The organism is Chryseobacterium jejuense (genome assembly GCF_017877355.1).
Taxonomy (GTDB): domain Bacteria; phylum Bacteroidota; class Bacteroidia; order Flavobacteriales; family Weeksellaceae; genus Chryseobacterium; species Chryseobacterium jejuense_A.
Map to the genome: position 1 here is coordinate 288,358 of NZ_JAGIPR010000006.1, position 115,343 is coordinate 403,700.

The following is a 115,343-nucleotide window of genomic DNA, read 5'->3' on the forward strand; positions in this document are numbered from 1 at the left end:
GTAATATTATGAAGAAGCTTAATTATTTGATTTTAGAGTTTCTTCGCTACTCACAGAATGACAAAAGTCTATTTTTTACTTTTGAGACAATCTCTTCTTTTTTTACTTTATTTCACCAATTTTTCCAGCTTTTTCCATTTAGTAATGGTATTTCTACTCATTTTAAAATGGCTGGCCAGTTGTGAATTGTTCAGTCTATTTTTTTTCTGATAATCCAATACCCTCAAAATATCAGTTTCATTATAAGCGCGATGCTTTTGAGAGTATTTTTCTTTATTTCCATAGATTTTGGGAAAGATTCGCTGGTTAAGTTCCAGAATATCTGCTGTAGCCAGGTTTTCTTTTTTTAATAACTCTTTGCACTCTTTTATTTTATCTGGGTGCTGTTTTTGAAGCATATCCTCATAAATAACTCTGTAATTGGGACGATTCATTTTCATAGCATAGTTTATATTTCATTTATATAAAAAAGAAGTTCAAAAAAAGTATTAACCCTCAGACTCCTTGTATTCACTATTATATTTATTTAACCATTTATGAAAGGTTGATTTCGGGATATTGTATCTTTTATAAATTTCCTGCCTGGACATATTTCCGGAATTATATTCGTTCAGCATGAAATCAATAATTTCCCTGGTATAAAGACTCTTTCTAAAATTGGGTAATACGGTCTCCTCTTTGGGCTGCTCTTTTTTCTGATCCGAATTATTGGGGGCAAACAAAATGATGTGCTGGGAATAAATACGAAAGAAATCATATTCCAATAGTTTGCTCCATTTCAAAAGCATTTCAGAATCAATACTGCTGGAAGTGTACATCTTTTCAACTTCCTCTGCCGTACATTTAAGAAAGCCACATACCCGTAACAGTCCGATTTTTTTCTCTTTGACCCGAAGTTTTATCAGGTTCCCCATGTGAATCTCTTTATAATCTATCAGTACATTGCGTTTTATCATCTTCAAATACAATTTTAATTCATCAATTTATGTTCAATCAGTATTCCGGGGACAATGCCTGTCCCCATCCTACTGAAACCTTATTTTGGAAATAACACTGCCTTCTTACTGCTTTTTCAGAACGTCTATTTCTGCCTGTAACTTCTCTGTAATTTTCATTAATGAAGTGATATGGGTTTTCTGTTCATCAATTTGTTTTTGTTGTTCTATGGTGTGCAGATACAATTCTTCAATCTTCTCCAAAGACTGTACAGACAAATCCGAAATATTAAAGGAATATCCCACTTCATTTTTCTCAAGTTCTCTGATAGAAGTTACCCCTGGAAGATGTCTGTTTTCTTTGATGAATTTTTCAGTATCGTATAATGAAGTAAATTTATATGTCGGCTTTATTACTGAAGTTTTATTATAGTAGTCTTCAAAAACATAGTCAGGATAAGTGCTTCCTGCAGTAACGATACTTCCGTTTACTTTCAGTTTCTGAGTACTGGTGAAAGTTTGCTGGCTGCCATAGCCTATACTTAAAGTATTATTAATATTGAATCTGCCATCTCCATCTATTTGTGCGCGGGCAATGCCATTAACATTACTACCAGGGCTTGTCGCAAAATTTATAGGTGCTGAAACTGTAGTCTGATTGGTAGAAAGATTCAAACCTGTTGCATCATTATCAGCTATAATCTGTGCAGGTTGCTCGGGATAAATCTGAAAATGCATCCTTGCAGCTATACCATTTCCATTACTATCAGCTGCATTAAGAACCATGCTTGCGTATGAAGTAGTTCCATATTGGTAAAGTGTTCCTGTAGATCCCCAAACTGTCTGCTGCCCTGTTCCTTTAAAAGTTAATGATCTTCCTCCAAATGCTACAGTACGATCGTTTGTAAGTGTTCCATCGGCATTATAAATATTCAACGGATTTGCTGGATTCCATGTAGTCCCATTCCAAGTCATCACTTGTCCATTAGCAGTTCCGGAAGTAAGACCTAATGTATAAGGACTTGCTGCTGTACCGGATCCTACTCTGGTTAATCCACCATTTGTTGTGGCATTTAGTACTTCATTACCAATCACTCCGTCTGTCTCTGTAAAATTGACAGCGACTGGGCTCCATGTTGTTCCATTCCAGGTCATCACCTGTCCGTTAGCAGTTCCGGAAGTAAGACCTAATGTATAAGGACTTGCTGCAGTTCCTGATCCAGTCCTGATTAAACCACCGTTAGTGGTTGCATTAAGCACCTCGTTGCCAATGACACCATCGGCTTCTGCAAAAGATCCATATGCTATTTTTTGCCAAACAGCTCCATCAAAATAGAAATACCCTACTGTGGTTACATTAGTCGTTTTTGTAGTTGTTCCGGTAGAAGCCAAAGCCTCGGTAACATATACAATGGCCCCTGTTTGTGCCGCAGTATATAATGCGTCTTTAGCTTTTAGTTCAGAGCCTTTCAATCTTGGCGCAATGAGGCCGTCTGTCTTGGCCGTGTCTGTTGAAGCTCCTACAATATCAAACGTTGCCTGTGGTTTTGCTGTATTCACTCCTACTTGCGATAATGCAAAGCCTGAAATCAATAGTGTTCCTAAAAGAATGATGTTTTTTTTCATGTGTTGTATATTTATCCTTGTGTGTTTTGAGAAATACAGATTTTTATAAATCTGTTGAATCATTTGTGTAGTTAGAATCTTTGGCTTTAAGCTCCGTGCCCTTTATTCTTGGAGCAATAAGTCTGTCGGTTTTGGTAATATCTGTAGGGGAAGCTACAATATCCAGAGTTGCCTTGGGATCAGGCGTACTGATACCAATCTGTGCGAAAGCTGATATTCCAGTTAAAAGAGTTACTGCAAAAATTAAATTTTTCTTCATTGTTGTTGGGTTATATAATTGTTTTTTTAATAATAATATACAGTTCAATAGCTGCACTGCGCTTTTGATGTAGTGAATTGTGGATATTCAGAAATTGTATTATAGTTTAAAAGGAAGTATTATCTAAGCAGATTTTACTTACATCTGTCTATAAAAAAGTTGGTGACCGTGATAAAAATACAGGGGTATTTACAGTAATTATTTCAAAAATTTTATTCCTATTTAAAATAAGAGCGTCCAAATCAGTGAGTCTTAGAGTACAAAAAGAGCAAAATATTGTAAAAGCTGTAGATTTTGCCTTGGAATTTTGTGGAGTCACAGAATGAATAATATAAAGCAGAGTTTTAATTTCTATGGAAGAAAATTCAACAACTGCTTTTTTAATGAACAATATATTACGAATGCATACTTGTGCAATCGAGAAACTGGAGATATCAGTATTACATAGCCAAAGCAAACTCCATATAAAATGGGAAAATTCTTCTTTGAAAGTTATTATTTGTGTTTTCATTGGGTTGGAAATAGTCTTAGTGTTTAATCGGAAAATGGATAATAAACAATCCTGTTTTTAGAGTTCAAATATTCATATCATTTTGTGAGTTATTTCTATTTTAAAGGACTTTTTGTTCTCATTAATTTGATTAGGCAAATATTCATTATTTTAATATTCAATAACAAATTAATGCCCCCTACAAAAGCTATACATAAATACAATACAGTGATTTTCAATTATTTATTTTAATAAATCTAAAATTCCATAACAACAAATTCATTTAAAAACCGGAATAACTCAATAGTCTTTTCAAAATAAAAATTAAGCAAAGCTTCTCAAGAATTTTGGTACATGAATACAAACTATTTTGAAGGAAAAATTCATCCACATTTCAATCAGATATTTTGCTTTTATATTTTACTGTTTATCATTATTCTGAATATAATCCAGAATTCTGAAAATGCAATTCAAAAGCGGGAAAACAGGATCATCACTAAGATTCATAAATCTTTAGTCATGAATATTCTTTTCTGTTTGTTTTCTCTTCCTTACATGGATATTATTTCAAAAGAGCTAAAGGCAAATCAGTTGTTCAATTCAAAAAAGCATTAAACAACTGATTCAAAAACAACCAAATACAATGATACAAATCACAATAATTCCCAACCCATTTATGAATATATAACTTTGTATTCATCCTTATTCCAAAAACAAACAACCACTGACAGGTTTGTCAATGGTTGCTGTTATTTCGATAAGTATAAGAAGTTTAACATTTTATTCTTCTCTTCTCATCCAATTGTTAAAGTCTATCTCTGAAGGGATATTGTATTTCTTACGGAGCCTGCTTCGCCTCATTTCAACAGCTCCCGGGGTCACATATGTATAAGTAGCAATGTCTTTGGCAGAAAAATTCAGGTATGCCATTGCACAGAAAGATAGTTCACTGCTCCGGATTTTGGGATCATAATTTTTTAATCTTTGTATAAAGTCCGGGTATAATTCTGAGAAAAGGGTTAAAAATTCAGGATTATTATTTTTCGCCAAAACAATAAGATTATTGAATTTATTTTCCTCTATTTTCTTTTCGAGTCCTACAGTAACCTGGCTCATTTCAGAAAGGGTCTTTTTATTTTTATAAATCAATTTTTTATTTTTGAGATGCCATCTGTACCAAAATAAAGCAACAATGATTAATAAAAGAACTATAGATACAATAAGATACAGATATTGTCTGCTTTTCACCTTATTTTCATAGTCTTTCTGATCGAGAATCTGGCTTAAGGCCTCTTCTACCACCTCTTTATTAGCTACATTCAGGGAATCACTTAATTTTTGATGTTGGTAAAGATATTCATTAGATTCTTTGATATTGAGATTATTCTTCATAAAATAATCTCCAAGAATCCCATACAAATGGGTAACTGCATCTTTGTCTTTCAGGTCTACAGCATTCTGAAGTGCCTTACGGTAATAATTGACGGCCAATTCTTTATTTCCCTTGGCTGCTTCCAGATCCCCATAATTTTCCAATGTATAGAATAAATAGGTAACTTTATATTTTTCGAGCAGAGCCAATGATTTGTCCAGATACTCCTGAGCCTTTGCATAATCTTTCCGGATAGTGTACATCTGTCCTTTTTTTGCATAAGTTCTGCTAAGATCGAAAAAGACATTTTCCTCTTTCATCTTTTTTAAAACATCCTCTTGCCGCTGTACATATACCCAGGCAGAGTCATATTGGTTCATCTGAGTATGAATTTCCGCTATGTTTTCATATCCCCAGTATGTGGACATTTGCCTTCTATAAGGATCTTTGATCTTTTGAGAAAATTTCAATTGCTGATAAAATTCCTTAAGGGCCAGTTTCCTCATCTTAAGGAGTCCATATGTTCTTCCTCTCAGCCTGCAAACCTCAACTTGTATATCTATAGAAGACGAAAAATAGGGCTCGTGTTCTGCATTTTTTAGATAGCCTAATGCTTCATTATATCCTCCTGTTTCAGCCAATACCTTGGCGATATAGATATTTGCCAAAGTTTTTCCCTTCGAATAATCAATTTTATCTGATTTTTTTAAAGCTTCATTAGCACTCTTAAGAGCAGGAACTAATTGTACTTCAGAAAATTCTGTAAAAGATTTATCTAAAAGGCTATCCACCTGCTTTTCCACACCAGTTTGAGCCTGAATGAAGAGGCTACTCAATAAAAGAAAAAGAATATGGAAATTTTTCATCAAATCAATAAAATCAAGAAACAAAATACACCTACGAACAAGATAAACGCAAAAATATCATTTATACAACAATGAAAAAAGTAAACTTTATAGATTTTTATCGAGAACATAATAATTTATCCAGAAAATAGATATATCAGGTTCAATAACGGATGAGTTTCTGAATTTCATCCTGATATTGTCTGTTCTTCTTTCTGATCTGCTTTATTCCAAATATTACCGGGAATATTACCATAACTTCTACAAATCCGTTGCTGCAGGGATTGCAGGGGGAACTGGAAATGTAGGATATAGAGGCTATTTTGCCGGATTTAACTCTATTCCTGTCATCAGTAAAATTTCCGGAGACTGTATGCCAGGAATTGTACTGAAGGAGGAAGATGGTTTTGACCATTACCAATGAGTACAAATCTGTCTGAACAAGGTTTAAAAAGTACTGTTTTAATGGCTCTTGGTTATAAAAATGAATAAACTGACTGGTGGGGAAAGCTGAACAGAGTGAGAAGATCAAAGGAAGAACTATTTGTGGTGATCAACTAAATTAAGCATAAAATTAATAATAAAAAACAGGAGACCTTCAAAAAGATCTCCCCTTTTTTGTCTTAAATTGATACACGATAAATCATTACAATGGAACTGAAATTAAGCATCCTAGATCAGACTCCCATTATCAAAGGCGGCAATGCTGCTCTGGCACTAGAAAACAGTCTGACATTGGCAAAAATAGCTGATGAATTGGGATATCATAGTATTTTATATTCAGAGCATCATGGTGTGGAAGCCTATGGAAGTTCAAGTCCGGAAATTCTGGCGGCAACAGTTCTTGCTAACACAAAAAACATTAAGATAGGCACTGGAGGAATTATGCTTCGCAATTATTCTGCATTTAAAATTGCAGAATGGGCTAAAATGCTCACTACACTCTACCCCAACCGCTTTATACTGGGCCTGGGTAAAGCTCCCGGAGGACTGAAAGATGCTGTATTGGCATTGAATAGTCATAAACTTCCTGTCCTCAACAACATCAATGAAAAACTGGAAGAAATTATAGCCTATGTAAGAGAACAAAACTATAAGAATACAGACCTGTTTGCTCAGCCTACCCATGTTTCAGTATTGCCGGAGATCACCTGGCTAGGTTCTGGAGAAAATTCAGCAAAAGAAGCAGCTAAATATGGTATATCCTACTCTATGGCTGATTTCATTGCAGACGGATCCAATACTGAAATCCATAAACTGTATCAGGAAGAATTTAATCGATCGGGGTATAGAAACCAACCTTCTTTTCAGGTAGCCATCTCAGTTTCTGTTGCGGAAACTCAGGAACAGGCAAGTTATAATGCATTCGGAATGGTGTATCAGTTCCTTGAATCCAGAAAAATTTTAGCTCCAAGTATGCTAAAACCCTCTGAAGAAGTGGAAACCCTTCTTGATAACAATGAAGACAAAAAATTATTTAATGCTTTGCTAGATAAAGTTGTAACAGGAACTCCTGACACTATACATTCAAAGCTCGAAGAAAAAGCATTACAATATGGAACTCAAGATCTTGTCCTATTATCCAATATGTTCAGAGAAGAAGACCGGATTTTTACGTATAAAAGTCTGATTGAATAATAAACCTGCCCTTGCGCTTAACAATGACAGGTTTATTTTCTTATTTTAATCCTTATTTCAAATTTCTGGATTCCAATTCTTTTTCTAATGCCTGATTACGTCTGTTCCATTGAACTCCCAAAAACCCTGCAAAGATTAAGGGAAAAAATGTGAAAAATCCGATTCCGTGGGTTACACTGCTATATACAGCAACACCAATAAACAATCCTATAAGAACAGCATTGATTATTTTATCGGATTTGGATTTATCCTTTTTTGCTAATAATTCCTGATCGGTTAATTCATTTAATTCTTTTTCTGCCATGATTATTTTTTTTAGTTTTTTGAAGCCCCACTAACTTACAAAAGTATCACCTTTCGTAAATGTAAAATCTTTGCAGAATTCCGTTAGTTGGCTGCAGGATCAACAAGTTCGGTAGTGATTCCTATGGATTTTAAAAGATTTTTACTATCAAAAAGTAACGTTGTAAAGTATTTCCCTCTCTTGAAAATAAGCTTTGCTCCTTCCGGAAACTCACTGCCAGCACCAAGCTTTTGAGCTTTTGCATCATATTTTTTGAATTGAAGTTTAGCGCTTTCTAATGTTGTCTTATTCATGACAAGACTATAAGGTAGGCCACCAACGATCAATGGTTTATGATCGGGTATATCAAAAAACATTTCATTAATAACATTATTTCCTCCAAGGCTGGTATAAAGCTCCAATCCTGATTTCGTGAGCCATTTAGCATATTTTTCACCGTTAGCATCTTCATAGAATACAGTCTTTGCATCCAATGCCTTCGAAATTTTATCCGGTGTCTGTGGAAAAGCAAATTCAGAGTTTTTATCCAGTAAAGAATTCAGTGCAGCAGATTTTTGTGAAAACGCATTACAACTTAAGAATTGAAAAAGTACTGCAAGAACTAAGGTGAATGGTTGTATTTTCATATTAACTATTTTGATGGTTTTTCGGGGTTAAAGATATTAAAATTAGAATAAATAAGCAGAAAGTTGAATGATGAGAGCCGGAAGTTAATATGTAATCAATAACAGCTCATGTTCCTTATAAGATATCATTTTTCATATTTTAAATAATTTCCTGTTTTCAGTTCCAAGCTCATCTTTAGATCAATAGTGGACGGGTATTGATAAGTGAAACCGGAAAAAAATAATGTAAATTTGCCTTATCATACCGCAAAGGTTAGGTTTTTACTTTTTAATATAATGAAAAAAACAGCATTTTCTTTACTGGCGCTTTTGTTACATATGGCTTGCCAGGCACAAAATTTTGATGTTATTCCTTTAGGAATCTATGGAGGAGAACAGGAAGATAATTTATCTGCTTATTTAGTGGGAGCAACTCAGGACAATACATTCCTTTGCCTTGATGCAGGAACGGTAAACACCGGAATCCGAAAAGCAATTGAACAGAAAAGCCTTAATGGCCCGGAAGAAACGGTTCTGAAGGATCAGATCAAAGGATATTTTATTTCCCACGGTCATTTGGATCATTTATCCGGCCTTATTATCAACTCTCCGGCTGATTCTAAAAAAGATATTTTCGCCATCCCATCAGTAGTTCAAATTCTGCAGAATCATTATTTTATAACAGATACCTGGATTAATTTTGCTGATCAGGGTCAGAAACCTATCCTTGGGAAGTATCATTATAATGAACTTCAAGATGGTGTAGAAATACCAACACAGAAAACTTCTTTTTTCTTAACAGGATATGAGCTGAGCCATGTGAACCCCTATAAAAGCAGCGCTGCACTTGTCAGAAATGAAAACCATTACCTGCTTTACCTAGGCGATACCGGAGCAGACCGAATCGAGAAGTCTGACCGCATGGACAACCTTTGGAAAAATGTAGCTCCATTGATACAGAAAAAACAGCTGAACACCATATTGATTGAAGTTTCTTTCCCAAACAGCCAGCCTGAACATTTGCTTTTTGGTCATCTTACGCCTAACCTATTGACAGAAGAGCTGGAAAAACTGAAGGAAAAAACAGGACATAAAGATCTGGAAGGTCTTAATATCGTGGTTACCCACAGAAAACCTACAGGAAATAATCCTGAGATCATTAAACAGGAGTTATTAAAAAACAATCCTTTAAAGGTAAAATATGTTTTCCCGGAACAGGGTAAAAGAATTAACTTACCTTAATAATATAAAAAGCGATGAAATTTAGGTCTCATCGCTTTTTATATTGATATACCCGAAACTTTTCCGGTTAATTGATTATTTCTCCTTTATTATTTTCCAGTTTTCCCCGGAATTTCTGAAGCTCTTCATGACCTGGCTTACTCCAGTCCGTTGCTTCCCCAATAATTTTCAATGGAGCTTCTGATCGATAAGAGCGGGTGAGATTACCGGGAAATTTTTTATCTGTCAGATTCGGATCATTTTCAAAAATACCTGTGGGTTCTACAATATATACCCGTTCGGTTCCATCTCCTTTTGCCAACGCAGCTGCAAGTCCTGCCCCATTTACCAATGCTGTAAAGTAAATATGGTTCATTTTGAGTTCAGATTTATAATTGGAATCCCCTCCTGCTGTTAACAGGTCACCTATCTGCAGGTTTGCTTTTGTCCCATGATAAAAGGGACCTTTATCCAAAATTTTATCTTTTACTGACATCGCCATCTCATTATACTCTTTTGCTTTTTGCAGATCTGAAAGTTCTTCATAACATTCCGCAATCTTTAAATAAAGAAAATAAAAAGCACTTTTAGCAGTGTTATCATTTGACTTTAGAGCATACTGCAGAGCTATTTCAAACCATTCTAACCGTTTTAAAGATGTTTTTTGAGACCGGGCAAGATAATAGGCTGCAAGAAATTTTTCAGTATTATCCGTTGCTTCATTCCAGCCTTGTTTAAATAATTTTCCGGCTTCTTCAGATTTGTTTTGCTCTTCCATAACCATTGCCTGGATGCAAAGCTTAACAACATTATTAAATGGTGAAAATTCCATGGTATAATTATTTTGTTCTATTATTGATGTAAGAATTTCAGTCTCAGCAACAAATGTATACAAATATTCTCTCTGCTTTCAACACTATCGGATGAAATCATGTATTCTGCGTTTTCATAGATGATCGAAAATATATTTATAAAATCAACAAAAAAAAATGAAAATAATATTATATTTAAAGAAGTAATATTCCCAATAGTAAAACAGTGCTGTTGCTAAAAAAGACAGCACAACCCGGAAATTATCTATGTATGAAAATAATGAAAAAACTGTGTCTTATTTTATTATTTCTGTTAACAGGAATATTCCATGCACAAATCCATAATATTCCCCAAAGTACTAAAGATACCTTTAAGGGATATTGGGTGTATAAGGCCCAATATTTCACTAATTCTGTAGCTATTGATTTTGAACCGGGAAAAGATTTTGCCATTTTCACGGATATTGGCACCGGTGAGGCTCCTCCCCGAACCCTGCAAGCCCTGGTGAAAGGAAATTTATTAATCATCCCTGCCAAACAAGATCAAAATGATTATATAGAAATGGAAGTCATAAAAGGGAAATTACATGTAAGGGCAAAGCAGGTAACTTGGGATAACCAAGGAAATATGATTAATAACAACAGCAGACTCGAAGAAAAAACAGTATTTAAACGCGAAACACAAAGAGATTAAAAACAAAGAATATGGACAAGGCACTAATCAAAAAAATACAGGATAAAAAGCATTATTATGAAAATGTTGAGGCTTTGGAAAAGCACCTGGATCAACATTTCAAAAGTGAGGAAATAACCGTTTTTCATGAGATGCTGTCTCTTGATTTTCATCTGGATGTTTATTTTATCCAACCTGAAGATAAAGATTTTAATCTGCTGATAACTTCCGGTATGAGTCTGCTGGAAATGCAGGTCCCCGATACTATTCCCAACAAAGAAGACTATATCTTTGCTGAACTTTTGATTTTGCTTCCTAAAGATCTGGAATTTGAAAAAACTTTTCCAAGCGAGGGAGAAAACGACTGGATCATGGGCATGATAAAAGATATGGCCAGGTTTCCACACCATCAGGATACATTCTTAACTGAAGGACATTCTCTGCAGGCATGGAGTGATATTTCTGAGCCCTACGACGAAAATACACAGTTTACAAGTTGTATTTTATTACCTTCTGCTACTTTTGATGATGATTTTATGCAAATCACCAGCGATGACAGGATCATTACTCTGCATACACTCTTCCCACTCTATCAAAACGAACTGGAATATAAAATAGAAAATGGTTATGGTAAGTTTTTCGATTTATTGATTGAAGGCAACATCCCGGATATTTTCAATAACAACCGTAAAAGTTTATTAGAATAGTCCGATTGGATGAAGAGTTTGATGGTTATTTCTTTCTGATGATGATATCACCTTCTGACAGTTTGATCTTCTCATCATTTATCTTAAGTTCAACCCATTGCGTGGGATCATCCGATTCACAATCGTTCATGATTCTGTAATCCGAATATCCGGTATGGGAATCCGGAAGCTCAAAAATTGTATCAATAGTCTTTTTACTGATCTGATAACAGTCAAATATATCTAATACATGAATGGTATCTGATAGCTCTTTCTTTAGCAAAACATTAGATTCTTTATCTACCCCCTTGCTTATTAAGTGGTTCAGTCTATCAATTTCTTCAGTAATAAAATTTCTTGCTGTTATCATTATATTTATGAATGTTTTTTTAGCAAAAATAGTTATTTTCAAAGCTTCACATGATAGAAACGGGCAAAGAATTAAAGCATGGCTATAACCATGACACATTTTGTAAATTTGAGTACTGTAATCCAAAAAAAAATGAATATTACAGATACTATCACACTTTTTCAGCATTATTTACATCAGGAAATTCAAACCAGAAAACAGCGTTTACCTCATGCTTGTTGCCTATCCACAATAGGTCTGTATGGCTTTCCAAGTTCCCGTTATGTCTCTCTGAAAGAGGTTCATGATAATACATTTGTGATCTCAGGTACTTTATCTTCCGGAAAAACAAGTTATAGCCCTAATTATCCGTAGTTTTCTTGGTATAATAACTTATAATACTAATCGATGGTCTAAAGAAAGTTCATGGCAGCATAAATTTTAGAATATCTATATCCAAAACAGTTATTTTTTATATTACTTTTTATTCATTTTAACCTGTTTTTAAAATTAAATTGTATTTTTGTTCTTCTAATTATGCAAAAATTTCTCAGAATCTTTTTTGTTTTTAGTTTATTACTGATATTTATTTCGAATGTCAGTGGGGTAAGTACATGCCTTGACCATGCTAAACATACAAAGATGAAACTGATGTATAAAAAGGGTTCCAAAGAGGAAAAAATTCCTACTTTCTCTCAGGATGATGAATGCCAATGTGCACTTCATATGCATATGAACAATATTCTTCTTCCTGAATCTTTACAGATGAATTTTGTAGTCAACACTTCCAATGACAGCGAAATGCCTCATCCAAAAGCCATTTCTTACCGCTGTCTCCTCGACTTCTTCAGTTCGAGAGCACCCCCAGCTTCATTTTTCGCGGTAGCCTAAATTACGCTGCCATTATTTTACATATACAGATTCTTTAGTCTGTACTGATTATTCTGTGGATACATGGGTTTCCATCAACTCAATCTATCCTAATTATTAATAAGGCATATTCAGTGCCTATTCAACTCTATTCATGATTACCAATAATTTTTATTATCAGGGAATAATTCATTTTATTTCCCCAAATCCTGTGAAGCTTTTTAGCTTAGGTATCATTACTGCATCCACATTTCTCCATGCACAGTCTCTTCATCAGGATACTTTATCTACCAGTGTACAAACCGTTGAAATTATCGGAAGAAAGGCTAAAGATTATACTTCTGATTATTCTTTTGCTGCCACTAAAACTGCCATGAAAAATAAGGACCTTCCTTTAACGCTTAATACTGTTACCAAAGAACTGATTACAGATCGCCAGGCCTTTCAGCTTGGAGAGGTTATGAAAAACGTTAATGGAGTCTCCCCTTCCAGTTACTATAATCAATACAGCATCAGGGGAATCAGCCAAAATGAAGAAGGACAGATTATCAATGGGATGCGGACAAGACAGTATTACTTTTTACAGCCTATGACCTCTAATATTGAACGTGTAGAGGTTTTTAAAGGTCCTGCAAGCATTACCATGTCCAGTGTTGATCCTGGAGGTACTATTAATATGGTGACTAAAAAGCCACTATCAATCTCTCATCATGAAATCAGTTTATCCGGAGGCAGCTTTGATACCTATAGGGTCACTACAGATCTTACAGGTCCTTTAAATAAAAGTAAAACCCTTCTCTATCGTTTTAATGGAGCTTTTCAAAATGCTCATTCTTTTAGAGATCATGTAAAAAACAGCGGATTTTTACTATCTCCTTCCCTCACATTTATTCCCAATGAAAAAACATCCGTCAATGTCGAAATGATTTTTAATGATCTCTATGGAAATCTAGACAGAGGACAACCCATTTTTGGTGCAGTTGCAGGAAAAACTGACCTTAACAGTACTCCCAGAACCCTGAACCTTGGTGCCCCAGATGATTTTTTCAAAACCAGAGATCTTATTATCATGGGAAGTGTGGCTCATCATTTTAACCCATTTATCAGCTTCAATGCCTCTTATATGAAGCAGTATTGGAGAGAGAACTTACAGGAACACCGGGCAACCAATTCTTTTGTTCCGGATATGGACAATAAACCTGTTTCCAGTCTGGCAATGATGCAGTTTATACAAAGAAAACAAAGATGGGCTGTTGATAATATCAATGCTTACTTTAATTTCAATTTTAAAACAGGCTCAGTTCAGCACCAGACATTAATAGGATATGATAACCAGATATGGGAAAAACGTAAAGAGGGCCAGCAAAATGCGGCAAGGGGATTTCTGCTGAAGAATGGTTCGGTAGTTTCTTCTTACAATCCTGCTAATGCTGCAGATTATCAGACTATCAATTATAATGGAACTATAATTCCCAAGCCTAATGTCAATCCGTTTGACCTTAATCCCGGAGCTGTTAATCATCAAGGGGTTGACTTTAACACTCTTAATGTCATCACTACATTGCCTACTGCATTAACAACTACACATGCAGCCTATATTCAGCATTTTTTTACCTGGAAAAAATTTAAAATATTATCCGGAATACGTCAGGAATGGTTTCAGGATACCACTCATTTCAAAGAAGCTAATGAGTCTTCTTTCCAGAATCATAAGCTATTGTATAGGTTCGGGGTCACCTATAGCTTAACTGATCAGATCAATCTGTATGGAACTTACCTAACCGGATATCAGCCGCAATCCAACACAGTAACATTAATGCCTAATACGTCTAATCTTGCAGGTTCTGAGTCTGCGGCAAGATTTAAACCTTTAACATCAGACCTTAAAGAACTTGGAATCAAAGCTCAGCTTTTCGGCAAAATCTCCTTTAATGTTGCTATTTATGAGATCCATCAACGAAATATCTTACTCAATGCTAATAATCCGGCAGAGCCTGATGAACTTGTACAAAGAGGTGCCGACCGCAGCCGTGGGTTTGAAGCAGAGTTTAGCGGACATATTCTCCCTCAATGGCATATCTATGGTGGATACAGCTATATTGACGCTAAAATATTAGATGATACTAATCCTGATCTTGTAGGAAAAAGGAAAGAAAACTCTTCTAAAAACTCTCTTAACCTATGGACACGTTATAACTTTTCGGCAATGAATGCTATAAAAGACTTTGGAATAGGTATAGGAATGCTTTATCAAAGTTCAAAAGTCCCGTGGTTTACCCGAAGTTTTGAACTTCCGCCATATACCACGATTGATGCCGCTGTATATTACTCACCTCCAAAATCTAATATCCGGCTCACATTTAACCTGAATAATATAACCAACAAGGTATACTGGATTGGAGCACAAAACTACCTCAGGTTATTTCCGGGTACTCCAAGAAATTATTTACTAACTGCTACTTATAAATTTTAAATTATGGCTATTTCAAATTTAAATCTGATCGTGAAAAAGACCTGGCAGGATTTGCTAAAAGGGAAACAAAGCCTGCTTATTACCATCACCGTCCTCTTATTCTGTATGCTAAGTATTGGCATAGGGTATACAAAATATACTGACACTTTCTCAAAAATAAAAGAATACCGGAAAGAAATCCGGGAAGGCTGGGAACACAGACCTGATAAGCATCCACACCGCATGGCCCATTATGGCTATTTGGTTTTCCGGATTGGTCATCCTCTAAGTATTTTCGATAATGGATTGGATGATTATCTTGGAAACGTTATATTTCTGGAAGCCCATAAACAGAATACTGCCAATCTCTCTGAAGCCGGAAGTTCAGGCACTTTGGTCAGATTTGGGGCCTTCAGCGGAGCTTTTATCCTGCAGACTATAGTCCCTCTTATTATCCTTTTCTTAGGATTCGGTTTAATTGTACAGGAACGTGAGAATGCAACGTTAAAAATTATCAGTGTACAGGGAGCTTCAGGAAGAGATATTATCTGGGGAAAAATTCTGGGACTTTGGTTTTTTTCTCTGTGTTTTCTGATTCCGGTTATTCCAGCTGTTTTTCTGGCAGCATACCTATCAGGAACAACAGAATGGATTGATATTCTGATAAGACTGTCTTTTTTGCTGCCAGCTTATATGATTTATTATTTTTTCATCAGTGCTTTGACGATTGTGGTATCCGCAAACAGTAAAAGCACTTCTTCTGCTCTTATCAGTCTTATTGGTTTTTGGCTTCTTTTCATTATTATTTTACCTAAAGGAGTTCAGTTTGCAGCACAGAATTTATATTCCACTCCATCCCGCATTGCCTTTGAAACCAATCTGGAAAAGGATATTTTAAAATCCGGAGACAGTCACAATCCGGATGATCCTCATTTTAAAAAGATTAAAGATTCTTTACTGACTCTCTATAAAGTACGTTCCACTGACGAGCTTCCTTTTAACTATGGAGGCTTTGTGATGAAAGAAGGTGAAAAAATAAGTTCATCTATATACACCAGACATCAGCAGAAACTGCAGGATATTTATAATAAACAACAAAAATTCACAGATATCTCTGGATTTATTAACCCTGCGATTGCTGTTAAAAATTTTTCAATGATCGCCACAGGAACAGATTTTTTCTCTTACACCCAGTTTCAAAAGCAAGCTGAAGATTACCGTTATCAAATGGCTCAACATTTAAATGATCTGCAGATTGAGCATATCAGTAACATAAAACCGGAGAAAGGAGGTCCACCTGCTATCATAAATAAAGATAACTGGAAGAAATTTCCTGACTTTAACTATCAGTACACCTCTGTGTCTGATACCATGAAAGAACAGGTAATGCCCGGTATTGCTTTGCTTGCATGGCTGGCTATATGTATCATCATAATCGAAATAAGTGGAAGAAAATTAAAATTAATCTAAATGAATCATTATTTATATATCCAATTTTATCGCAATAAAGCCTATCTCATTGCTTTACTATTTTTATTGCTAGCCGGCCTCATGGCCATTTTTACTGGGAAAAAATTTCTGGACAGAAACGAAGATATTATTTCAAAAAGCAGAGCATTTCAGAAAGAGAGTATTGAAAGAAACACCAGGTTTCACAAGGATGATCTGGGGCTCGTTCTTTACTATATAAAGTTTAACCTGGTGAATGAAACTCCCAAACTGGCTGCTCTAAATATTGGCATGCGTGATTTAGCTCCTTCTGTTCAGGGAGTAACCGTCAGAAACCTGGAAGAGCAGCGTTATAATTCTGATTTTTATAACCCTGCCAATGTGGCTGTAGGAAACTTTGATTTCAGTTTTGTAGTTGTTTTCCTTTTTCCATTGGTTATTATTGCATTTTGTTATAATCTGATCTCCGAGGAAGAAGAAAAAGGAACATGGAAGCTTCTCTCTGTGCAAAGCAGTCATTTAAGAAAGCTTTTGGATCATAAAATGCTGATACGGCTTTTAGCCATAACCTTAGTTTACATAATTCTACTTATTATTGCCTCAGTCTGGATAAAAATTCCTTTGGATCAATATTATATTGCTTTTATGGTGAGCGGATGGTTATATATTCTATTTTGGTTTGCCTTATGCCGATGGATAATATCTTTCCGGAAATCTTCTGCCCAAAATACACTCATACTTCTTATAGCATGGGTGAGTATTAATTTTATAATTCCTATGAGCAGCAATATCCTGATACAAAGGATCTACCCTGTTCATGAATCTCTTAAAGCTGTAATGGAACAGAGAGATGGCTATCACAATAAATGGGACGAAGCAAAACGCCCTACTATGGAGATGTTTTACAAAGCCTATCCACAATACAAAAATTTCACCGTAGAGGAGAATGATGCATTTACCTGGACCTGGTATTATGCTATGCAGCACATGGGAGATATGGAGTCATCAAAATCATCAGAGCAGTATACCCAAAAAATGCAGAAAAGAAATCAGGCTGCAACTTATTTAGGCTATATTTTCCCCAACCTGCATACACAGATAGTAGAAAGTCATCTTGCCAAAACAGATATGAACAATCAGCTGCAGTATGCTTCTGCACTAAGGAAGTTTCATGAAGAAAAACGCTTATCCTTCTATCCGCTGATTTTTTCAGGAAAAAATACTGATTCTATAAACTGGGAGCAACAAGCTATACAAACTTTCAGTGCTTCTGAAAGCATAAAACCTATACAGCTTTTTCTGCCTTACCTGATCTTCATTGCTTTATTTATTATCCTTTCACAAAACAAATACAGAAAACTATGTTAAAAACAGTCAACCTACATAAAAAATATAATGATTTTACAGCACTTCACTCTCTTAATCTGGAGGTAAAAAGAGGAGAAATATTTGCCCTTTTGGGACAAAACGGAGCGGGTAAAAGTACAACGATCAACCTTCTTCTGGGACTCATTAAAGCAACTTCCGGTGATGCTTTCATCAATGAGATTTCGGTACGGGATCATCCTCAAAAAATAAAGCAACATTTAGCTTATATTCCCGAAACGGTACTCTTGTACCCTCAGCTTACCGGAATTGAAAATCTCGATTTTTTCTCCAGAATTGCAGGATTTACATACAGTAAAGAAGAGTTATCTGCATTGTTGCAGCATACCGGTCTTCAGGAAACAGCTCATCAAAAAGCCTTGGGAGGATATTCCAAAGGAATGCGTCAAAAAGTAGGAATAGCAATTGCTCTTGCCAAAGATGCAAAAGTTCTTCTCCTTGACGAACCCACCAGTGGGCTTGATCCGATAGCTACAGCAGAGTTTACAGAAATTGTACGCCAGTTGGGCAAGGATGGAAAAACAATTTTGATGGCAACCCATGATATTTTTAATGCCGCAAGCGTAGCAACTCATATAGGGATTATGAGACAGGGTGAACTGGTTCAGCATCTACCTTCCAAAGCTTTTACAGCTCAAGAATTGCAAGAGTTATATCTGAAAACAATCTGATACGATGAAAAAAAGCATAAAGGAATCCTCATTTATGCATAATAATTGATTTTAAAATGTAATTCTGATGTAATAACCGGCTTATATACATACCAAGTCAGCTTAATAATAAGCTGACTTGGTTTTATCATCTCTTTCTGGAGACTATTTAAGTTTATCTTTTATAACTGCAGCAGCCTGTAAGATTGAGGTTTGTACAGATGGTATATCTGCTAAAGGATTTAACAGACCATAATCATGAGTTAAGCCGCTCCGCTGTGTTGTGTAAGGACAACCTACACCTGCTTCATTTAATTTTCTTACATGCATTTCCCCTTCATCCCGAAGAACATCATTTTCTGCTGTCTGAACCAAAGCCGGAGGGAAACCTTTTAATTGGTCTACGGAAGCCTGCAGGGAAAGCATATATTTCTTTACATTTTTCAGTATCGGGCAGAAGCTGTCCCAGAACCATTTCATCATGTTTTTTGTAAGAAATCAGCCTTCGGAAAATTCATTATATGAAACGGTCTCAAAATCTGAGTCTGTAACAGTCTGAATGACTCAAGCAGGCATTGTTACAAATCAATTATATTTCCAATTTGAATATTGAATAGTTATTAAATATCAATTAATAATGTTCTAATAACTTGCTCCAGAACTACTGTTTCTTTTTTTGCTTTCTATTACGCTTAATGAGATAATATATTGTAGTTGGAATTACGATGAACAGGGAAATCCCTAATGAAATGAACTCCATAATCTGTTCATACCACAAATAGGAAAAATTAATCTCTACATACATAAAACGCAGGATAAAAAGAAAATGAAGACCTGCAATACAATACCAAAAACATCCGAATGAATCAATCTCACTCTCCATGATAATTTTGAAAAAAAACACTAAGCTTACTACCTGAATAAATAAAACCAATACAATCATATTCCTATTATTTTTACTTCCACATCATAAATCCTTGAGTTGCTAAATCTCGACCTTCGGGAAGATATAGAGTAATTTCAGGTGCAAAAGAGCTATTACTACCATAAGTTAACAATAAAGCGCTCCCGCCACGCAATTTAGGACGCTGACTACGATTGATAAGGCGAACAAGTTTTCCTTCTCCCATAAATTCTATATCAAAATCCTTGATATCCTGCATCTTGTATTCATATTTTTCAACATCATTTTTATACTCTTCTAAAAACTCTAATACATATTGTTTATCAACATATGCGGTGGCCATTGTACGTACATTGGAAACATAATCCAACTTGATGAGTGAATTTAAATCTTTATTAAGATATAATTTCCCAACCATTTGATAAAATTCAACAGCTTTTTTACGCAATAATTCCTGATTTAATTTTCTCAAATCCTGTCCTTTTTCCCATCCTTCAAATTCATAAGGAACTTCTGCATTGAAAGTAAAGCTAAATTCATAAAACTCTTTTCCTGCAGCTCCTTTTGGATTTACCTCTGTTGTGATTATTTTTTCATCATCAAAACCTTTTTTAGATTTATTATCCATCATTACTACTGAGATATCAACTTTAGCCTTATCTGATAGTATAGTTGCCGGGGGCTCATTCTCCAGACCCAAATCTTTATTAATTAAATCCCCGACAGGATACATTTTAACCGTAACTTTTTGAGGTCCCGATTTTAAAATATTACTAATTTCAATTGGAGTAATGACATTGGATAATTCGTAATCATCATAAATATTAACATCATTAATATAAGCTCTGACTAAGCAGTTTTGTTTGTTTATTCTGAAATAATATAAAGGCTCCTTGTCATAATGTTTAATTTGTGAACTTACTTTTTCTACAAAATTAGCTTCACTAATATCTTTGGTTTCCTCAGGGATATATTGAGTAATGTCATATACAGACTTTACTGTTTGTCCTTTAGAAACAACAGCATGTTTTGAGTTTTGACTACAGCCCACAAACCCAATACTGGAAAACAATATGTATAAACATCTCTTCACTATTTCCACATCATAAATCCTTGAGTTGCTAAATCTCGACCTTCGGGAAGATATAGAGTTATACCAGGAAAGTAATATCCTTCATCATACTCTAACATTAAAGCTCCTTTACCTCTATAATTTTTATCTATAGAGTTTTGTCTTAACCTTAACAACCTACCATCTCCCATAAATTCGATCTTATAGTTTTTGATTGGGGACATACTATAGTTTTGCTTGATATCGTCATTAAATTCATTTAAAAGGTCTACTAAGTAAGCTTTATCACTATAGAATGAACCTTGAATTCTTTTTTCTAAAGGAAAATTAATCTTTAGCCAAGAATCTAAATCTTTCTTTAAGTGGATTTGTCCAACCATTTCATAAAACTCGACAGCTTTTTTACGCAATAATTCCTGATTTAACTGTCTCAAATCCTGACCTTTTGTCCATCCTTCAAATTCATAGGGAACCTCCGCATTAAAAGTAAAACTGAATTCATAAAACTCTTTTCCGGCAGCCTCTTTCGGATTTACCTGCGCTGTGATGACTTTTTCATCATCAAAACCTTTTTTAGATTTATTATCCATCATTACTACTGAGATATCAACTTTAGCCTTATCCGATAATCTAGTTGCCGGGGGCTCATTCTCCAAGCCCAAATCTTTATTAATTAAATCTCCGACAGGATACATTCTTACCGTTATCTTTTGTTGGCCTGATTTCAATATTTGACCAATCTTAATTGGAGTAATAATATTAGACAATTCATAGTCTTTAAGATCTACTACGTCATTTATTTTAACTTCTATTAAACAATTTTGCTTGTTTATACGAAGGTAATAAACAGGTTCTTTGTCATAATGTTTAATGCTTTCTAATACTTTACTTGTATAATTATTCTCATTAACATTTTTACTTTCTTCAGGGATATATTGATTAACATTCATGCTTATACTACTTTGAATTTCATTATTATTTTTTTGTTTATTTTCTTGGCCACAGGCATATAAACTAAAACCTAATATTATTAATAATGTTTTTTTCATATCTCTATTTATTATTGCTCGGATTTTCTGTCATTTCGCTTGAATTAAATACTAATTGACAGGGTTCTAATAACATAAATTGTGTAGGTTTTTGTTGCTTGTTTACACCTTCTTTTTTTATTTTATCCTTATCTCTATTACTAACAGTAACCTTATACTCATACTCTCCTGCCAATCCTGTAAAAGCAATTTTATCTTCATGGTAAGGTTTGCTATCCGCTTTAAAATAATAGCGTTTTTCAATGAACACATTTCCTTCCACTTCAAATTTTCCATCTGCAGTTATTTCCTGTATTTTTTCTTCTTTATTGTTCCAGGTGAGGACATGCATTGCCCGCACCACTACTGAATTACTTACACTTCCCGAGAGTTTTAGCCTTACAGTAAAAGCTCCTGAAGGAGCAACACTAATTGAAGAATGATCTTTTTTACTTTCACCCTTAGCAAGAGTTATCATGTTCAGGCTTTTTTCAGCATTATGAATTTTCAACCAGAAATCAAGGTCTATATGGGCTGTAATATCTTTTTCAAATTCTGCTTCGGCTCCAAAAACCTCCTTTAAAGCGGTATCTGTAGCAAATGCTAAAAGGTTATAAATTCCATCCAGCGCTGTATTGGCAACATGCAGAGGATAAGTGATGGCTCCATACCAGCCAACAACTTCTTTACCACCCTTTATTTTAGTCAGAAACATTCTGCTCACTCCCAAACCAAATCCACCTGTTGCAGCTTTGCCCATATTAAGAGTCATTCCTACGGAAGTTTTATCCAACAACAGTTCTCCCAGGCTCTTCTTTTGTTTTACACCCATATTGAGTAACGGACTGATCTTCATCCGTTCTTCCATAACCGGCTGGACTCCGATTGTTGGATCATCAGCAAACCGATATCCTCTAAAGTATGACCCTTTCATCATCTCAAGAGTATTTTTTGCCATATTTACATTTCTTGCTGTTTCAAAGGTCTTTGAATACTTGGTCAGTATATTTCCTGCCTTTTTTCCTGCATTTACAACTTTTGCTCCTTTATTGATCGCTCCTGCTACTTTTCCTGCTTTCGAGATAAAATTGGCAAGAGCTGCTCCTTCAGTAAGAATAATCAGTAGTACATCAATAAGAATCTCCAATGTAACAACTCCCGCAATCAAGGCTTTAAGGGCACCAGGATGCGTTTCAGCATAATCAATCTGTTTTGAATTCTTTTTCCCTTCTTTATCAAAATCATAATAAGCGGTGAAACCAAACTCATACCTATCTGCCATATCTTTTATGATATCAAGAATAAAATTGCGTATAAATGCAGTTCCAATTACCGGGCTAATAATTGTTGCTGAAATACGGTCCGCAATCGGACTGTTTTTAATCCAATCTAATTCTTCACTTAGCCCCTTTACAGTTTTTATTGTTTTTTGCTGGCCAAAAAGATAATATTCGGGTATATATGGATCATCAAACAATGCATGAAATCCCCACGCAACATCTGCAAATGTTTTTAAATACAGACTTTTATGGTAGCGGCAGGTTTGTATAGGGATCCTGTAATATTGTATCAAATCTTTGCTGCTGATCTCCCAGTCCATTAAAACCCTTTTCAATGTAGAATAAGCTGGATCTGTATTAGACATCATACTGGAAAACAGAAAATAGTTCTTTAAAAAGTCCCAGCTGGTTTTTTCATCATACTGGTAATTAAAGGAAGGGTAAATATTAACCCTTTCATCTTCTTTTACCACCTGAACTTTGATCTGGGTGTCTTCTAATGCCTGGGTATCAATTACCCGACCTTTGTGTGGAGTGTTCCTATCCCGGACATCATCTTCCGAAAAGTAAGTTTTTTTAATATTTTCGTCAGTATACTGGCATTCTTTGGTATTTACATTTTCAAGCCGTATACTAAGTTCTTTGATATTTTTGCTGTCTTTAGGCGGGGCAATGGTAGAAACCAGAAATTTCATGTTCCCAAATTGTCCGTGCTGATCTTTTCGGGTGGGTTCTTTTTCATCAAAAAGTTTTATTTCCTGAGCACTTCCATACTTGTAAAATACCCTTTCATATTTACAGGGTTCATATTTCTGGGTGAAGTATTTCTCATCATATACCGTTACAGGACTTATATTAGTGACAAGCTTTTCCTGCTGGTAGAAATCAAAAAATACATCAAGATATTTCTTTTTCTTATCTCCATCAAACAGAAGCAGATCATCATAGGAAATTACAAAATACAGCTTCCCTAGAGACTTATGACTTATCTTTCCTGTAAAAGCTAATGTATCAGGCATCATATCTGCAATAAGAATAGGCAAAAGAGTAGCATAAAAACTCTTATTTTTCAGAAACTCTTCGTGAGAAAGGTAAAACCCCTGTAAACTGTAAAGTTCCGTGATAGTAAAAATACTGGTAAACAATATTTTAGACTCCCCATCTCTTCTTTTAAAATAAACATCTATTTTCAGTGGATGTCCGTACAGGCCAATTCCCTTTATATAAACAGTACTATTGTTATTTATACCTACTTCATAGGCTTCTCTATCTTCTTTGCTGTTCCACCATTTGGCTTCCATAATTTTTGGCTTGGCTACTACAATAAGCTGTATGGAAGCCAAAGGATTTCCATTCTCATCTTTAGCAGAAATAGTAAAAAGATGGGGTCTTTCATGGGATCCGGCATAGGATTTTAAAACGATAAGTTCTGTTTTATTTCCCTTGGTGAGATCTCCGGTATCAAGCTGTTCACCATTATCGAATATTCCCCAGATCGCTTTGGAAGCAGCTGGACTTTCTACAAGCTCCATCTCGAGATTGAAGGAATCTTCTTTAATCGTATCAAAATTAACAACAATCCTACTATTGTCTGTATTATGATTAGTAACTATTATCCTGGCCATGATCCTGTCTTGTATTAAAAGTTAAAGAATGCTTTGGCTGCTTAGGCTCTGAAAGAATAGGACAAAGCTCTTTCATCACATCCTGGTCTGCTTTTTCCATATTTTGAGGTCCTAGTTCGGCAATCTGCCCATGATTAATAATAGTAATGCAGTCAGCACCACCAATCGGACATGTTGCTTTACTATCTTCCAGCAGAACCATTCCTCCATTGTCTTCAATAATTATTTTATCATAATATCCGCTCCATTGTGTGATTACTGCTGTACAAGGAGTATTATTCTTTTTAGAACAGTTTCCGAACGTATTTTTCTCGAAAGTAGAACCTATATCTACATGGGTTGCAGTTAATTTTTGCTTACCATCCTTATCGTTGATGTAACGTCTGCTCTGGGTATTTACTTTAAGTGTATCGGGTGTTGTACCGAAATTGCACTTGCAGATTGCACCCTGACAAACCAAGTGTTTTTCACTCATATTATTTGTATTTGTGTTGATTGGGTGTATAAAACTCTATAATTGGTGAATCCAAATATAGAAAAAATCCAAACAGTGAACAGGGTTTTTACCCTGTATCCCTTATACATAGTTCATTTACAATTCATAAATTCCTATTTCCATTCTCTTATGATGATTTTTTCCTCGCAATTCAATGAGCCCTGCCACGGAAAAGATTCTCTTATTTGTTTCATCTATTTTAAATACCATGCTGATATCTCCTTTTACTTTATGTTCAGGGTTCCTGTTAACCAAAACATCGGAAGGAACATTCCATAGCTCATTTTCTAATCTGTTATCAATACAAGATCCAGTAAGACGGATTATAAACTTATTATTTTCGTTGATCTTCAAATCAGGATTCAAACTCACTTTAAACTTCACACCTGTATGTTGTGGAAAAATAGGATAATGGTCTTCATATTCCACAGTCTTCCCATGGGCATAACTTCTATAAACAGGAGTATGCCATAATTTGAAAAAAATACTGTTCAGCAGTTTATTCCCATGTAATTCTGTATTGCATAGAGCTTCCTCTGCTTTGGATAGAATCTCAGCAACGGTTTCTCCCTGATAATATTCCTCTAATTCCGAACGCAGCTGTATCCATCGTTCTTTAATTTCTTTACTGTTAATCACACTTTTAAAACTTCCATCATTATTACTGCTAAGCTTAAGCGGATAAAGACAATTATCAATTTTATGATAAAGATGCTCTGCCAATCGGAAGCTGTCACTATTATTTACCCATACAGAATGTTTATTGAAGGTGGCTACATACAGATCATCATGAACCTCTTCTGTAATATCGATTTCAAAATCCAATTCGCTTGTCATTTCTTCATGTTGAAAATAACGCTCGGTAATTCCATATTTTTTCATTGTTTTTCCAATAGCCTTCGTCACGTTAGCATTGGAATACTCAAGTTTTTGGGGAACAGGAATTTCCTGTTCATAGCTCATTGGAAGCAGTATATATTTTAGTTTTTGAGGAAGAATATCCCCATAAATATATTCATCTACTACTCCACTATGAAGATTATGATAGTACACAAGCTCGGCAATGGATAACCCTAGTTTACCCGCAATAGCTGAAACAGTATCTCCTGCCACAATCTGATATTTCTTCTGTACTTTCTTCATGGCTTTATTTTATATGATATATTATGAAGCTATGGATATAATTTGAATCATTCAGTTAATGTTTAAAATGATTTTCTTCCATCTTCTGATAAAAAAGTATTTGTTTAAATTACATGAATTGAATTATCCTTGTCAGCAATATCCAACCTTATCTCTAGACTCAAGTCAGTACATTGATGGATCTCAGCAACTTTATTTGTTCTTTAGGACTAAACTCCGGAAAGGAAACACAGATAGAGCTCTTACCTTTACATTAATAGTATTTTTTCTTTAATTTTTTTCATGGTACTTAGTTGTTTAACATGCAATATAGTTGCTATAAAATTCACAAACAAAGGAATTGGAAACAAATTGAAAATTTGTAGTAATTCTACGACTTTTATTACCTTTTTAACAACGATAATCAACAAAAACCATGAAAACCATGACCAACACTTTGTTTTCAGTGTGATTTCACCTAGTGATCAAAGAAATTTCGCATTAAGACATAAGACAATAATATTCAAAACTTTAGAAATATTCCGTAATTCTAAATAAAGCACCATGAAAACCTTCTCTCTGCTGGTTAATTCAAAAAATATTAAATTTTATTGAAAAATATTTTGTCAGAAATTAAAAACTCTCTATATTTGCACCACTAAAAACAACGATACAATCGGAGTTTAAAGGAGAGTTGGCAGAGTGGTCGATTGCGGCAGTCTTGAAAACTGTTGACTGTAACAGGTCCGGGGGTTCGAATCCCTCACTCTCCGCAAAAAAAGGTACAAATCATTTGATTTGTACCTTTTTTCATTATAAAAACTGAATGACAGCCCATGAAATATAAACCAATGAAACGTATACTTCCTGTATTAGCCGTTTTGACATTTTTCAATTATTCAAACGCTCAAAAAATCATTAGCACTGATATTAATAATTTTTGGATGGCTTATGACAGTATCCAAAAAAATAAAAGTAATGAAAGCGAAATTCTTGAAACCCTTTTTCTTAATAAAAAAACTGATGGATTAAAAGCATTCATGGAAATTAAAAAATTTGGAAAAGAAGATTATTTAAATGCAATCGAGAAATATCCTAATTTTTGGAACTCCATCAGACCCAACACATCCATTGATGCTAAAAAAATTAAAACCATCAATACTGCTTTCAGAAAGCTTGAAAAACTTTACCCCAATAATTCCAAAGGAACTATTTACTATACCATTGGAGCGCTGAAATCAGGCGGAACAACCAATAAAGAAGATTTACTGCTAGGGGTAGAAAAAATAACAGGGAATCAGAATACTTTTGTTTCGGAATTTGAAAATGAAAATCTCCGAAAAATGTTTTTGTTTACGAACCCTTCACAATTAGAGCAGGTAACGGTACACGAATTTATACATACTTTTCAAAAAAATGGAGAAATTAATGTTTTATCAAAGGCTATTAAAGAAGGTTCCTGTGATTTCATTGCAGAACTAGCTTTAAACAAGAAATTTACAGCACATTATCTTGATTACGGGTTCAAAAATTACGAAAAAGTAAAGTTCGATTTTAAAAGCGAGATGTTTAGTAAAAAATTGGAGAACTGGTTTTATAATGGTAACGCTAAAAACCCCGATCTTGGGTATTTCGTAGGGTATGTGATTTCCAAAAAATATTATGAAAACTCTACAAATAAGAAAGCTGCTATTAAGAACATCATTGAATTAGATTTCAATAACGAACTTGATGTGTGCCAATTTTTAGCAGCATCAGATTATTTTGAAGATAAAAAAAGTGCTGAACAAATACTTTCTGAATATCAGGAGCATCAACCCAAATTGATAAAGATCATTGAATTTGAAAATGGCAGCCGGAATGTAAGTACGAGTATCAAAAAAATTCAGATGGTCTTCTCAAAACCAATGAATGAAAAAGTGTCTATCAACTTTTCAAAAAACGGAAAGGAACATTTTCCGTTAAAAAACATTGTAGGTTTAGACGATTCTAAAACGATTCTAACCCTAGAAACAACTGACTTAAATTCTGATACAGAATATGACTTTTATATAACAGATAGAGCTACAAAATCTGAAGATGGCTACCCTTTTGATACGGGAGAATATAAAATATCATTTAAAACCGAAAAGAAATAATCTTTCAAACATTTTTCAGGCAGTAAAGATGTTTCAGGTAGAAAGTATCTTATCAATATAAAATTTTATGACCAACAAAATGGTGTAAAACAGTACTGAAATTAAGGTTGAATCTTTCAATTCAGGGCAACAATAAAAATAATATTACTGATAATCCGACAAATAGATTTTAGTTTATTTTTTTATTTGTGGACTTATTATAATTTTTTCTATATTTGCACCACTGAAAACGACGGCATAGCCGGAGTTGAAGGAGAGTTGGCAGAGTGGTCGATTGCGGCAGTCTTGAAAACTGTTGACTGTAACAGGTCCGGGGGTTCGAATCCCTCACTCTCCGCAACTTGCGAAAACGAAAGTTTTCAAAAAGCACCAAAAAATAGATAAATCCTGCAAAATCAATGATTTGCAGGATTTTTTTTGTTTATGGCTACTGCCATAATTTTCAAAAATACTCTAAATGTTTGTGGCAGATTCGTGGCAATATTTGAAATCTGAAAAAATTGCCACAAATATCTACACAACTATTTGACATTTAACCTGTAACAAACATTGACATCTTGATTTAAAGCGCTTTTAGTTTGACATTTATAACCCTTAAAATGTTGAATTATGTTAGAGCAAAGTTATGGGCTAACCTTCTTCTTGAAGAGCTCAAATGTAAAGAACAAGACAATACGTCACGTTTATCTACGAATAACCGTAGATGGAGTCCCTAAAGAAACTTCCACTAAAAGAAAGTGGAATGTAAACAGATGGGATCAGAAGGAAGGAAAAGCAACAGGAACGAAAGAGGATGCAAAAGCACTGAATTTTTTCCTGGAATCATTGACCACTAAAGTCAATAATCACAAAACTGATCTTTTAAATAGTGGTATTCCTATTACCTCAATAGACCTTATTAATTTTGTAAATGGAAAATATAAGCCTCGCAATAAGATTCTGGAAGAATTTCAGGAGCATAACGATGAGATAGCTGCCTTGGTTATCACAGAGGAGTATGCTAAAGGTACACATGATCGCTATATTACTGCACGTTCACATGTTCAGGAATTCATTAAATACAAATATGATAAGGAAGATCTGGAATTCAGTGCCCTAAACTATGCTTTTGTAAAGGATTATGATCTGTATCTTAAAACTGTCCGAAAATGCTCCAATAATACTTCTCTAAAGTATATCAGTAATTTCAAAAAAATCGTTCTAAGGGCTGTAGCTAAAGAAATAATCTCTAAAGATCCCTTTAAGCTTTTTGTAAGCAAGAAAACCAAAATAAAAAAGAAACCACTGACAAAGCCCGAACTTAAAAGGATTGAAGAAAAAGTATTCAGTTCCGAAAGACTGACAGTGGTACGTGATATTTTTGTGTTTCAATGTTATACCGGATTATCATATATTGATGCATATCAACTCAGATGGGAAGACATCAAAGAAGCCGATGACGGTAGTATGTGGATCATGTCGAGCAGGCAAAAGTCTAAATCGGACACTGATATACCACTCTTGCCCAAAGCACTTGAAATCATTGTTAAATACAAAGATGACCCACTGTGCAAAAAAAGAGGAACTGTACTTCCGGGTAGGTCGAATCAGAAAATGAATGAGTACCTTAAAGAAATCGCTGTTCTCTGTGAAGTATTTACTGTTCTTAATACCCATAAATCGAGACGAACCTTTGCGAGTACTGTAACCCTTAATAACGGGGTTTCGATCCATGTTGTAAAGGAAATGCTGGGCCACTACTCTGTCAAACAGACCGAGGATTATGCAATTACCGAACAAGCCACAATTGCAAGGGAAATGAAGGAGCTAGAAATGAAATTGAAAGGAACCGATCAATTCAATACCAATCTTATGAAATTCCTCCAACAACTCGAAAGAGAATTTCAGGAACTTAAAAATACACAGGCCAAAACTACTAGTGCTTCGTTTCCCAATAGATGCGATGCTTTTCAAAATATGCTCGAAACAATCAAGGTGATGATATAACAGAAACAAATAAGCTTCAATACAAACAGGTATATTGAAGCTTATTTAATATTCAGTCTTTGGGTCTTTTCAGTATTTCTACCGTACTGCGGTATCCGGGATGGTAAGAAGGCGTATATTTGATATAGCCAAATTCCTGAAGCTGCTTAAAATACTTATGGTAGCTAGGCAGGGTATTGATATGCGAGAGAGTCATTAATTTACTTCGGCTGACCCTGATGACCCATTTTTCATTTTGCCTACATGCAAGTCTTGCTATTGCGACCAATAAGGAAATATGCCATACATTCAGCGATGGATCACCTGAGATATAATCCAGGAAATCGAACCATCTTTTAGGATCATTCGATTTCATCACTGAATATTTTTTGAAGGTCTTCGCTATTGTAATAATATGACCCCAACAATTTCTTAAATCTAATTTTCCCAGTGACTCTCAGATTTTGCAGTGTAGCAGCGGAAATATTAAGCTTTTTTCGGATTGCTTTGCTCCGCATCCATCCAAGCTCATCAGACTCATTATTATCGGCCAACTTATTGTCAAGAAGATTGCCAATGTCAGAAATGATCTGATTTCTCAGCATGTCAAGATCGCTTTTTGTGATTGTATCCATATCTAAAAATTTTGATTTGCACAAAATTTGTATTTTATGAAACATGTCCACTTAAAGTGGAAGTAATTGGTATTGTTTTTCCTTTATTTACTGATTTGACTATGTCTTCTTATATAAACACAGTCTTCGAAAAATACGAGACAGTGTTTCGTATTTTTCGAAGACCCGACCTTGAAAAGTCAAATAAAATTTCCTCATCCACTGCAGATTATCTACAGAATACCCCCTTCCAAATTCTTTTGATAACTGTCTGCTTAAGTTCCTGAGTGTTTCTTTGGCATATTCAGCTCTGTCCTTTCCATTTTGCTCATCCGTCACTATTGTTTTACCTATTTCAAAATAGGTCAATAGCATAGTTGTATTAATATTACGAACAACACTCTCCTTTGATTTTTCAATTAAATCTCTGATGGTTTTAAAAAGATGGAAGGATAACTGGCTCATATTTAAAATTTAAAATTATTTCTCTATTAAAATCTATAATAATATGCTTTCCAAGAACTCTTAATCCTTTTGGTAACCAAGTGGCATAGTTTGGCATTCGATGTCTTCACGAATATCCATTAGAATACAATTATAGGTTGATCACACAGTAACTTCTAACAATTAGGTATATACATTACTAATATTTTCATAATAAACCGGTAAAAAGGCAGCTAAGGTATTGTTGCCAGCCATCGTTTGTGCCTCCAAAAGACTACGGCATAAACGGTTTCCTCCCTAAAGGTACCCTCCAATTATTCCGTTTCCTTTTGTTTTTTTCATTGTCAACACTTCATATCTGCTTTCTTTTTTCCGGTTTTTCTTTTGAAAATATTCAGCGAAGCCTGAAAGGCTTTTAAGAAATAGGACGGAGAAGAGATTGAAAAGGCTTTTGATCTAAAAAAGACGCATAACAGTTCAAAAATGTTTTAAATAAATGCTGTTTTAACTTAAGTACGGGAAACAAAAGGCTCTGCCGTACTCAGAGCAATAACAATGAAATATAATATCGTAAATGAGATCAAATTGATCTACACAAGAAAAGGAAATGCTGAAAAAAAAGTACTGAACTCCCAGGATGCTACAGATATTTTCAGGGAACATTTTGATGCAGATCAGATCGACTACAGAGAGTCATTTTACTCAATGTATATGAATCAGGCTAACAAGGTCTTAGGAATACAAAAAATATCAGAATCTGGAATTACCTCTTCTCTTGTTGACATCAGAATCATCATGCAGGGAGCTCTATTATGCAATGCCGTATCATTTATTATAGCTCATAACCATCCTTCCGGAAACCTTACACCTTCTCGTGAAGACATAGGGATCACAAAAAAAATAAAGGAGGCTGCCCAACTATTAAATATTAACCTGCTTGATCATTGTATAATAACTTCAACCGACTCCTTCTCTTTCTCCGATGAAGGTATTTTATAAGGAACTTAAATTTCTAAAAATAAGAATCCAGAGCCGGTTCCCGGTCTGGATTCTTGTGGCGTCGCGGAAAGATGCTTGTCCTTTAGGAGGCCAACCATCTTTCCGCAAATACTAAACAATGCTTCTCAAATTAGATGGTTTTATTTGAAGTGGAAATATATATTTGTAAGCTAAAGAAATAGTATTTATCCGTTTAGCTTTTTGTTGTTGAATTGAAATTCAATTTTCTCCTCATTTCCAAAACTGTCTGAGAGCCATACCGTAAATGATTGTGAAACTTCAGATGTTGAAGTATAATACAATCTGAACTCTTTCTCATAAAGAGGATAAATATCATTAGGAAAGTAAGGTTGAGTGTTATAATACTGCAGCTTTCCTGCTCCCTCAAACTGAAAATATCGAAGATAATATTTGGTGTCAACAAAATTACCTTCAGGAATAATTTTGATACGAATCTCCACATACTCATCTTTAGCGATATCCTTAGGAACAGGCATAACCGACACCTTAAAAGGATAATTTTGCTGAATTTCCAAATCATCTTTCTCACATGATTGTAAAAATAGTCCAATCACAAATAGTAGCAAGAAACACTTTAATTGTATTTTAGCTGTATTAATTATATTTTTCATTTTTCATTATTTTTAGAAATTATATCTTATTCCAACCCCCAGCAGAGAGTGAAAATTAACCATTTGACTATTTTTCAAAAAGCGAAGTTGCCCGTTGACCAGGAAAACTAAATGCTCAGTCAGATAGCTTTCAATAGACAGCTTACCGTTCGTCCCATAAATAAAATTACCTGTAGAGTTAAGCTTTGATCCATCATACAACAATTCATCACCTCTATTAATCTGCTCATAACCAACAAGACCTCCAATTCCCAGATTAAAATTGACATTTCGCATGAAGTCTCCCCAAACATAAAAACTGTACCCACTGCTCAGCAGGAAACTATCTATCGGGATATCGCCGCTTGTGTATTTATAATATTTTCTACCATATTCTGCCAGTCCAAAAAAGTAATTACCATTCTTCGAGTAAGAAACAAGCCCAGTACTTAACATATAATTTTGTTTTTCTGGAGATTTTGGAAATACCGAATAGGTAAATTCAATACCAATTTGCTTAGGAATCATCTGTTGAGCAAATATTTTGCTACTCATTATCATCATGAAGATGACTGTTAAAAATATTTTGTGCATCTTACTCCGTTTTAATGGTTAAACTATGTATCACTCTTGCACGAACCAGATCTTCATTTTCAAGCTGTACTTTCAGATGCCTTCCCCCATTCTTTTCCAGAATTTCAATCTCCAAAACCTGATCTTTTAAGAGCGTAAACTGATCAAGCATATAAATCCCTTTACTGTCTGAATGATCAGCTATTATCCTTTCCGGGAAATACGTACGAACCTTCTCTAAAATCTTATCCTGAACGACCGTTCGCTTTAAGTTCTTTTTATCGACAATTTTAAAATTGACTAGCTCAATAGCATACCACACATTACTTTGATTCTTAACCTGCAATGTGAAATAAAACTTGCTGTCATTAACGTGCAGTGCCCTGACTGAAAACTCAATTCCATAGCTTTTTGAAACAATATGTTTAATAGTTCTGTTGCTTTTCCTGTAAAGATTTTCCATAATGAGCCAAGTGAAAGATGTTGAGCTTCCTTTAAGATCTTCAAATAATACATCAGCATCCTGTCTCTCCATACCTCTCTGAAGTTTTACTAAATCATAGCTGAGTATTTCCGGATAAGAACTGTAGGATGCATCAAAACTGTAAAATTTTCCATCTTCAGTAATGACCGAAAAATTAGTTTCCTCTTCAAAATCCCTGACAGCTGACTTAACCCGAAGAACGTTTCCTATAGGCTCTGCCTTATTGGCAACCAAGAAGTTACTTCCCAGGTCAACATATCGTATTGATGTAGGAAATATCAAATGGCTGGTTTTATTGTAGGTAACTTGTATCCTGAAAGGCTCTAATTTTGCCTGTTCCAAGGAAATATAAGTTGTCACAGAATCCTGCCCAAATGCCTTGCTTACTAATAGAAGTAATAGCATAATGAGAATATAATGACTCTTTTGTGTATTCATTTTTATTTTTTTTGATTAGTTATTTTTGGGTAAGAGGAATACCTGATGGCCAGCTTTTACAGTTACTTTCAATTGTCTGACTCTCTTCTGAAAATAACCCGACAGTCCCTGTACTACTCCCCTGCTCAGATCAGCTGCAATCTGCTGCCCTGCAGATTGGGTCATCATAATATTGGTGCCTGAAGTCTGGCTCATATTAGCTACAATATCGCTTACCGCATTCTGCTCCGCTGAATAAGGAACATACAATCCCACCTGACCGTCGGTGTCATAAACATTGATTTCTACAGGATAGATATTACCTTGAGATTGAATGGAAGATATTTTTAACTGAAGCCTCCCACCCTGAAATTTGCTTACTGCAATCAGTAAACTCCCAATTGGAATTTCAGCTCGTCCGACTTTCATCGCTTCTGAAAGCCTTATAGATAATGTACTTTCATTGACCAAAGTCTTAGTTTCATAGACCACACCTCTTATTGCGTTTTTTGTTTGAACCGAGTTTTCTGAATCATTTTGACTGTCATAAAATCTATTCTGATTCAAACCTGCGACAAAAGCACTATCCGACTGGTCTCTGTATAATGAGGAAACAACATTGGAACGGACCGGTATTGCTGAAGTCAGTTTAACCTTCTTTTCCGTTGACTTTTCGATCTCTTCTTTTCCTGCTGGTTTTTCCTGCTTTGGCGTCGTTGGAAGATACTTAGCAGCCATTTGATACGATTTTTCCATGAGCTCTAACTGGTCGTTGATTCTCAGACCCGCAGGAACAGCATGATTTTGCATTGACTCATTCTTTAGCCTTGAAATTTCTTTCCTCAGATTATTGACCTCCTGATCATCCCGATTATAGAAAGAGCTTAAGGTCTGCTGTGCATTTCGATAACTGTTCAGAGCATTCTGATCAGATTGCTGAAATACACTTTTAGTGGATGTTGAAGAAGGTGGGTTGCTATTATCGTTTACACCGTTCTGGTCATTCCAGTAATCTGATAAAGTTGTTATTGAATTTCTCTTTTCTTCATTCTTTTGCTCTAATAACTGCTGCTCATAAGCCTTTTGCTTATCAGACTGCAATTGACCGTCTTTTGCCTGTGGAATAGCTGCATTAAAGCCAGCCTCTTCAATAATGGTATGATCGGTTTTGGGCTTAAAGATGAGATAAAAGCAAGATGCACATACAGCAGCCATCAAAAAGTAGATGAAAGGTTTCTTTAGTCTTTCCCATTGAGCCTTGGGATGATCATTCACTCCGTTAGAATTTTGTGAGAGATCATTTTCTGTCACTCTAATTTTCTCTGAATCTTTCATATTCTATTTTTTAGTGGATGAGTTTACTATTTCATTATGCTTCGATCCTTTTTCGATAGGTTTCTTAGAAATGCCGTCAATATGATTGATAGAAATGGTATTACTTCTTTGACCTGTCGAAATACAGATATTCACAATGACGATGACGGTTATCAAAACATAACCACCAAAGAAAACCTTGGTCAGGAATTTTTGTCGCTCTACAGGAAGAGATTTCCAGTGTGTATCAATCTTTACAACATAATTTTCGAGTGTATCTCTTAGTTTTTTCATATCGGTCTTATTAGCGTTCAACAGTTTCGACATCTCTATTTTCAAGCACGTTGAATTTTTCAATGATAAATCCCTGAGGATTGCTGTCAGACCGTACAGAATTAACCAATGAACAGTTGGTAATTAAATTTCTGATGGTAAGATTACTGGACCTGATAATGAATTGTCTTGCATAAGTTTTTACGTCATAAGGGTAACTATCAAAGTTGGCAACGACACTGTCTACCTCAACTCTCTGCTGGATATTACCTGAAATGATTCTGTTATAGTAACCTTTTTCCTGAAGGTCTTTATAGTAATTGAATGCGGATTGATCAGCCAAATTGAAAGCCCTTTTGACATTACTTTCAATAGCATTCTTGTCTGGGGCAATGGTGAAGAATAATTCGTGAAATCGTCTCACATGCTCTCTTGCTTCTACAGGTCTGTTGATCGACATATCCTGTGAAAGGGCTACCATCAATGATTTGCCGTTATCCAGCACATAGATCTTTTGACTCTGCTCTTCGGCAAACTGATAGGATTTGAATACCACAATCCCTACGACTCCAAAACACAACACCGCAAAAACGAATGTAAACAAACGGATCTGTTTGAAGCTGCTCTCAATATTTCTTAATGTTTTAAATTCCATAGAACTGTATTTTTATTTTAATAATCTTCCCGAAATATTACCCGTCGCAGAACCTACTGCTGCTCCCGCAACATTACCTGATTTCGTAGCAGTTTGGTTTACATTACGCATAAAGTTGCCTGCACCTCCTGCCTGAATCACCCAGCCAGTCACCGTTGGTACCGTAAAATAACCGATGATCCCAATTACCATATAGATGATGTATACCGTATTGGAGGTATCAGGAATGAAAGTGGGATCTGCGAGCATCTCGATATCCCGTTCTAAAATCAGAGTTTGCATCTTGGCAAGAATGGCACTGAATATATCAGCAACAGGAAGCCATAGGTAAACACTAACGTACCTGGTCAGCCACTGGGTTAAAGTTGTTTGGAAACCATCCCAGACGGAAATCGCAAATGCTATTGGTCCCAAGATTGAAAGCACTATCAGAAAGAATGTTCTGATGGTATCAATAACTAAGGCTGCCGATTGAAACAGAATTTCAAGAAACTCCCGGAAACCATCTCTGATATCTTTTTTGATGGCAAACATTTCTCGTTCAATATACATTCCGGACATCGTGACCAGATCCGATGGTGACCATCCGAGCTCTTCCAGCTTTTTATCAAATCCTTCATTTGAAATCAGGTAAGCCATCTCCGGATTCCTGAGCATCGCTTCCCGTTCTAAAAGATCTTTTTTCTGTTGCAGCTCGTTCATATCCAAGACCTGATTCTCCAACATGGAGTGGCTGCCCTGAACAATCGGGCTCATCACTCCATTAAGGCTTCCTAAAACCAATGTGGTAAAAAACATAATGCAGATGCCTATGGCAAAAGGTCTCAGCATGGGAAACAAATCAATCGATTCTGCACGACTCAATGACTGCCAGACTTTTAGTGCTACATACAATAAAGCGCCTAATCCGGCGACCCCTTTTGCCACAACAGCCATATCAGCGCACATCGGCATCATTTCCTCATAAACGGAACGAAGTACTTCGTGTAAGTTATTCGGTTCCATCTTACCAGTATTTTTGATTGGAGGTTCCGTAAAGATCCAGCACCCTTTGGGTATTGTTCTGTTTTTTTGCTCTGAGATAACTGACCGAAATATTCTTGTTGGTATAGTATCGTACCAGATTATGATACGCTTTGACCTCTTTATAAACCCGGTCAACAACATCCATCCTTTCTTTATCATTCAGAGAAAGACCGTTAGAAGTGATGATCTCTTTGAGTTCTTTCAATAGCTCCGTGCTCTCCGTAAGAAGCGCAGAATAACCATTGGCAATGGAAGCTAATTCCTGAGCATTAAAATTGGGGTCATTCAGCATTTTACCGAAATTGTTGACATACATCTCAGAAACATCACCCACTAAAAGGACAGTCTGCTGAACCTTTCTGGCATCTTTGACCAGATTATTGATGGCTTTCAGCTGGTCATAATACTCTTTACCCTGTTCATATACTTTCTTAACTTCATTGAAGTTCTTAACAACGTTAGATACCGTTGAAGAAGTCTGTACAATTTCATTGGCTGAGTTCAAAATTCCCGAAGCCAGGTTTGCAGGGTCTGTTACGACAAATTGTGCTTTTGTATAAGTTACGGTAGCAAAGAATGCTACCATTAAGGTTTTAATGATTAAATTTTTCATTGTTGTACATTTTTAAATGATTTAATGGTCTTTTCTATTCGATTTGATTCTCTTAAGAGAAATCCTCTTGATGGCATGTTCGACATTGCCGTCAAGTTCCGATGCAAGATTCATCACTTCCATCTTTTCCGTTTCTTCTGTAGTATATGCCAGATATTCTTGTGTTGAAACTTCAGTGGCATAGACTGCAGAGTGCGTTCCACCCAGTCCAATCCAGACTTCCTTGTACAGCCTTCTCGGATCGTTGTTCATATTGATCGACAGCACCTGGGACTTTTCTTTATCAGTCAATCCAAGCATCGCCTGAATATCATCAAACTTGTTCATATACTTCCTTTGGTCAAGAAGAATCTTACAATCCGAATTATTAATGATACTTTCTTTCACAATCGGTGACTGAATGATATCATCAACTTCCTGAGTTACTACAATGGCTTCTCCGAAGAATTTCCTGACGGTCTTGAACAGGTACTTGATATACTCAGCCATACCTTCTTTGGCAATGGCTTTCCAGGCTTCTTCGATAAGGATGAGTTTTCTGATTCCTTTGAGTCTTCGCATCTTATTGATAAAGACCTCCATTATGATAATGGTTACAATAGGAAATAGAATTTTATGATCTTTAATAGCATCGATTTCAAAAACAATAAAACGCTTGGATAATAAGTCCAGCTGCTTCTCTGAATTGAGCAGATAGTCATACTCTCCTCCTCTATAGTAAGGTTCCAGCACATTGAGAAAGTTGGCAATATCAAAGTCTTTTTCCCTGACTTTCTTTTGCTCCAATACTTTCTGATAATCATCTTTGACGTACTCATAGAATCCGTTGAAAGAAGGATGCTGGTCATCGGTTTTAATTCTTTCGATATATCCGCTGACTGCATTGGAGAGTGCCACTTCCTCTGAACGGGTTGGTGGTTCATCGTCTCTTTTCCAAAGAGTCAGAATCAAGGTTTTTATACTCTCCCTTTTTTCAATGTCAAAAACGCCGTCATCAGTATAGAATGGATTGAAAGCGATAGGATTGTCCTCGGTATAAGTAAAATAAACCCCGTCCTCTCCTTTGGTCTTTCCTTTAATGAGTTCACATAATCCCTGATAGGAATTTCCGGTATCTACAAGAAGGACATGCGCTCCCTGCTCATAATACTGTCGCACCATATGGTTGGTGAAGAATGATTTACCACTGCCCGATGGACCAAGGATAAACTTATTTCTATTCGTAATAATCCCCTGTTTCATCGGCAGATCTGAAATATCCAGATGAATCGGTTTTCCGGTCAAACGGTCAGCCATTTTGATCCCAAAAGGTGAAGGTGAATCCTGATAGTTGGTTTCCTCTGTAAAAAAACACACAGCAGGTTCGATGAATGTGTAAAAGCTCTCTTCACTAGGAAAATCGCCTGCATTACCGGGAATTCCTGCCCAATATAAGGTAGCTGTATCCGTGGTATTATGACGGGGCTTACATTCCATCAAGGCTAGCGCACTACCAGTATCATTTTTTAACTGCTTGAATTCAGCAGAATTGTCAGACCATGACATCACATTAAAATGAGCACGGATAGATTGAAGACCATAAGAGTGTGCTTCATTCAAATACTTTTCTATCCATTCCTTATTGATCTGATTGGCTCTGCTGTATCTTGCTAAAGAGTGCATATTCCTTGCTGATTTTTCAAATTGGCAAAGGTTCTCATCACTATTGTCGATGAACAGATATTGGTTATAAATGTGATTGCAACTGAGCAGAAGTCCCACCGGAGAAGCAAATGATAAAAGACAGTCGCTGCGATCGGTGCTTAATTTCTCATAACGACTGTGTGATGAGACAGTACTTGGTAAATCCTCCGTATCCGATAAGGTGTGCATACTAATCCGGTTGTTACCAATCCGCATTTCTTCTGAGCCTAATTTGATGTCCTGCAATGATGGATGGGTTTCACGGGACAGAGTCAGATACTGTTCCAGTAGTCCTGATCTCTCGGAAGTTCCTGATATCTCATCTTCTGTCATCCTTTCCAAATGGATATAACCGCTGTCATTCATAATCCGCTCCAGCTGATCGACCGCTTCAAGAAAACGACCAATGACTTCTTTGTCTTTAATCTTTTTTGGAATCAGTTTTCCTTTACAGAGTGATGAAAAGTTGCTCTGCATCCGCATTCTCTCCTTACTTGTTTTTGTGATAAACAGGTAGCAGTAATGATTTAAAAAGGGCCTCTCATTGAAATGCCTTTCAAATGATTTGGAAAGAAAACTCTGGTCTTCTTGTGACAAATCAGGATTGTAGTTTTCTTTCATAAACCAGTCCTGTTTGTGAACGATGGTGAAATCCGGGAGTGTTTTAATCGCTTTAAACCAAGCGGAATGCATGGCTTCATACTCAGCGGAAGCGACAGTAAACAGTTCGGGGAGTCTGACCTTAAAGCAAACCGTAACATCAGCGTCTTTTGAAATGATACAATCATTTTCAATCGCCAACAGTGGAAATTTACTTTCCAAAGTGGCTGCCTTGGAAGAATTTCTCATACGTCTGTTCTTTTACGGTTAGATTTCAAATACCGATAAATACTCTTTCGACTGATGATGTATTTTGGATGCTTTTTTTGAGCACCCATTTTCATCAGACCGTGCTCACCATATTTTCTATTCAGTGCGAAAGTCTGCCAGGTAAGAAGTCCACTGCTGAATCCTCCGAGAATTAAACACAGATAGGTATTGACGCCTGCCATATACATAACCATGATACAGATCAATATTCCTAAGAGTCCTCCACTGAATATAAAGAGGTATTGCGCTTTAAGTCCCTTGAACTCTACCGTCCTTCCTATTCCTTTATTGATATGATAGTTATTCATAATTGTCATTTAAAGGAAGAATGAACGAAGAATGGTTGCGGCAACAATTAAGAAGATACATGCTCCGAACCAGCTGGCAGCAGTTTTACTGGTATCAGGGTCACCGCTGCTGAACTTGTTATAGACTTTTACGCCTCCGATGAGTCCGACGACTGCACCGATGGCATAAATTAATTGGGTAGCGGGTTCAAAATAAGAAGTGACCATCTGTGTAGCCTCATTGATTCCGGCTGAACCATTGCCTTGACCAAATACCGAATTAATTGTTACGAATGTTAAAATTGCGTACAGCAATTTTTTTCTTTGTTTTTTCATAATGAATAGATTTTTGATTATGAAACCCGCACTTTACGGGCTTGAAGACAAAGATGTCCGAGTCTAGGTACTCAGTAACAGGAATGGCATTGGATGGAATCTTTTGGCTGTTAAAGAACCGTGCGCCAGTCAGAATTCCTGTATAATTAATTGTAAATTTGTAAGGAATTTCAAAAAAGAGAAATCATGGATAAAAGGTTCACAGATATTATTGAGCTCATCAAACAGTCTCGTAACAATGCGATAAGAAAAGTCAATGAGGAACTCATCGATCTATACTGGAATATTGGTAAGTATATCAGCAAAAAGGTAGAGCTGAGTGAATGGGGACAATCTGTGGTTAAAGAACTTTCTCAGTTTATCCAGACTCATGAACCTGAACTAAAAGGTTTTTCGGATAAGAATCTTTGGAGAATGAAGCAGTTTTATGAGACTTACAAGGAATTTCCAAAAATCTCAACACTGTTGAGAGAAATCAGCTGGTCTCATAATCTGTCCATATTCTCCAGATGTAAATCAATCGAGGAAAGGGAATTTTATATCAAGTTGACCAAACAGGAAAATTATAGCTTCCGGGAGTTAGAGAGACAGATATCCAGCAGCCTTTTTGAAAGAACGATGATTGGAAATTCAAAACTCTCAACAGTGTTGAGAGAAACTAACGCTGATATAGTCAATACATTTAAAGACAGCTATGTATTTGACTTTTTAAATCTGCCTGAAACATTCAATGAAAATGATCTCCAAAAAGGTTTAATTGAGCAGATGAAAAATTTTATCCTGGAGTTAGGACGGGATTTTCTTTTTATCAGCGAAGAGTACAAAGTACAGGTCGGCAATTCTGATTTTTATATCGATCTTTTATTCTTCCACAGGGGGCTGCAATGCCTTGTCGCTTTCGAACTGAAAGCAGATAAATTCAAACCCGAACATCTGGGTCAGCTTAACTTTTATCTGGAAGCGCTGGACAGGGATATTAAACGTCAGAACGAAAATCCAAGCATCGGCGTACTGCTTTGTAAAGACAAAGACAGCGAAGTAGTAGAATATGCGCTGAGTAGAAGTCTTTCTCCGACAATGGTTTCTGAATACAAAACGCAGCTTCCCGACAAAAAGGTTCTGCAGAAAAAACTGCATGAATTGTTTGATAACAGATCTTAGTTGAAACTTCTTAATAACAAAAGGGGAATTTGCCTAAACAAACTCCCCAATATCGAAACCTTCAACACCATCTTTGTAACTGGAAGATATGCCTTCAACATCATTCGAAATGCTCTGACTTAACAAATTTGAAATACGCTTCGAAGCCTCCCCCAACGAATTCTCCAAAAGATCAAAAAGCTCGGTCCCATGAATTTTTTGAATTATAGCAACTGCTTGCTGTTCTAAATCCGGTTCCAGTATTTTTCGCTGTAACAGCTGACCCGCAGTACTCAATTCCTGAAAGGTAACCCCCGTAGCAAACCCGCCTTCGATATTAGAGTCCTGATACTTCCAATCTTCTTCCTCCTGCCCCCAATTATCCTTGATTAGAATATTATCAAGATTTTTATTCTCGGTTACATCTTCAGCTTTCCCGTTCCTGGTTTCTGATTCAAAATTATCTTCTGCTAATGAAGTAAATTCAAGGTGGCTTCCAGTGGCTTCAACTGGCAAACCTTTTCTTTTTGTTTGCTTAATATCTCCCATTATAGATGGAGAACTTTTCTTAGTATTACCCCTATCTTTCGCACGGACTTTGACTTGGAATCTTCTGTTGAGAAGAATTAGAATGATAGCAATTAATAAACCTATAATGATTATTTTTTCCATAAAATGATATTAAAAAATGGGACGGTATTTTTTATTGAAATCATCAGTAATTTCCTTTTCAAACATTTCGAAGTGATACGCCAGTATATTATCCAGATAAGCATACAGAGAAATCTGGTCATCGGCAATAATCTGAATAATGCGCGAGAGGCGCTCGTGATATTCAGGACGGATATAGATACTTTTATCACCCCGCTTAGTCATTGTGTGATGAGTAAGAAACTGCTCGACATAACTTAAATCTAATGTTTTTTTATTCTTCAACTTATTTTTTGTCCCACCTTTCTCCTTTGGAAAACCATCAGTTTTTGAAAGAAATTCCTTCTCAGGACTTCCTGCCATAATGGACATCAGATATTGTTCATCGATCCCCCTTTCATCATTGTTATTTTTTTCATATTCCATATTCTTATAGTTTTACAATTCTTAAAAATTCTTCTACAAATTGATCCAGCCTGCATTGAGCTAACAATTTAGGATCTGCAGGCAGTAATGTTGATCTGAAAACCGTTTTTGCTGTCAACTCTCCTTCTTTCCGAAATCTTTTACTGTCTGTAATACTTGTTTCCATAAGTGGCAGTCCTAAATCTGAAATCACTTTACTGTAGTTTTTGTAGAGCAACGTCCGTTCTCTTCCATCCACCTGATTCCAGAATAGATGTACAGCCCGAATTCCCGTTTGAGTTTCTTTCATTAATACATTGGTCAGAACATCGGTGAAACTTAACGTACTTTCCAGCACAACACGATCCGCAGTAATGGGAGAAAAAATATAATGGACTTTCGTCAAAGTTTTTAAAATACCGGCGGTATTCACAGTTCCCGGTAGATCTAAAAATATAACATCAGGAATTGTTTCAGATCCATCAACATAAGCATCTATATCCTCTAAAACCTGGTCGGCTTTACTCTGGAAAATGGGATATGCTTTTTTATTAATATTCGTAAATTGTTTGTGAGCGATCTTTTTTAAAATCTCATTCTGCATCACCATTTTTAAATCCCGCTCTCTCATCTGGAGTAAACTGTACTGTGGAAAGTCACAGTCAAAAACGGCAACATGATACCTCATCCGATAATGAAGAATACTTGCTAGAAGTGATGTAAAAGTACTTTTTCCCACGCCTCCTTTTTGGGTGGAAAATGCAATGATGGTAGGTTGTTTTTTTGTTTTCATTTTGCTTGATTTTGGTTATACATAATTGGGAATAAAGACTGATTGACAGCCCCTGGGCAATACATATATCAGGTTCCCTGTACAGCTTTCAGTGCTACTGGACGGAATTCCCTAAAGCTGTATTGACTTCAATCAGTTCTGGCTGAATGCCATTCATCCTGCAATCCTTAAAAATTGATTTCCTGACAACTATCTTTCAAAGAGACTATCTTGAGAGCTGGAATTCCGGAAAGCTGGCATGCAGGGGTTCTGCTGTTCAAGATTTCTGTCAAATCTGCAGTTGGGAAGTCCCGCTTTCAATCTGATACAAATGAATACGATTTCTTCTTCGGAATATTCTTAATGGTAGTTTTTGGCGTAAAGTGTCAGTCTATGGCTTTGTCTAACATTCTGTTTTTCTATATCATACAAGCTTACTTTGTGTTGGAAGACTAAGGAGTTTTTGGAGTTGGACTGTTTTTAATGCTTTAAAGCATTAAATATATTTTCTTACTGAAATTTCCTTTCACCCGAAAGGAGCAAGTTATGTTTTGAGTGCCTCATAACTTTTTTCGTGCCTCAAAACAACTTGCCCTGGCTGGGGCTTTAAAAATCACTCCGAAGTCATGATTTTACTAATATTAAATTAAATGCGATGGACCTAAATAAAAAAAGCAAAGGCGGGCGTAAGTCCAAGCTTAATCCAAGTAAAAACAGGCATGTATTTAGACTTACGGATGAAGAAAATATAAAGTTTTTAAATTTATATGAGGCTTCCGGAATGAGTAACAAAGCGAAATTTATTACAACAATTTTGTTTCAGAAAGAATTAAAAATTGTAAAAGTGGATATTTCAACAATAGATTATCATACCCAATTGACCAAATTCTTCTACCAATTCCAATCGATTGGAAACAATTATAATCAGATTGTAAAAATTTTATACCGAAACTTTACTGAGAAAAAAGCGTCTTTCTATCTCTTTAAACTGGAAAATCATACCAGAGAACTAGCTTTAATTGGTAAGCAGATTATAGAACTCACCAAAGAATTTGAACAAAACCATATTCAAAAAAATTCTGAAAAATGATCGCTAAAATTGGAAAAGGTGAAAACCTATGGGGTGCTCTTACCTACAATCAACAGAAGGTGGACAACGAAAAAGGAACGGTTTTATTCACTAATAAGATTCCTGATTTGTGGGATCGACCTTATTCGGTTAAATTTTTTCATCAGTACTTTGAACCCTACTTGATTGCCAATAACAAAACTGAAAAACCGGTAAGACATATCTCACTTAATCCTGATCCTGAAGATAAGGTTAATGACAAAGATTATCGGGAAATGGCTCAGCAATATATGCAGGAAATGGGTTATGGCAACCAACCGTATGTTGTTTTTAAACATACTGATATTGACAGAACGCACATTCATATTGTGACCACCTGTGTCCAGATCGACGGAAAGAAAATATCAGATCGATATGATCACCCCCGATCAATGGAAACCTGCAGAAAACTGGAAAGACAATACAACTTAAAAGTTGCTGGTGAGAATAGAAATTTAAATCAAAACTCTATTTTTAAACCTGTAGATTATACTAAGGGGAATATCAAAACACAATTATCCTCGATACTACGACACCTTCCTCAAACCTACAGCTTTCAAGGCATAGGTGCATATAACGCTTTACTCTCTCAATTCAATATTTCCTGTGAAGAGGTTACTGGAGAACTGCACGGAAAAATGAGAAAAGGAATGGTCTATTTTGCAACGGATAAAAATGGAAAAAAAATAAGCAATCCTTTTAAATCATCCCTTTTTGGTAAGCATGTAGGAGTAAAAAATATTCAAGCCCTTATTGAGAAGTCAAAAGTGAAAATGAAAAATGATCCTTCAAAATTCATTCTTAAAAGAACTATAGAAGCCGCTCTCAGCACAAGTAAATCGGAAGCTTCTTTTAAGACTCAACTTTTGGAACAGGGAATCGCTACAGTCATACGAAAGAATGATGATGAAAGGATCTACGGAATTACATTCATAGACCATAACTCCAAATCTGTTTGGAATGGTTCACAGCTGAGTAAAGAGCTTTCAGCCAACGCATTCAATAAACTGTGGAATGAGGTAGAAAAAAAGGCTGAAACCAGTTCATATAATAGTTCTAATAATGATATATCGCTTGAAAAATCTTCAGAACATTTCTTCAACAATAACAGCTACGAAGTATTTGACGGATTTTTTAGCGGATTATTGTCTTCAGATACTAATGAGGATCAGGAGGAACAAATTTTTGAATCACAAATGAAAAAGAGAAAAAGAAAAAGAAGAAAAAAATAACCTCATTTTGATAAACTACCTTTATAATTATACTCTCAGAACCATAGTCAGCCAATGTATGCCTGCAACGGCGCATTTATAGTTGAGAATACCTGATCCTGTATCTATGCTTCTAAAATGTGATATGCAGGGTGAAGAAGATTTAAGAGGGCTTGCCAAAATCATGGCATTTATGCGAGCGGTAAGCATTATTCTGGTACTAATTCATCTGTACTGGTTTTGTTACGGATTTTTTGCACAGCAACAATGGACACTGGAACTCATCAATAAAATACTTTATAATTTTAACAAAACAGCAGGGTTATTTTCTCATACCATCTACTCTAAGCTCTTCGCAATTGTTTTGTTAGGTTTGAGTTGTCTTGGTACCAAAGGCGTAAAAAATGAAAAGATCACCTGGAAAAAAATTAGTATTGCTTTTTCTATTGGCTTTGTACTATTCTTTTTAAACTCAATTATTTTACAACTTGATACCGGCTTTACAGCTCTGCTTTATATTCTCTCTACCGGCTCCGGATACATCTTCTTGATGCAGGCAGGAGTCTGGATAAGCCGTTTACTCAAAACAAACTTAATGACCGATGTTTTTAACAATGAGAATGAAAGCTTTCAGCAGGAAACCCAATTACTCTATAATGAATACTCGGTTAATCTTCCCACAAAATTCTATTATCAGGGGAACTGGCATCAGGGATGGATTAATGTAGTCAATCCGTTTCGTGCGACCATTGTTTTAGGAACACCAGGCTCGGGAAAATCATACGCCATTGTCAACAACTATATCAGACAGCATATCGAAAAAGGATTTTCTATGTACATCTATGATTTTAAATTCGATGATTTGTCTACTATCGCGTACAACCATCTTCTCAATCATTCTGATGCTTATACCGTAAAGCCGAAATTCTATATCATCAACTTTGACGACCCTAGAAAAAGCCATCGATGTAATCCTTTAAACCCCGATTTTATGACGGATATATCGGATGCATATGAAGCGGCCTATACCATTATGTTAAACCTGAACAGAAGCTGGATACAAAAACAAGGCGATTTCTTTGTTGAGAGTCCTATCATACTGCTAGCTGCCATCATATGGTTTCTTAAGATATATAAGAACGGCAAATACTGCACTTTTCCACACGCTATTGAACTGTTGAACAAAAAATATGAAGAGGTCTTTACGATATTAACCTCTTATTCTGAATTAGAGAACTACCTATCTCCTTTTATGGATGCATGGCAAGGAGGTGCCCAGGATCAGCTACAGGGACAAATCGCATCGGCTAAGATTCCTTTGTCTAGAATGATCTCACCACAATTGTACTGGGTAATGACCGGCGACGATTTTTCTTTGGATATCAATAATCCCAATGAGCCTAAAATTCTGTGTGTAGGAAATAATCCTGATCGTCAGAATATTTATTCTGCTGCTCTTGGGTTATACAATTCAAGAATTGTTAAACTGATCAATAAAAAAGGACAGTTAAAAAGTTCTGTCATTATTGACGAGTTGCCTACTATTTATTTCAGAGGCTTGGATAATTTGATTGCTACTTCCAGAAGCAATAAAGTTTCCGTATGTCTTGGGTTTCAGGATTTTTCCCAGCTGACAAGAGATTATGGAGATAAGGAAAGTAAAGTGATTCAGAATACGGTCGGCAATATTTTCAGCGGACAGGTAGTAGGGGAAACAGCCAAAACCTTATCCGAACGTTTTGGAAAAATACTGCAAAAAAGACAAAGTATATCCATCAATAGGAACGATACTTCCACCTCCATTTCTACCCAATTGGACAGTTTGATACCTGCTTCGAAGATCTCTACCTTAACCCAGGGATTTTTTGTCGGTGCTGTATCTGATAACTTTGACGAAAGGATTCAGCAGAAGATTTTTCATTCCGAGATTGTCGTAGACAATGTTAAGCTTTCTGAAGAAATGAAAAGCTTTCAGCAGATACCGCAGATCCGATCCTTTATTGATGAAGACGAGAATGATTCTATGACCAGGCTGATTCAAGATAATTATAGAGAAATTAAGTCAGATATTCTCAATATCATCACAGATGAAATGGATCGAATAAAAAATGATCCTGATTTGCAACATTTATTGAACTCGGATTAAAGAATGAAACCTCAAATACCATACGATTTGAGGTTTCTATTTGTATTTATGTTACTCAGCATCAATGTTCATAAAATATTGATTCAAATTGTCACTCACCAATTGAAGGAATTTGGTTGGTCCCTGTTTTCTGTTACGGATTTCAAAGATGGTTTTATGAAAGTTACCTAAATCGCAATCCAATGACTTTTCTGTAAATTTTATCACTTCGCTTAACTCTATATTACCACCGTTAAAGCAACGCATCTGGTAAAGCGCATAGATAAGCTCAATAAGTCCGACCTTTGATCCCGACCAGCTCAAAGGAGAAAATACTTTAGTGGTAAAGGTATCATTCGAATTTTCAATTTGCTTTTTTAAATACTGATCAAATTGCTGATTGGAAATAAATCTGGCGATCATATGATCGTGGGATGTTGTAAAATTCGGATCATAATTATAAAATCCGGATGATAGCTTCATTTTTAGATCGTAGGAATTGCGAACAAATATTTTATGATCAAGATAGGTTGCTTCCCGTTTATAGTAACTGTAAAATTCAGAATGCTCCAAATAAAAGTCTTTCAATTTTTCCTGTTCTGCTTCATAATATTTTTTTAAGGTCTTATTTCCGGCAGCCGGTTTATGAGATTCAATATCCAGTACTGCAGAATAATAAATAAATTTTGAGATAAACTGCGGTTTCAGTTTTTTAAAAAACAATACTTCTTCAGCAATATGATCAAAATGATGATTTGAAACCAGAAGTTTTAATTTCCTTATCGACTCATCAATAATAAGTAATGCCTTTTCTGAAATTTTGATCAGATCATTTCCGTCAGCATTGACTTCGTTAATCTTTAGGTCCAGATCCTCCAATAACTTCGAAGTTCTTTTAAAAATAGTTTTTGTTACCATGTCCTTTTTTAAGGAATTTACAAAAATTACCTAAAGCACGACTTAATCAACTAATACCCAGCTCCCTTTTCCGATTCTTTATATAATCAGTAGGTCTGATCCCATTGATATCAAAGAACAGATTTGAAAAGTTCTGGCGTGCCGCTATACCACATTCATCAGCCAGAGCCTCGATGGTATAATTTAAATATTTACTGTTCGTATTGAGTAAATTTGTTATATAATTAATGCGTAGTTCAGCCATATACTTATTAAAATTCATCCCTTTTTGCTCATTGATGTAAACCGAAAGATAGTGGGAATTGGTTCCCAGCTTTAAAGCAATACTTTTCTGCGTAATCCCTTTCTTTTTGAAATGTTGCTCCTGCTCAAACTTCTGAAGTTTTTCTTTTATTTCTAAGGTTATTTCCGGGGTAAGAGAAGTCTTTCTTACAGGCAGTTCTATCATTTCTTCTCTTAAAGTATCATTCATATTATATTTTCCTTCAGCGATTCTCTTTTGAAGAAGCTGATATTGTTTTTTTATCTTTTGATCTCTTCGATACCGGACAACAAAAAAACCAAGAACTACACTTCCTGAAGCAATCAGTATCTGAGCCAATACTATTTTTTTAGTACTGGATCTCTCGATTTCTTCTTTTGCATCCATCAGTGTACGTCGGTCAAAATCTTTATGAAGTTTCAAAGATAAATAGGGAAAATCTTTACTGATTAAACTGTCAGCTTTTAAAAGCTGATTGGTATAGTACAGTTGCTTTTTGACATCCTTATCTTTATAATGATCGATAAGATAGTGATAACTCTTATAGACCTCTGGAAGTATAAAATCATGTTTATTGAAAATAGAGTCTATTTTGTTATAACATCCTACAGCCTTATTTACATTATCCTGTGCTTCATACGTTTTACCCAGATAATAATATACTACAGAAGCCCAGGCGAAATCGTTTCTCTTTAGAATATTGGGTAAAGATTTTTGCAAGTGATCCTCAGCACCAACATAATCTTTTTGATGAAATCTGGAAATTCCGGTGCATTTTAGGAAATAGCTTTTTTCAAGTACAAAATCACTATTATTAGCAGTTAGCCGATAACCTAAATTGCTTAAACTATCACTCTTGGCAAAATGATACAGATATCTGTTAAGTACAGTCAATTGATGTAAACAGTTGAGATACGCCTTCTCATAGTTAAACTGTTCATTTTCATGATGGTTTTCATTCAACTTTGACCTGTAAAATGAAGTACATTCAAGAAAATGGTTCATTGCGTCATCATAATAGCCCAAATGACTTTTTACAATTCCTAAATGATAAAGGACTTTATACCTATGGTACTCATCTTTTGAGCCTTTTGAATGCGTATAGGCTTTAATGTATTCATTTAAAGCCAGCTTAAATTTTTTTTGGTAAAAATAATAGATGATTCCCTTGCTTAAATATTCTTTACTGATGTCATCTTGGCTTCCATGCTGCAAACTGACAGTAAGTGCACTGTCAGCATACTTCATCTTGTTTTTATAGTCAAACTGTCTTGCATCTCTATACCCTTGAATCAGCTTTGAAAAATTATTTTCGTTTTTTGCTTTCTCAATGTACAGTTTTACATAAGGCATCGCATGAATGTCATCTATTGCCATTTTTTCATAAGGCTTTCTAATTTCACTGAAAGTTTTTTCTTCTTTCTTTTGTGAAAATAAAAATTGTGAAAAAACAGGAAATAAGATGAGAAAGCAATAAAACTTTTTCATAGACTGATATTTAGAACCTAACCATCTCAAAAATAAACATTTATGTTTTAAATAAATTAAATTTCAATGAATTAAATAACAGAAAGACAAAAATCCTGTAAAATACGCAAATACAACCACTTAAACTCTGATATTCTCATGTATTAATTTTAAAATTGAGACGTAACAATTTTAAAATAGAGCCGTATAACAGTTTTTTTCAGCTCATAAGCCGGATAATTTTGACATCAGAATTCTAATATAATCCGGCCGGGATAACCCAATTAAAATTATCAAAATGAAAAAGTTTATCCCATTTTTTAGCATAATCATCATAGCAGTTTGTCTACAAAACTGCACCCATCGAGATGAAGATACGATTTCAAATAGTGAATATATTGAAAAATCAGAGCCCACAATAAATGGCTTAGTAATGAAACAGGATTCTGCTAAATCCATAGAAGTCATTGAAGATCCTGGAACAAAAGATCCTCCCGTCAGAGACGGTGATAATTGGCGGCTTGCCAAAGATTAAAAACTTCAAATAAAATTATGATTCCTCATACCTCCATAACAGTTGTTACAGGCTTACCATGTCCAAAGAGTGGCATCTGGGAAAGTATGGGGAATTTCAAAACAACTATAACCCTCTTTAAGGGTGAACCGATGCCTGAATATTGCGGATGGAAAATCAAATGGAGGTTGGTTCAGGTCTGTTAAACCCAATAATGACATGCCATGAAAAACGTACAAACTATCTTTATCAAAACTGTTTCCTGCTTTTTTATTCTGTTGTTTGTTTATGCAAGTGTGAGCAAATTGCTTGATTTTGAAAACTTTCAAGTGCAGATTGCTCAATCACCATTACTTAGTGCTTATGCAGGTGTTATTTCCTATGCTGTTATTATCGTAGAATTAATTATTGTACTGTTATTAATTTTCCCAAGCAGCAGATTAACCGGATTATACTTATCAACTGCCTTAATGTCAGCATTTACGATCTATATATTTCTCATTTTAAATTACAGTGACTTTATTCCTTGCTCATGTGGAGGAATCTTGGAAAAAATGGGATGGACTGAACATCTGATTTTTAACCTGGTGTGCTTTTTACTAGGGGTAATTTCAATTATAAAAAAGGAAGACTCTAAGAGAAAATATATTTTGCTGGCATCCACAAATCTGTTCAGTATCCTATTTGTGATAACTTTATTTTTTACATCAGAGTACATCATTAAAAAGGAGAATAATTTCACAAGAAGATTTACTCACCATCCAATCATTGAAGAGGGATCAATTGATCTTAACGTTAACTCATATTACTTTGCTGGAAATGATGATAATCACTTGTATCTCGCAAATTTGACCAGTCCTTTTAAAATTATTAAAATTGACAAATCATTTAGAAAATTCGATACTATTGCAATAACTCCTTCTACAAAACATCGTTTTCGTAAATTAAAATATTCTATTCAGTATAATAGCCTGTTCGCATATGATGGTAGTGTTCCGATAATTTATCGATCAGCATTAGATTCATTAGATAAGCCAATTCAAGAGATTAGTTACAGAGATATTTTTTTTAATCATTTAACAGCTACTTCAAGGAATTCATTTTTTTTAAGCACAGATAATTCAAAACGTGAAACATTAATTGCGGCATTGTCAACACAAAATGAACATTACACAAGAATGAGCAATTTTCCATTGACAGCGAAAAAAGATGGAGGTTTCGATGTTGATGGAAAACTATTATTTGATAATAGCACAGGCAAAGCTTATTATATGTTTTACTATAGGAACCAAATACTGGAAGTAGACTCTAACTTACAACTTCATTCACGTATGAAAACTATCGATACTATTACGAAAGCACAGATAAACATTAAGACTTTAAGTGACGGCACAAAAAAGATGATCGCACCTCCAATGGTTGTGAATCAAAATATGGAAGTTCATAAGGGTTTAATCTTTAATATTTCTAATCTAAAAGGTAAACATGAGTCTAATGACCTATGGAAAAAAAACTCAATAGTTGATATTTATACTACTGAGCCTGCGGGTTATTGGGGCAGTATATATGTTGAAAACAGAGGAAAAAACAGATTGTCCCAAATTTTAATTACTGATAATTTCTTTTACATATTGTCAGGTACAGAATTGCGTCGTTATCGTTTTGCGCAGACCATAACAAAACAATTCAATAAAGGGGAAAGCCGAAAACCCTTGGAACAGTAGGCACATCAAAAATTATTCTTATGAAAAATTTAAAAACACTCCTATTGCCAGCATTTGTACTGCTTGCAGGAGTAGGTAGCGCGTTCGCTACTCATTTAGAGAAAAATGACAATTTAGCCATTATTAGAGGCTACGTGTTTAGAGAAGGTGAAACACCAGAATGTGTTAACAGCTTAAAGGACTGCGACACTTCAGGTTCATTCACTTGTACAGCAGATATTGGTATGGGTTCTGAAGATCTCTATCAATTGAATGGAACGGTTTGTCCAAACAAATTGACCCATACTCAACCAAACTAGACAATAGCTGTCTCTAAATAAAGTGCATACGGAAAGTTTTGCCGCACAGTGATTATAGCAAGGTTAAAGGTTCTAAATCTAAACTACCTACTTAATCTAACTTATATATTTGCAAAACATAGCGCTTGTTTTAGAGACAGCTTTTATTATTCCATCATTTTATCTATCCATTTGACGCTTTTATTCTTCAGATAAAAATCTAACCAGTCGGAAATCCTGCTGTATAGGTCAATACGATTATTATTTTTTGATAAGCTGTGCTCATCATTAGGATAAAAAAGAGCAACAACTTTTTTATGGTTTCTTTTAAGTCCTAAATAGAATTCCATTGTCTGCTCCCAAAAAATATTATAATCCTTTTTGCCGGTCCAGAGAAGAATGGGTTTTTGAACCATTTCAGCATGGTAAATTGGGCTATTGTCAATATATATCATTTTATTCTCAACGAAAGAGCCCGGCATTTCATACTGTCCATCTTCAAATTGCCAGAAAAAAGGTCTATTGAAATTATAATTGAATGAATGATAGGATCTAACCAGATCACTGTTTCCGGCTCCAGAAATATAGGTTGCAAACAGGTTGGATTGAGTAGCGATAAAATTGGTTTCATATCCTCCATGTGAATGTCCTATTAATGCTACTTTCTTAAAATCTATAAAGCTATAACCTTGAAGAGCATTCATAGCGCTGGTGACACAATCTAAGGCAGATCTACCAGTTCCGCGGGAATCAAAAACTATATCAGGCATATATACGAAATATCCTTTTCTTAACAGGTTACGCACATTAATACCTTCTGTTGGGGGATTCATTCCAATACCGTCAACCAGATACTTATTTCTCATATATCTGAGTTTTTGGTAGATCGTAACAATCATAGGATATTGCTTACCCTCTTTAAAGTTGACTGGATACAATAGAATTCCCTGCAATGACTGCCCCTGGCTATTTTTATATAATATAGTCTTGGAAAAAATATTTTTAGCCTCCTTGTCAAGAGAATTACTTTCGTAAACAATTTCTTCCTTCTGATGTTTTTTTAAAATCAGTTGAGGCGGTTTGTTGATATTACTTTTGACATAGAGTAATTTTTTCACTCCCCCGCTCCAATCTACAGCAGTTATATCATCATCTGTGACCTCAATAATATCTTTTGCCATTTTACCATTAAAAGACATCCAAGTATTTTTTATTTGATCCCTATCATAAAGTTCAATGATAACGGGATTACTTGCATCATAACTGCTACGGTAAATATTATAAGAGGATAAAACATTTTGCATTGTTCCATTTTTTATTTTAGCTCTGTAACCTGATTTAAGAGGAAATCTATTTTGCTTCTTTTTGTGTATGTCATATTCAAATAACTCCCCCATTCCCTCAAAAAGTATTCTTTTACCATCTTTAGAAAAATAAGCATTTTCATGGGTATCCAATTGTATCTCATAAAAGTTCAAAGTTCCTACTTCATACAATATCCATTTTTTTTTGTTCTGATATGTTAAAATCCATTTTCCATTATCATCACTAAATACCATTGAGCCGGAATCAATTATAAAATCATATTTATCAAGCAGCGTATCATACCTGTGTAAATTGAAGGTCTGAAAACGTTTCGTGTAATCATGTTGATAATAGGGATCAAATGAAAGTAAATATCTATTGTTCCCTATGAAAGCATGATGGGTTAGCCTTTCATTTAAAATCTCACAAGAATATTCTTCTTTGGGAGACCAAATAAAATATTTACCAATGTAACCATTGTAAAATTTTGTTTGGATTTTGTTATCGTTCCCATACCACACCTCCACCTCATCTTTAGACTTGGATTTAAGTTCAGGAAAGAAATGAATAAAATATTTTCCGTCGTTTAATTTTGAAATCTCACTAAAATTAACAGAATCAATAAAATCATTGCACACAAATAGTTTATGATCCGTTGAGCTCCTGTATATAAGTTGTGCTTTTTTGCTATTTTCATCCTGTTCTAAAATAAACAGACCATCCTGATCACGATACTTAACTTCAATTTTGGAGTTAGAAGAGGAATATATTTTTTTATTCTGTTTTAGATTCCATTCATAAAGACTGTAATTTTTTTTATCATCTTCCGTGATGAAATACAATACATCATCTATTTTATTTATACCGATTACATTATTTACTACATTATTCTCTTCCCCATTTTCATTTATAATCTTAAGTTTTCTTTCCTGCAATATGGATATTAACTTATCATCTGGAAGCCAATAATAATTTGTAACATTTTCCCAAACTTTCATTTGTAAGGATGGTAAAATAAGTAATTGAAAGTTTTTACCATGTCGCATCATCAAATTGTTATTTGAGGTGAAATTTATGGAATTAGCCAGCACTTTTCCACTTTCAAAAATAACTGAATCTCTATTATTTCTATTGATAAGTACTACCGTATCCGAACTTCTGTCATAAGCTTTATTAAAAGTTATATATTGTTCATTAGGTGATATCCTGGGAAAACTCACATTGTAATAGTGCCTTTGTAATGAATCAGGAATTACCTGGTCTTTATTTTGTGAATGCAATAAACAAAAGAATATTAGACTCACACAAATTAAAATAGCTTTCATCAGTACCCAGGATTTTGAGGATTTAAATTCGGATTAAGCAGAAGATCATTCAGGGGAATTGGCCATACTTTATGAAAATTCTGCCAATTAGGTTTAACTGTATTAAGTTGATCAAGCTGACCGAATCGCTTTAAGGTCAAAAAGCGATTCCCTTTCTCAGCAAAGAACTCTCTCCTATTTTCATTCAATAATTCTTCAAGAATCTGCTCATTTGATAATAGCCCCAGATTAGAATTACCAGCCTTTTGTCTCACAGCATTAAGCAATGGAAGTGCTTCCTCTTTTCTATTTTGCCTTACTAAAGCTTCTGCTAAAAGAAGGTTTACTTCCTCCATTCTAAATACTATAGAATATTCATCTGAATTGTTGACTGCATTAACATATTTATTACAGCGGTAAAAAACATTCTGATTTACCGTGATTTTTGTAATCCATTTTTGGAGTCTTAAATCCGTTATTTCAAAAGCATTGACCAGATCATTTGACAAAGCATAACCTGTTGGCGCAGCCGTCGTAAAGTAATACATAGATGCTTCATTAGTAGGCAGGTTTGCCTGTAAGGGCTTAAATTGCCAAAGTATGTGCTTACCCGATTTTTTAAATGTTTTTGAAACATCAGGCTCCCAAGCATATAAACTGTTGCTTTTGATGTCTTTCAGTAAATTTTCTGCCTGTGACCATTTATTTTCCTGCATGCAGACTATTGCCAGCATCATTTCAGCTGCTTTTTTATTGGGATAAATCCGATCTGTATTACGATAGTTATCCTCCAATAAATCAATTGAGAGCATGAGATCATTATGAATAGTAGTAAGCACCTCTATATCGTTCATTTTACCTATTTTTTGATTAATGGTAAAATCAGTCGTTGTTGTGTAGGGTACATCCCCGAACATCTGAGTAAGATAAAAGTAGATAAGAGATCGTAAAAATAGCGCTTCCCCTTTTATTCGATTTTTATCTTTCGTTGCAATACCTGACGAAGCATCAACACCGATTATAATAGAATTGGCAAGATAAATCTGTTTATACGAATTAGCCCATGAATTTTTAATAACGGAATTAGATGACAGTTGCTGGTTATTAAAAATGTCCGGTGCTCCACCTAAAGAAGCTGCCATATAACAGTTCAGATCATCCGTATAGCTCCCAAGTAAAGCTCCACTTCCTGCAGTTCCACCATTTAATACAGAGAAGCTGTACATTTCCGCATATAAATTACTTAATGCACCATCTGCTGTACTAACGTTTTCAAATACCTGTGTTACATCGATTTGGGTATTGGGAAAATCAACATCAATACTTTTTTCACAAGACCATAATATTACGATAATGATACTGATTATAAATTTATTTGTTTTCATAAGATTCATTTTTAAAAAGTTAACTGGAAGCCCATTGAAACAGTTTTTAAAGGCGGTAAATAACCGTTCACTGTAAATTCAGGATCTAACCCCATATAATGGGTCCAAGTCAATAAGTTCTGACCTTGGATGTATATTCGGGCTTCACCTACTACTTTACTTATTTTTGGAAGTCTGTAGTTGATTTGAACATTTTTCAACCGTATAAATGAACCGTCACTGATCGCTGCTGTACTATTTTTTAAATTGGAAGTAAGAGTATTTGTCGCAGTAATAGTCCCCGGTGAATAAGGCATAATGATACCATCATGATTCGTAGATGACCAAACATTAGCAAACTCAGCAGGCTGGTTATTCATATTTCCGGGTGTTGTCATGGTTCGGTAATAATTCCAGGAATTCTGTTTTACAAATTGTAATAAAAACGAAAGACTGATATTTTTGTATGATATCTGATTTTGAAGACCACCAAAGTATTTGGTTCCTACATTTCTGATGGCCATCTGATCTTCAGGGGAAGATATTTTACCATCCTGATTAAAGTCTTTGAACATGTACTGCCCTGTTACCGGATCAATACCTTCATACTGATACACTTTTACAATTGATGTAGGTTGACCTATGACATAAGTATTTGCATAGGTTGAGCCTTCCAGCCCCGGGAATGATAATAGCTTGCTCATGGGGAATGATACGTTGAAACTGATATTCCATTTCCAGTTCATGCTTTTAAGTGGACTGGAAGACGCTTCGATCTCCCATCCTGAATTCTGTACCGTCGCATTTAGATTAGCCTGTACATTTGAAAATCCTGTTGTAGAAGCTAAGGGAATACCTACCAGCTGATTAGACGAACGATTCCTATAATAGGCAGTCGTAAGATTTATCAAATTACGAAACAGTGATAATTCTATCGCCGCCTCCAGTTTATCGGTCTTTTCCCAAGTAAAGTCAGGATTAAAAAGACGGGAAGGATATAATGCAGGAACATCATTATAAGAATTGAGAGCGACGGAATAAGAATTGGTAAACTGAAAATCACCTATTAGATCACTTCCGGTACGTCCGTAACTACCTCTTAATTTTCCTAAGCTGAGCCATTTGGAATTTTTTAAAAAAGATTCTTCAGAAAATAACCAGGCTGCTCCAATTGCTCCAAAATTTGAAAACCTGTTATTAGGTCCGAAACGGCTTGAGCCATCCCGCCTTGCTGTTAGGTTGATTATGTACCGGTTCATCAACCGATAATTAAGTCTGCCGAACACAGCAGTATATTTATAATCAATATCGGTAAAATCCCTTGGCGTAATAAGTGATGCCGCAGCGAGATTGTAAAGCAGCGAATTGCTGGCAAATCCTGATGCTGTAATTGCTGAAGATTTAGAATTATTACTCTGGTAGGTATATCCTAAAAAAACATCCAGTTTACTTGCTCCTAAATCCTTAGACCAATTGATCTGAGGTTCTAGAATATATGACATCAAGTTGCTCGTTCCTCGTGAAGATGAAGAACGTGCCGGTGATGCTCCTGATGCAAAGGCAGGATTATACATCGTGTTTGGTGCTAAGGTATATTCCTCTAAAGATTGAATGTTAAGACCGCCATTAAAGGTGAATTTTAAACCATTCCAAACCTCATATCCAGCTTTAACACTCTGATTAATCTGTAACACTTTATTTTCATAACGACCGTTTAGTGATGCTAAAGGATTGCTAAATGTATTATTCTGCCAGTTTAAGTTTCCTGCATCATCGTATAAAGAAGGAGCATTAGGAGCCAGGTTCAATGATTTATTGGTCAGATCATTGCTGATTACATTATTCGATAGACTCGAGAGAATATTACTGAAAGACAGCGAAACCTTTCTGTTTTCTGTGGTATAGCTATAATTAGAATTAAGAATATTGGTCTTGTATCTATAATCTCCCGGAAACACAGTTGACTGGTTAGAATGTGAGGCACTGATGGAGAATTGGTTCCTTTCACTTCCCCCGCTTACAGACAGTTGAATGCTGGAAGACTCGGCATTATTTCCGATCAATATTTTCTGCCAGTCTGTATATCGATCCTTATCCCAAACTCCATTAATATCGTAGGCATTTGCAGGAACAGCAACATTGTAGTTGGCATAGGCATCCCTGCGCATCTTAAGGTATTGTTCAGTGTTCATCAGTTTCATTTGATTGGCCACTTTGCTGATACCGTAATTGGTATCCGCTGTCAACCTTATAGCGCCGGTTCTTCCCTTTTTTGTAGTGATTAATATGACTCCATTCCCTCCTCGGGATCCGTAAATAGCCGTAGCATCAGCGTCTTTTAAAACTTCTATGCTCTCTATATCATCCGGACTTATTGAATTCAGTGGGTTTAGAGAACTCATAGGAAGAATTCCCACAGAATAACTGGATGTCAAGTTTGAGCTCCACGGAATTCCGTCCACCACGTAAAGGGGTTGATTTCCGTTACCAGGGCTGTTAAGAATTGTCCGAAGACTGTTTCTTCCTCGAATCTGAACATCAAATCCACCGCCCGCTGTTCCGCCGGCCTGGATAATGTTCACTCCTGCCATTCTTCCCTGTGCTGCTGACAGTACATTGGTCACAGGTTGGTTTTCTATATCTTTTGCTGAAACTTTGGCAATACTACCGGTTCTTTCTTTGTCTTTAACCTTGTAGTAGCCAGCGTTGAGAATAACTTCTTCGATTCCCTTTACTTTTTGTTCTAGGCTGATATTAACGACGGTCTGATTATTGAGTGTGAATTTTTCCTCTGAATAATCAGGGTGTCTGAACAATAGGATGGTATTTTCTGCTGAAACCTGTAAGGTGTAGGTTCCGTTGTTGCCGGTCATGGTTACCTGATCACTACCTTCTTGGGAAATTACAACTCCTGAGAGTGGTTTACCAGATGATGTAACGGTACCGGAAATGGTGTGTGTCTGGGCTTTTGTGTTGATGCTTACAGTGGTAAACATGAGCCCAAAGAAAATGCCTCCTATATTGTAATAGGAATTTTTCATAGATTTGTAAAGGTTTTTAATTTAATTAATGACTTAACAATGCTCTTTCCTGATGTTTTAGTCGACTTATGGGAAAGGGCTTTTTTTATTAGTTTCTGTTTCTTATTTTTTTGTTATCATTTTTCTGAATTCCTCTTTCCAAGAGGAGATAAGCTGCATCCAGCATCTTTGAAAGATGGATATAAGGTCTTGCCAGATTGCTTTCAGGTCCATGTCTGTAAATCTGTTGTGAGAAATAGACAATTCTCGAAATAAAGTACTCAAACTCTTTAATACTGTATTCCTTAAAGGCTCTTTTGAAAACCAAGAGTGGGTTTTCATATTCTTTATCAGACAGAGAACCTTTCATCAGTGGAGGGCCTATGTCTTGCAGTGCATTTATCTGCCATTTCTTTGTCTTTTTACTGATCATATAACCTTCTCGGATGAATAGGTTCAATGATTGATGAATTTGTAAAACGGCAGAACGGTCTTTCTTTAGCCAGTCTTTTCCATTGACTGCATACTGCATGATGGAACTGAGCATCTGTTTAGCTGTAACAAGGTCGTGGGTCCGAAAGAAAGTCTTAATACACTGTAGTTTTCTATACTTCTTTCTAACTGATCCAACAGCTGTTTTTTTGTTTTTCAATGGTTGTTTTACTGTAAATAATAGTTTTTAAAGACCATGTAGGAGAAATCATAATGCTCCTCCCTACAAGGTCAAATGTGAATATGAATGAATTTGTGTTCCCGTGAAAGCTCTAAAGCCGCAATAGGTTGTACACCCCATTGTACCGTATCAGTATACCTCTATTTTGTAAAGCAGCTTAGAATAAAAAAGATAATTGTAGAAAAGCAGAACTGCATAAAATAAAAACGGCATGGGACTCTACATTATCCGAACAGTGGTACTGCCATACCGGGGAACAGATAAGAGGAAGAGACCCACGCCTAGGTCGTGAGCCTACTTACTTATTATCTCGTTCCGATTGAAAATTGGCAGTTTTCTGTTCGAGACTCTAAGCAATAGCTTCTATATTTTCTTTGAAGTATTGCAAAATTACTTTATTATGTAATTTATTCCAAATATAATAAAAAAATACAACGTGGGGAATTATACCCACTAATTATTTTATCTTTCTATGGATATTGCTATCTATTTTAATATTGATATGGCAACAAACTCTGAAAAAATTGCATTTCTAAAAGGTTTTGGAAAAAGAGTTCAGGAATTACGAGAAGAAAAACAACTTAGCCTTAGACAATTGGCTCAAAATTGTGAGATTGACTATAGCGATATTGGTAAAATTGAAAAGGGCTTAAGAAATATTCAAATGTCTACAATATTAGAGCTATCTAAAGGATTGGATGTGACACCACAAGAATTATTTAATTTCAAGATAAGTGAAAGTAAATAAATTAGAATTGATCATTTATTTAAAGAACTTAAAAATAAGAGAAATCCTGTCTCAATAGATATTTCTTCAAAAATTAAAACATAATATTATAGTCAAAGTGACTACAACAATTTTGTATATTTGACATAATGCAATAAAATAAATATTGTAAAATATAAGTTAAATAATATGTTCCTAGGTGATCCTTCTAAATTAGATAATGATTTAATAGCTAAGATAGTGATTGATAAAATTGAATCATTAAATATTGACAACTCTTTTACCTATCATAATTTTCCACTATATAGAGGTGAAGTAAAGGATGATATAATAAATGCACATGTACTTTTTGTATCACAAGAGTTCGGAGTAATTTTTTTTAGATGTTTCGAAGAAAAAATAGAATTAAATCAGAATGAGTTACTAAAATTAGACGAATTAGATAGTCATATTCTTGCTAAAATTTCAAGAGCAAGTGAACTTAGAAATGGAAGAAGAGATCTAAAAATTAATGTTACACCGAAGTTATTTTTGAATGACAACATAGATCTTGAGGGAGAAGATTATGTCAAAATAGCTAATATAAATGAAGTAATACAAAGTAATAAAAAAGAAACTTTAAGTGATGAAAATTTTTCTATTTTAACCTCTACTATAGAAGGATCTTATCGATTAAACTCAAAAAAAGAGAGAACCATTTCTGAGAGTAATCCCAAAGAAAATACAAAAGGAAAGATATTAAATATCATACAAAATCAAATAACATCTTTTGATTTTGAACAGAAAAGAGCTGCACTTAATAATATCGAATCACCTCAAAGAATTAGAGGTTTAGCTGGATCAGGTAAAACAATAATTTTAACTATGAAGGCTGCGTTATATCATATCGAACATCCCGAAGAAGATATTTTATATACTTATTACACTAAGGCACTATACGGTAATATAAAATATTTAATAGAAAAGTATTATAATGAATTTTCAGAATATGGAAGTCCTAATTGGGATAAGATACATATTCTTCATGGATGGGGTGGAAAAGGTGTAAAGGGTGTATATTCTACTATTACAGAAGATAATAATATTACACCTATAAGTTTTATAGATGCAAAAATCAAAAATTCAAAGAATCCATTTGAATTTTTATTTGACAAGTTAGATACTGAAAGTCTTAAAATTAAATATGGTCTGTCTTTGATTGACGAAGGACAAGATTTTCCACAATCATTTTATAGAGTAGTTAGAAAAATAACGAACAAATCAAGAATAGTTTGGGCATACGATGACTTTCAAAATATTTTTGATGTCAAAATACAAGATGAAAAAGAGACTTTTGGTAAGGATGAGAATGAAAATTACTATGTTGATTTCTCTAGAGATCAAAATAGTTTGCAGGATATTGTTTTGCATAAATGCTATCGTACTCCTAGAATTCTTCTTTTAAATGCATTTGCTTTAGGATTAGGTATTTATAATAATCCTGTTTTGCAAAGATTAGAGGATAATGACCATTGGATAGATTTAGGTTTTGAAGTTGAAACTGGTGATTCTAAAACAAATTCTGAGATGGTAATTTCAAGACCGGAGAAAAATTCACCAATAATAACAAATGAACTTTTTAAAGAGAATGCTATTTCATTAAAAATTTTTGACAATATCCGCGAAGAATGTCAATATGTTGCTGAATTGATTTACAAAGATATTACTGAGGAGGAATTGAATCCAGAGGATATAAGTGTCATTGGAATTGATGGTAAGCATATTAGTGGATATTTTGAAAATATCACAAATATTTTATCTGAAAGGGGTATAAATTGCTTTAATCACTTAAATGCTCCATACAATAATAAGATATATTCAAAAGAAGGATTAGTAACATTATCCACATTAAATAAGGCAAAAGGAAATGAATCTGGAATGGTCTATATTGTGGGTACAGAGTATGCCTTTATAAACAAAAACTACATTATTGATCGTAATAAAATATTTACCGCAATAACCAGAAGTAAAGGATGGGTTGTCATGACTGGATTTGAAAAAGCGCAGCAGTGTCAACTTGAAATGGATTTGTTAAAAGAAAATAAATACAAATTTAAATTTACTCAACCTTCTGGAACTTCTACAAGAATGATATTGAGAGGGATGACTAAACAGCAAAGTATTCTGAATGAAATAAATATAAGGGTTCAAGAATTAAGTAAGATTGGGCTTACAGAAGCACAGATTATGGAATTAATTAAGGAATTAAATACAAAAAAGTAATGAATAGCGTTACTTATCAACAATCGTTAAAGGAGGCTAGAAAACTACTTAAAAGTTTTGGTGTTCTAAAAGATGTTGGAATTTTGGATAACAACTTCTCATCAGAATTAAGAAAGGTGAGCAAGAACAAAAACATTATTGAAGTCCATAATTTCATAACTTCTAATTCTCAGTATTCGTTTTTATTGGAGGATGATTCTATATTTCAATTTTCATTTACAAACGGTGAGTTAAGATATTCATTTATACAAACTCCCTATAAATACATAGATATTAACCAATATGCAGAACTACTATATGATTATGAATTCTTGAATGATATGATAGAAGAATCTTCTGTAGAAGAATTGCATTCCGTACTTAGAGATGAGTATGAACAATTTTTAGAAACACAAAGTATTTCATCAAATTTTAATTATATACGATACGATTATAGTGATGTTGGCTACAAACCTATGTTGCATTCTAAGTCACATTTCCATATAGGAACTCATAATGATTTAAGAATACCTGTATCAAAATATGTATCACCTTTAAAATTTGTAAAATTTTGTCTTAAAAATACATATTATAAAAAATGGAAAGAATTTTTTGATAAAATATCCGACAAAAGAGATTTTTTAAGAAATATAAAAGCTGAATGTATTTTATTACAAAGAGGAGATTGGAACAGTGATGAGGAAAATGAATTTTTTATAAGTTAACTTTTCCAACAAATAAAAACCTTATTATAAATATAATAATTTATTCAATTGTAAAGTATCAATAGATTCGCTACAAAAATGACTTAAATTTATGGTGTAAAGTTTAAAACCTTTATCCACAAATAAACAGTAATAGCAAGCCAAGGCTCGTAAAAAAAATTGCTTAAATTCTATTTAAAACAGGTTTGTGAAAAAATTAAAATAGTTTCAAAGACTAGGAGGAAGCAGACTCTGCTGACCAGCAACTGCCCGTAATAAGCTTTTAGATATAAGGAAAGGGAGACCCAACAGGTCTCCTCTTTTTATTTCCGGTATCTTCTATGGCTAAGGTTGCACTTTTTACGCTGCTTTGTTAGCAGAGGTCTTTTTTAGAATGGTAAATCATCATCATCTTCAAATGGATTTACAATTTCTATTTGGGGTTTTGGAAATTTTTTTTCATAAAATGAATTTAAAAATAAACCTATTGTTGTTATTGAATTAACAATTAAATAAACGTAGATAGAATCACTAATTAAAATGTCTTCTTTTGTTTTTCCATGAAAATTTGTTTTTTCACTCCGTAATTTTTCTATTGATTGGCTTATTGCAAGTAAAGAAGTTGAAATCGTCTTTGCTTCGATTGGAAAATTATCATTTGAAATGTTGAATTCTTTTAAAATGATTTGTGTTAATTTATATAATGTTTCTCCACCTTTCAGTTTTACTGAAATTCTTTCATCTTTTAATATTTCTTTTATCAGGCTTTCAAATGCAGAATTTGCTAAACCTATCGCTAGGTCTGGCTCGTTCTCAATATTTTTAATTGCTTTTATAAATGTATCATGTACATTTTCATATTCATCTTTTATTGCATTCTTAAATGTTGGAATTGACGGAATAAAATCAGGAGTATCAATTCCTAAATCTATTGCTATTTTTAGTAAATCTTCACCTTTCATACCATGAAGTGTAGATTTTAAATCAATATTGTGCATATTCATAATAATATCGAAGTTCTGCCATTGATTATTAATATCATACCATTCTGTTTTATGCCACTTTTTAACATAAAACAAAACATCTTTATATGTAGTGAATTCTTCCCAAATTTTATCGTGGACTTCTTGAACCAATTTCATTTGGAATTTTGGAGAAATTATGTCATTCATTTTTTTACGGATTTTTGGATAATTTTTGTGTTAACTTGATATATTTTGTTTTTGAAGATTATAGATAAAAATTAACCGTTGTCCTTTTGGTTTCTATCCATCCATAGATTCTCTTTAAGATAGCATTAGAGATCTCAATCATAACAATTACAGCTTCCAATTTAGATTGGTAAGAAACCTTATTATCTGTCTTTCCAATAAATGTTATCATTGTGTTTTCTTTTTCTGATGATAAAGTTGTTGTATTTAGTATATGCTTATTACTAAAGTGTACAAAACCAGATGTTTCATTATAGACATTTTCAATCCATGGAAATTCTTCCGAGGCTTTTTCTTTAAGATATGCATCAGTCATTTTGTTCCTGCTTCGATCCCTAAAATTTCTAATTGTAGCTCCGCCCCAAACAGCTTGAGCAAATTCATGCGGTTGTTCTACTAACCATGCTGCTAAAAGCCTTAAATAATTGTCAAGATGTGGCCTAACCAAATGTGCAGCCGAAATAAAATTTGATGATTTTATAAGAGTTTCAAAACCAAAAATAAGTGATGAACTTCTATTTAGGATACCTGAAATATAATAGTCTAATGGGTACAATCCTCTCCCGCTTTTAATCATAGAGGCTGCCACCATTTGAAATTTCTTGTCAAATAGTTGCAATTTTTCTAAATATTCTTGTAAAACATCTTTAAGTATAGTAATGTCTTCTGTATTGGGGACTTCAAGTGACTTTTCAAGTAAGTAAACCCAATATTGCCTTGATGTAAGGGTGATTAAATGACACTCATTTCCTACAAACCAGCTATTACCTTGAGACTTATCTTCAATCATGCATCCTAATTTGCAATTGATTACCAAATTATCTGTAGGTTCTTTGGCAAGTAAAACCGGCTCATCTACTTCGGGAAATACTCCTTCAGTAATATTATTCCAAATTATAGACATTATATTGATCTTAAAATTTAATCCAAAATTAGAATGTTACTACGCAATCTATTAGCGCAGTTATCTTTGATAAATTACACCACTCTGTCGAGTATTACTTCGAACTTTTTAGCCAATAATAGTTTATAAAGCTCTGTAACCTCATTCCAATCTTTAGCCTGATAATTAGTTTGTTCCACTCCAAAAATTACAACAAGTGATAAATCTTTATTTACTTCAATTACATTTTCATCATCGGTAATAACTGAGACCCAAAATGCTCCATGTTCTTCATCCATAATTTGGATATCTGATATAGCTTGTAAAATATCCTTTTCATCTATATCGTCTTTTTGATAGCCGTCGGCATATTGAATGTAGTTTTCTCTCATTACTTTATTGAATTGTGTTTTGAGAAGTAGTTAGTTTAACGATTAGCGAAGTTTTAATATATAGTAGGTCAATAGTTTTTATTTGAGTAATTTTTTTCCTACTTCTTCCCTGGTTTTACTTAATTCAATTAATTTTTCGTAAAGTTCGATTTGATCTCTGAAATATTCTTGTTGATAAAATTTATGATAAAATTTCATTGTATCTAAAGATATTTCAAATCTTTGTCTAGTATATTCTTCAGAACTTGCAAAAAATTCTCCTGCTTCTATTTTTTTTTCAGGGTTTTTCCAATGTTCCAAAGCTTTATCATAATCGTAGTACCACGGATTCTTATTAATATCTTTTTCCCACATTTTTAGATATCCGGAATTTCTTATAAATTCAGTTATTTCTGGTTCGTTGTCTCTGTTCTCTAAAACATATTTAGACAATTGTTCAAATGTTTGTATGTCTTTACTTGAAATGTTTCTTACATATTCAAATATTTTATTAGTTATATCAGTTTGTTGTGAAATTGGATTATCCTTTTCATTAGCATATTCAATTTCTCTTTTTGTTGCTTCTACCAAACATTCAGAAATAGTTTCAAAAAAATTTGATTCCGATAACTGTTTAGGTGAACAATAGTCAGGATTGGTAACTACATCTATTCCAGCATTTTTATAAGATTGAGCGACAAACCTTGTACAAAATTGTCTATTTTCCTCTTTAGCTTTGATATTTTCTGCTATTCTTGCAATTTTTGCTTCAGAGGTAGAATATTCGGTTCCTATTTTCTGCCTTGCAAAATTAATTACATCTACTATAATGCCCTCAAAATCATCTTTATTATATCTAAGTATTAGAGCATCGTCAGCATATTTATATACTGTTCTTAGTAAATTAATTGATTGAACACCTAGCCCATTTGATTCAATTCCGCTACCAGCACCAACATATATAATAGCATGCGAATAATCTGAATTTGTAGATTTTCTAATAAGTTGACACTCTTTATCATGTTTTCTTGTAAGAAGTATATCTCCAATACGGAGTTTATTTAGGTCAATGATATACATATTATTTTGATCGTTTTTTGAGATAAGATTACCTAATGTACTTTTTATAATGTTTTTCAATGTAAGTTTCTATTTCTCTTAAAATAAGATGAAACTCATACATAGGATCTGCCATATTTTCAAAGTCCGTATTTTTAAAGATTAAGGTTGGAAAGAATGTTTCCAATTTCATTACTTTTTGGCATTAACTCCGGAATATCATTTAAAAAAACATTATTACATAATACTATTATTATAGAAATAATTAGAAAAATTATTAAAATTCGGTTTTGGTTCATAGGTTATTATCGTTTTTTAGATTAATGAACTTTAAATAATGAATGTAATTCGAGTAATTCGTAAAATCATTATTATTGTTCTATTACTATGCATTTAATCTTATTTTGAGATTATTTTAATAGTTATAATTATCATATTGTAAAGTAAGAATCTGTAGATTTACAATCATCGTGGTCTTCTAAATATTCTTGTTGAAAACTACATAAAAAAGTATATTTTTCTCATTTTTTGAACTGTAGAGAATTACGTTTTGTGGGATTATTCTTGAACTTCTTGATAAGAAATAATTGAAGTTTTAAGATATTTAATACTATCATTTTCTAAAGTATTTTTTCATCTTTCAATCTATCTACCAAGACTACTCCGTTTGAACAGTAACCTGATATAACATTTTGAGGGTTGGGCTAAAGAATACTGCAAATATTACAGCAATAAATATCATACAAAATATGCAAAAAGCAACAATTGGCTTCCAGTCATTTTCCATTTAATTCTTTCATGAGATTGATGTTACATTAAAATAGATTCAATTATCTCCAGGAATTTCGTAAACGTCATAGAATCCCACTTTTCTCTTACCTGATTTATTAGTAATAAAAATTTCTTTTGCTTTTTTATTTTTAATTTCTTCCATGTTTGATATAAAAGGATCAAAAACATATGATCTCATATAACCTAAATTAAATTCTTTATCATGCACATTTACTTTTACTTCAGTATTTCCTCCAAAAAACATTATATGCTCTTCTTTATTAATATTCAAAAATCCTTTATCAAAACTTTCATCAAGAACAGCCCTTAGTGGTGGTAGTGGCAATTCAACAAAAGTATTTTCCGCCTTCGCTATTATAGATTCAAGTGTATGATAGTTATTTTCGTTAATGTCGTTTCTACTTATGTTCTTAAACCTTATCATGTGCAAAGTTTCAACTTTGCATAACTTTTCAAGATAGTTAATATAGAACTCTAAATCTTCTGGAATTTTATTTGCAATGAGTTTTTTTGTAAACGCAGATTCTCCGTTTACAAAAAACGAAAAACGAACTCCTTCAATCATTTTAGCAAAAGCTTTATAATATTCCAAAAGTACTCTTGGATTTTTAATAACTTCAACTATTTCAGATTCATAATTTATATTAGCTCCCTTAGCTCTTGGCATAAATGCAATAGACCCTTTTGCTACATCTGTTTCAAAGGACAATACAACTTTCTCTTCTATTATATCTTTATATACTTTTACATTAAAATCTATTACAGACATCCCATCTTCAAAAATAATATCAATTTTACCTTCATACGAAGGAAGTTTCATAATGTATAAAAATTCCATGTCTGATAAATCTTGAAGCTTGAAATTATCTACATGCATGACAAAATCAGATAATTCAGTTTTAGGAATTCTGAAACTTTTTTCTGTGGTATTCCCTTCCATAAAACTTTTTAATTTACTAATAAAGTCTTTGTTATTTTTAGTTGTGAAATGTACTTTCTGTTTTAAGACACCATCAACTTTTTCTATTTTTTCAATAAAAAAATTAGAGGCAGTATTGGTGCCTACTGTTACATTATATCCTAGTTTTTTAGTAAATTTGTATGTACTATCAGTTGAAACTTTATTACTTTTTAGATCTAAAAGTATATTCTCATTTATATGTTCGAAAATTAAAGGAAATAATTCTTCTCCAGTTCCCTCAATAAAATTTATACCGTAGCTACTTAGCTTATTCTTTTTTGGTTGTGTTAACGAAGGAGCAATAAAAAACACCTCTTTTTTATTGTCACCAAGTTGTTTTAAAATATCAGTAAAAATAAAATCGATATTGGCATCTTCTAAAGAGTAACCTATAAATAGAATACAGTTTGATGCCATTTTATCCTTTACTGCATTCCAAAAAATGGAATTTTGACTGTTAGGATTAAAGAAATTCGTATAGTCTGTTTTTCTAATGATTATTGAATTACTGTCAGCTAAGTGTCCATGAATTTTATATATATGTATTTTTTTAGGATCAGCTAAACTAATATGACTATTATTATATAAGACTTCACCATTTTCCTTGTAAGCACCTTCAAAAAGCCCGTCGTAATTTGTTGTTATAATTGTTTTAAAATGAGGAATTGATGAAATTATATCGTGAACAAAAGTAGACTCTGGTAGCATTGTATAATTATCTTTCAATATTTTTATAACTTGATTATTGCTTTGATATAAGTGAAAAATATCATCAGTCAAATCTGCTAATGAACGTGTTGGCTCAATGTATTCTTTTGCACTAGTTGATAAACTATTGTAAAAAATACTTTGAAGTTGAGCCCCCATAGGATATCCAGCATATTTTGATAAACCTGCTCCAGCAAAAAGAATCACATCTTCTCTGCTAATTAATTCCAATAACCTTTCTAAATTTGGTGTTTTCTGCATTAGTAATTATTTTGCACTAAATATTATATTATTGATTATTTGATCTTACTATACTAACTTTTAACTATTTTATAAAAAGTTGCTTTACTTCCATGATTAAAAGCTTTCATAATTTCCTCGATTGGAACATTCTTACTTTCATAAGATCGCTTTACTAAAGGTGCATTTTTTTTATATTTTTCTGTCATACCCTTTGGTCTACCTCCGTTTTTACCTTTTGCCCTCGCAGACTAGTCAATAAATTTTTTTTCAATTCCTAAATTCTTTAAGACATCAGTTTGTAAATCGAGATTCTGTTCAAACTTGCTTACTCTTGCGTATCCAATTTCACATAAGTTCACTTTACACATTTATCTCAAATATACTTTAATTTGTTTTCGTATACAATGAAAATAAACTAAATAGATGTGCTAACGAGATATTAATAGATATACGGGAAACCCACCATTTTAAAAATAAATTTTCTAAAGGCAAAAATAAATCATAACCAGTTAATCAGATCGCATATTTTTACGGTTTCCCATAAAACAATCTCATATAATTATCTTATTTTAGCTTGATATGACTTCTACTAACCAATCACAAATGAATCAAGAACATTATAAATGGCTCACCTACTGGAAAAAGAATTTAGCAGACTCTCTCAATACCAATATTGAAATTGATGGTGCTCAGCACTTTGAAATTGAAGATTTCAAAATTGAAAACAATTCTATTGCAGATCTTCAAAAAGTCAACACACTTATCAACTATGAAGAACGCAGAATCAATGAAAAAAGAGGGATTAAAAATAAAGATGATGAAGACTGGATCAGTATAGATCACATATTTGTAGTAATAGCCCCCTTCAAGCTTAAACCGGCTTCAGATCACCTCGTTCATCTCAGAGATAAGAAACCGAAATTTCCTTTTTGGTATTCTGCTTATTTAGACAGGAATGGAAAACTCTATATTCCTGACGAAATGTTTCCTTTATTTCAAAGACAGTATCTGGAACCCCTTGCTGATGAACGTACTGAATTTATTTTTGGGAGTATTGAAGAAGTAGATTTAGCTACCACTCTAGGAAAAGAAAATTATTCAAAATATCCCGAGTATATACAATATGTAAAGGATATATTTAAAAAAGTTACCAATCAGGAGTTATGCGAGTATCAATCAGGAGCCTATGAAACCATCTTTAATGCTATAGTATTACTTCCACAAGAAGAAATGAATGCTGCAATGGGGATCATAGAACTCTATGAAAAAATTATTCACCAAAAGAATCTTCCGGACCTTTTACAGTCTTTAATTACCTTAAACAATAATCAGGAAAAACTACCTGCTTCTGTATCTGAACTAATCAATACCAATGCGCTGCATCTCGGACAGATGGGATTTGATTTTCCTATCTCTATTTCACAAAGAAAAAGTTTAAATACATTTTTAGACTCTAATGAAAAAGTTTTTGCGGTTAATGGTCCACCAGGTACAGGAAAGACTACTCTCTTACAAAGTATTGTTGCCAATAAGATGGTTGAAAGCGCAATAAAAGGAGAAGATGCCCCTATTATTTTAGCATGTTCTACCAATAACCAAGCGGTAACTAATATCATAGAAAGTTTCTCAAAATCCAACACAAGAGAAGGAAAATTACAGGGCAGATGGATTCCTGATGTTGACGGTTATGCTACCTATCTTCCTTCAACCAACAAAAAAGAAACTGAATTAAAAGATATCAATTATAAAAAGCTTAACAGCAACGGTCTTTTTAATGAGATAGAGAATTTAGAATTTCTACAGGACGCTAAAGAATATTTTTTAGAAAAAAGTAAAGCCTATTTTAATTCTACTGTTCTTAGCATCACTTCCGCTGTAGAAAAACTACAAGCGGAGATTATAGATTCTGAAAATATCCTTAAAGATTCCGGAACAAAATGGAAGGCTTATTTACAATCTGAACATGAATTTGCCTCTCACTATCTTCTTAATTATTCAAAAGTTTCCAATTATTATCAGGATAATATATTAAATGAAAATATACTCAAAGAGGATATTAAAGAATTGGCTGAAAGTGAGCAGAAAATAATCTCCTATTTTAACAATGAACCTTTCTTCAGAAAAGTCTTTTGTTTCCTTGGATTACAGTCTGCTTTGAAAAGCCGGGCTTCAGAAATAAAAATAATCCTTAGAGATTCCCAAATTGCAATACCTGAAGTGTTTATATTTAGGAAAGCTGAAATACTGGATAAAATAGATTCTAAAATCAATACCGCTAAAGGCATTATTACGTCTATTGAAAACTGGAAGACATGGAAAACCAACAATACAATTATTGGCAACCCTCCACGATCAGAAGAAGAATATTGGGAATGTGAGCACTTAAAAATAAAGGAAAAAATAACAGCTAATTGTTTTTATGACGAACTTGACATTTCAATACGCCATAAAGCATTTCAATTGGCTTTACATTATTGGGAAGGAAGATATCTCCTGCAACTTGAAAATGATCTTTTCGATCCTAAATTCAATGGGAAAGGCAAAGAACCTATGATAAACAGATGGAGAAGACATGCTATGTTAACCCCATGCTTTGTCAGTACATTTTTCATGGCACCAAAGTTTTTCAGTTTTTATAAATTTTTAAGGATGAGCGGAGAAGGCAACAAAATACATGATAATCCGCCTCTATTTAATTTTATTGATCTTCTCATTGTTGATGAAGCAGGCCAGGTATCTCCTGAAGTAGGTATTGCCACATTTGCTTTAGCTAAACAGGCTGTTGTTGTAGGAGATGTAAAACAGATTGAACCCATTTGGAATGTTACCCATAAAATTGATATCGGTAACCTTAAAAAGTGTGAAATTATCGAGGAATATGATGATATTGTTTACGAAAAAGAATTTGACCCTAAAGGTTTTCTTTCTTCTACCGGCAGTATTATGAAAATGGCTCAAAATGCATCAGGATTTAAGGAAGCCAATTTACATGAAAAAGGAGTACTGCTAACTGAACACAGAAGATGTTATGACGAAATCATTAACTACTGCAATGTACTAGCTTATGATGGTAAACTTATTCCATTAAGGGGAAAAGCAAAAAAAGATTTACTTTTCCCTCCAATGCATTGTATTCATGTTGATGGCCAATCTACAAGAAACCCAAATGGCAGCAGGTTTAATATTGAAGAAGTTAAAGCCATTGTTAGCTGGCTGACAGAGAACAAAACAGAAATTGAAAAGAAATATGAGTCGATTGAACATGCTGTTGGTATTATTACACCATTTACTGGACAAAAAAACAGTTTAAAATCAGCTTTAAAAGATGCAGGGTTTAAAGTTGATGACTTTAAAATAGGTACAGTTCATGCTCTACAAGGTGCAGAAAGACCCATTGTGTTATTTTCTATGGTCTATGGTGATGAAGATAAAGGAACCCTATTTTTCGATAGAGACAACAAGCCCAATATGCTTAATGTAGCTGTTTCGAGAGCCAAAGATAATTTCATTGTTTTCGCCAATACCAAGATTCTTAATAAAAATGCTAAAACGCCTTCTGGTGTACTTGCTAATTTTTTAAAATATAGCGAAACAGTAAGTTAATTTATAGATGCGCGTTTTTAAAGATACTTGTTACTTAATCATTAATAATTTCAGAATTTAATATCACTAATTACTGTACTTAAAATGAATGACCTCATTAAGTTTACTCGAACAGAACTCTATGATAAGATATGGACTACACCTCTAACTACATTATCTAAAGAATTTAATTTATCTGATAACGGATTAAGAAAAATCTGTATAAAATTTGATATCCCATTGCCACCCATGGGATACTGGCAAAAAATACAGTATGGAAAAAAAGTAATAAAAACACCCTTACCTCAACAAGAAAATGAGCAAGAGATAAAAATTTATGTAGATCAAAATAAAAATGATAATAATCCTATAAATTTACTCAAACAGATTGTTACGGAAAAGATTAAAAATAATTCAGCACTAATTTTAAAGGTTTCTGAACGATTAAGTAATCCTGACGAAATCGTCAGTAAAGTGCAAGATAACCTAAGCAAGAAAAAAGTTAATGATTATGCCAAGATAAAAGGAACCATTCATACCGATGGAGGGCTACCCAATGTTATTGTTTCCCCAAAAAATGTTTCTCGTTCATTAAGAATATTGGATAACCTAATAAAAAATTTTAAAATTTTAGGATATAAAGTGAACGTAGATTCTGAAGGATTAAAATTCGCCGCATATGAAGATAAAATTACATTATACATTAAAGAAAAAAGTAATATTAAAGATACAACGAATGAAAGGGGATGGAAAAGTAGAGATTTAATAGCAAATGGTAAGCTAGCAGTTAAGATCTTGCAATATGGGACGACTGAATTTGCAGACACAGATAAATTACTTGTTGAAGATCAAATTGAAAAAATTTTGATAAAAGTTGAAACTGAGTTTCAAAGAATGGCTGAAAACAGAAGAAAATGGCAGATTGAAAGTGAAAAAAGAGAAGAGCTCAGGAAAATTGAAGAAGCAAAACAAAAAATGAAGGATGAAGAGCTTGTAAAATTTATTTCTTTTTATAATGATGCCCATCGATGGAAGAAGTTTATGATTCTAAAGGAGTATTTTGAATATATAAAATCCAATAATACTACAAGCAAAGAATGGATTGACTGGGCTGAAAAAAAACTGGATTGGTACGATCCTGCAAAAAATGCACATGATAATTTAATGGAAGATATTGATAAAAATACTTTAGAAAATAAAGAAAAAAAGAGATGGAATTGGTAAATATGTAAAAACAAAATAATCTTTTTAAGGGCTATTCTATATCTAAAAAGTCCATTTCCGGATATTAGAAATGGACATACAAGCCCTTATTAAGCTATACTGGAGTCGTATCAGTTAAGTATTTTTTCTAAACTCAAATACTGTACTGGAATCTTCTTTAAAAACAAGATAAGCATCAAACGTCTTCCCGTTTTTACTTTTCATATTCTTGATTAATGATGTTTTGTTTTGAGTTAATAATAAAGTAAGATCTTTACTACTGAGTTGTACTCCGCATATCATTCTGAAGAGAATCCAGTTGCACTGCTCATCGGGACATTTGACAATTTTATCTTTGATAAGGAGATGATGCTGTTGGCATTTGGGGCATTTTAATTGTGGGATGTTTTCTTGAGGAATATTGAGTGATAAAAGTTCGCTGGTGATTTCTGCTGTGTAGGCTTGGATGTCGTTTATAAATTGAGTTTTATTGAGTTCACCTTTTTCAATTCTATCCAGTGCTATTTCCCATTCTGCGGTCATTTGGACATTGGCTATTTTTTTGTCTTTGACAAGGTTGTAAACCTGTAAGCCTTTATCGGTGGGATGCAGCGTTTTGCTTTTCCTGATAATATAGTTTCTGCTGAGCAGGGTTTCAATAATAGAAGCTCTGGTAGCTGGGGTTCCGATGCCGATATTGGATAGAGCTCTCTGTTCTTCTTTGTTTTCAATAGATCTGCCAGCGTTTTCCATTGCGAATAACAAATCGGCTTCTGTATAAAGTTTGGGAGGTTGTGTTGTTTTTTCCAGTAAGTTGGTTTTTGAAATCTTCAGTTCATCGCCGATTTTGAGTTCTGGAAGTTCTGTAAGGGCTTCATCTTTATTATTGGAATTTTCATTGTCAGAAAGAATCCCTTTGATGGCTCGCCAGCCTTGATTAAGTATTTTTGATCCCTTGATCTGGAATTCATAATGATGGACTTTTATCTGGATTTGGGTGACTTGTTTTATACAGGTGTGGGATAGGGATTCCAATAAGCGGTAAGCAATCATCTCGTAAATGGCTTTTTCCGTAGCGCTAAGTGCAGAAGGTGTTTTGGTTGTTATGAGTAATCCGTGATGGTCGGTAACTTTTAGATCATTCACGATACGCTTGTTGAAGTTTCCGAATTTTAAATAGGTTATGGCTGTTTTGAATGGTTCGGTTTGATTCAGTATTCTAACCAGCTCAGGAATATCAGTCCATACATCTTCAGGAATATACTTACTGCCGGTTCTGGGATAAGTGATGAACTGTTTTTCGTACAGGCTTTGGGCTGTTTGTAAAACCTCATCAGCAGAAAGCCCCAGTTTCCTGTTGGCTTCTTTCTGTAATTCCGTGAGATCGAAAAGTAATGGAGACTGCTCCTGTACTGTTTTAATGGATACATCTTCTACAATAGCTCTTCCCTCCCGTTCTATCGACTTTTGGATTTGTTCCGCCTGCTTCCTTTCTTCCCACTGTAATAATGAAAGACTGGTGAAGTCTGTATACTCTTTTCTGTGGCTGAGCTGGATCTGAAAGTACTTTTGCCTGGTGAAGTTTTGATGCTGAAGAAACCTTTGACAGATTAAACCAAGGGTTGGCGTCTGTACTCTGCCTAATGAATAAACATCTTGGTTCCTTGCGATGGTTAATGCCTGGGTAGCATTAATTCCTACCAGCCAGTCCGCTTCACTTCTGGCTTTAGCAGCTTGATACAAACCGTCAAAGGCATCGCCTGGCTGAAGGCTTTTAAAACCGTCCTGTATTGCTTTTTCGGTAAGGGAACTGATCCAGAGTCTTTCAAAAGGTTTGTTGCATTGTAGGTAGTGATAGATATAGCGGAAAATTAACTCTCCTTCCCTTCCTGCATCTGTTGCTACAATGATACTGCTGCATTGACTGAGGACTTGTTTTATGGTGTTGAGCTGTTTTAAAGCGGAAGGATCAGGCTCATAGCCTTTTGCTTTCTTTAGCTTTTTGGGAGTCAGAATAAAGGGCTTGGGAAATATAGGCAAAGAGGCTTTGTTAAAGCCTCTTATACCATAATCTTCCGGCATTCCCAATGCGATCAGATGTCCTAATGCCCAGGTGACACAATATCCGTTCCCGGATAAATAACCATCTTTCTTTTCATGCGCTCCTAATAATTGTGCGATTTCTCTTGTGACGCTCGGTTTTTCTGCGATGATTGCTTTCATATTATGGATTTAGATGATTATTATAGTTTTTGCCCTCTTGGTTTTCTAACCTTTTTTTGCTGATCCTCCTGTTGCTTATTGGCAGGTTGCTGCTGTTTTGATTCTAAAGGCTTCTTCACATTTTTAGTAGCTTCATTGGTTCTACCATGGGTGTTAATCGCAGTTTGGGTCTTATGATCTTCTGTAGGTTTTGCCTCTTCTTTGAGCTTATTAGGATGATTGAAGGAGAAATCGGTTTTAAAGGTTTCTTTATTGAAGGTAATATAGCCTTGATAGGCTTTACCTTTAGCGTCAGTAAGTCCGTCAACGTACACGGTTTGCCCGGCTTTGAACTTTTCATACTGTGAATCATCCAGTTCTTTTCCTCTGAATATTTTGGGTGCTTCTTGATCCGTAGGTTGAGTTTGTTGTCGGTTATGATGATGTTGACTTTGTTGTGGTGTGTGGTTATTGTTGAATATAAACTCTACATACCGCTTATCTGCATTGAACTGTACGGTGGCATCGAAAGGTTCTCCTTTTTTAGAGGTCATACCTTCCAGATACAATGGTGCTCCTTCCAGCAGGGTTTGTTTCTGATGTTCATCGAGTTTTATGCCTTTAATTTCATCAGGGATTTTCATGTACTCCGCTCTGTAGGCGACCAATTCATTGGTTAAACGGTCACGGCTTATAACCGATGGAATGATTTCATCCGTTTTAGGATTGACCAGATCTACTACTCTGCCCATATTCCCGGTTTCTCTAAGATTCTTTTTGTCTTCATCCGTGAACTGGTGACCTAAGAATGTATTATTGAGGCTGGGCTCCTTTCGGATTCCGTGCAGATGAACGGCAACCTGTCCTGTATCTCCTGTCTGAAGAGATAATCGAACATCCATTTTGCTTACTGCCGTTCCCAGATTAATGGTGATGGGAATTAGTGTATTGGTTTTAAATCCCCTAAGTAATGCATCCATCGCATTCATTTTTTCAAGCTTTTCCTGGTTAAGTCCGAATTTTTCCATCGTTTTCCAGTCGATTTGTTCAGGCTGAAAACGATATTCCTGATTGTCTGTGTTGTTGTCCATTGTATTTTGATTTTTTGGATTGTTGTTATGTTGAGGTAAGATTTCGTAGTCTTTCAGCTTTTCTTTTTCTTCGGGGGATGCCTGATCAACATATTTTTGAAGATCCTTAGCGGTATTAACAGCATCGTATTCTGAAACTTTGAAAAAGTTGAAATGCGTAGGGTTTTTAAGCTGCCGGTAAAAATTCGAAAAGAAGTTGGAGAATAGATCGCCGTGCTTATCAACTCTGATCAGCGGCTCATTATCTTTTTTTTCTTGTGGAGTAACCTTTTGCAGATTCCCATCTTTATCAATTCCTTTGACCATTTCAACCTGATTGGTATGAATGTTCAAGACAAGGAGTGTGTCTGTTGCCGGTTTGAGTTCATTGGGTTCATGAGGGTTTATCAATTCATTTTCCATTGTATTCCATTTAATGGAACCAAGGTATAGGCTCAATTAAGAGAATCCTAAAGATTGGAATGGTGATGAATGGTTTGGCTGTGGATGTCTTATTACCATCAAGAGTTTAAGCATTCTCTGATCAATTGATGGACATCAGAAAGCTTATAATACAGCTTTCCACTGATGGTATAGTAAGGCAGCTTTTTATCCGTTCGGTAGCGCTGTAATGATCTGGAACTTATCTTTAAAAGCTGTAAAACATCCTGGTTATCCAGAAGCTGTTCCCCATCTATTTCTATAAATCTGGATTGGTTCTTAATCATTTGCTCTTTCAGTAAGTCAAATCTTTCCATGATTCTCTCCATCCAGGCTATAAATTCTGTTCTTTCGATATTCATAAGTAGTGATTTTTTAGAGTGTTAAAATGTTGTGAATAGCTGATCAACTTATATTGGGTAAAGTTGAATAGTTCATTTTATATAAAATCACTACTTATTCGTAGTACCGAAAAGATTTATTTTATTATCTGTAAATATTTTCTCTGAAAAATGATGTCTACAATAAAATATAAAAGTATCATGGCCTTAACAGGACAGCTTTCCGAAACTTTAGGTGCACTAAATCCACTGATCTTTTTTATAAGGTATTCATTTTTAGTGATCCATTTTGACTGAACGAGTTGTGTAGGAATATTTTTATGGATACAAAAACAATTATAATCAGTATCTTTTTTATTGAAATCATTTGTGACTATTAGATACTTCAAATTTAATATAAATCATATGTGACCAAAATATATGAGTGGAAAAGCAGACAATACCAACAATAAACTTACTTCCAACATAAGTTACAAGTATCTTAACCTGATCAATTCAACATCTTAGCTTTGAACAGCTTTTTCCAGCGTGCCTCTGTATTTACTTAAAATGTAACACTAGCTGAGAATTATTGATTCCTTCTGTTTTAGGTATTTTAGTATTTTTAAAATTGTATAATTAATTACAAGCTCTGTAATTCTGATTGGGGTCATTAAGGGAGCTTTATGATTTCCAAAAATAAGTTTGTGTATATGAAAAATCTTCCTTATTCAGGATAAGAGATCATATTATAACCTGTCCGGAAACTTTCTGAAAATCACCTCCCTATATATTATGTTATAATCAGACTGGTTTACTTGTACTTGCTTACCATTGTAAAGGGTATTTTTAGGAATTTTAAATTCATCAATAATTTGTTTTTTCCTATAGTTTATTAATTCCAGTAAAAAAAGATAATTTTCCGGGTATATAAATTTTTACAGAATTGCGATAAAGCACTTTTTTTGTTTTTACCTCCTGAATATAATTTACCAAAACCGGAGGTGAATACAAAATCTGATTTTGGGAATATATCTGAAAAAATGATATTCCAACAATTTAGACCATCTTAATAATACTTCAGTGTCTAAGTTTTCCGAGTGATACATTTATAAGACTTCTTCTGTAACATTAAAAAAAACTGCATATATCAAATATTTTCACCTCCCTTTCAGAAACAGCTTTTTTCAACAATATATCTATATTAGTTTTCTATAAATTCATTACCTCAATACCTCTTTTTTACTAAATCCAAGCCTTAAAAGCACCATTAAATTATTTTATCTGCACCACTACTTCCTGAAGGCTCGTCATTATTGCTTCTATTTTCCCCAGTTAATTTTGTCAATCTAAGGCTTCCAAAAACTCCAGACAGTACCATTATAAACAGCCAATTGTTTTTTTATAGTATCATATACTATCATTCCCGCAGAAGGACTGATAATATTCAAATGCGGATTGGCAACTTTAGGCAAAACCATTGCTTTATTATCATCAGCCAGAACCAATATTCCTTGTGTAGTATCTGCACCCCCAAATGTCGGGCTGATACAAATCTTTGCTCCTGGGTGCTCTACTCTATCAGTTGCCTGAATATTCAAATCTGCTGTCCCGGTTGCATCAACACTCAGATCAAACCATGTATTTACATCTTTTAAATATTTTACTTTATTGTCTGAAGTGTCAAAAAGTATAGTCCCGCTTTCAGTAATTCCTGTTTTATCTGTGACATAAGGGAGAAGAAGTCCTTTATTTTCGTTATCCCCAAACTGCAATGAAACAGAGCCATTGGTTACGCTCTCTCTACTTATTCCTATTTGTGCCTGTAAACAAGCACCTATTAGAAACCCGGTTGTTACTATTATATTTTTAAACATTTTATTTTTATTTTTAATGAAAACTGAGAACCTGAAAATAAAAACATCACTATTCAGGTTCTCAAAAAGTATTATTAATCGGGACATGCTTGTGTGTTGATACAGAACCATTCAAATGTACTGCCTCCATTTTGAGTAGTATACATTTTTAAACATTTGTTAGTTGTATCATAAACAAGCATTCCTTCAACAAAATCGACAGCCGGAATTCCCACAGGATTCCCAGAAGAATTAAACGCCATTCTATTAACTACAAAACCCTTCGTTCTTGCTTCTAAAGCTAACCAGGCGCCTGTTCGAACTGCCGGCCAGTTGTCTGAATTCTGAGTTCCGGTTCTTAATAATGATGTGATTCCTACTTTACTTACCAAAGCAGGATTTCCAGCTGTAGCAATAGCTCCGGGCTTATAACAGGCACCATTATTACATACAATAGGAGTATAACCGTCACCGGGTATTGTTACTACTGACATCCTGGTGTCAATATAAGCAGAATATACCCTCAATGTCTGGTCTCCCAATGAAACAACACTTCCAATAGAAATCCTGACTTCATCAAACGATAATGTTGTTTGGAAGCCCGGTGTATATATGTTGGGATTGGTACCAAACCATTGTGTGAAGAAAGAAAAATCTATCAAAGCCCCACCACTCCTCTGCTCTCTGAGTACGCCATTTAAATATGTACTTACCATAACATTGGGTAAAAAACCACCGGAAAAAGGAAAGTTCTGCTTATCTACCGTAAATCCTGCAAATGTGCCCGGTGGCAAAGTTACTTTAGGGATCGCTACAGAGATAGAACCCGTAACACCAGCTGATGCAGGTAAATGGATAGTTGCATAATCCGCCGGATCCGGGCTTACTGCATTCCAAACATGATCAATACCATATCCTGCTGTTGCTAAACCCTCATATCCTGTGTTAGCATATTCTATTACCGCAGGAATCGTAGGAGAAACAGTAGTCGTAGGTCCATTTGTCAGCACGTATGTACCATCACACTGTAAAACTAACGGACATGTTGTGGTAGAAGTGGGACTGAAATCTCTTACTACTACATTGAAGATTCTAATCTCACCAGCGGAGGCACCAGCAAAACGGGTTATCACATACCGTACTTCATCAAATGGAACATGAGCTACTGTTCCTATTATCAAACGTTGAAAGCCTCCAGAAACCGCAGCAGTACTTAATCCGCCTGCAAGCTGGGTTCCTGTACTGGTCTGTACCAGAGTACCGTCTTTGTATAATTCTATTTTATTTGTTTCAAAAGCACTTGCCTGTGCAATATCTAATGTTGCGATGTCAAATCCTACATATGTATCTTTAGGAAAATCACCAAAACCATTTGCCACACTGAAACCTAATCCTGAGCCCGCACTGGCTCCAAGTTGCATCGTTGCGTAACTGTCTGGATCTAAATCTATTGCATTCTGAGAAAGACTGATAGAACTATTTCCATCCACAAAAGCAGTAACCCCTGTCCTTGCTCCGTTCACATACAACGGATACTTAGGAACACTTATATTTTCTATTCCATCACATTTGATGACAGGAGTAGCACAGAATCTCTGAATTACTGCCGAGTAAATTTCTAAAACACCTGCATTTGCACTTAAGGCTTTGTTTATGGTAAGTTTAACACCGGTAAATGGCTGACCAGAAGCAAACCCCAATATCTGACGATTGCTCGTTCCGTTCAGAACAGAAGTATGTAAACCAAAGAAACTGGAATTCATCACTGCTGAGTCTGCAACACTTCCGTCTGCTTTTAATGTTATAATGGTAATTGTGCTTCCCGCCAATTCTGCTGCCGCAAGTGTTGGAAAGGCTACATCAAAACCGGCAAAAGTACCAGCAGGATACAGTTCATAAGTAGCATCTCCTGGAACACCGATGCCTTTGCTACCATCTTGTACAGCTACCGAAGCATTGGTTACAGCTCCTGCCGCCGTATATAATTTAGCAGGCTGTCCAGTGTTGGAAACGATGTTGTTCAAATCTTCAAAATAAGTATTTCCCGTTGCAAGACCTTCTATTCCAGTATTTGCAGCATCTATGAATACAGGATAAACCGGTCTTTTGAGATCTGTTGATGTATTACAAGCCTGTGCTGTTGATAGACAAAACTTTTCAACCACCGCACGGTAGACTTTTGTACTGGAACCTGCCGATGCTCCTGCCCGTAGTTCTACCGTAATTCTTATCTCATCAAAATCTTTAGTAGTCCTCATCCCTATAATGTATTTCCCGTTATTGGGGGTGAATAAACTTCCCGATGCTACATTAAGAGTATTGTAAGTATCCTGAATGATTCCTTCCTTATAAGTACTGATGATAAAATTTTTAGCTGTACTCGCTGTCGCAAAGCTATCGTCCTGAATTTCAAAACCAGCAAAGGTGCCTTTAGGATAACCATATTTAATATGACCTGGGTCACTGGCATCCAATACCTGTCTCGAAATAACCGAAATGCCATAGTTGGAATACAGCGATGCACCTGTGGCAGCACCTATTTCTGCATAATTGTTTAAATCAGTATCGATCACATTTTGAACGTTGTTGATGCCTGGATTTCCGAGAGAAGCAGTAAGTATACTAGTACCAATAGCTTTTGCATAAACGGGATGGTTTTGTGCCCCTCCCGCGGTGAGCTCTCCTGAAATAAGGCTTACCGGCGCACCACAGGTAATGGTCGCATCACAAAAACGCTGTACAATAGGATAATAGATTTCGAGTATACCTAAAGCTGCAGATAAGTTCAAAGAGACTTCAAATTCAATGGAATCAAAAGGAAACAAGGACACAGCTCCTACAGTCAAAAGACTTCCGCTGGCCGATACACTTAGAAACTCCTGACTGACTACGTCCGGACCTTGTTGGACACCATTTAAATAGAACCTGAGTGTTTTTGTTACATTCAGCCCTCCGGATATGGCATTCAGCTGGTAAACACCGCCACCAAAAGTACCGGCAGGATATACCACACCCTCATCTTTTAATCTACCGGAATACACTGCCAGACCAGCACTAATGAAAGGAATTGTACCATGTGTATTAGGCTTCTCATCTTCCAGAGCAGGAGCCAGTCCCGGCCAGAGAGTTGCAGGAACAACAACAGGAACAGGAGAAGGCGGCACAAATACAACAGCCGCACCTGAACCTGTCACCCCTTTACCTGTGAGCGGTATCTGGGCATTGCAGGTGACAACTTTTTCTCCTGTCGTATCAAAACCACCACCTGTACGTGTGTAACGCTGCAGATACACGTAATTAACACCAAGCGTTGCAGTGGCGGTACCACCTACATTGGTTACCCTTCCATTTTGTATTACATGTACTTCATCAAAAGGTTTATGTACATAAAAACCAGCATCCATAGAAGTGGCTCCCAGTGTCCAATTTTGAGCAGGAGAAGTTTCTTGCACAACACCTCCAAGGTATGTTGTAATAATGACATTGTTGGTACCGGTAAGACCAATTGTTGGGGTAAAGCCTCCTGTAATAGCTCTGTTTACTACTACACCAATTCTATAACCTGTAAATGGAGTTGTTCCATAAGTTTTACCATCGCTTAATTTTACTGTCGAGGTTATGTCTGTACCCAAAGTTGAAGAAACAGAATGTGATGAAAAGCCGGAATTGCTTGTGTTTGAATCAGTAATTTGAGAAAGCGTAGTGCCCCAATTACCAACAACTGCGGCAGCGCTTACTGTTCCAAAAATAATGGTTCCACTGCCACCACCTGTACGCCAGGCAACCTTGGTATCGTCATTACTAGGAGTTACCGCAGCATCCTGAGAAAATACGGTTATACTTCCTGCTAAAGCTATCAGCATCATAAGATGTCTGCAAAAGGTATTTCCTTTTTGTTTTATTTGATTGATATTCACCATATTATTTAGTTTTTAATTTTTATCCTTCAGTCAACATTTAACAGATTAATATTTATAATTATAGACAAGCTACCCTGACCCACTACGTAGTTTTTTCTTTATTTTCTGATTTTCTGATAGACAAATCCATTGTTTGTTTAATAAAATAATTTTCTCATTTTGGTAAAATATATTTTGGAAGCCCGTTAAATATTGTAGAAGTTATAGCTTAAATTTTGTGAAAGAAAGAAGAGCACGTGAGAATTACTGAAAAAGACACAATAATATTATCTAAAAATACCATGCGCAAATTTAAAAAAACAACTGATTTTCAATTAGTAATAAAAAAAAGCCTAAAGGATATTTTAAGTATCATAAGTGATAACTAAAAACTAATATCCACACTGTAATGGTATATTTACAAACAGAAATCCCGGTTTACGCCAGGATTTTATACATATTTGAGATAAAAGGCTGATTTTAAAATTAAATTACCCCTAGATTTATTGATAATACTCTTCAATAAGGCTTTTTCCGTTCCTGCGCTTCCAGAGCAATATAATTGAATTTCTTCCCCTGGCAAAACAATCCCATATTCTTATCTCAATTGATAAAACTGTACCCAATAAAAATCTAAAAAAGGGGAAGCAAAAAAATATTTACTTAAAATAAACAGAGACGATAATTTTTTTAAAAATTATTTCTAATAATAAGGAGTTCCTTCATTAATAAATAATGTTATTGAAACACACGAAAGAAATTACTTCGTAGTAGCATATGGTCCTAGAGGATTATCAAATGATGTCTTTTTTTATTAATCTGAATGTAAGGTTAAAGCGTTCTTTCATAGGGATTATAGATTTTGCTATCCGATGTTCCCAATTTTCCTGCAAGTCACCTTTCATAATAAGTAAGGAACCATGAGGAAGTGGAAGGCTGTATTTGCTTTGATGATGATCCTTCTTTCTGAAATCAAAGTTTCTGGTTTGTCCAAGACTGATGGATGCAATGACAGGGCGTTTCCCATATCTGCTTTCTTTATCTCGGTGCCAGGCGACGGAGTCATTTTGGTTACGGTATAGATTTAATAAAACACCATTGAACTGACAGCCAAATTCCTTTTCGATTCTATCTTTTAAAGAAAGTAATTCGGGAGTCCATGGATTGGTTGGCTTTTTATCTTCTTCTGAATCGTTATATTTTGAATCTCCATACCAGGCCGTTAATCTTGGAGTAAGCACCATCTTATCGTACATCTTCTGTGTACGCTGTTCCCAGGGAACCGTTTCCAATAATTGGCTTTTAAGCAGATCTGCTTCTTCCTTACTCAGAAAACCCTCTCTGTATTCCAAAAGGTCTTTTGGAAACTCATAGAATTCTTCAGTATCAAATAAGCTCAATTGGGTCATTTAACTTTAAATTAAAATATTTATCTTAGTAATATCCCGTTACTTCGGGATTTTTTTTCATCATTTGTGTTTTTACTTCCCTTCGGGGAAGTTTTTTGATTATGCCATGTACTCAAAATGAATTCAATTCTTTTCTCCCATCTTTTCTTTGATCTGTCTGATATCAGTTTTAATCTCTGTGATAAAGTTTTGAATATGATGTTCTGAAAATTCATCAGGTTCATATTCTTTGGTATTAATACTACAGGCAAATTCCCAGATTTCTTTAATTTCAGGTAATGGAATTTTATAAGGTTCATAAAATTGATTGTCAGCTTTTACCCAGATACCATCAGCTTCGTGAAACTGGAACCTTTTATAACTGATGCCATCATTAGTGGTAATAAAAACATAAGTTCTGTCCGTTTTCAGGTCAGAAAGATTTTCGACATATTTCCCTACAATGTAAGTTCCATTTTTATAAGGAGGCATTGAATCCCCATCAGCTGGAAATGCCCTAAACTTACCACCTTTTAAAAAAGGTAATGATATGGTCTCCAGACTTTCAATGTATTCAGGATCTCCATAGCCATTTAAGTAACCCATTGAAGCTTTTTGGGGAATAATCTCAATCTGATTGTTTCCATCTTGATCAACCCTTATAGGCAGAACGATCCTATTCTCAGGAAGCTCCATTATTTCATCGATAGAAAATTTTCTGACATCTACAGTCAACAATAGATCGATGCTGATGTTATAGAATTTTGAAATTCTAAGCAATATTTCAATAGGTGGTTCTGTTCTGCCATATTCATAGGCGACATATCTGGATCGGGTAAGAATTAATAGATCTGCCAGTTCCTGCTGGGTCATATTTTTCTTTCCTCTCAAAAACACGATGTTATCAGAGAATTTTGACATTGTTACAATTTTAGACAACAAAAATACATAATTTGTTTCAAAACGTAACTAATTTTGTCACATGGAAAGAGCAATTGTACATATGGATCTGGATACGTTCTTTGTCATGATGCTGATGTTTCCGAATTTGTTTCCTTACAGCAAAATCTCCCTGATTTCGGTAAATATCAAACTTCAGTAGAACAATATATAATGGCTTGGGGGTGATGGTCCAGGGGGTAAATACATATTATCTGACAGAAACTGAGCGTTACCTAATCCAGGGGTCTGGTTTTGCCTGGCCTAAAAAGATTAAGTTAGTAACAGCAAAGGATAAAAACAATTACCACCTGATTATCAACATTTAACACATTATCCAAGACATTTCTTTATTAATTCAAAGTAAATGTAAAAAATTGAGTATAGGCGAATAATTAAGTCCTATCCTTAATTTTTTACTTTTTGTATAATCTGCATTGTAAGTTATTTTCAATTCAATAAAATTATATTTTAGTTAAGCTATCGAATTAGAGATAGGAGTCAATAAGAAATTTATGATTTCAAATAAGCTTAAAAAAAATAATGCAAGCTATAATTATAAACTGTCGATAATGACCTCCAATTAATAACGGCATGGACATTCCTTAAATGAAGGTTAAAAAACGTCTACTCAGTTCTACAATAAAGCTTTTCATTTAAACCAAATTCACTTTTTTTGATAAAAATATCCAACAATAGTAATTGATCTTGTTTGAATGACTTATTATGAAAGTTTATAAACTTTTATATGCTTATCTTCAAATTTTATTATATGTTATTAGAAAATATAAGAAACTGTTAATTAAAAATATTGCAACATCTTAAACTCTTTTTACTTTCAAAATTTTTGTCACTAAAAACTATAGTTATACCCCACCGTACAGGTCATCTCATTTAAACTTGGGTTTTCGATAGCCTGATCGGTTTTTCTAAACATTTGAATAAAGTTAAGATCAAAACTATGTCTCTTCCATGGAATATAATTCGCTCCCAGCCTGAAATTAGTCACATTAATATTCGCAGTAGTACTTCCAGAGTGGTTATAAGATGCTCCCACACTGGTTTTCAGCTTATCTTCTTTAAGGAAAGCTTTGGTAACCGTTATGGCAGGTCCCCAGATACTTGAAGTCTGAGAAGCAGCATAGGTATGTGTATAATTAAATGAAGTTGCAATATTTATTTTCTTTTCAGGGAATCCTAAGCTATAATTTACATTAGCATTATGGAATCTGGATAAACCTCCCCTTCTTACAATCCCGTTTTCTCTGTTTACCATATCATTCAGGGAATAATTGATATTAATATTCTGTACTTTTTCTTTGGTACTGGAAATAACATAATTCACATTGATATTGGTATTCTGCGAAATCTGCTTATAGTCAATAGAATCTTTTGGCTGCTGAATCAATAGTGGATTGTTATTGATATTATTAAACTGATTTAGCTGCTTATTCGTAAACATGGTAAAGTTGGAATAACTTGCTGTAATCATAAGTTTATCAGAAGCCCTCAGGTTGGCATTGACGGCTCCTACCCAACGGTTGGTCTGTTTAAACTTCTGCCCATCCAGATTATCACGCTGCCTTCCTATGTTTCCGGCAAGTGATAGCTTGTCTTTCCATAAGGTGAAAGCGGTATTCAAAGTAATATTTTCCAGGTCATTATTGAAATAATAGGCTCCCAGCGTTCTGTATCCGGGATCAATTCTTTCATATCTTACCCCAACCATTCCTTTCTTAAGTTTAAGATTAACTCCTCCGTTATAAGCTGAATAACTCTGCATAGAGGAATTAGGAGAGAGAAATTTGGAAGTCACTCCTTTTTTTATTGCCCCTTGGGAGGTAGCTCTCAGATCTTCCACTAATGCCGTATTAGCATATTCTCCATAGACCTCCAGGTTTTTATCAATCATAAAACTTCCGGTCATGGATAAGACAAGATTTTCCTGTGGAAGAACTCCTTTTGCATCCGGAGCAACAGATAGAGAACCTAAATCATCTTTGGCATAGAACCCTATCAAACCAAGCCTATACCTTTCTTCCTCCCACCTGATATGGGCACCATATCCCATTCTACGATAAGCAGGAATTGTATTTGGATTTCCGTCATCTTCAACGGCTTTATTCAGTCTACCTGTCATCACGGCAACCTTTAGAGGGATATTGGGAGTAAGCTCCAATCCTGCCCCGGTAAACAGTAATCCGTTAAAGGTATAAGGTGTAAAAGTCATATTGGCATCTCCAATATAAGCCTTTATCCATTTGTATTTGGGAGCAATACTCAATCGGTTAAACTTGAACGGCACCTGATACCCTAGCTGGCTTCCCTGATTGGTAAAACTGTAAGAAATGGGCATGCTCCATCTGTAAAGTCCGAGATTAAGATTTCCATTTAAAAAATAGGTAAATGGAGCTCTGCTACTGTAAACGTTAGAACTGTAGAACACAGAATTCGCTGAAATCCCACCGCTGATTTTAAAAGGATTTTTCTTCAGTTCTTCCACCGTTCTTTTTCCTATGTTCTCTAAATCTACTTCCTGAGCTTTATTCAACATAAAAATTGAGGTTAAAAGCAACAAAACAGTGCTTTTTGTATAAATTTTCTTCATATCAAAAGCTTTAAGGTTGTTTTTGTACTTTAATATCCACAACTACATAAGAATTGGGTCCATTGGTTACAAAATTCTTGATTTTGATGGCTCCTTTTCTTCCGTCAGCAGTCTGGAACAGAACAACTCTTGGCACTATAGAATTGTTGAATGGAGCTTTCCCGGCATTGGTTTCTGCAACATTGATGGAAGAGAAATTATTTCCGGAATCCAAGGTATCAAAACCTGATGGAGAGAGTTGTACCCCTACAGATTCCTGTGAATTGATGACTTTAGTATGAGAAGCATTAGGAATGGCTATGAAACCTGTATTCTGAACTTCATCCGGTGCTACAAACTGGTTATACAAAAATGTTGAATTCAGACCAAAGAAGGCAAAATCTATTTTGGAACCATTGATCTGGTTTACTTCTCCCTGTTTAATCACTTTTCCTAACTCAGATGAGAAAAAGCATCCCACAGCAGCATGAGCACTGTTAATTCCCAATTGAATATCACTGAATGACAATAAATTGGCATCTGGCAGTACAGTTACCTGTTTTTGCAATGTTTTGGTTTCTTTATCATTGGTAGATTTCAATATAATGGTATAGGTTCCCGCTGCAGGAAGCGTAACATCCGGACTAACTTGGGTTGAGACTGCCGGAACTCCACCTGCAATGGTCCATTCATAGGATGAAGCATTGGTTGACAGATTATTAAGATGAAGCAACACAGGAGCCTGATAATCATTATCAATAGCATCTACAGACCAATTGAAATCTATTGTCATAGCAGGTTTTACATTGACCGTTTTCTGTATAGAATATGTTTCCAGACCATTGGAAACAGTCAGCTTAATCATATGATCTCCAGGGGTTGTAAATACTACATTCGGATTTTCCTCATTTGAAGTAGCTGGATTTCCACTTTCAAATTCCCAAAGATATTGGGTAGCTCCTAGAGATTTATTCACCATTTTTAAGGTAACCGGAGAAATATCGCTTCCTTGCATCTGCCAATCGAAATCAACGATTACTGCTGCATCTGCCTTCACTTCAATCTCTTTGGTATCAACATTTCTATCTTTGTTGGAAGCTTTTAATTTTATTTTATAAACACCCGGATTGGCATACGTTATAGGCTGCGGACTTTTTTCAGCAGAACTAGTGACTGATGCTCCTTCAAATGACCATTCATAAGTATCTGCACCTGTAGATTTATTAGTGATTTCTACTTTTACAGGAACAGAAAAATCATTATTGACCACTTTTATACTAAAATCAGCCTTTACAGGTATGCTTTCTTCTACGGCGCAGGCATTAAACATCCATGCACAGGCAACCATAAGGAGAAGGCAGACTATGTTTAGTTTTTTGTGAGTTCTCATTTGTTTTTATTTTTTGTCATCATGGTTATTATTGTACAAGCATTCTTTTTACCAGCGCCTCACTTCTTGTTTCTAATATGATAAGATAGGTTCCTGCCGGAAGTGAGGTACTATAAGGGATTGTAAAGTAGGTAGATGAAGGCATATCGACTGCAGGATAGGCTTCATGAGAAACCATATCAACAATTCTTACTTTTATAGGTGCTGCTATATCAAGTCCTACCAATACCTTGAATACTCCTTTATTTGGATTAGGAAGAATGGTAAATTCTCTTACATTGGAAGCTTTTACGGGAGTGGTATTTATACCTGATGTATTTTCTTCCACAACAACTTTTTTATAAAATGTTTTTACACATTCACCTTGAAATCCTTTCAATCCGATTTCATAAGAACCTGTTTTAAAGAATTTCAATTCCAGAAATTCATCTGTTTTATTAAGAACCTGGATATCTGGTGTATCAGGAATAATCCATTGTACTTTTTCAGGTTTGGTTGGTGAAGTATTGACAAGCACTACGGTTGACTCAGTATATGCATGGGTTGTCAACATCAACTGCGGATTTAAAACATCCATGGAATTTTTAATAACAACCGTATCCGTTGCAGTACAACCTTTAGAATCCGTAATCAAGACAGTGTAGGTTCCTGCTTTGGATAAGGTAACAGACGCATTTGTAGAAATCACTGTTCCACTCTGGTCTTTCCATTGATAGGTTGCTCCAGCTTCATTGATATCAACATTATAAGTCTGAGTATCTCCCAAACATAAGGTAATATCTGCCCCTAAGTCTACTTTAAGCTGAGCAGGATCTGTAAGGGTATAGTTTCTGAAAATACTACAACCATTGGCATCTGTAACGGTCACATTATAAGCTCCCGCCGCAATACCAGTATTATTTAATCCTACTGTTCCATTTGACCAAACAATATTATAAGGAGCCTTCCCTCCTGTTACATTAATTTTAATCTCACCGTTGGCTGCTCCAAAGCAAATTGGGTTTGTTACTGCAAGATCGTTAATCAACAACTGATCCGGGCCTATAATCTGAGTACTGCCGCTAACTTTACAATTTTTAGAATCGTTGACCAACACAAAGTAATTTCCTGCTGATAATCCTGTTACCGTAGGAGTTGTGTCATTGGTATTCCATTGATAAGAATATGCTCCTGTGCCGCCGGTAGCATTTACAGATACTTGACCACTGCTTTGGTTATTGCATGTAATTGTACTTGCTGATAAGGTAATGGCTAATTCCGCTGGAAATACGAGTGTAAATTGAGCATCTGTCATATTATTGTTTGCATCTTTTACAAGAACCTTGTATGTTCCGGTTGTAAGATTCCCCAATGTAGACTGTGTAGCTCCTGCAATATTCTGGAAAAGACCACCATTTTGAATCTGCCATTGATAAGTATACGTTCCTACTCCTCCAGCAACTACTGCTTTCAGAGTACCATCCTCGGCTTCATCCGGTGTGCCGTTTCCATTAAGGTCTGCCTTATATTGATAATCATTGGCAATATTACAGGATATCTGTTTTTGAACTTCAATATTGGAAACTAATGGTAATGGCTGATCGATGATAAACTCCTGAGAAATAATTCCACAATTTCCAAGCTGGCTTGAGGCACTGGAATAGTTTTTATCTTTTACCGTTACATAATATTTCCCTGCCGAAAGTCCATCAAGTTTAATGGTAAAAGGATTATTTACGGCATCTATTGTGATTCCTGTAGTGATCAAAGCTCCATTGGCTGCATCTTTTCGCCATTCAAAATCATAGGAACCATCGGCTTTAGGAGTTCCGCCAATAATTCTTACGGAAATATATCCATTGCTCAATCCATATCCTGTTGGTTGAGAGATCTCAGTTTCAGATGTTGAAATGGCTATTGCCGCTGCAGGCTGAGTGATAGTTATCGTAACTTCTTTTTCATTACCATTTTCTTTTGCTACACAAAGGTTAGAATCTCTTACTTTTATTTTATAAACACCTGCTGCCAGATTTTGTATTTGAGTATTTGTGCCGTTACTAAAATTTTTCCAATCAAGATAAGGCTGATTGTCTTTGGTTATTTTATATTGAAACTGATTTTGTCCGCCTCCGGCTGTTAATGCAATTATCCCATCATTTCCCTGAAAGCAATATACATTCGTTTGGGAAGTCATGGAAAAGGTAACTGGAGTGGGCTTTACAATCTCAAAACTAATGGTATGATTAGCTCCATCGGTATAAGTAGCATTAGATTCATAAGTTCCCAGCATATCCAATTTATATTTTCCCGGAGGAAGTCCTTGGAGAGTATATGATGTACTGTTCTGAAGTTCATTCGTAATATCCTGATTCAAAACAGCAGCTCCTGTATCTGTATTTACCAATGATATTTTCAGGGTTTCACCAGATGCTAATGCTCTGTCAAAGTTTAAAACAACACTTCCGTCTGTTGAATCAAAACATTTAACAGGAGATATGGTGCTTGAAAGAATATGAGGAGCAGATTTATAATAAGAAAATGCTATAATATTGGATGTTGAAGGTGAATTGGTACAATTCTCCATATTTACACGAATGTAAATCGTTTTACCAAAATCATTATCTGTAAGAAAATCTTTTCCTTTCACATGAAGTACCGGAACATTATTGAACTGTGCTGGAAAAGGAACGAAATTATTGACATCTCCTACCGAAAACTCCCAGTTATAATATTGATTGTCTATATTATCCGGTAAAGTAATGGTTAAAAATTCTTCGCCTGAGATGTTCACATTATTTCCTGTAGGGGGATTGAGTGTAACCACTGGTTTTATAGTTTCCGTAGCGTTACCTGGCTGGTTAAGTCCCCAAAAACCATAGTTTATTTTATCACAAATACTGATATTATGCTCATTTGTTGCATAATCAGTATCCTTACACCCGAATGTTCCACTATTTCTATGAGTAGTTCCATACTTTACTCTTACAATTTTATTGGCTTTGGTAAAATCATGCTCTCCTGAAAAGCCTGTATTGTAAATACCATTCCCGTTATTAGGATAGTTAGTTGATCCCTGTACAAGTGTTACATGGGAATTATCCTGTTTCTGTACTACAATCCATTGCAAACCACCTGTTATATTATTACCACAGGTACTACCATCAAATCCGACGTATCCTGTAACTGTAAAACGATATGTTGCTGTACCACCTACCTGAGACTGTCCCCAGGAATAAGCATAAATCAGGATCAATAAAAGGAATAAATTCTTTTTCATGTGTTTGTTTTTTAATATTCAATACTTATTTTTTCAGTCTTTGCCACCTGATTATTTTTCATCATTGGCTTTAATAAATAAGTGTAAGTATTTCCTACCTGGATTGACTTGTCTTCCAAAAAGTTCTGCCCTCCTGTCAATGTTCCCCAAAGACTTGGTTTTTCAGACCCTTTCTGACGATAAACAATGATCTCTCCTACATTCTCTCCACTGATCTTCCAGTTTAGCTCAATCTGTGCTTTACTTTTGCTGGCAGAACCGGATAGATTGGTAAGGATAGACTGTGGTTCAAAGCTGTTGCTTCTCAAGGTCATTTCCTGGGATTTATCTGACTTTAGCAGGCTTTTGTCTATCGCAAGCATATAATAGGTGTACTGCTTGTTAACTTCCACATCTTTATCTGTGTACACATAATCCGGCTTGATCTCTTTGGTTTCATAGATCATCTTCCAGCTTTTATCTTCTGAGTCTTTGGCCTGACGGTATAACTGATGGGAAACAACATCATCACTATGACTCTTCAACCAGTGCAGGGTTATTTTTCCATCATCTTCCAGTTTATATTCTGTGAATACAGGAGCTTGCGGTCTCACCTTATCAGGTTTTTCCAGCTCAAGGATGATGGATGGTTTTGATTGATTTTTACGTCGGTCTGTTGCTGTGATATAATAATACACCTTAGAATTCAGGTTCTCCAATACGACTTTATCTTCAAACTTATTTTTGGTGATGGCTTGTGGAGTAAGTCTTACCAATTCATCTCCTTTTTGAATTCCTCTGAAAACATGATAGCCTTCAAGATCCTTTTCCGTATTGGCTTTCCATTCCAGGTGAGCAACTCCCAAAGAGTCTATTCTTCCTTTAAAACCTGTTGGAGTTTCGGGAGGCGTTGTATCGTTAGGCTGTGCCAGTACGGAAAAAGATTCACGTTTGTCTCCACCTTTTCCAACAGCCTGTATTTTATAATAATTGGATGGAGCAAGGCTTTTGGTCACCAGGTTTCTTGTTGTAACCAGAATTTTATTTTTGATCGTTTTGTAACTATTTTGGGCATCGGTCTCGGAATGAAGCAGCTCAAAAGAAACAATATCCTTTTCGGCTTCTTTAGGAAATTCCCATTCTAATGCAATGTTTTCGTCTTCCCCGATATTAAGTTCTGAAATCCTTGGTGTGGCTTCCATGCTCTTTTTACCAGCACCGGAAACAATATCAGAGTAAGGCCCATAGTCCCCAAAAATCGTTTTTCCACGAATTCGGTAACTGAATTTTGCATTGTTCTGCTTCAAGGAGTCTACAAAGACCATTCCCTGAGTCTGTCGGCCATCATTATCATTCATATTTATTACCGGAAGATCTCCCAGTTCTTTAAAAGCTGTTCCTTCCTGAGCTCTTTCCACATAATAAGCAGTATAAGTCTCACGAAGCTGTAAATATTCCCAGGATAATGTTACAGTCTGATCTTTAAATATGGCAATAAAATCTAATGGTTTAGGCAATTCGTTGGTAACAGCAATAGAAGCCAATGCTTCTCCTTTTACCGGCAGGATATTTATGGATTTACCATCCTGAATTGTACTTACCATGTACAGATACCTTTCATTAGGTTTTACATCGGTATCGGTATAGCCCCATCCGGCAAGTTTAGCAACCTCGAAATCCAGATCGGCAGCCATAAGGGCATAGGCAAAACGCTGCTCAATCTCAGCAGATTTATTGACTACTCCTTCAAGTTTACCTTGCTTCTCTCCCATTTCAACCTCAAAGCTATCCCCGAAAAGTGACTGAGCCACAATGGCTGCATTATCATTTTTCTCTACTACTTTCTTCCACTCATTTTCTGATGCGGCTCTGAAAATTCCAAGGTCTTTTTCTTCAGGTTTTGTAAGGACTTTTCCATTTCTGGCCAGGACATATCTTTTCAAAGAAAATCCAGTTTTATTAGCCCTCTGCCATGCCAAGGGTTCGTCAACCGCCCATCTCAGCGATATCCCGTCTTTCTTGGGATCTGTTTTAAGCCGTATATGAGGGATAATGGGCTTTTCGTTATCCTTTTGCTGTCCCCATACAATACTGCATAGCAGCATTGTGAAAAGCAATAAATATTTCTTCAATGTATATTGTGTTTTTATGTTCATTATTTTGTTTTGGTTATTAGTTTTTTTGATCACTGTTTAAAAGTGTAAATACTCTTGTCACGGATAAATCCAAACACCATGTAAATAAATTGACTCAAATGATTTTGTCCCTCCGAGACTATATATAACAACAAAGCCATTCTCTCTAATTATATAAAATCTTTCGGAAAAATGAGATTTTGTAGAACATCTAAGCCCTCTCTCATTATCAATTAATAACAAATTATATCTTTCAGATATTGCTTCTAACTCTTTCGAATCAAAATTTTGTCCAACTTTTAATTCTTTAGCAGTATCAAATAGTTTTATTTTGTCATGATTAACTATAATAAAAGCTTTTGAATAATCATCATAATTCAAAGATGTTAACCAATTATCATATGTCTTATCAACAGCTATTTCTTTTATACCATCATAAAATATGAAGTTTTCTATGCGTTTTGTATCCATAATTTTAATTTTCTTTCTCAAAAACAAATAAGATCTTATCCTGTGTATGAAGATAAATCTTTTCATTTTCTACCTGAATAGTCCCTATAATACCATGTTCTTTGGACAATCTTTCATACCATAATATTTTCAAACTCACAGCATCTAAAGCTCCAAATATTGCTCCTCTACTTCCAGAGTGCATATCTACTCCTCCTGATTGAGTAAAATAAATGATGCCATTCTTTACAACCCATCTGGGAAAAAGCAAACGCTTTATTTCTGTAGGTTCAAATATTTCTGTAATAGAATAAGTCTGAACTACTTGGGTTTCTATATTTAAAATGGATATATTATCCGAACTCAGAAAATAAATCTCATTTACATCCAAAATCATTTCTCCATATAATCCGGGATACTCATTTAGAACATTACCCGTCATAACATCTAGTATAACACATTTAGTAATACCTTCGGAAAAAATAATAAAAGAAATCATATTCTGATGAATAACAAGCGCTTTTTGGGATTCTGTTGTAGGTGTGTCTAAATATTCTTTGAAGCTGTGATTCCATACATTTTTATTTTCAAGTGTAAATAACCCTATTTGATATTTATTTCTAGATATAAAGTATTTAGAATCAATAAAGGATATATTATTTTTAAAGCCTAAATCTGAATATTTTGTCCGAATTGAAAAATCATTAATGTCATACAAAGCATAAAAAATATCATCTCCATCATTAATTCCTACAAAATATATTGATTGCGTTAACTTTTGATGAATAATTAAGGCATATTCATCAATTTTCTTTATTAATTGTTTTTCAAAAAAAATAAATGAACTAAAAACACGCTCTTCAAAAAACACAATTTTATCATTATATTTTCCACTAATACTGAATTTATCATTTATATGTATTCTCTCGTTATTATAAAACACTTCCCCATCCTGATTAATGTAATATAATTTTTGACTTACAATTTCATATTGTTTGCATTTAAAACTTTCTATTAGTTTCATTTGAAAATCTTTAAATAATTAATATCATTTTTAAAGTGCTTGATTAACTGCATCGCTGCCTGAGAATTACTCATGTTTAAGATATTCTCATTATCTAATAACCATCTTTTACATTCTTGGCTTGCTGTTGATATGCTTCATTTCTTGCTCTTGTATGGAAATCTATATCTTCCATTACAGCTTTATGTACTCTGCCAAGCTCATCAGTTTCAAAAACATATCTACCGTTATCAACTACATACTTAAAGTTTTTCATCAATGGTGGTACAACATTAAGGAATCCCCAATCTTATCTCATTTTATCTAAAGATCAAAAACAACTTATTATAACCAGTTTAAACTCAGACAATTTTATTACTCTCCGATTACAACTCCATAATCCAGTTCTGAAAATTCAAATCCTTGAATATTATTAAATTCTATAGATTCTTTTAATTTTTCAGAAACAATAATATCTTTCATAAAATTTATCATTGGGAAAAAATCAAATTTTTCCAATAACACTATTTTTTTTTATTCCCATTGCTTTGCTTAAACTTTTATTTTCTTTGTAAATTTTCATGTATTCTGGATAAAAATCTTCCTGCTTAGATATAAGTACATCTGTATTATTAACAGGATTCCAAAATACTGATTTTTCAAAATTTATATATTTCAGAACTTCGTCAGAGATTTTCCTTCCGTAAAATTGAAATACAAAATAATCTAATTTTTCACCTTTATATAAGAGTTTACTTGGGTAAAAATAATGCTCTTCTGGTATATTAAAATTACACAACAACGATTTCATTTTCTTTGAAATTAGCCATCCATCAATTAATCCTGCAATTCCAAAAAATTTATGAACATCTAGTAACTTCCATTCCCAAAACTCTTTTTTGTCAAAACTTTCTAAATAAAAGTAATCAAGAGTTGGTAAGCCTTTAATTATTTGACCATCACGCATAGAATTAAAATAATACTCAGCATTTGGAATTTCTTCTCCACTTGCATTACTAGCAATTCTATCGATATCACTAAAAGTCTTAAAATTAATTTTATAGTATTTCATTTTCTTAGAGTCAATTGTTTGATTAAAACATCTATCGCTCTGCAATTACAACCTCATAATCCAACTTTGAAAATTCAAAGCCAGTAATTCCATTTTTTTCAAATGTATCTTTTAGTCTTTCAGATTTAATATTGTCATATAAAAAATTGTACATTGGAAAAAAATCAAAATTCTCTTTTAGTACTAATCTTTTGAGTTAGATCCTTGATTTTGTATGATTTTGCTGTGACTCAGTTCTAATTCTTTTTTTTTCATTAACAAATTCATCTTTAGATTTTGCAAAAATTTCTTTATTATTAGCTGGATCAAAAAATATTCATTGTTCAAAATTGATCTTTGTTCTAATCTTCTCAACAATGTCTGTTCCTGAGAACTGAAAAATGTAATAATCCAGCTTTTCTCCTTTGTATATTTGTATAATAACCTGCTTAAATAATAAAAGTGAGGTTCTGTAATTTTAAATTTTTCTAAAAGTCCTTTAAGTTTTTTTGAAATTAACCATCCAGGAATTCTACTACTTTCGTCAATAAAATCAAAAACATCTGTCAATAACCAATTCCAATATTCTTTTTTATCAAAACTTTCTAAATGAAAAAAATCAAAAACAGAAATATTGTCCAAAATAATCCCTTCTTCCATTTTCCAAAATAAATCATTACCAAGAGGAATGTTTTCACCATTAGCCCTAGCTGCAATCATATCGTTTTGATAAAATTGTTTAATATCTATTTTATAATATTTCATATTCTAAAGTTCTATTATTTCATTTACATCTTTATTACCTAATAATACTTCAGCCTCAAGTTTTTGTTTTGTATTATTTATCAAGGTCTGAATATCATCAAACTTTTCATTATTATTTAAATCAACATCATTTAATATACTATTTATTTTCTTTGTCATAGCTTCATCATATTTAGGATGGTTTGTATGTCCATTGAGATCTATTTTAGCTTTTTTCTTTTGCAAAGGAATTGCATTATCATTGCCATTAAACTCAAATTTATTTCCATTTTTCTCTGCCCAGAAAAGGGCTTTCTAACGTTTAAAATTCAACCACCACCTCATAATCCAACTCTGCAAATTCAAAACCAGTAATTTCATTCTCTTCTATAGCTTTTTTGAGGTTTTCAGAACAAATAATATCAGATATTATTGGACTCAAAGGTATAAAATCAAAAAAATGTTTTAAACAAACTCTATTTAGTTGTAAATCTAAATTATACTCTTCATATACGGCCTCGTTTTCATTAGACCAATCTTCATATGAATTGAATTTATAATTTTGACTATTTATCGAAAAGGTACTTTTAGAAAAATCAATTAAATTCATTTTATTAAGTTTTCTATAGCTAGCCATAAATTGAAAAATCCAATACTTTAATTTTTCCCCTTTATATAAAAGTTTCGTCTCATAAAAATGAAATTTAGGAGCAACTTTATATTTTTCTAATAAAGTTTTAAAATTTTCTGAGATATACCAATTAAAATTCCCTGGATAATCCCCAATTCCATCATATACATCAAATAAAGCCCATTCCCAAAATTCTTCCTTATCAAAACTCTCTAAAACAAAATGGTCAAAAATTGGGGTATTATACAAAATTTCTCCTTTTCTCATCTTATCAAAGAAAACATTACTATTGAGAATGTTTTTTCCGTTCGAACTACTACTAATTCTTCCTAATTCCGGAAATATTCTTTTAATATCAATTTTATAGTATTTCATTGTCTAAAAATTCACTATTTGGTTAACATCCTTATTGCCTAGTAAAACTTCATTTTCAAGTTTTTGTTTAGTTTCATTTATTAAATTTTGAATTCTTTCAAATGCTTTTTCTTCATTTGGTGCTTTTTGTAAAATATCATTAATTTTTTGCTCAATAGCCCTATCATAAGCTGGGTGATTGGTGTGCCCGTTGAGATCTATCTTAGCTTTTTTCTTTTGCAATGGAATTGCATTGTCATTCCCATTAAATTCAAATTTCTTTCCATTTTTCTCTGCCCAAAAAAGTAATTCTTTTAAATCTTGATTTTTCCCTAATACTTTGATAGGTATTATATGGTGAACCTCAAAATTAAGGTCATCAGCAACATCGTATTTTTTTGCGTAAGCCCACCAATCTTCAAAGCTTTGCCCTGTAACATATTTATCATAGTATTTTCTCGCATATGCAATACCTTCGGCAGTATCCATGACATCTCTTACAGTAGCTCTATAATATTCTATTTTATGGTATAAATCGTCCGCTGTATCTAGGGTAAACTCTTTTTTCTTACCCATCTCCACACCTTCACCAGTACAGTTTATACATTCCGTAACAGGAGATTGTATTTTAGTGCTTGTCCCATCAGGAGAAATCTGATACCAATCTGACCCCTCAGCGCGGCGGATACCATTTTCAAAGACCATCATAGGCCCATCAGTGGTATATACCTTTTTGCCAGTAGCAGCTGCTAATGCCTTAGCAGATTCTAAATCATTACATGAAAGTAAAACAATATCTTTGTTTTTGTTGGCTCCTTCGCTTAATTTCTTAGTAAGATATTCACCAAACTGCTCAGAATTCAACACTTCTCCATCTACAATAAATCCGCCATCAGATGTTGCATGTAACGAAAGATAAATCTTGTCCTTGTTCAGAAGCTTTGCAACATGCTTGGATACATTGTTACGTAACTTACTGCTTATTTCCGGTTCAAGTTTCAGTAAAGGTTCGATAATGAACTTACCTGCTTTAGTAATAACAGGTTTAATAATATACCGTCCTGAAAGGCTAGCAAACTTACCAACAGCTTGCCCAAGTACATCCAAACGGTCAACAATCATGAATCCTTTACTAATTGTATTGGCTTCGCCGGCACCGATGAAGAAAGATAATGCTACAAAAGCAATATTACCACCTGTATAAGACTTCATGCATGGATTAGCTGTTGCTTTTTTCCATTCATCATCCATCATATCACCAATTGCAGACCAATTAAATTTATCCAGATCCTCTTTGAATTTCTTACGCTTTTCTTCACTTGCAATAATTCCGATTAGCCCTTCTGTTCCTTTGGAAATTAATGCTACTCCACTGGATATACCTGCAGCTGTATCCACAAGTCCGTTCCATACTCCACATACAAAGGCAAACTCTATTCTACCCTGAGAATATTTATCTCCGGAAGAGCCTGCAGCATCATTTATCAATGTAGGTAACAAAGAAGATGGATTGGTATAAGAATATATTTTTGCAGGTATTGGATTGTAGTTAGCAGCATCCGGATTATAGAACCTTTCAGGCACTTTAGCTTTCCCTATCAGTTCTGCCAATCCATCAAATATGGCTGTGATAGGATTAAAATCCATTGTCCAGAACTCATCTACCTCAAACCAGCCCTTATTTTTGGTAATGACTTCAAGTAGTTTTTTTGTATCCTGATCTTCAAATCCTTTAACTCCTTTACCTACATTTATTTTGATTTCATATTCCGGTTTTGCAGCATCAGAGACTTTTAACCAAATAATAATTTCATCATTGTTTGGCTTAGTAAATATTGCTTCTGCCTTCGCATGGGTTTCATCGTCATCAGAAACTAAAATTCTGCCTTTTATACCTGTATCAGCAGAGGTCATGCTAATTGATTTTAGCATCTGCTCGATTTGTTGTGCCGTAAACCTACCTGTAAAATCTAATATGCTACCAGATGTTGTTGCTTTTTCTTTGTTTCCATTTTTAAAGAAATCCTTAGATTTTCCTAAACCTCCTCCATTAGAATCGTGTATCGATTTTTTATATTTTCCATCACATCCAAAGTATGCAGAATAAACATCCCCTTCTTTTGGATTCTCAGGACGCTTAACCTTATCAATTTTTTCAATATATGCAAGGAGTGCCTCTTTATTCTTATTATTGATAATATCTTTTACTTCCGAATATTTGGTTCTGATAAACTTGAATTTATTACAAGCTTTATCATGGTTATATACCAACCAAATTACCGTTTTACTATCAATATTGCCAGGTTGGCTATATGAGAATACATCACCATTTGAAGTTACATATTGAGAGTCTTTCCAATAATATTGTTTATTGTTATCTGTAAAACCTTCGACAAAACCTTCATCTAAATGAACTTCTTTATAATCTGTTACCAGATTGTTATCTGTTTTTATGAGTTTAAAATCCGGTGATAAACCATATCCACCTGCAAGTTCTCCCGCACTCTGCCCTTGGAACGCATACAGCTTAAACGCAGGATCATTGATCTGCTTCCAATCCAAATGAGAAAGTTCTTCTCCTGGAGTATAATCCATCAATAGATTCGTTCCTTTTTCAGGAGTTCCGTAGACTTTCCAAGGGTGTTCCAGCTTGAATACACCGTGTCCTAATTCGTGGGCTCCTGTTTTGGCAGGGCTATTTCCATACACATAACCGAATTGGCCATTCAGACGCATATATCCACTTTGTCCGGTTGAAGATTTCTTATCGGTAACAAAAAGTACATATCTTGCATCCGTACCTTTGTACAGGCTATTGATCTGCTGCTGCTGAGGGCTGTAAGTACTCATCAGTTCAGAATCTTTACTATCAATAGTATCTCCGCTTACTATAGCACTGATATCCAGAACAGGTTCCTGCTTCACATTGAATTTAACTCCAATTTTATTGTAAATCTGATTCAGTTTTATGCTTTGTGCCTGCAGGTTAGATTGGGAAGCGGCATCCAGCGGAACCAAACTCACATTAATATCTTCAGGGCTCAGGTGTACAAGACGGAAACTTCCAATTACTTTTTGCTTGGAGTTACTGTCTTTTGGCATCAATACCGCAATCACCTCTTCCTCTGCATAATCAAATGTACCAGGAAGTTTTAACTGATAGTTTCTTTCTGTAGCTGTCTTATTAAGCTCTGTAGCTTCAATAGCTTTTCCTGTTCCTAAGGTTTTAAAGATGATTTTTCCATCTTTAAGGGAAGGATCGGAAATACTTACTTTCGCATCAAATACCTCTGTCTGCTTATTAACGGTAGCCTTATAAGGTACGTATATCGTATTGTTCTCTGCATCTTTTACAGAAGGATATTTGGATGTCGGAAGCTTGGTTTTTTCCGGCGTATCATACGCAAACTTACCTGCTGCGTCTTCTTTCCATTCTATTTTGATTCCTTTCGCTGTATATTGATTGACAGCAGCATTACTTCCACTTCCGGAAACACCTTCTGTATTGGTTGAGTTGGATGCTCCTCCTTCAGCCACCTTGCCGGTTTTGGTAACATTCCCATTTTCATCTACCGTCCAGATATTTCCGTCTTTATCCTTAATTTCATAGTCTTTTCCGCCCGGATGATCCTCCTGACTTGGAGATCCGCCATTACCGGAATCTCCATAAATTGTAATTTTTCCCGGAGGTGGTGTTGCCGTATATTTAATATCTACAATCGTATAATCTACGGTAATCTCTTTTACTCCTGCATCACCAAAAGTTTCTCCTAGCCCGCCGGAAGCATAATGTACGGCTGTTTCATTCGGATCGTAAGTGGTTTCAACAGTTCCTTCAATCAGTTTTTTATCTGTATTAAGCTTAATATTTGTAAAGCTTACCTTGATTTTTGTATCAGCTAAATAAGGAACTTCAATAAAGCCTGTTCCTGTATAAATACCATTGCTCCCCTGGGCTGATAATACCGTTACCGGGAAATCTCCGGCTGTAAATACTTCATTATTCCCCAGCATACTCTGCAATGGACTCTTATTGCCAATATCCACTGCCGGCATAATACCGCACTGATAATTATTATTTGAAGAGCTGCCATCTGTTGTGAAAAACTGAATTCCACTGTAGCTATATGCATTTCCGGCACTATTTCCTGAAGTCGTTGGATTGGTATCTCCAAAGGTTTGAGTGCTTCCGCAGACTGTACCTACCCGATACTCATATTCTGTTTTATCTTCAAGTCCTGTAAGAATTGCTGTTGCCTGATAACTTTGCTGGGTAGCCCATTCTGCACTGCTCCCTTTTTTTCGGTATTGAACATTGTACAAACCACCCGGCTGTCCTGCAAGACTCCATCTAATCTCCACTCTTCCCTTACCTATATTCTTAGCCATAAGCAAAGTAGGCACCGCACAATTCTCTACATAGTCGAAATAGAAAATTTCAGACAGTCCGTTATTTTTATAAACTCCGTTATCATCTGTAGAATTAGCACCTACTACAGGATTTCCTGATTTTACCTGTACTTGCCATGCATATCTTTTACCCGGCATAAGCTGGGTTTTATCTATTCCATAATATAAAGTAGGTGCATAAGTTTCTTCTCTCCAAAGTGGAGGAGCTGAAAGGAAACCTGAAATAGGACTCTGCCCCTGATCCCAAAGCTCTTTTAATGTAAAAATATAGCGGGTGTTTGGAGCGATTTGTCTTGGCATCCATTGAAATACCACCCCTCCACCGCCTCCATAAGGAGCTAATGCCTGTATTTTTTCTGCATTTTGCGGAAGGGTAAGCATCGGTGGATCATATTGTACCATAAAAACGGTGGTACATGTTTTTGAAGAAAGATTATTCTTTGTATAATAATCATAAGCCTGGAAACAAAACTGGTATACTCCATCTGCCAGAGGCTTTGAGTATTGAACAGCATTAATGCCAGCAAGGTTTTGTAATTCAAAAAGAGAACGCAGATCTACATTCGTCAGGGTAATATTGTTTCCCGGATAAAGCGTGAAAGGATTCATCCCCACCACAAAATCATTAGATCTTGCAATAGGAACTGCATTGAGCCCTGCCTCCAGAGAAAATTTAATCCCCGTCTGATGCTGCGGTTCCAAAAGGTCGGTCATTAAAACCTGCAGCTGCAGCTTATTATCTGTACTGGTTGCATAATCTGCAAACCTAAGACTATAAGGCGGAATAACCACAGGAACCAGCTTGACAGGATATTGCTGCCCCATCACTTTCACTGGCATAAGACCTGAAATCAACAGTAAAAATAATGCAATGACTTTTATAGAGTAATGCTGTCTTTTTAGATATGATTTAAAACAATCTTTAATCATGTTCTGTGTTTTTATATTGAGTTATCAGATAAAGCTTCAACTTTATTTGAATTCATAGTTAATTTGTTTTTCAGTTCCCTGTTTGTCTCCCGGTAAGATATATCTGGCTTTCACATTATACTTTACATAAGGAATCGTTCCGAATGTAGATTCCAGTAAAGCATTAATGAGTGGAGATCTTGAAGTTTCAGGAGAGCCTACATATTTGGATGCTGCTTTAGAAACAAGTTCATACCAGTCCGCTTTATAATAACTGAACAGGTCGTATTTGAAAGGGAAAGTCTGTTTCAAAAATGCATTCCCTTTATCATTACCCAGATACTGCATATATGAAGTAAATACCGGGAATGCATTTGTTGGTGGAATTCCTGTAAAGTCATCATCACTTTCTGCTCTATTTAATTCTAATCCGTCAAATGGATAATTATTGTAGATAAGTCCTTTAAACTTACCTGCAAAGGAATCTTCCATTAACGCAGTAAGGTTAATTAATGGCTTGTTATCCGTATATTTTGAACCTGAGATCTCAGTAGCATCAAAGTATTCATCAGCATTCATATTATTCTGTAATGTAACTATATCAGAGCTTAACTTGATCCATAACGGATTGAAATTTAAAGCAGATAACTTGTCTGACAATGTATTGTATTTACTGGTTCTGAATACATAAGAAAGCCTTTCAATCTCTCCGTTTTTAGAAAGACTTTGTGCCTTCTTGATTTCCGTAGTAACAGAAACTGCTGATCCGTCATTGCTTTCTTCCGTTTTCTCGGTATTTTCTACGGTATCATTGTCAGAAACGCCATTAGATCCATTCTTATTTTTTGCAATCAGTGCTAGTGTATAATCCTTCTGTTTGGTAAGATCCGGCACCTTGAAATTCACAATATTATCCGCCGTATTATAGGAGAAATTACTTTCTACAGGTGAATCTGCGGCAAACATTGTTGAAGTGCTCCAATTCGGATCATCAAACAGATAATCCTGTCCTCTTTTCAGCTTGATGTAGCCGTTATTGCTTTCGCCCTGATAATAATTTTCTTGTTCTGCTACCGGATAAGCATATTTTATATTTGATAAAGGAATAGCTTCCGGTGCTGATCCAGTGGTAAAAATACGCTCCTCTATTTCTATTGCTTTCTGACCATCAACCATTACTACTTCATACATTCCGTTCTTTTTCTCCATGAAACTTACCTGCGCTAAGGCTTTCATTGTTTTATTCGGAGGTAAAATATCATCGGAAATAAAGTTGGCAAAGTCTTTAGAATTGGCATATTCAATAGTTCCTTTAATCTCTTTACCCTGATCATCGATAATGGTCATTTTCTCCACTACTACTTTATAGGTGTGATCACCATCATCTTCAGGAATCACAATAGGTTCATTGACACGAACTCCAAAAGTAGCCTGTGGAATAGCAAAAACATCAACATTCGTTTCATCTTTTTTAGGAGTAAGATCTGTAATGATCTTCATGCCACCAAGAACTGATGAATTTTCAAGGACACATTCTTCACCAAATTCCATCTTAAATCTAAAACGTCCTTTTATCAATCCGCCAAGCAGATTGTAATATCCGCCAAGATATCCTCTTACCCAATATGGATTTGGCCCTTTAGCCTGTAAAAGTGCAGCCACACCAGCCTTGATGATTGGAATTTTCTTTTTGATGAACCAAAGCTTGATTTTAATCCCAAGTTCACCTTGTAAGTAAACATAAGCCTGGCCATTGGCATACCATCCATTGATTCCTATCTGGTCTCCGCCACGATTTGAACATTTGGCTTCCCCATAGTTCTTAAGCATAATATCTGTTCCCAATCCTGCCTGAAAGCGGGCATACAGGAACAATGCCGTCATATCCCCCGTATCAAACTTAAGGTGCGTCCCGAAGGCAAAACCTTTTCCATCTCCGAGGGCATTAAGATTACTCATATAATCCAGATCCTGTACCTGAAGCCCCAGAATTTCTGCAACTTCAACCGGCGGCGGCGGACTGCCCGGAATACGGGTTCCCACCATAAAGTAGCTGGAAGACTGTAAATAGAAACTATCAAAACCAACCTTAAGACCAATCATGTCACTAGGTGTACCAATGTGCATATACCATTCATCCGGTGCTATATGTACAACGGCCCATCCGGCACGGCCATTAGGGCCAATTCCTTTGATAATTCCTTTGGCAATATCAATAAATACATCTAAGCTTGCATGGAATACACTATTGTTAAAGTCATAGTTCATAGCCAGCTTAGCATAGATGGCTCCATCAATTTTTTCTGTAACAGGATATTGTTCGTCAACCATTTTGGTATCCAGAAAAGTATTGACTGTTTTATTATTTTTCAGATCCGACAGGAACTTGGAATTTCCGGTCATTTCTTTGAATTTCTTCTGGGCTCCGGCTAAAGCGTCTCCAGGAACCAGCTTAGTAAGATCAGCCATCACAACAGCTTCTCCAATAAATCCTATATTGGCCAACCCACCATTAGGATTGGTGGAAATACTGAACCCTGCCATGATATCAATAGTCTTATCCGTTGGAATGGAACCATAAATACCTGCTCTTAAAGCTAATCCAACAGTATTATCAGGTTTCAGAACCAAAGCTCTATTTTCATACGCAGGATTCATGCTCAGTTCCCGGTCAGGAATCATTCGGTAAAATGCACCTCCTGTAAACCCGGTAATCTTCAATGCAGTAGCCTGAATACTTAATCCTTTTACGGACCCTTCAAATCCCCAATACCTGAAAGTACTGTATCCAAAGGCCGCTGCTACTTCAACAGTAATTTTACTTAATGCTGTTATCTCTGCTTTAAGATTAGCTTTAAATCCATTTCCGTATAATGGATCTTTACGCATGATCTCAAGACTTCCTGAGATTTTACCAACACCGATATCTACATTGTTAAGTGCCAGCTTAGTAAGATTGAAACCATCATACTTCCATCGCTGCCTGTTATTCTCGCTTACGATCAAACCATTAATCATCATACCTCCTGTAGCAGAAAAACGCTCTTCCTGTAGACCAACGGTAACATTAAATCCTAAATTGGCCTGTGAACCGTCTGCTACCACAACAATATTGCTAATACTTGCCGGAAAACCAGCTAATTTCTGTTCTCCTTTTACTCCAAAATACTGAACCGTCACAAACGGAGCTTTGGTCTGTAAAGTAAGTCCCTGAAATTCGATTCCTTTAAAATCGGCATCTTTTTTACTGTTAGGGTCATTATCATCTGCGGAGGAATTAGCGGCAATGGCCATACTTCCGTTAAGGATGGCTTTGGGAAGAAACTCTTTGTTTTTTACACGCATCTCAATGGAAGAACCTGCTGCAATGGTAGCTTTCGCACTCCATATATCAAAGTTAATATCATTGAGGGTTGTTACAGAAATCAGATACTGTTCTTCTGTGATGGCTCCTCTATAGCCCAAATAGTTAGGAATATTTGTAGAACTGTCATTATTTTTCTGAACCGGAAGTTGTATCTTCCCTTCCAGATTAGCCCCTACAATTTTAGAAGCGGCAAGGTCTATTCCAATTTTATCCAAAGAATATCGCCATGCATTTTCTCTATTGGTTACTCCTCGTTCTATCGGAAAAACATTATTGGCAGCAAAGCTTCCGGATACCCCGTAGGAATCAATCAAAAGATTATTGGCCTCAAAAGAAACGCGTGTATCGATATGATCTTCTGTTTTGAATTCCTGTGGAAGGCCAATATTTAGAGTCTGTACATATAAGCCTCTCCAGGATTCTGATCCTCCAATCAAATAGTCGTGAGTATTGTAATATAGGGGGAACTGTACGCTGGGATCTGTCCTCAGGTCACTCAGGTCTAAAATAGCATTATTAACAAAGAAAGAAAAATAACCTTTATCCTGACTTTTAACCTGAGAAGTAATGGCAAAAGGACTGATGCTCACTTTCACCAAAATATCATTCCAATCACTTGCTTTAAGCGCAAAATCACCACGAACTCTGTTGGTTCCGTTATTCCCAATTTCAGGGAGTACAGCTCCTTTATTATCTAAGGGCACAAGCACATTTCTGGAGATCTGAACATTCCCTTTTAAAGAGAGTTCTTTAATCCCGTCACAATCCATTGTAACGTAAGTCTTGTCATTAACGCTTTCACCGTTTCTAGTAATCCTTCCTCCTTCCAGCGTAAGCATCCATTGGTTTTGGTTAAAAGGCATATTGATATCTCCCAATAACGAAAGTTTTGCATCACCTATGATCTTCCCATTATAGGATAGCTTGATATCTTCGGCTCCAAAAAACAATGTTTTCTTACCGTTATCAGCTCCCTGCTGTGGTGTGGTTACTCTTGCATATACATTGATCAGAGCATATTCCGGAGTAAATTTAGCTTTGGTAACAACAATACTGTATTCTACATTAGACTTATTCTCTTTAAGCCCGATGGGTAATTCAGTAAGGTCGTTAGGATTAATTGTACTTGTAAAATGTCCGTTTTTTTCAAGTTCTTTGAAAGCCCCCATTGCCTTACCAATCTCTTTGTCGTTTTCAGGATCATTTTCTACAAAGCCTGAGAACTGATCCAAAGGAAATTCATATAAAGAATTGGTGGCAGGTTTGTTAAGGAATGAAAAGTTTTTGTGTAGTTGAAGGGAATCTTTTTTATTATATTCACTAGCCTTTGCGGGAACAAAAAGAAGGCACATAATAAAAATAAAATATATTTTCGTCATGGTTATTGTGTTTCCTGCAAAATTAGGAATTTAATTCTAACTATGATGATAAAATTTTTAAAAAAACTATGTGATAGACAAAACCATACGTCTCTACAACTTGTTATTCAAAGAAATTACCACATTATTGGAATATTGAATTCTGATATCAAGAGACAAAAGTTAAGCCCCCTATAAAGTGCCTGGGGAAAGAGTCGATAAAATTCAGATACATTCTTGTTGATGCAGGCATAGAGAAAGTTTTATAGATAAAGCCCATAGTATCTATTCTTACCTTGTAAAAGTGGTAGGCTGAGATAAAGAAAAACAGACTCTTAATAAATGAGAGATAATTTCACATCAAAGACAATGGAAATAATAACTTTTTCAATAATTAAACGAAATGTCAGATTGATTCGTTCCTTCATTGATGTATTTGATTTTGCAATCCTGTGTTCCCAATTTTCCTGCAAGTCACCTTTCATAATAAGTAAGGAACCATGAGGAAGTGGAAGGCTGTATTTGCTTTGATGATGATCCTTCTTTCTGAAATCAAAGTTTCTGGTTTGTCCAAGACTGATGGATGCAATGACAGGGCGTTTCCCATATCTGCTTTCTTTATCTCGGTGCCAGGCGACGGAGTCATTTTGGTTACGGTATAGATTTAATAAAACACCATTGAACTGACAGCCAAATTCCTTTTCAATTCTTTGTTTTAATGAAAACAATTCGGGAGTCCATGGATTGGTTGGCTTTTTATCTTCTTCTGAATTGTTATATTTTGAATCTCCATACCAGGCCGTTAATCTTGGAGTAAGCACCATCTTATCGTACATCTTCTGTGTACGCTGTTCCCAGGGAACCGTTTCCAATAATTGGCTTTTAAGCAGATCTGCTTCTTCTCTACTCAGAAAACCCTCTCTGTATTCCAAAAGGTCTTTTGGAAACTCATAGAATTCTTCAGTATCAAATAAACTCAGCTGGGTCATTTAACTTTAAATTAAAATATTTATCTTAGTAATATCCCGTTACTTCGGGATTTTTTTTCATCATTTGTGTTTTTACTTCCCTTCGGGGAAGTTTTTTGATTATGCCATGTACTCAAAATGAATTCAATTCTTATCTCCCATTTTTTCTTTGATCTGTCTGATATCAGTTTTAATCTCTGTGATAAAGTTTTGAATATGATGTTCTGAAAATTCATCAGGTTCATATTCTTTGGTATTAATACTACAGGCAAATTCCCAGATTTCTTTAATTTCAGGTAATGGAATTTTATAAGGTTCATAAAATTGATTGTCAGCTTTTACCCAGATACCATCAGCTTCGTGAAACTGGAACCTTTTATAACTGATGCCATCATTGGTGGTAATGAAAACATAAGTTCTGTCCGTTTTCAAGACCGAAAGATTTTCAACATATTTCCCTACAATATAAGTTCCGTTTTTATAAGGAGGCATTGAATCTCCATCAGCTGGAAATGTTCTGAACTTACCACCTTTTAAAAAAGGTAATGATATGGTCTCCAGACTTTCAATGTATTCAGGATCTCCATAACCATTTAAGTAACCCATTGAAGCTTTTTGGGGAATAATCTCAATCTGATTGTTTCCATCTTGATCAACCCTTATAGGCAGAACGATTCTATTGTCAGGAAGCTCCATGAGTTCATCGATAGAAAATTTTCTGACATCTACAGTCAACAATAGATCGATGCTGATGTTATAGAATTTTGAAATTCTAAGCAATATTTCAATAGGTGGTTCTGTTCTGCCATATTCATAGGCGACATATCTGGATCGGGTAAGAATTAATAGATCTGCCAGTTCCTGCTGGGTCATATTTTTCTTTCCTCTCAAAAACACGATGTTATCAGATAATTTTGACATTGTTACAATTTTAGACAACAAAAATACATAACTTGTTTCAAAACGTAACTAATTTTGTCACATGGAAAGAGCAATTGTACATATGGATCTGGATACGTTCTTTGTTTCCTGTGAAAGGCTGAAAAACTCTGAACTGGAGAATAAGCCTGTGATCATCGGAGGCGGAGACCGGGGTGTTGTGGCGTCCTGCTCTTACGAAACCCGTTTTTTCGGAGTAAGGAGTGCCATGCCGATCAAAATGGCTTTGCGGCTATGCCCTGAAGCTAAAGTCATTAAGGGAGATATGGAAATGTATTCCAATATGTCCCATATGGTAACGGAAATTATTCAGGAAAAAGTACCTGTTCTTGAAAAAGCAAGTATTGATGAATTTTATCTGGATCTCTCCGGAATGGATCAGTTTTTTGGATGCTATAAATGGACCCATGAAATCGCAGAAAGCGTACAGAAAAATACAGGTTTACCGATAAGTTTTGCGTTGTCTACCAATAAAACCGTATCCAAAATCGGAACCGGAGAATCAAAGCCTACCGGAAGACTGGAAGTAAAACAACCTGACATACAGCCATTTTTGAACCCGCTTTCGGTAAAGAAAATTCCGATGGTGGGCGATGTTACCTTTCAGCTGCTGTCAAGATTGGGCATAAGAACGATACAAACGCTTTCAGAAATGCCTGTTGATGTGCTTGGACAGTTGATTGGTAAAAACGGAAATGAACTTTGGAAAAAAGCACATGGAATTGACGAAGCCCCTGTAGTTCCTTACTCTGAACGAAAATCCATTTCTACAGAAGATACTTTTGCTCAGGATACTATAGATATTCAGGGAATTAAAAGTATTCTTTCCGGAATGGTTGAAAAGCTTTGCTATCTGCTACGTGCAGAAAAATGGCTGGTATCGGTAGTGGTGGTAAAACTCCGCTATGCCAATTTTGATACGGAAACCAAGCAATGCAGGATTCCGTACACCTCAGCTGATCATACCCTGCTCAGGTATGTTTTAGAACTCTTTAAAAAAGTATATACCAGACGTATGAGAATAAGACTGGTTGGCGTAAAGTTTACCGGACTGGTTCACGGATGCCATCAAATGGATCTCTTTGAAGATACAGAAGAGCTGATCTCACTATACCAGACGATGGATAAAATTAAAAACAGGTTTGGAACTTCAAGTGTAGGAAGAGCTTCAGGTTTATTAAAATAAGTACAAGATGTTTCTGAATTGTCATTCTTATCATAGCCTTCGGTATGGAACCATTTCTATTAAAGAATTGGTTGAGCAGGCCGTACATTTTAATATTAAAACCCTGGCTCTTACGGATATCAATACCATTACAG

The 115,343-nt window shown here is 34.9% G+C and carries 93 protein-coding genes, 2 tRNA genes and 2 pseudogenes (1 of these 97 running past the window's edge); 32 read left to right on the plus strand and 65 right to left on the minus strand.

Annotated elements, in window-relative coordinates; genetic code table 11:
* Positions 1-107: 107 nt before the first annotated feature.
* The 5 genes from J2772_RS14450 to J2772_RS14470 form a co-directional block, all read right to left on the minus strand.
* Complete coding sequence (locus J2772_RS14450) at positions 108-440, minus strand: helix-turn-helix domain-containing protein (protein ID WP_209917835.1); 333 nt, start codon at positions 438-440, stop codon at positions 108-110.
* Between the two features lie 48 nt (positions 441-488).
* Positions 489-956, minus strand: a complete 468-nt coding sequence (locus J2772_RS14455; RefSeq protein ID WP_245365234.1) for a helix-turn-helix domain-containing protein — start codon at positions 954-956, stop codon at positions 489-491.
* A 105-nt stretch (positions 957-1,061) separates the two neighbouring features.
* A complete protein-coding gene (locus tag J2772_RS14460) occupies positions 1,062-2,561 on the minus strand; it encodes a hypothetical protein (protein ID WP_209917837.1) in 1,500 nt (499 codons plus the stop codon).
* A gap of 43 nt (positions 2,562-2,604) precedes the next feature.
* A complete protein-coding gene (locus tag J2772_RS14465) occupies positions 2,605-2,820 on the minus strand; it encodes a hypothetical protein (protein ID WP_209917839.1) in 216 nt (71 codons plus the stop codon).
* Between the two features lie 1,270 nt (positions 2,821-4,090).
* Positions 4,091-5,548, minus strand: a complete 1,458-nt coding sequence (locus J2772_RS14470) for a tetratricopeptide repeat protein (protein ID WP_209917841.1) — start codon at positions 5,546-5,548, stop codon at positions 4,091-4,093.
* 178 nt (positions 5,549-5,726) lie between these two features.
* On the opposite strand from J2772_RS14470, the gene J2772_RS14475 reads away from it, so the two are divergent.
* Positions 5,727-5,951, plus strand: a complete 225-nt coding sequence (locus tag J2772_RS14475) for a hypothetical protein (protein WP_209917843.1) — start codon at positions 5,727-5,729, stop codon at positions 5,949-5,951.
* Between the two features lie 227 nt (positions 5,952-6,178).
* A complete protein-coding gene (locus tag J2772_RS14480) occupies positions 6,179-7,165 on the plus strand; it encodes an MsnO8 family LLM class oxidoreductase (protein ID WP_209917845.1) in 987 nt (328 codons plus the stop codon).
* A 52-nt stretch (positions 7,166-7,217) separates the two neighbouring features.
* On the opposite strand, the gene J2772_RS14485 is transcribed toward J2772_RS14480, so the two are convergent.
* The gene (locus J2772_RS14485) at positions 7,218-7,469 is read right to left on the minus strand and encodes a hypothetical protein (RefSeq protein ID WP_209917847.1); all 252 of its coding nucleotides are present in this window, start codon (positions 7,467-7,469) and stop codon (positions 7,218-7,220) included.
* 83 nt (positions 7,470-7,552) lie between these two features.
* The gene (locus tag J2772_RS14490; RefSeq protein WP_209917849.1) at positions 7,553-8,095 is read right to left on the minus strand and encodes a hypothetical protein; all 543 of its coding nucleotides are present in this window, start codon (positions 8,093-8,095) and stop codon (positions 7,553-7,555) included.
* 276 nt (positions 8,096-8,371) lie between these two features.
* Here J2772_RS14490 and J2772_RS14495 point away from each other — a divergent pair, with 276 nt between their 5' ends.
* A complete protein-coding gene (locus tag J2772_RS14495) occupies positions 8,372-9,316 on the plus strand; it encodes an MBL fold metallo-hydrolase (protein WP_209917851.1) in 945 nt (314 codons plus the stop codon).
* 67 nt (positions 9,317-9,383) lie between these two features.
* On the opposite strand, the gene arr is transcribed toward J2772_RS14495, so the two are convergent.
* Positions 9,384-9,797, minus strand: a complete 414-nt coding sequence (arr, locus tag J2772_RS24345) for an NAD(+)--rifampin ADP-ribosyltransferase (protein WP_317194511.1) — start codon at positions 9,795-9,797, stop codon at positions 9,384-9,386.
* 581 nt (positions 9,798-10,378) lie between these two features.
* On the opposite strand from arr, the gene J2772_RS14505 reads away from it, so the two are divergent.
* Positions 10,379-10,801 carry a hypothetical protein gene (locus J2772_RS14505; protein ID WP_209917855.1) on the plus strand — a complete coding sequence of 141 codons (423 nt, stop codon included), beginning with the start codon at positions 10,379-10,381 and terminating at the stop codon, positions 10,799-10,801.
* 11 nt (positions 10,802-10,812) lie between these two features.
* Complete coding sequence (locus J2772_RS14510) at positions 10,813-11,487, plus strand: suppressor of fused domain protein (RefSeq protein WP_209917857.1); 675 nt, start codon at positions 10,813-10,815, stop codon at positions 11,485-11,487.
* A 25-nt stretch (positions 11,488-11,512) separates the two neighbouring features.
* Here J2772_RS14510 and J2772_RS14515 read toward each other — a convergent pair whose 3' ends face one another.
* Positions 11,513-11,836, minus strand: a complete 324-nt coding sequence (locus J2772_RS14515) for a hypothetical protein (RefSeq protein WP_209917859.1) — start codon at positions 11,834-11,836, stop codon at positions 11,513-11,515.
* Positions 11,837-11,968: 132 nt separating this feature from the next.
* On the opposite strand from J2772_RS14515, the gene J2772_RS14520 reads away from it, so the two are divergent.
* The 6 genes from J2772_RS14520 (at position 11,969) to J2772_RS14545 (ending at position 18,643) form a co-directional block, all read left to right on the plus strand.
* The gene (locus J2772_RS14520) at positions 11,969-12,190 is read left to right on the plus strand and encodes a hypothetical protein (protein ID WP_209917861.1); all 222 of its coding nucleotides are present in this window, start codon (positions 11,969-11,971) and stop codon (positions 12,188-12,190) included.
* Positions 12,191-12,457: 267 nt separating this feature from the next.
* Positions 12,458-12,706 (plus strand): hypothetical protein, encoded by a 249-nt coding sequence (locus J2772_RS14525; RefSeq protein ID WP_209917863.1) that lies wholly within the window; start codon positions 12,458-12,460, stop codon positions 12,704-12,706.
* 133 nt (positions 12,707-12,839) lie between these two features.
* Positions 12,840-15,158: a TonB-dependent siderophore receptor gene (locus J2772_RS14530; RefSeq protein WP_209917865.1), complete on the plus strand. Its 2,319-nt coding sequence runs from the start codon at positions 12,840-12,842 to the stop codon at positions 15,156-15,158.
* 3 nt (positions 15,159-15,161) lie between these two features.
* Positions 15,162-16,607, plus strand: a complete 1,446-nt coding sequence (locus tag J2772_RS14535; RefSeq protein WP_209917867.1) for an ABC transporter permease — start codon at positions 15,162-15,164, stop codon at positions 16,605-16,607.
* Positions 16,608-17,954: a DUF3526 domain-containing protein gene (locus tag J2772_RS14540; RefSeq protein ID WP_209917869.1), complete on the plus strand. Its 1,347-nt coding sequence runs from the start codon at positions 16,608-16,610 to the stop codon at positions 17,952-17,954.
* Positions 17,948-18,643: an ABC transporter ATP-binding protein gene (locus tag J2772_RS14545; RefSeq protein ID WP_209917871.1), complete on the plus strand. Its 696-nt coding sequence runs from the start codon at positions 17,948-17,950 to the stop codon at positions 18,641-18,643. The genes J2772_RS14540 and J2772_RS14545 overlap by 7 nt, the downstream gene beginning before the upstream one ends.
* A 144-nt stretch (positions 18,644-18,787) precedes the next feature.
* On the opposite strand, the pseudogene J2772_RS14550 reads toward J2772_RS14545, so the two are convergent.
* The 6 genes and pseudogenes from J2772_RS14550 to J2772_RS14575 form a co-directional block, all read right to left on the minus strand.
* Positions 18,788-19,108, minus strand: a pseudogene (locus tag J2772_RS14550) (alpha/beta hydrolase fold domain-containing protein); the annotation flags it as partial.
* Positions 19,109-19,578: 470 nt separating this feature from the next.
* On the minus strand, positions 19,579-20,598 hold the full coding sequence (locus J2772_RS14555) for a hypothetical protein (RefSeq protein WP_209917875.1): 1,020 nt from the start codon (positions 20,596-20,598) through the stop codon (positions 19,579-19,581).
* Between the two features lie 20 nt (positions 20,599-20,618).
* Positions 20,619-21,647 carry a hypothetical protein gene (locus J2772_RS14560; protein WP_209917877.1) on the minus strand — a complete coding sequence of 343 codons (1,029 nt, stop codon included), beginning with the start codon at positions 21,645-21,647 and terminating at the stop codon, positions 20,619-20,621.
* Between the two features lie 4 nt (positions 21,648-21,651).
* Positions 21,652-24,531 (minus strand): hypothetical protein, encoded by a 2,880-nt coding sequence (locus J2772_RS14565; protein WP_209917879.1) that lies wholly within the window; start codon positions 24,529-24,531, stop codon positions 21,652-21,654.
* Positions 24,509-25,006 carry a DUF4280 domain-containing protein gene (locus J2772_RS14570; protein ID WP_209917880.1) on the minus strand — a complete coding sequence of 166 codons (498 nt, stop codon included), beginning with the start codon at positions 25,004-25,006 and terminating at the stop codon, positions 24,509-24,511. The genes J2772_RS14565 and J2772_RS14570 overlap by 23 nt, the downstream gene beginning before the upstream one ends.
* 117 nt (positions 25,007-25,123) lie before the next feature.
* Positions 25,124-26,170 carry a hypothetical protein gene (locus J2772_RS14575; RefSeq protein ID WP_209917882.1) on the minus strand — a complete coding sequence of 349 codons (1,047 nt, stop codon included), beginning with the start codon at positions 26,168-26,170 and terminating at the stop codon, positions 25,124-25,126.
* Between the two features lie 667 nt (positions 26,171-26,837).
* Here J2772_RS14575 and J2772_RS14580 point away from each other — a divergent pair.
* The 4 genes from J2772_RS14580 to J2772_RS14595 all read left to right on the plus strand — a co-directional run bounded on the left by J2772_RS14580 (position 26,838) and on the right by J2772_RS14595 (position 30,273).
* Positions 26,838-26,922: transfer RNA gene (locus tag J2772_RS14580), tRNA-Ser, on the plus strand.
* 78 nt (positions 26,923-27,000) lie between these two features.
* Positions 27,001-28,287 (plus strand): hypothetical protein, encoded by a 1,287-nt coding sequence (locus J2772_RS14585; RefSeq protein ID WP_209917884.1) that lies wholly within the window; start codon positions 27,001-27,003, stop codon positions 28,285-28,287.
* A gap of 252 nt (positions 28,288-28,539) precedes the next feature.
* Positions 28,540-28,624: transfer RNA gene (locus J2772_RS14590), tRNA-Ser, on the plus strand.
* Positions 28,625-28,896: 272 nt separating this feature from the next.
* Positions 28,897-30,273, plus strand: a complete 1,377-nt coding sequence (locus J2772_RS14595; protein WP_209917886.1) for a site-specific integrase — start codon at positions 28,897-28,899, stop codon at positions 30,271-30,273.
* 52 nt (positions 30,274-30,325) lie between these two features.
* Here the strand turns inward: J2772_RS14595 and J2772_RS14600 are convergent, their stop codons facing one another.
* The 3 genes from J2772_RS14600 to J2772_RS14610 form a co-directional block, all read right to left on the minus strand.
* Positions 30,326-30,628 (minus strand): hypothetical protein, encoded by a 303-nt coding sequence (locus tag J2772_RS14600; protein WP_209917888.1) that lies wholly within the window; start codon positions 30,626-30,628, stop codon positions 30,326-30,328.
* A complete protein-coding gene (locus J2772_RS14605; protein WP_045495756.1) occupies positions 30,615-30,887 on the minus strand; it encodes a helix-turn-helix domain-containing protein in 273 nt (90 codons plus the stop codon). The genes J2772_RS14600 and J2772_RS14605 overlap by 14 nt, the downstream gene beginning before the upstream one ends.
* A 99-nt stretch (positions 30,888-30,986) precedes the next feature.
* The gene (locus J2772_RS14610; protein WP_209917890.1) at positions 30,987-31,331 is read right to left on the minus strand and encodes a DUF1016 N-terminal domain-containing protein; all 345 of its coding nucleotides are present in this window, start codon (positions 31,329-31,331) and stop codon (positions 30,987-30,989) included.
* A 534-nt stretch (positions 31,332-31,865) separates the two neighbouring features.
* Here J2772_RS14610 and J2772_RS14615 point away from each other — a divergent pair.
* Positions 31,866-32,309: a JAB domain-containing protein gene (locus J2772_RS14615; RefSeq protein ID WP_209917892.1), complete on the plus strand. Its 444-nt coding sequence runs from the start codon at positions 31,866-31,868 to the stop codon at positions 32,307-32,309.
* 185 nt (positions 32,310-32,494) lie between these two features.
* Here the strand turns inward: J2772_RS14615 and J2772_RS14620 are convergent, their stop codons facing one another.
* The 11 genes from J2772_RS14620 to J2772_RS14670 are packed head-to-tail and all read right to left on the minus strand — an operon-like array spanning position 32,495 to position 41,451.
* Positions 32,495-32,941, minus strand: a complete 447-nt coding sequence (locus J2772_RS14620; protein ID WP_209917894.1) for a DUF3872 domain-containing protein — start codon at positions 32,939-32,941, stop codon at positions 32,495-32,497.
* Positions 32,942-32,953: 12 nt separating this feature from the next.
* A complete protein-coding gene (locus J2772_RS14625; RefSeq protein WP_209917896.1) occupies positions 32,954-33,514 on the minus strand; it encodes a conjugal transfer protein TraO in 561 nt (186 codons plus the stop codon).
* Between the two features lies 1 nt (position 33,515).
* A complete protein-coding gene (gene traN / locus J2772_RS14630) occupies positions 33,516-34,415 on the minus strand; it encodes a conjugative transposon protein TraN (RefSeq protein WP_209917897.1) in 900 nt (299 codons plus the stop codon).
* Between the two features lie 15 nt (positions 34,416-34,430).
* Positions 34,431-35,729 carry a conjugative transposon protein TraM gene (traM, locus tag J2772_RS14635; RefSeq protein ID WP_209917899.1) on the minus strand — a complete coding sequence of 433 codons (1,299 nt, stop codon included), beginning with the start codon at positions 35,727-35,729 and terminating at the stop codon, positions 34,431-34,433.
* A 3-nt stretch (positions 35,730-35,732) separates the two neighbouring features.
* Positions 35,733-36,002: a hypothetical protein gene (locus tag J2772_RS14640; protein ID WP_228442124.1), complete on the minus strand. Its 270-nt coding sequence runs from the start codon at positions 36,000-36,002 to the stop codon at positions 35,733-35,735.
* 10 nt (positions 36,003-36,012) lie between these two features.
* Complete coding sequence (traK, locus tag J2772_RS14645) at positions 36,013-36,636, minus strand: conjugative transposon protein TraK (protein ID WP_209917901.1); 624 nt, start codon at positions 36,634-36,636, stop codon at positions 36,013-36,015.
* A 12-nt stretch (positions 36,637-36,648) separates the two neighbouring features.
* Positions 36,649-37,641: a conjugative transposon protein TraJ gene (gene traJ, locus J2772_RS14650; protein WP_209917903.1), complete on the minus strand. Its 993-nt coding sequence runs from the start codon at positions 37,639-37,641 to the stop codon at positions 36,649-36,651.
* Position 37,642: 1 nt separating this feature from the next.
* Positions 37,643-38,248, minus strand: a complete 606-nt coding sequence (locus J2772_RS14655) for a DUF4141 domain-containing protein (protein ID WP_034692369.1) — start codon at positions 38,246-38,248, stop codon at positions 37,643-37,645.
* Positions 38,249-38,296: 48 nt separating this feature from the next.
* The gene (locus J2772_RS14660) at positions 38,297-40,807 is read right to left on the minus strand and encodes a TraG family conjugative transposon ATPase (protein WP_209917905.1); all 2,511 of its coding nucleotides are present in this window, start codon (positions 40,805-40,807) and stop codon (positions 38,297-38,299) included.
* Entirely contained in the window at positions 40,804-41,136 is a 333-nt protein-coding gene (locus J2772_RS14665; RefSeq protein ID WP_209917907.1) for a DUF4133 domain-containing protein, read from the minus strand. The genes J2772_RS14660 and J2772_RS14665 overlap by 4 nt, the downstream gene beginning before the upstream one ends.
* A gap of 9 nt (positions 41,137-41,145) precedes the next feature.
* A complete protein-coding gene (locus tag J2772_RS14670; protein ID WP_034692230.1) occupies positions 41,146-41,451 on the minus strand; it encodes a DUF4134 domain-containing protein in 306 nt (101 codons plus the stop codon).
* Positions 41,452-41,637: 186 nt separating this feature from the next.
* On the opposite strand from J2772_RS14670, the gene J2772_RS14675 reads away from it, so the two are divergent.
* Positions 41,638-42,612, plus strand: coding sequence for a YhcG family protein (locus tag J2772_RS14675; protein ID WP_209917909.1), 975 nt, complete (start codon positions 41,638-41,640; stop codon positions 42,610-42,612).
* Between the two features lie 33 nt (positions 42,613-42,645).
* Here J2772_RS14675 and J2772_RS14680 read toward each other — a convergent pair whose 3' ends face one another.
* From J2772_RS14680 to J2772_RS14690, 3 genes are read right to left on the minus strand one after another with little or no spacing between them, the layout of a single operon-like run.
* The gene (locus J2772_RS14680) at positions 42,646-43,263 is read right to left on the minus strand and encodes a hypothetical protein (RefSeq protein ID WP_209917911.1); all 618 of its coding nucleotides are present in this window, start codon (positions 43,261-43,263) and stop codon (positions 42,646-42,648) included.
* Between the two features lie 9 nt (positions 43,264-43,272).
* A complete protein-coding gene (locus J2772_RS14685) occupies positions 43,273-43,668 on the minus strand; it encodes a DUF3408 domain-containing protein (protein ID WP_209917913.1) in 396 nt (131 codons plus the stop codon).
* A 4-nt stretch (positions 43,669-43,672) separates the two neighbouring features.
* Positions 43,673-44,440 carry a ParA family protein gene (locus tag J2772_RS14690; RefSeq protein ID WP_209917914.1) on the minus strand — a complete coding sequence of 256 codons (768 nt, stop codon included), beginning with the start codon at positions 44,438-44,440 and terminating at the stop codon, positions 43,673-43,675.
* 210 nt (positions 44,441-44,650) lie between these two features.
* On the opposite strand from J2772_RS14690, the gene J2772_RS14695 reads away from it, so the two are divergent.
* The 4 genes from J2772_RS14695 (at position 44,651) to mobC (ending at position 48,884) form a co-directional block, all read left to right on the plus strand.
* Positions 44,651-44,875, plus strand: coding sequence for a hypothetical protein (locus tag J2772_RS14695; RefSeq protein ID WP_209917916.1), 225 nt, complete (start codon positions 44,651-44,653; stop codon positions 44,873-44,875).
* A gap of 199 nt (positions 44,876-45,074) precedes the next feature.
* The gene (gene mobA, locus J2772_RS14700; protein WP_209917918.1) at positions 45,075-45,509 is read left to right on the plus strand and encodes a conjugal transfer protein MobA; all 435 of its coding nucleotides are present in this window, start codon (positions 45,075-45,077) and stop codon (positions 45,507-45,509) included.
* Positions 45,506-46,759: a conjugal transfer protein MobB gene (mobB, locus tag J2772_RS14705; RefSeq protein WP_209917920.1), complete on the plus strand. Its 1,254-nt coding sequence runs from the start codon at positions 45,506-45,508 to the stop codon at positions 46,757-46,759. The genes mobA and mobB overlap by 4 nt, the downstream gene beginning before the upstream one ends.
* Positions 46,760-46,883: 124 nt before the next feature.
* Positions 46,884-48,884 carry a conjugal transfer protein MobC gene (mobC, locus tag J2772_RS14710; protein ID WP_209918061.1) on the plus strand — a complete coding sequence of 667 codons (2,001 nt, stop codon included), beginning with the start codon at positions 46,884-46,886 and terminating at the stop codon, positions 48,882-48,884.
* Between the two features lie 51 nt (positions 48,885-48,935).
* Here the strand turns inward: mobC and J2772_RS14715 are convergent, their stop codons facing one another.
* Entirely contained in the window at positions 48,936-49,781 is an 846-nt protein-coding gene (locus tag J2772_RS14715) for an RteC domain-containing protein (RefSeq protein ID WP_209917922.1), read from the minus strand.
* A 46-nt stretch (positions 49,782-49,827) separates the two neighbouring features.
* A complete protein-coding gene (locus J2772_RS14720; RefSeq protein ID WP_209917924.1) occupies positions 49,828-51,531 on the minus strand; it encodes a helix-turn-helix domain-containing protein in 1,704 nt (567 codons plus the stop codon).
* 277 nt (positions 51,532-51,808) lie between these two features.
* On the opposite strand from J2772_RS14720, the gene J2772_RS14725 reads away from it, so the two are divergent.
* The 4 genes from J2772_RS14725 to J2772_RS14740 are packed head-to-tail and all read left to right on the plus strand — an operon-like array spanning position 51,809 to position 54,047.
* Positions 51,809-52,045: a hypothetical protein gene (locus J2772_RS14725; protein ID WP_209917926.1), complete on the plus strand. Its 237-nt coding sequence runs from the start codon at positions 51,809-51,811 to the stop codon at positions 52,043-52,045.
* Between the two features lie 17 nt (positions 52,046-52,062).
* Entirely contained in the window at positions 52,063-52,230 is a 168-nt protein-coding gene (locus J2772_RS14730) for a hypothetical protein (RefSeq protein ID WP_209917927.1), read from the plus strand.
* An 18-nt stretch (positions 52,231-52,248) separates the two neighbouring features.
* Positions 52,249-53,748: a DoxX family protein gene (locus J2772_RS14735; RefSeq protein ID WP_209917929.1), complete on the plus strand. Its 1,500-nt coding sequence runs from the start codon at positions 52,249-52,251 to the stop codon at positions 53,746-53,748.
* A gap of 20 nt (positions 53,749-53,768) precedes the next feature.
* The gene (locus J2772_RS14740; protein ID WP_209917932.1) at positions 53,769-54,047 is read left to right on the plus strand and encodes a DUF6520 family protein; all 279 of its coding nucleotides are present in this window, start codon (positions 53,769-53,771) and stop codon (positions 54,045-54,047) included.
* A 146-nt stretch (positions 54,048-54,193) separates the two neighbouring features.
* Here J2772_RS14740 and J2772_RS14745 read toward each other — a convergent pair whose 3' ends face one another.
* The 4 genes from J2772_RS14745 to J2772_RS14760 all read right to left on the minus strand — a co-directional run bounded on the left by J2772_RS14745 (position 54,194) and on the right by J2772_RS14760 (position 61,671).
* Positions 54,194-56,329, minus strand: a complete 2,136-nt coding sequence (locus tag J2772_RS14745; RefSeq protein WP_209917933.1) for an alpha/beta hydrolase family protein — start codon at positions 56,327-56,329, stop codon at positions 54,194-54,196.
* Positions 56,330-56,655: 326 nt separating this feature from the next.
* Positions 56,656-58,020, minus strand: coding sequence for a RagB/SusD family nutrient uptake outer membrane protein (locus J2772_RS14750; RefSeq protein ID WP_209917935.1), 1,365 nt, complete (start codon positions 58,018-58,020; stop codon positions 56,656-56,658).
* An 11-nt stretch (positions 58,021-58,031) separates the two neighbouring features.
* The gene (locus J2772_RS14755) at positions 58,032-61,040 is read right to left on the minus strand and encodes a SusC/RagA family TonB-linked outer membrane protein (protein WP_209917937.1); all 3,009 of its coding nucleotides are present in this window, start codon (positions 61,038-61,040) and stop codon (positions 58,032-58,034) included.
* An 88-nt stretch (positions 61,041-61,128) separates the two neighbouring features.
* A complete protein-coding gene (locus J2772_RS14760) occupies positions 61,129-61,671 on the minus strand; it encodes a hypothetical protein (RefSeq protein WP_209917939.1) in 543 nt (180 codons plus the stop codon).
* Between the two features lie 493 nt (positions 61,672-62,164).
* On the opposite strand from J2772_RS14760, the gene J2772_RS14765 reads away from it, so the two are divergent.
* The 3 genes from J2772_RS14765 (at position 62,165) to J2772_RS14775 (ending at position 65,385) form a co-directional block, all read left to right on the plus strand.
* Positions 62,165-62,440, plus strand: coding sequence for a helix-turn-helix domain-containing protein (locus J2772_RS14765; RefSeq protein WP_245365235.1), 276 nt, complete (start codon positions 62,165-62,167; stop codon positions 62,438-62,440).
* Positions 62,441-62,608: 168 nt separating this feature from the next.
* Positions 62,609-64,681 (plus strand): DEAD/DEAH box helicase, encoded by a 2,073-nt coding sequence (locus J2772_RS14770; RefSeq protein WP_209917941.1) that lies wholly within the window; start codon positions 62,609-62,611, stop codon positions 64,679-64,681.
* Positions 64,681-65,385, plus strand: coding sequence for a DUF2290 domain-containing protein (locus tag J2772_RS14775; protein WP_209917943.1), 705 nt, complete (start codon positions 64,681-64,683; stop codon positions 65,383-65,385). Before J2772_RS14770 ends, J2772_RS14775 begins: the two co-directional genes overlap by 1 nt.
* Before the next feature lie 368 nt (positions 65,386-65,753).
* On the opposite strand, the gene J2772_RS14780 is transcribed toward J2772_RS14775, so the two are convergent.
* From J2772_RS14780 to J2772_RS14800, 5 genes are all read right to left on the minus strand, one after another.
* Positions 65,754-66,536, minus strand: a complete 783-nt coding sequence (locus J2772_RS14780; RefSeq protein ID WP_209917945.1) for an abortive infection family protein — start codon at positions 66,534-66,536, stop codon at positions 65,754-65,756.
* A gap of 58 nt (positions 66,537-66,594) precedes the next feature.
* On the minus strand, positions 66,595-67,479 hold the full coding sequence (locus J2772_RS14785; protein ID WP_209917947.1) for a hypothetical protein: 885 nt from the start codon (positions 67,477-67,479) through the stop codon (positions 66,595-66,597).
* Positions 67,480-67,553: 74 nt separating this feature from the next.
* Entirely contained in the window at positions 67,554-67,850 is a 297-nt protein-coding gene (locus tag J2772_RS14790) for a hypothetical protein (RefSeq protein WP_209917949.1), read from the minus strand.
* Between the two features lie 78 nt (positions 67,851-67,928).
* Positions 67,929-68,969 carry a YiiX/YebB-like N1pC/P60 family cysteine hydrolase gene (locus J2772_RS14795; protein ID WP_209917951.1) on the minus strand — a complete coding sequence of 347 codons (1,041 nt, stop codon included), beginning with the start codon at positions 68,967-68,969 and terminating at the stop codon, positions 67,929-67,931.
* A gap of 745 nt (positions 68,970-69,714) precedes the next feature.
* Positions 69,715-71,610, minus strand: a complete 1,896-nt coding sequence (locus J2772_RS14800; protein WP_209917953.1) for an SIR2 family NAD-dependent protein deacylase — start codon at positions 71,608-71,610, stop codon at positions 69,715-69,717.
* A gap of 585 nt (positions 71,611-72,195) precedes the next feature.
* Between J2772_RS14800 and J2772_RS14805 the strand changes: the two genes are divergently transcribed.
* On the plus strand, positions 72,196-75,195 hold the full coding sequence (locus J2772_RS14805; RefSeq protein ID WP_209917955.1) for a DEAD/DEAH box helicase: 3,000 nt from the start codon (positions 72,196-72,198) through the stop codon (positions 75,193-75,195).
* Between the two features lie 84 nt (positions 75,196-75,279).
* Complete coding sequence (locus J2772_RS14810) at positions 75,280-76,398, plus strand: hypothetical protein (RefSeq protein ID WP_209917957.1); 1,119 nt, start codon at positions 75,280-75,282, stop codon at positions 76,396-76,398.
* Between the two features lie 114 nt (positions 76,399-76,512).
* Here J2772_RS14810 and J2772_RS14815 read toward each other — a convergent pair whose 3' ends face one another.
* The 22 genes and pseudogenes from J2772_RS14815 to J2772_RS14920 all read right to left on the minus strand — a co-directional run bounded on the left by J2772_RS14815 (position 76,513) and on the right by J2772_RS14920 (position 114,005).
* Positions 76,513-78,600, minus strand: coding sequence for a type IA DNA topoisomerase (locus J2772_RS14815; protein ID WP_209917959.1), 2,088 nt, complete (start codon positions 78,598-78,600; stop codon positions 76,513-76,515).
* 20 nt (positions 78,601-78,620) lie between these two features.
* Positions 78,621-80,072: a DUF3945 domain-containing protein gene (locus J2772_RS14820; RefSeq protein ID WP_209917961.1), complete on the minus strand. Its 1,452-nt coding sequence runs from the start codon at positions 80,070-80,072 to the stop codon at positions 78,621-78,623.
* A gap of 98 nt (positions 80,073-80,170) precedes the next feature.
* Positions 80,171-80,452, minus strand: a complete 282-nt coding sequence (locus J2772_RS14825; RefSeq protein ID WP_209785568.1) for a helix-turn-helix domain-containing protein — start codon at positions 80,450-80,452, stop codon at positions 80,171-80,173.
* 1,307 nt (positions 80,453-81,759) lie between these two features.
* A complete protein-coding gene (locus tag J2772_RS14830) occupies positions 81,760-82,287 on the minus strand; it encodes a hypothetical protein (RefSeq protein WP_209917963.1) in 528 nt (175 codons plus the stop codon).
* A gap of 74 nt (positions 82,288-82,361) precedes the next feature.
* Positions 82,362-86,186, minus strand: coding sequence for a hypothetical protein (locus J2772_RS14835; protein ID WP_209917965.1), 3,825 nt, complete (start codon positions 86,184-86,186; stop codon positions 82,362-82,364).
* A 773-nt stretch (positions 86,187-86,959) separates the two neighbouring features.
* Positions 86,960-87,574 carry an alpha-ketoglutarate-dependent dioxygenase AlkB family protein gene (locus tag J2772_RS14840; protein WP_209917967.1) on the minus strand — a complete coding sequence of 205 codons (615 nt, stop codon included), beginning with the start codon at positions 87,572-87,574 and terminating at the stop codon, positions 86,960-86,962.
* 123 nt (positions 87,575-87,697) lie between these two features.
* On the minus strand, positions 87,698-88,474 hold the full coding sequence (locus J2772_RS14845; RefSeq protein ID WP_209917969.1) for an XRE family transcriptional regulator: 777 nt from the start codon (positions 88,472-88,474) through the stop codon (positions 87,698-87,700).
* Positions 88,475-89,345: 871 nt separating this feature from the next.
* The gene (locus J2772_RS14850; RefSeq protein ID WP_209917971.1) at positions 89,346-91,100 is read right to left on the minus strand and encodes a hypothetical protein; all 1,755 of its coding nucleotides are present in this window, start codon (positions 91,098-91,100) and stop codon (positions 89,346-89,348) included.
* Between the two features lie 10 nt (positions 91,101-91,110).
* The gene (locus J2772_RS14855) at positions 91,111-92,469 is read right to left on the minus strand and encodes a PKD domain-containing protein (RefSeq protein ID WP_209917973.1); all 1,359 of its coding nucleotides are present in this window, start codon (positions 92,467-92,469) and stop codon (positions 91,111-91,113) included.
* 28 nt (positions 92,470-92,497) lie between these two features.
* The gene (locus J2772_RS14860) at positions 92,498-95,725 is read right to left on the minus strand and encodes a SprB repeat-containing protein (RefSeq protein WP_209917975.1); all 3,228 of its coding nucleotides are present in this window, start codon (positions 95,723-95,725) and stop codon (positions 92,498-92,500) included.
* Between the two features lie 11 nt (positions 95,726-95,736).
* Positions 95,737-97,860, minus strand: a complete 2,124-nt coding sequence (locus J2772_RS14865; protein ID WP_209917977.1) for a hypothetical protein — start codon at positions 97,858-97,860, stop codon at positions 95,737-95,739.
* A 57-nt stretch (positions 97,861-97,917) separates the two neighbouring features.
* Positions 97,918-98,310, minus strand: a complete 393-nt coding sequence (locus J2772_RS14870; RefSeq protein ID WP_209917979.1) for a hypothetical protein — start codon at positions 98,308-98,310, stop codon at positions 97,918-97,920.
* Positions 98,311-98,314: 4 nt separating this feature from the next.
* Positions 98,315-99,313, minus strand: a complete 999-nt coding sequence (locus J2772_RS14875) for a hypothetical protein (RefSeq protein ID WP_209917981.1) — start codon at positions 99,311-99,313, stop codon at positions 98,315-98,317.
* Positions 99,314-99,407: 94 nt separating this feature from the next.
* Positions 99,408-99,569, minus strand: a complete 162-nt coding sequence (locus J2772_RS14880; protein ID WP_209917989.1) for a hypothetical protein — start codon at positions 99,567-99,569, stop codon at positions 99,408-99,410.
* Between the two features lie 228 nt (positions 99,570-99,797).
* Positions 99,798-100,364, minus strand: a complete 567-nt coding sequence (locus J2772_RS14885) for a hypothetical protein (protein WP_209917991.1) — start codon at positions 100,362-100,364, stop codon at positions 99,798-99,800.
* A gap of 183 nt (positions 100,365-100,547) precedes the next feature.
* The gene (locus J2772_RS14890; RefSeq protein WP_209917992.1) at positions 100,548-101,108 is read right to left on the minus strand and encodes a hypothetical protein; all 561 of its coding nucleotides are present in this window, start codon (positions 101,106-101,108) and stop codon (positions 100,548-100,550) included.
* A 3-nt stretch (positions 101,109-101,111) separates the two neighbouring features.
* Positions 101,112-101,357 (minus strand): annotated as a pseudogene (locus J2772_RS14895) (AHH domain-containing protein); the annotation flags it as partial.
* A gap of 52 nt (positions 101,358-101,409) precedes the next feature.
* Positions 101,410-102,093 (minus strand): imm11 family protein, encoded by a 684-nt coding sequence (locus J2772_RS14900; protein ID WP_209917996.1) that lies wholly within the window; start codon positions 102,091-102,093, stop codon positions 101,410-101,412.
* A gap of 3 nt (positions 102,094-102,096) precedes the next feature.
* A complete protein-coding gene (locus tag J2772_RS14905) occupies positions 102,097-107,412 on the minus strand; it encodes an AHH domain-containing protein (RefSeq protein ID WP_209917998.1) in 5,316 nt (1,771 codons plus the stop codon).
* Positions 107,413-107,454: 42 nt separating this feature from the next.
* Positions 107,455-112,137 (minus strand): hypothetical protein, encoded by a 4,683-nt coding sequence (locus tag J2772_RS14910; RefSeq protein WP_209918000.1) that lies wholly within the window; start codon positions 112,135-112,137, stop codon positions 107,455-107,457.
* Between the two features lie 314 nt (positions 112,138-112,451).
* Complete coding sequence (locus J2772_RS14915) at positions 112,452-113,105, minus strand: alpha-ketoglutarate-dependent dioxygenase AlkB family protein (protein WP_209918002.1); 654 nt, start codon at positions 113,103-113,105, stop codon at positions 112,452-112,454.
* A 123-nt stretch (positions 113,106-113,228) separates the two neighbouring features.
* On the minus strand, positions 113,229-114,005 hold the full coding sequence (locus tag J2772_RS14920; protein ID WP_209918004.1) for an XRE family transcriptional regulator: 777 nt from the start codon (positions 114,003-114,005) through the stop codon (positions 113,229-113,231).
* Between the two features lie 61 nt (positions 114,006-114,066).
* Here J2772_RS14920 and dinB point away from each other — a divergent pair, with 61 nt between their 5' ends.
* Together dinB and J2772_RS14930 are read left to right on the plus strand one after the other, a co-directional pair.
* The gene (gene dinB / locus J2772_RS14925; protein WP_209918011.1) at positions 114,067-115,209 is read left to right on the plus strand and encodes a DNA polymerase IV; all 1,143 of its coding nucleotides are present in this window, start codon (positions 114,067-114,069) and stop codon (positions 115,207-115,209) included.
* Positions 115,210-115,216: 7 nt separating this feature from the next.
* Positions 115,217-115,343: the 5' portion of a DNA polymerase III subunit alpha gene (locus tag J2772_RS14930; protein WP_209918013.1), read on the plus strand. The gene runs 2,927 nt beyond the window's last position; only the first 127 of its 3,054 coding nucleotides appear in the window; its start codon is at positions 115,217-115,219; its stop codon lies beyond the right edge, outside the window.

Coding starts and splice junctions, on each gene's coding strand:
- J2772_RS14450 (WP_209917835.1), bottom strand. CDS start 440: ATGAAAATGAATCGTCCCAATTACAGAGTTATTTATGAGGATATGCTT.
- J2772_RS14455 (WP_245365234.1), bottom strand. CDS start 956: ATGATAAAACGCAATGTACTGATAGATTATAAAGAGATTCACATGGGG.
- J2772_RS14460 (WP_209917837.1), bottom strand. CDS start 2,561: ATGAAAAAAAACATCATTCTTTTAGGAACACTATTGATTTCAGGCTTT.
- J2772_RS14465 (WP_209917839.1), bottom strand. CDS start 2,820: ATGAAGAAAAATTTAATTTTTGCAGTAACTCTTTTAACTGGAATATCA.
- J2772_RS14470 (WP_209917841.1), bottom strand. CDS start 5,548: ATGAAAAATTTCCATATTCTTTTTCTTTTATTGAGTAGCCTCTTCATT.
- J2772_RS14480 (WP_209917845.1), top strand. CDS start 6,179: ATGGAACTGAAATTAAGCATCCTAGATCAGACTCCCATTATCAAAGGC.
- J2772_RS14485 (WP_209917847.1), bottom strand. CDS start 7,469: ATGGCAGAAAAAGAATTAAATGAATTAACCGATCAGGAATTATTAGCA.
- J2772_RS14490 (WP_209917849.1), bottom strand. CDS start 8,095: ATGAAAATACAACCATTCACCTTAGTTCTTGCAGTACTTTTTCAATTC.
- J2772_RS14495 (WP_209917851.1), top strand. CDS start 8,372: ATGAAAAAAACAGCATTTTCTTTACTGGCGCTTTTGTTACATATGGCT.
- arr (WP_317194511.1), bottom strand. CDS start 9,797: ATGGCGATGTCAGTAAAAGATAAAATTTTGGATAAAGGTCCCTTTTAT.
- J2772_RS14505 (WP_209917855.1), top strand. CDS start 10,379: ATGAAAATAATGAAAAAACTGTGTCTTATTTTATTATTTCTGTTAACA.
- J2772_RS14510 (WP_209917857.1), top strand. CDS start 10,813: ATGGACAAGGCACTAATCAAAAAAATACAGGATAAAAAGCATTATTAT.
- J2772_RS14515 (WP_209917859.1), bottom strand. CDS start 11,836: ATGATAACAGCAAGAAATTTTATTACTGAAGAAATTGATAGACTGAAC.
- J2772_RS14520 (WP_209917861.1), top strand. CDS start 11,969: ATGAATATTACAGATACTATCACACTTTTTCAGCATTATTTACATCAG.
- J2772_RS14525 (WP_209917863.1), top strand. CDS start 12,458: ATGAAACTGATGTATAAAAAGGGTTCCAAAGAGGAAAAAATTCCTACT.
- J2772_RS14530 (WP_209917865.1), top strand. CDS start 12,840: ATGATTACCAATAATTTTTATTATCAGGGAATAATTCATTTTATTTCC.
- J2772_RS14535 (WP_209917867.1), top strand. CDS start 15,162: ATGGCTATTTCAAATTTAAATCTGATCGTGAAAAAGACCTGGCAGGAT.
- J2772_RS14540 (WP_209917869.1), top strand. CDS start 16,608: ATGAATCATTATTTATATATCCAATTTTATCGCAATAAAGCCTATCTC.
- J2772_RS14545 (WP_209917871.1), top strand. CDS start 17,948: ATGTTAAAAACAGTCAACCTACATAAAAAATATAATGATTTTACAGCA.
- J2772_RS14560 (WP_209917877.1), bottom strand. CDS start 21,647: ATGAAAAAAACATTATTAATAATATTAGGTTTTAGTTTATATGCCTGT.
- J2772_RS14565 (WP_209917879.1), bottom strand. CDS start 24,531: ATGGCCAGGATAATAGTTACTAATCATAATACAGACAATAGTAGGATT.
- J2772_RS14570 (WP_209917880.1), bottom strand. CDS start 25,006: ATGAGTGAAAAACACTTGGTTTGTCAGGGTGCAATCTGCAAGTGCAAT.
- J2772_RS14575 (WP_209917882.1), bottom strand. CDS start 26,170: ATGAAGAAAGTACAGAAGAAATATCAGATTGTGGCAGGAGATACTGTT.
- J2772_RS14585 (WP_209917884.1), top strand. CDS start 27,001: ATGAAACGTATACTTCCTGTATTAGCCGTTTTGACATTTTTCAATTAT.
- J2772_RS14595 (WP_209917886.1), top strand. CDS start 28,897: ATGTTAGAGCAAAGTTATGGGCTAACCTTCTTCTTGAAGAGCTCAAAT.
- J2772_RS14600 (WP_209917888.1), bottom strand. CDS start 30,628: ATGAAATCGAATGATCCTAAAAGATGGTTCGATTTCCTGGATTATATC.
- J2772_RS14605 (WP_045495756.1), bottom strand. CDS start 30,887: ATGGATACAATCACAAAAAGCGATCTTGACATGCTGAGAAATCAGATC.
- J2772_RS14610 (WP_209917890.1), bottom strand. CDS start 31,331: ATGAGCCAGTTATCCTTCCATCTTTTTAAAACCATCAGAGATTTAATT.
- J2772_RS14615 (WP_209917892.1), top strand. CDS start 31,866: ATGAAATATAATATCGTAAATGAGATCAAATTGATCTACACAAGAAAA.
- J2772_RS14620 (WP_209917894.1), bottom strand. CDS start 32,941: ATGAAAAATATAATTAATACAGCTAAAATACAATTAAAGTGTTTCTTG.
- J2772_RS14625 (WP_209917896.1), bottom strand. CDS start 33,514: ATGCACAAAATATTTTTAACAGTCATCTTCATGATGATAATGAGTAGC.
- traN (WP_209917897.1), bottom strand. CDS start 34,415: ATGAATACACAAAAGAGTCATTATATTCTCATTATGCTATTACTTCTA.
- traM (WP_209917899.1), bottom strand. CDS start 35,729: ATGAAAGATTCAGAGAAAATTAGAGTGACAGAAAATGATCTCTCACAA.
- J2772_RS14640 (WP_228442124.1), bottom strand. CDS start 36,002: ATGAAAAAACTAAGAGATACACTCGAAAATTATGTTGTAAAGATTGAT.
- traK (WP_209917901.1), bottom strand. CDS start 36,636: ATGGAATTTAAAACATTAAGAAATATTGAGAGCAGCTTCAAACAGATC.
- traJ (WP_209917903.1), bottom strand. CDS start 37,641: ATGGAACCGAATAACTTACACGAAGTACTTCGTTCCGTTTATGAGGAA.
- J2772_RS14655 (WP_034692369.1), bottom strand. CDS start 38,248: ATGGTAGCATTCTTTGCTACCGTAACTTATACAAAAGCACAATTTGTC.
- J2772_RS14660 (WP_209917905.1), bottom strand. CDS start 40,807: ATGAGAAATTCTTCCAAGGCAGCCACTTTGGAAAGTAAATTTCCACTG.
- J2772_RS14665 (WP_209917907.1), bottom strand. CDS start 41,136: ATGAATAACTATCATATCAATAAAGGAATAGGAAGGACGGTAGAGTTC.
- J2772_RS14670 (WP_034692230.1), bottom strand. CDS start 41,451: ATGAAAAAACAAAGAAAAAAATTGCTGTACGCAATTTTAACATTCGTA.
- J2772_RS14675 (WP_209917909.1), top strand. CDS start 41,638: ATGGATAAAAGGTTCACAGATATTATTGAGCTCATCAAACAGTCTCGT.
- J2772_RS14680 (WP_209917911.1), bottom strand. CDS start 43,263: ATGGAAAAAATAATCATTATAGGTTTATTAATTGCTATCATTCTAATT.
- J2772_RS14685 (WP_209917913.1), bottom strand. CDS start 43,668: ATGGAATATGAAAAAAATAACAATGATGAAAGGGGGATCGATGAACAA.
- J2772_RS14690 (WP_209917914.1), bottom strand. CDS start 44,440: ATGAAAACAAAAAAACAACCTACCATCATTGCATTTTCCACCCAAAAA.
- mobA (WP_209917918.1), top strand. CDS start 45,075: ATGGACCTAAATAAAAAAAGCAAAGGCGGGCGTAAGTCCAAGCTTAAT.
- mobB (WP_209917920.1), top strand. CDS start 45,506: ATGATCGCTAAAATTGGAAAAGGTGAAAACCTATGGGGTGCTCTTACC.
- mobC (WP_209918061.1), top strand. CDS start 46,884: ATGCAGGGTGAAGAAGATTTAAGAGGGCTTGCCAAAATCATGGCATTT.
- J2772_RS14715 (WP_209917922.1), bottom strand. CDS start 49,781: ATGGTAACAAAAACTATTTTTAAAAGAACTTCGAAGTTATTGGAGGAT.
- J2772_RS14720 (WP_209917924.1), bottom strand. CDS start 51,531: ATGAAAAAGTTTTATTGCTTTCTCATCTTATTTCCTGTTTTTTCACAA.
- J2772_RS14725 (WP_209917926.1), top strand. CDS start 51,809: ATGAAAAAGTTTATCCCATTTTTTAGCATAATCATCATAGCAGTTTGT.
- J2772_RS14730 (WP_209917927.1), top strand. CDS start 52,063: ATGATTCCTCATACCTCCATAACAGTTGTTACAGGCTTACCATGTCCA.
- J2772_RS14735 (WP_209917929.1), top strand. CDS start 52,249: ATGAAAAACGTACAAACTATCTTTATCAAAACTGTTTCCTGCTTTTTT.
- J2772_RS14740 (WP_209917932.1), top strand. CDS start 53,769: ATGAAAAATTTAAAAACACTCCTATTGCCAGCATTTGTACTGCTTGCA.
- J2772_RS14745 (WP_209917933.1), bottom strand. CDS start 56,329: ATGAAAGTTTGGGAAAATGTTACAAATTATTATTGGCTTCCAGATGAT.
- J2772_RS14750 (WP_209917935.1), bottom strand. CDS start 58,020: ATGAAAACAAATAAATTTATAATCAGTATCATTATCGTAATATTATGG.
- J2772_RS14755 (WP_209917937.1), bottom strand. CDS start 61,040: ATGAAAAATTCCTATTACAATATAGGAGGCATTTTCTTTGGGCTCATG.
- J2772_RS14765 (WP_245365235.1), top strand. CDS start 62,165: ATGGATATTGCTATCTATTTTAATATTGATATGGCAACAAACTCTGAA.
- J2772_RS14770 (WP_209917941.1), top strand. CDS start 62,609: ATGTTCCTAGGTGATCCTTCTAAATTAGATAATGATTTAATAGCTAAG.
- J2772_RS14775 (WP_209917943.1), top strand. CDS start 64,681: ATGAATAGCGTTACTTATCAACAATCGTTAAAGGAGGCTAGAAAACTA.
- J2772_RS14780 (WP_209917945.1), bottom strand. CDS start 66,536: ATGAATGACATAATTTCTCCAAAATTCCAAATGAAATTGGTTCAAGAA.
- J2772_RS14785 (WP_209917947.1), bottom strand. CDS start 67,479: ATGTCTATAATTTGGAATAATATTACTGAAGGAGTATTTCCCGAAGTA.
- J2772_RS14790 (WP_209917949.1), bottom strand. CDS start 67,850: ATGAGAGAAAACTACATTCAATATGCCGACGGCTATCAAAAAGACGAT.
- J2772_RS14800 (WP_209917953.1), bottom strand. CDS start 71,610: ATGCAGAAAACACCAAATTTAGAAAGGTTATTGGAATTAATTAGCAGA.
- J2772_RS14805 (WP_209917955.1), top strand. CDS start 72,196: ATGAATCAAGAACATTATAAATGGCTCACCTACTGGAAAAAGAATTTA.
- J2772_RS14810 (WP_209917957.1), top strand. CDS start 75,280: ATGAATGACCTCATTAAGTTTACTCGAACAGAACTCTATGATAAGATA.
- J2772_RS14815 (WP_209917959.1), bottom strand. CDS start 78,600: ATGAAAGCAATCATCGCAGAAAAACCGAGCGTCACAAGAGAAATCGCA.
- J2772_RS14820 (WP_209917961.1), bottom strand. CDS start 80,072: ATGGAAAATGAATTGATAAACCCTCATGAACCCAATGAACTCAAACCG.
- J2772_RS14825 (WP_209785568.1), bottom strand. CDS start 80,452: ATGAATATCGAAAGAACAGAATTTATAGCCTGGATGGAGAGAATCATG.
- J2772_RS14830 (WP_209917963.1), bottom strand. CDS start 82,287: ATGTTTAAAAATATAATAGTAACAACCGGGTTTCTAATAGGTGCTTGT.
- J2772_RS14835 (WP_209917965.1), bottom strand. CDS start 86,186: ATGGTGAATATCAATCAAATAAAACAAAAAGGAAATACCTTTTGCAGA.
- J2772_RS14840 (WP_209917967.1), bottom strand. CDS start 87,574: ATGACCCAATTGAGCTTATTTGATACTGAAGAATTCTATGAGTTTCCA.
- J2772_RS14845 (WP_209917969.1), bottom strand. CDS start 88,474: ATGTCAAAATTCTCTGATAACATCGTGTTTTTGAGAGGAAAGAAAAAT.
- J2772_RS14850 (WP_209917971.1), bottom strand. CDS start 91,100: ATGAAGAAAATTTATACAAAAAGCACTGTTTTGTTGCTTTTAACCTCA.
- J2772_RS14855 (WP_209917973.1), bottom strand. CDS start 92,469: ATGAGAACTCACAAAAAACTAAACATAGTCTGCCTTCTCCTTATGGTT.
- J2772_RS14860 (WP_209917975.1), bottom strand. CDS start 95,725: ATGAAAAAGAATTTATTCCTTTTATTGATCCTGATTTATGCTTATTCC.
- J2772_RS14865 (WP_209917977.1), bottom strand. CDS start 97,860: ATGAACATAAAAACACAATATACATTGAAGAAATATTTATTGCTTTTC.
- J2772_RS14870 (WP_209917979.1), bottom strand. CDS start 98,310: ATGGATACAAAACGCATAGAAAACTTCATATTTTATGATGGTATAAAA.
- J2772_RS14875 (WP_209917981.1), bottom strand. CDS start 99,313: ATGAAACTAATAGAAAGTTTTAAATGCAAACAATATGAAATTGTAAGT.
- J2772_RS14880 (WP_209917989.1), bottom strand. CDS start 99,569: ATGAAAAACTTTAAGTATGTAGTTGATAACGGTAGATATGTTTTTGAA.
- J2772_RS14885 (WP_209917991.1), bottom strand. CDS start 100,364: ATGAAATACTATAAAATTAATTTTAAGACTTTTAGTGATATCGATAGA.
- J2772_RS14890 (WP_209917992.1), bottom strand. CDS start 101,108: ATGAAATATTATAAAATAGATATTAAACAATTTTATCAAAACGATATG.
- J2772_RS14900 (WP_209917996.1), bottom strand. CDS start 102,093: ATGAAATACTATAAAATTGATATTAAAAGAATATTTCCGGAATTAGGA.
- J2772_RS14905 (WP_209917998.1), bottom strand. CDS start 107,412: ATGATTAAAGATTGTTTTAAATCATATCTAAAAAGACAGCATTACTCT.
- J2772_RS14910 (WP_209918000.1), bottom strand. CDS start 112,137: ATGACGAAAATATATTTTATTTTTATTATGTGCCTTCTTTTTGTTCCC.
- J2772_RS14915 (WP_209918002.1), bottom strand. CDS start 113,105: ATGACCCAGCTGAGTTTATTTGATACTGAAGAATTCTATGAGTTTCCA.
- J2772_RS14920 (WP_209918004.1), bottom strand. CDS start 114,005: ATGTCAAAATTATCTGATAACATCGTGTTTTTGAGAGGAAAGAAAAAT.
- dinB (WP_209918011.1), top strand. CDS start 114,067: ATGGAAAGAGCAATTGTACATATGGATCTGGATACGTTCTTTGTTTCC.